Origin of the sequence: Borreliella garinii (assembly GCF_001922545.1) — a bacterium.
GTDB classification, from domain to species: Bacteria; Spirochaetota; Spirochaetia; order Borreliales; family Borreliaceae; genus Borreliella; species Borreliella garinii.
In genome coordinates this window covers 576,716-692,058 of sequence record NZ_CP018744.1, presented here as the reverse complement: position 1 = coordinate 692,058, position 115,343 = coordinate 576,716, and the positions used below count along the sequence as shown (strand labels likewise).

General features: G+C 28.5%; 113 protein-coding genes and 2 tRNA genes (2 of these 115 running past the window's edge). 32 read left to right on the top strand and 83 right to left on the bottom strand.

Annotated elements, in window-relative coordinates; translation table 11 throughout:
• The 4 genes from BLA33_RS03245 to BLA33_RS03230 all read left to right on the top strand — a co-directional run.
• Positions 1 to 1,100 carry the final stretch of a tetratricopeptide repeat protein gene (locus BLA33_RS03245; RefSeq protein WP_075226472.1) on the top strand. The gene continues 1,792 nt to the left of window position 1, outside the view, so the window shows 1,100 of its 2,892 coding nt (coding positions 1,793-2,892); the start codon falls outside the window, past its left edge; it ends in the stop codon at positions 1,098 to 1,100.
• Positions 1,101 to 1,106: 6 nt separating this feature from the next.
• A complete protein-coding gene (gene mutL / locus BLA33_RS03240; protein ID WP_075226470.1) occupies positions 1,107 to 2,942 on the top strand; it encodes a DNA mismatch repair endonuclease MutL in 1,836 nt (611 codons plus the stop codon).
• Between the two features lie 18 nt (positions 2,943 to 2,960).
• A complete protein-coding gene (locus tag BLA33_RS03235; protein WP_075226468.1) occupies positions 2,961 to 3,992 on the top strand; it encodes a hypothetical protein in 1,032 nt (343 codons plus the stop codon).
• A gap of 27 nt (positions 3,993 to 4,019) precedes the next feature.
• Positions 4,020 to 4,093, top strand: a tRNA-Ile gene (locus tag BLA33_RS03230).
• A gap of 2 nt (positions 4,094 to 4,095) precedes the next feature.
• On the opposite strand, the gene BLA33_RS03225 is transcribed toward BLA33_RS03230, so the two are convergent.
• Together BLA33_RS03225 and efp are read right to left on the bottom strand one after the other, a co-directional pair.
• Positions 4,096 to 4,758, bottom strand: coding sequence for a hypothetical protein (locus tag BLA33_RS03225; protein ID WP_075226466.1), 663 nt, complete (start codon positions 4,756 to 4,758; stop codon positions 4,096 to 4,098).
• The gene (gene efp, locus BLA33_RS03220) at positions 4,736 to 5,314 is read right to left on the bottom strand and encodes an elongation factor P (protein ID WP_029346671.1); all 579 of its coding nucleotides are present in this window, start codon (positions 5,312 to 5,314) and stop codon (positions 4,736 to 4,738) included. The genes BLA33_RS03225 and efp overlap by 23 nt, the downstream gene beginning before the upstream one ends.
• Positions 5,315 to 5,479: 165 nt before the next feature.
• Between efp and BLA33_RS03215 the strand changes: the two genes are divergently transcribed.
• From BLA33_RS03215 to pstB, 4 genes are all read left to right on the top strand, one after another.
• Complete coding sequence (locus BLA33_RS03215; RefSeq protein ID WP_029346670.1) at positions 5,480 to 6,319, top strand: extracellular solute-binding protein; 840 nt, start codon at positions 5,480 to 5,482, stop codon at positions 6,317 to 6,319.
• Between the two features lie 89 nt (positions 6,320 to 6,408).
• Entirely contained in the window at positions 6,409 to 7,317 is a 909-nt protein-coding gene (gene pstC / locus BLA33_RS03210) for a phosphate ABC transporter permease subunit PstC (protein WP_004791891.1), read from the top strand.
• A gap of 56 nt (positions 7,318 to 7,373) precedes the next feature.
• Positions 7,374 to 8,858, top strand: coding sequence for a phosphate ABC transporter permease PstA (gene pstA, locus BLA33_RS03205; protein WP_088123901.1), 1,485 nt, complete (start codon positions 7,374 to 7,376; stop codon positions 8,856 to 8,858).
• On the top strand, positions 8,859 to 9,641 hold the full coding sequence (pstB, locus tag BLA33_RS03200) for a phosphate ABC transporter ATP-binding protein PstB (protein WP_004791640.1): 783 nt from the start codon (positions 8,859 to 8,861) through the stop codon (positions 9,639 to 9,641).
• A 2-nt stretch (positions 9,642 to 9,643) separates the two neighbouring features.
• Here the strand turns inward: pstB and BLA33_RS03195 are convergent, their stop codons facing one another.
• The 6 genes from BLA33_RS03195 to BLA33_RS03175 form a co-directional block, all read right to left on the bottom strand.
• Positions 9,644 to 10,465, bottom strand: coding sequence for a ZIP family metal transporter (locus tag BLA33_RS03195; RefSeq protein WP_075226462.1), 822 nt, complete (start codon positions 10,463 to 10,465; stop codon positions 9,644 to 9,646).
• Positions 10,466 to 10,508: 43 nt separating this feature from the next.
• The gene (locus BLA33_RS03190) at positions 10,509 to 12,293 is read right to left on the bottom strand and encodes an alanine--tRNA ligase (RefSeq protein WP_075226460.1); all 1,785 of its coding nucleotides are present in this window, start codon (positions 12,291 to 12,293) and stop codon (positions 10,509 to 10,511) included.
• On the bottom strand, positions 12,293 to 13,510 hold the full coding sequence (locus tag BLA33_RS03185) for a flagellar motor switch protein FliG (RefSeq protein WP_029346669.1): 1,218 nt from the start codon (positions 13,508 to 13,510) through the stop codon (positions 12,293 to 12,295). The genes BLA33_RS03190 and BLA33_RS03185 overlap by 1 nt, the downstream gene beginning before the upstream one ends.
• The gene (locus BLA33_RS03180; protein ID WP_032985565.1) at positions 13,497 to 14,204 is read right to left on the bottom strand and encodes a 6-phosphogluconolactonase; all 708 of its coding nucleotides are present in this window, start codon (positions 14,202 to 14,204) and stop codon (positions 13,497 to 13,499) included. The genes BLA33_RS03185 and BLA33_RS03180 overlap by 14 nt, the downstream gene beginning before the upstream one ends.
• Before the next feature lie 138 nt (positions 14,205 to 14,342).
• Positions 14,343 to 14,489, bottom strand: a complete 147-nt coding sequence (locus tag BLA33_RS05885) for a hypothetical protein (RefSeq protein ID WP_167542942.1) — start codon at positions 14,487 to 14,489, stop codon at positions 14,343 to 14,345.
• 78 nt (positions 14,490 to 14,567) lie between these two features.
• Positions 14,568 to 14,819, bottom strand: a complete 252-nt coding sequence (locus BLA33_RS03175) for a hypothetical protein (RefSeq protein WP_029346668.1) — start codon at positions 14,817 to 14,819, stop codon at positions 14,568 to 14,570.
• Positions 14,820 to 14,889: 70 nt separating this feature from the next.
• Here BLA33_RS03175 and dusA point away from each other — a divergent pair, with 70 nt between their 5' ends.
• Positions 14,890 to 15,897, top strand: coding sequence for a tRNA dihydrouridine(20/20a) synthase DusA (gene dusA, locus BLA33_RS03170; RefSeq protein ID WP_029346667.1), 1,008 nt, complete (start codon positions 14,890 to 14,892; stop codon positions 15,895 to 15,897).
• Here the strand turns inward: dusA and serS are convergent.
• The gene (gene serS / locus BLA33_RS03165; RefSeq protein ID WP_029346666.1) at positions 15,887 to 17,164 is read right to left on the bottom strand and encodes a serine--tRNA ligase; all 1,278 of its coding nucleotides are present in this window, start codon (positions 17,162 to 17,164) and stop codon (positions 15,887 to 15,889) included. The genes dusA and serS overlap by 11 nt on opposite strands.
• A 129-nt stretch (positions 17,165 to 17,293) precedes the next feature.
• Here serS and BLA33_RS03160 point away from each other — a divergent pair, with 129 nt between their 5' ends.
• Positions 17,294 to 17,995 carry a hypothetical protein gene (locus BLA33_RS03160; RefSeq protein WP_075226458.1) on the top strand — a complete coding sequence of 234 codons (702 nt, stop codon included), beginning with the start codon at positions 17,294 to 17,296 and terminating at the stop codon, positions 17,993 to 17,995.
• A 15-nt stretch (positions 17,996 to 18,010) separates the two neighbouring features.
• A complete protein-coding gene (locus tag BLA33_RS03155) occupies positions 18,011 to 20,929 on the top strand; it encodes an insulinase family protein (protein WP_075226456.1) in 2,919 nt (972 codons plus the stop codon).
• Positions 20,930 to 20,964: 35 nt separating this feature from the next.
• On the opposite strand, the gene BLA33_RS03150 is transcribed toward BLA33_RS03155, so the two are convergent.
• The 8 genes from BLA33_RS03150 to BLA33_RS03115 all read right to left on the bottom strand — a co-directional run bounded on the left by BLA33_RS03150 (position 20,965) and on the right by BLA33_RS03115 (position 27,957).
• Complete coding sequence (locus BLA33_RS03150; protein ID WP_004791864.1) at positions 20,965 to 21,210, bottom strand: type B 50S ribosomal protein L31; 246 nt, start codon at positions 21,208 to 21,210, stop codon at positions 20,965 to 20,967.
• A gap of 60 nt (positions 21,211 to 21,270) precedes the next feature.
• Positions 21,271 to 22,818 carry a transcription termination factor Rho gene (gene rho / locus BLA33_RS03145; protein ID WP_004793771.1) on the bottom strand — a complete coding sequence of 516 codons (1,548 nt, stop codon included), beginning with the start codon at positions 22,816 to 22,818 and terminating at the stop codon, positions 21,271 to 21,273.
• A 79-nt stretch (positions 22,819 to 22,897) separates the two neighbouring features.
• Positions 22,898 to 23,305, bottom strand: a complete 408-nt coding sequence (locus tag BLA33_RS03140) for a bactofilin family protein (protein WP_029346665.1) — start codon at positions 23,303 to 23,305, stop codon at positions 22,898 to 22,900.
• Complete coding sequence (locus BLA33_RS03135) at positions 23,306 to 23,632, bottom strand: HU family DNA-binding protein (protein ID WP_004793776.1); 327 nt, start codon at positions 23,630 to 23,632, stop codon at positions 23,306 to 23,308.
• A 12-nt stretch (positions 23,633 to 23,644) separates the two neighbouring features.
• Entirely contained in the window at positions 23,645 to 23,902 is a 258-nt protein-coding gene (gene rpsT / locus BLA33_RS03130) for a 30S ribosomal protein S20 (protein ID WP_004791947.1), read from the bottom strand.
• Positions 23,903 to 23,972: 70 nt separating this feature from the next.
• Entirely contained in the window at positions 23,973 to 24,800 is an 828-nt protein-coding gene (locus tag BLA33_RS03125) for a hypothetical protein (protein WP_075226454.1), read from the bottom strand.
• A 14-nt stretch (positions 24,801 to 24,814) separates the two neighbouring features.
• A complete protein-coding gene (gene ychF / locus BLA33_RS03120; protein ID WP_029346663.1) occupies positions 24,815 to 25,921 on the bottom strand; it encodes a redox-regulated ATPase YchF in 1,107 nt (368 codons plus the stop codon).
• A gap of 29 nt (positions 25,922 to 25,950) precedes the next feature.
• Positions 25,951 to 27,957: a hypothetical protein gene (locus BLA33_RS03115; RefSeq protein ID WP_075226584.1), complete on the bottom strand. Its 2,007-nt coding sequence runs from the start codon at positions 27,955 to 27,957 to the stop codon at positions 25,951 to 25,953.
• 146 nt (positions 27,958 to 28,103) lie between these two features.
• Here BLA33_RS03115 and lnt point away from each other — a divergent pair, with 146 nt between their 5' ends.
• On the top strand, positions 28,104 to 29,669 hold the full coding sequence (gene lnt / locus BLA33_RS03110) for an apolipoprotein N-acyltransferase (RefSeq protein WP_029346662.1): 1,566 nt from the start codon (positions 28,104 to 28,106) through the stop codon (positions 29,667 to 29,669).
• Here the strand turns inward: lnt and BLA33_RS03105 are convergent.
• Both BLA33_RS03105 and BLA33_RS03100 read right to left on the bottom strand, forming a co-directional pair.
• A complete protein-coding gene (locus BLA33_RS03105; protein WP_029346661.1) occupies positions 29,609 to 30,379 on the bottom strand; it encodes a hypothetical protein in 771 nt (256 codons plus the stop codon). The two genes, lnt and BLA33_RS03105, sit on opposite strands and share 61 nt — an antisense overlap.
• 59 nt (positions 30,380 to 30,438) lie before the next feature.
• Positions 30,439 to 31,041 (bottom strand): deoxynucleoside kinase, encoded by a 603-nt coding sequence (locus BLA33_RS03100; RefSeq protein ID WP_011193580.1) that lies wholly within the window; start codon positions 31,039 to 31,041, stop codon positions 30,439 to 30,441.
• A 407-nt stretch (positions 31,042 to 31,448) separates the two neighbouring features.
• Between BLA33_RS03100 and BLA33_RS03095 the strand changes: the two genes are divergently transcribed.
• The 4 genes from BLA33_RS03095 (at position 31,449) to BLA33_RS03085 (ending at position 35,540) form a co-directional block, all read left to right on the top strand.
• Positions 31,449 to 32,213, top strand: a complete 765-nt coding sequence (locus tag BLA33_RS03095; protein WP_075226452.1) for an MIP/aquaporin family protein — start codon at positions 31,449 to 31,451, stop codon at positions 32,211 to 32,213.
• Between the two features lie 37 nt (positions 32,214 to 32,250).
• Positions 32,251 to 33,756 (top strand): glycerol kinase GlpK, encoded by a 1,506-nt coding sequence (gene glpK, locus BLA33_RS03090; protein ID WP_075226450.1) that lies wholly within the window; start codon positions 32,251 to 32,253, stop codon positions 33,754 to 33,756.
• 54 nt (positions 33,757 to 33,810) lie between these two features.
• Positions 33,811 to 33,939 carry a hypothetical protein gene (locus BLA33_RS06080; RefSeq protein ID WP_256381184.1) on the top strand — a complete coding sequence of 43 codons (129 nt, stop codon included), beginning with the start codon at positions 33,811 to 33,813 and terminating at the stop codon, positions 33,937 to 33,939.
• A 71-nt stretch (positions 33,940 to 34,010) separates the two neighbouring features.
• Positions 34,011 to 35,540 (top strand): glycerol-3-phosphate dehydrogenase/oxidase, encoded by a 1,530-nt coding sequence (locus BLA33_RS03085; protein ID WP_088123887.1) that lies wholly within the window; start codon positions 34,011 to 34,013, stop codon positions 35,538 to 35,540.
• Between the two features lie 146 nt (positions 35,541 to 35,686).
• Here BLA33_RS03085 and BLA33_RS03080 read toward each other — a convergent pair whose 3' ends face one another.
• The 3 genes from BLA33_RS03080 to BLA33_RS03070 are packed head-to-tail and all read right to left on the bottom strand — an operon-like array spanning position 35,687 to position 37,751.
• Positions 35,687 to 36,181, bottom strand: coding sequence for a DUF327 family protein (locus BLA33_RS03080; protein ID WP_004791604.1), 495 nt, complete (start codon positions 36,179 to 36,181; stop codon positions 35,687 to 35,689).
• Positions 36,168 to 36,725 (bottom strand): bactofilin family protein, encoded by a 558-nt coding sequence (locus tag BLA33_RS03075; protein ID WP_029346659.1) that lies wholly within the window; start codon positions 36,723 to 36,725, stop codon positions 36,168 to 36,170. The genes BLA33_RS03080 and BLA33_RS03075 overlap by 14 nt, the downstream gene beginning before the upstream one ends.
• Positions 36,726 to 37,751 carry a M23 family metallopeptidase gene (locus BLA33_RS03070; protein ID WP_004793997.1) on the bottom strand — a complete coding sequence of 342 codons (1,026 nt, stop codon included), beginning with the start codon at positions 37,749 to 37,751 and terminating at the stop codon, positions 36,726 to 36,728.
• Positions 37,752 to 37,947: 196 nt separating this feature from the next.
• Between BLA33_RS03070 and rdgB the strand changes: the two genes are divergently transcribed.
• From rdgB to BLA33_RS03035, 7 genes are all read left to right on the top strand, one after another.
• Positions 37,948 to 38,553, top strand: coding sequence for an RdgB/HAM1 family non-canonical purine NTP pyrophosphatase (gene rdgB / locus BLA33_RS03065; RefSeq protein WP_029346658.1), 606 nt, complete (start codon positions 37,948 to 37,950; stop codon positions 38,551 to 38,553).
• Between the two features lie 119 nt (positions 38,554 to 38,672).
• Positions 38,673 to 40,445, top strand: a complete 1,773-nt coding sequence (pepF, locus tag BLA33_RS03060) for an oligoendopeptidase F (RefSeq protein WP_075226447.1) — start codon at positions 38,673 to 38,675, stop codon at positions 40,443 to 40,445.
• 13 nt (positions 40,446 to 40,458) lie between these two features.
• The gene (pcsA, locus tag BLA33_RS03055) at positions 40,459 to 41,163 is read left to right on the top strand and encodes a phosphatidylcholine synthase (RefSeq protein ID WP_029346657.1); all 705 of its coding nucleotides are present in this window, start codon (positions 40,459 to 40,461) and stop codon (positions 41,161 to 41,163) included.
• Positions 41,160 to 41,774 carry a DedA family protein gene (locus BLA33_RS03050; RefSeq protein WP_029362070.1) on the top strand — a complete coding sequence of 205 codons (615 nt, stop codon included), beginning with the start codon at positions 41,160 to 41,162 and terminating at the stop codon, positions 41,772 to 41,774. The genes pcsA and BLA33_RS03050 overlap by 4 nt, the downstream gene beginning before the upstream one ends.
• A 20-nt stretch (positions 41,775 to 41,794) precedes the next feature.
• Positions 41,795 to 41,878 (top strand) — tRNA-Leu (locus BLA33_RS03045).
• Positions 41,879 to 41,970: 92 nt separating this feature from the next.
• The gene (gene leuS / locus BLA33_RS03040) at positions 41,971 to 44,493 is read left to right on the top strand and encodes a leucine--tRNA ligase (RefSeq protein WP_075226445.1); all 2,523 of its coding nucleotides are present in this window, start codon (positions 41,971 to 41,973) and stop codon (positions 44,491 to 44,493) included.
• Between the two features lie 14 nt (positions 44,494 to 44,507).
• Entirely contained in the window at positions 44,508 to 46,808 is a 2,301-nt protein-coding gene (locus BLA33_RS03035) for an efflux RND transporter permease subunit (protein WP_075226443.1), read from the top strand.
• Here the strand turns inward: BLA33_RS03035 and lon are convergent.
• Positions 46,805 to 49,225 (bottom strand): endopeptidase La, encoded by a 2,421-nt coding sequence (gene lon / locus BLA33_RS03030; protein ID WP_004791665.1) that lies wholly within the window; start codon positions 49,223 to 49,225, stop codon positions 46,805 to 46,807. The genes BLA33_RS03035 and lon overlap by 4 nt on opposite strands.
• A gap of 228 nt (positions 49,226 to 49,453) precedes the next feature.
• Here lon and recJ point away from each other — a divergent pair, with 228 nt between their 5' ends.
• From recJ to rpsU, 3 genes are read left to right on the top strand one after another with little or no spacing between them, the layout of a single operon-like run.
• Entirely contained in the window at positions 49,454 to 51,580 is a 2,127-nt protein-coding gene (recJ, locus tag BLA33_RS03025) for a single-stranded-DNA-specific exonuclease RecJ (protein WP_075226441.1), read from the top strand.
• Complete coding sequence (locus BLA33_RS03020) at positions 51,573 to 52,517, top strand: M23 family metallopeptidase (RefSeq protein ID WP_029346654.1); 945 nt, start codon at positions 51,573 to 51,575, stop codon at positions 52,515 to 52,517. Before recJ ends, BLA33_RS03020 begins: the two co-directional genes overlap by 8 nt.
• 14 nt (positions 52,518 to 52,531) lie before the next feature.
• Positions 52,532 to 52,741 (top strand): 30S ribosomal protein S21, encoded by a 210-nt coding sequence (rpsU, locus tag BLA33_RS03015; RefSeq protein ID WP_002656880.1) that lies wholly within the window; start codon positions 52,532 to 52,534, stop codon positions 52,739 to 52,741.
• 35 nt (positions 52,742 to 52,776) lie between these two features.
• Here the strand turns inward: rpsU and BLA33_RS03010 are convergent, their stop codons facing one another.
• From BLA33_RS03010 to BLA33_RS02995, 4 genes are read right to left on the bottom strand one after another with little or no spacing between them, the layout of a single operon-like run.
• Positions 52,777 to 55,128, bottom strand: a complete 2,352-nt coding sequence (locus BLA33_RS03010; RefSeq protein WP_075226439.1) for a DNA translocase FtsK — start codon at positions 55,126 to 55,128, stop codon at positions 52,777 to 52,779.
• Positions 55,125 to 55,925 (bottom strand): undecaprenyl-diphosphate phosphatase, encoded by an 801-nt coding sequence (locus BLA33_RS03005; protein ID WP_029346653.1) that lies wholly within the window; start codon positions 55,923 to 55,925, stop codon positions 55,125 to 55,127. Before BLA33_RS03005 ends, BLA33_RS03010 begins: the two co-directional genes overlap by 4 nt.
• 14 nt (positions 55,926 to 55,939) lie before the next feature.
• Positions 55,940 to 58,087, bottom strand: coding sequence for a flagellar assembly lytic transglycosylase (locus BLA33_RS03000; protein WP_075226582.1), 2,148 nt, complete (start codon positions 58,085 to 58,087; stop codon positions 55,940 to 55,942).
• Positions 58,080 to 59,096 carry a hypothetical protein gene (locus BLA33_RS02995; protein WP_029346590.1) on the bottom strand — a complete coding sequence of 339 codons (1,017 nt, stop codon included), beginning with the start codon at positions 59,094 to 59,096 and terminating at the stop codon, positions 58,080 to 58,082. The genes BLA33_RS03000 and BLA33_RS02995 overlap by 8 nt, the downstream gene beginning before the upstream one ends.
• Positions 59,097 to 59,299: 203 nt before the next feature.
• Between BLA33_RS02995 and BLA33_RS02990 the strand changes: the two genes are divergently transcribed.
• On the top strand, positions 59,300 to 60,682 hold the full coding sequence (locus BLA33_RS02990) for a tetratricopeptide repeat protein (RefSeq protein ID WP_075226580.1): 1,383 nt from the start codon (positions 59,300 to 59,302) through the stop codon (positions 60,680 to 60,682).
• Between the two features lie 6 nt (positions 60,683 to 60,688).
• Here BLA33_RS02990 and BLA33_RS02985 read toward each other — a convergent pair whose 3' ends face one another.
• A complete protein-coding gene (locus BLA33_RS02985; RefSeq protein WP_075226437.1) occupies positions 60,689 to 61,945 on the bottom strand; it encodes a M23 family metallopeptidase in 1,257 nt (418 codons plus the stop codon).
• A gap of 61 nt (positions 61,946 to 62,006) precedes the next feature.
• Between BLA33_RS02985 and lepB the strand changes: the two genes are divergently transcribed.
• Positions 62,007 to 62,513, top strand: coding sequence for a signal peptidase I (gene lepB / locus BLA33_RS02980; RefSeq protein WP_004791718.1), 507 nt, complete (start codon positions 62,007 to 62,009; stop codon positions 62,511 to 62,513).
• A gap of 22 nt (positions 62,514 to 62,535) precedes the next feature.
• Here the strand turns inward: lepB and BLA33_RS02975 are convergent, their stop codons facing one another.
• From BLA33_RS02975 to BLA33_RS02735, 49 genes are all read right to left on the bottom strand, one after another.
• Complete coding sequence (locus tag BLA33_RS02975) at positions 62,536 to 64,005, bottom strand: Hsp70 family protein (RefSeq protein WP_029346589.1); 1,470 nt, start codon at positions 64,003 to 64,005, stop codon at positions 62,536 to 62,538.
• Positions 63,983 to 64,504, bottom strand: coding sequence for a hypothetical protein (locus BLA33_RS02970; RefSeq protein ID WP_004792022.1), 522 nt, complete (start codon positions 64,502 to 64,504; stop codon positions 63,983 to 63,985). Before BLA33_RS02970 ends, BLA33_RS02975 begins: the two co-directional genes overlap by 23 nt.
• Positions 64,505 to 64,523: 19 nt before the next feature.
• On the bottom strand, positions 64,524 to 64,826 hold the full coding sequence (locus BLA33_RS02965) for a hypothetical protein (RefSeq protein WP_004791761.1): 303 nt from the start codon (positions 64,824 to 64,826) through the stop codon (positions 64,524 to 64,526).
• Positions 64,827 to 64,852: 26 nt separating this feature from the next.
• A complete protein-coding gene (locus tag BLA33_RS02960; RefSeq protein WP_029346588.1) occupies positions 64,853 to 66,757 on the bottom strand; it encodes a FapA family protein in 1,905 nt (634 codons plus the stop codon).
• A gap of 2 nt (positions 66,758 to 66,759) precedes the next feature.
• The gene (locus tag BLA33_RS02955) at positions 66,760 to 67,239 is read right to left on the bottom strand and encodes a hypothetical protein (RefSeq protein WP_029346587.1); all 480 of its coding nucleotides are present in this window, start codon (positions 67,237 to 67,239) and stop codon (positions 66,760 to 66,762) included.
• Between the two features lie 6 nt (positions 67,240 to 67,245).
• A complete protein-coding gene (locus BLA33_RS02950) occupies positions 67,246 to 68,133 on the bottom strand; it encodes a MinD/ParA family protein (protein WP_004791828.1) in 888 nt (295 codons plus the stop codon).
• Between the two features lie 11 nt (positions 68,134 to 68,144).
• A complete protein-coding gene (gene flhF, locus BLA33_RS02945) occupies positions 68,145 to 69,311 on the bottom strand; it encodes a flagellar biosynthesis protein FlhF (RefSeq protein ID WP_004791903.1) in 1,167 nt (388 codons plus the stop codon).
• Between the two features lie 4 nt (positions 69,312 to 69,315).
• Positions 69,316 to 71,409, bottom strand: coding sequence for a flagellar biosynthesis protein FlhA (flhA, locus tag BLA33_RS02940; protein ID WP_088123886.1), 2,094 nt, complete (start codon positions 71,407 to 71,409; stop codon positions 69,316 to 69,318).
• A gap of 8 nt (positions 71,410 to 71,417) precedes the next feature.
• Positions 71,418 to 72,536, bottom strand: coding sequence for a flagellar biosynthesis protein FlhB (gene flhB / locus BLA33_RS02935; protein WP_029346585.1), 1,119 nt, complete (start codon positions 72,534 to 72,536; stop codon positions 71,418 to 71,420).
• On the bottom strand, positions 72,536 to 73,324 hold the full coding sequence (gene fliR / locus BLA33_RS02930) for a flagellar biosynthetic protein FliR (protein WP_075226436.1): 789 nt from the start codon (positions 73,322 to 73,324) through the stop codon (positions 72,536 to 72,538). Before fliR ends, flhB begins: the two co-directional genes overlap by 1 nt.
• Positions 73,325 to 73,359: 35 nt before the next feature.
• A complete protein-coding gene (gene fliQ / locus BLA33_RS02925) occupies positions 73,360 to 73,623 on the bottom strand; it encodes a flagellar biosynthesis protein FliQ (protein WP_029346584.1) in 264 nt (87 codons plus the stop codon).
• Between the two features lie 8 nt (positions 73,624 to 73,631).
• Positions 73,632 to 74,396 carry a flagellar type III secretion system pore protein FliP gene (fliP, locus tag BLA33_RS02920; RefSeq protein ID WP_004791897.1) on the bottom strand — a complete coding sequence of 255 codons (765 nt, stop codon included), beginning with the start codon at positions 74,394 to 74,396 and terminating at the stop codon, positions 73,632 to 73,634.
• Positions 74,397 to 74,406: 10 nt separating this feature from the next.
• Positions 74,407 to 75,033, bottom strand: coding sequence for a flagella biosynthesis regulatory protein FliZ (locus BLA33_RS02915; RefSeq protein ID WP_029346583.1), 627 nt, complete (start codon positions 75,031 to 75,033; stop codon positions 74,407 to 74,409).
• On the bottom strand, positions 75,026 to 75,367 hold the full coding sequence (gene fliN / locus BLA33_RS02910) for a flagellar motor switch protein FliN (protein WP_004791803.1): 342 nt from the start codon (positions 75,365 to 75,367) through the stop codon (positions 75,026 to 75,028). Before fliN ends, BLA33_RS02915 begins: the two co-directional genes overlap by 8 nt.
• Before the next feature lie 45 nt (positions 75,368 to 75,412).
• A complete protein-coding gene (gene fliM / locus BLA33_RS02905; protein ID WP_004791557.1) occupies positions 75,413 to 76,471 on the bottom strand; it encodes a flagellar motor switch protein FliM in 1,059 nt (352 codons plus the stop codon).
• Between the two features lie 24 nt (positions 76,472 to 76,495).
• A complete protein-coding gene (gene fliL / locus BLA33_RS02900; protein WP_004791886.1) occupies positions 76,496 to 77,032 on the bottom strand; it encodes a flagellar basal body-associated protein FliL in 537 nt (178 codons plus the stop codon).
• 47 nt (positions 77,033 to 77,079) lie between these two features.
• The gene (gene motB, locus BLA33_RS02895) at positions 77,080 to 77,862 is read right to left on the bottom strand and encodes a flagellar motor protein MotB (RefSeq protein ID WP_004791852.1); all 783 of its coding nucleotides are present in this window, start codon (positions 77,860 to 77,862) and stop codon (positions 77,080 to 77,082) included.
• On the bottom strand, positions 77,862 to 78,644 hold the full coding sequence (locus BLA33_RS02890; protein WP_004791773.1) for a motility protein A: 783 nt from the start codon (positions 78,642 to 78,644) through the stop codon (positions 77,862 to 77,864). The genes motB and BLA33_RS02890 overlap by 1 nt, the downstream gene beginning before the upstream one ends.
• A complete protein-coding gene (locus tag BLA33_RS02885) occupies positions 78,641 to 78,865 on the bottom strand; it encodes a flagellar FlbD family protein (RefSeq protein ID WP_029346582.1) in 225 nt (74 codons plus the stop codon). The genes BLA33_RS02890 and BLA33_RS02885 overlap by 4 nt, the downstream gene beginning before the upstream one ends.
• A 21-nt stretch (positions 78,866 to 78,886) precedes the next feature.
• Complete coding sequence (gene flgE, locus BLA33_RS02880; protein ID WP_029346581.1) at positions 78,887 to 80,215, bottom strand: flagellar hook protein FlgE; 1,329 nt, start codon at positions 80,213 to 80,215, stop codon at positions 78,887 to 78,889.
• Between the two features lie 4 nt (positions 80,216 to 80,219).
• Entirely contained in the window at positions 80,220 to 80,663 is a 444-nt protein-coding gene (flgD, locus tag BLA33_RS02875) for a flagellar hook assembly protein FlgD (protein WP_029346580.1), read from the bottom strand.
• A gap of 13 nt (positions 80,664 to 80,676) precedes the next feature.
• Entirely contained in the window at positions 80,677 to 81,864 is a 1,188-nt protein-coding gene (locus BLA33_RS02870) for a flagellar hook-length control protein FliK (RefSeq protein WP_075226434.1), read from the bottom strand.
• Between the two features lie 7 nt (positions 81,865 to 81,871).
• Positions 81,872 to 82,489 (bottom strand): periplasmic-type flagellar collar protein FlbB, encoded by a 618-nt coding sequence (locus tag BLA33_RS02865; protein WP_029346579.1) that lies wholly within the window; start codon positions 82,487 to 82,489, stop codon positions 81,872 to 81,874.
• Positions 82,482 to 82,913, bottom strand: a complete 432-nt coding sequence (locus tag BLA33_RS02860; protein ID WP_075226432.1) for a flagellar FliJ family protein — start codon at positions 82,911 to 82,913, stop codon at positions 82,482 to 82,484. Before BLA33_RS02860 ends, BLA33_RS02865 begins: the two co-directional genes overlap by 8 nt.
• Complete coding sequence (locus BLA33_RS02855; RefSeq protein WP_032985607.1) at positions 82,910 to 84,220, bottom strand: FliI/YscN family ATPase; 1,311 nt, start codon at positions 84,218 to 84,220, stop codon at positions 82,910 to 82,912. Before BLA33_RS02855 ends, BLA33_RS02860 begins: the two co-directional genes overlap by 4 nt.
• 18 nt (positions 84,221 to 84,238) lie before the next feature.
• The gene (fliH, locus tag BLA33_RS02850; RefSeq protein WP_029346578.1) at positions 84,239 to 85,159 is read right to left on the bottom strand and encodes a flagellar assembly protein FliH; all 921 of its coding nucleotides are present in this window, start codon (positions 85,157 to 85,159) and stop codon (positions 84,239 to 84,241) included.
• Between the two features lie 14 nt (positions 85,160 to 85,173).
• Complete coding sequence (fliG, locus tag BLA33_RS02845; protein ID WP_002556889.1) at positions 85,174 to 86,208, bottom strand: flagellar motor switch protein FliG; 1,035 nt, start codon at positions 86,206 to 86,208, stop codon at positions 85,174 to 85,176.
• A gap of 15 nt (positions 86,209 to 86,223) precedes the next feature.
• Positions 86,224 to 87,933: a flagellar basal-body MS-ring/collar protein FliF gene (gene fliF / locus BLA33_RS02840; RefSeq protein ID WP_004791684.1), complete on the bottom strand. Its 1,710-nt coding sequence runs from the start codon at positions 87,931 to 87,933 to the stop codon at positions 86,224 to 86,226.
• A gap of 14 nt (positions 87,934 to 87,947) precedes the next feature.
• Positions 87,948 to 88,283, bottom strand: coding sequence for a flagellar hook-basal body complex protein FliE (gene fliE / locus BLA33_RS02835; RefSeq protein ID WP_029346576.1), 336 nt, complete (start codon positions 88,281 to 88,283; stop codon positions 87,948 to 87,950).
• Positions 88,284 to 88,294: 11 nt separating this feature from the next.
• Positions 88,295 to 88,753, bottom strand: a complete 459-nt coding sequence (gene flgC / locus BLA33_RS02830; protein WP_029346575.1) for a flagellar basal body rod protein FlgC — start codon at positions 88,751 to 88,753, stop codon at positions 88,295 to 88,297.
• Between the two features lie 23 nt (positions 88,754 to 88,776).
• The gene (gene flgB / locus BLA33_RS02825; RefSeq protein ID WP_029346574.1) at positions 88,777 to 89,184 is read right to left on the bottom strand and encodes a flagellar basal body rod protein FlgB; all 408 of its coding nucleotides are present in this window, start codon (positions 89,182 to 89,184) and stop codon (positions 88,777 to 88,779) included.
• 34 nt (positions 89,185 to 89,218) lie between these two features.
• Entirely contained in the window at positions 89,219 to 90,565 is a 1,347-nt protein-coding gene (gene hslU / locus BLA33_RS02820) for an HslU--HslV peptidase ATPase subunit (protein ID WP_029346573.1), read from the bottom strand.
• Entirely contained in the window at positions 90,558 to 91,106 is a 549-nt protein-coding gene (gene hslV / locus BLA33_RS02815) for an ATP-dependent protease subunit HslV (protein WP_004791527.1), read from the bottom strand. Before hslV ends, hslU begins: the two co-directional genes overlap by 8 nt.
• A gap of 9 nt (positions 91,107 to 91,115) precedes the next feature.
• Positions 91,116 to 92,060: a DNA-processing protein DprA gene (gene dprA, locus BLA33_RS02810; RefSeq protein ID WP_029346572.1), complete on the bottom strand. Its 945-nt coding sequence runs from the start codon at positions 92,058 to 92,060 to the stop codon at positions 91,116 to 91,118.
• 9 nt (positions 92,061 to 92,069) lie between these two features.
• A complete protein-coding gene (locus BLA33_RS02805) occupies positions 92,070 to 92,762 on the bottom strand; it encodes a tetratricopeptide repeat protein (protein ID WP_004791807.1) in 693 nt (230 codons plus the stop codon).
• Positions 92,763 to 93,962, bottom strand: a complete 1,200-nt coding sequence (ftsZ, locus tag BLA33_RS02800) for a cell division protein FtsZ (protein WP_029346571.1) — start codon at positions 93,960 to 93,962, stop codon at positions 92,763 to 92,765.
• Between the two features lie 21 nt (positions 93,963 to 93,983).
• Positions 93,984 to 95,225, bottom strand: a complete 1,242-nt coding sequence (ftsA, locus tag BLA33_RS02795) for a cell division protein FtsA (RefSeq protein WP_029346570.1) — start codon at positions 95,223 to 95,225, stop codon at positions 93,984 to 93,986.
• A complete protein-coding gene (locus BLA33_RS02790) occupies positions 95,225 to 95,968 on the bottom strand; it encodes a cell division protein FtsQ/DivIB (RefSeq protein ID WP_004791574.1) in 744 nt (247 codons plus the stop codon). Before BLA33_RS02790 ends, ftsA begins: the two co-directional genes overlap by 1 nt.
• A 35-nt stretch (positions 95,969 to 96,003) precedes the next feature.
• The gene (ftsW, locus tag BLA33_RS02785) at positions 96,004 to 97,062 is read right to left on the bottom strand and encodes a putative lipid II flippase FtsW (RefSeq protein WP_004793427.1); all 1,059 of its coding nucleotides are present in this window, start codon (positions 97,060 to 97,062) and stop codon (positions 96,004 to 96,006) included.
• Between the two features lie 42 nt (positions 97,063 to 97,104).
• The gene (mraY, locus tag BLA33_RS02780) at positions 97,105 to 98,160 is read right to left on the bottom strand and encodes a phospho-N-acetylmuramoyl-pentapeptide-transferase (RefSeq protein ID WP_029346569.1); all 1,056 of its coding nucleotides are present in this window, start codon (positions 98,158 to 98,160) and stop codon (positions 97,105 to 97,107) included.
• A 17-nt stretch (positions 98,161 to 98,177) separates the two neighbouring features.
• Complete coding sequence (locus BLA33_RS02775) at positions 98,178 to 99,569, bottom strand: UDP-N-acetylmuramoyl-tripeptide--D-alanyl-D-alanine ligase (RefSeq protein ID WP_075226430.1); 1,392 nt, start codon at positions 99,567 to 99,569, stop codon at positions 98,178 to 98,180.
• A 22-nt stretch (positions 99,570 to 99,591) separates the two neighbouring features.
• Positions 99,592 to 99,873 (bottom strand): hypothetical protein, encoded by a 282-nt coding sequence (locus tag BLA33_RS02770; protein ID WP_004791642.1) that lies wholly within the window; start codon positions 99,871 to 99,873, stop codon positions 99,592 to 99,594.
• Positions 99,870 to 100,760 (bottom strand): 16S rRNA (cytosine(1402)-N(4))-methyltransferase RsmH, encoded by an 891-nt coding sequence (gene rsmH, locus BLA33_RS02765; RefSeq protein WP_075226429.1) that lies wholly within the window; start codon positions 100,758 to 100,760, stop codon positions 99,870 to 99,872. The genes BLA33_RS02770 and rsmH overlap by 4 nt, the downstream gene beginning before the upstream one ends.
• The gene (locus tag BLA33_RS02760) at positions 100,753 to 101,595 is read right to left on the bottom strand and encodes a hypothetical protein (RefSeq protein ID WP_029346567.1); all 843 of its coding nucleotides are present in this window, start codon (positions 101,593 to 101,595) and stop codon (positions 100,753 to 100,755) included. Before BLA33_RS02760 ends, rsmH begins: the two co-directional genes overlap by 8 nt.
• Positions 101,592 to 102,674, bottom strand: coding sequence for a hypothetical protein (locus tag BLA33_RS02755; protein WP_075226427.1), 1,083 nt, complete (start codon positions 102,672 to 102,674; stop codon positions 101,592 to 101,594). The genes BLA33_RS02760 and BLA33_RS02755 overlap by 4 nt, the downstream gene beginning before the upstream one ends.
• A gap of 28 nt (positions 102,675 to 102,702) precedes the next feature.
• Complete coding sequence (locus tag BLA33_RS02750; protein ID WP_029346565.1) at positions 102,703 to 103,461, bottom strand: hypothetical protein; 759 nt, start codon at positions 103,459 to 103,461, stop codon at positions 102,703 to 102,705.
• Positions 103,462 to 103,776: 315 nt separating this feature from the next.
• On the bottom strand, positions 103,777 to 104,616 hold the full coding sequence (locus BLA33_RS02745) for an NAD(+)/NADH kinase (RefSeq protein ID WP_075226425.1): 840 nt from the start codon (positions 104,614 to 104,616) through the stop codon (positions 103,777 to 103,779).
• Positions 104,606 to 105,136 carry a chemotaxis protein CheW gene (locus BLA33_RS02740; RefSeq protein WP_004791918.1) on the bottom strand — a complete coding sequence of 177 codons (531 nt, stop codon included), beginning with the start codon at positions 105,134 to 105,136 and terminating at the stop codon, positions 104,606 to 104,608. Before BLA33_RS02740 ends, BLA33_RS02745 begins: the two co-directional genes overlap by 11 nt.
• 51 nt (positions 105,137 to 105,187) lie before the next feature.
• Positions 105,188 to 105,766: an SAM-dependent methyltransferase gene (locus BLA33_RS02735; RefSeq protein ID WP_075226423.1), complete on the bottom strand. Its 579-nt coding sequence runs from the start codon at positions 105,764 to 105,766 to the stop codon at positions 105,188 to 105,190.
• A gap of 50 nt (positions 105,767 to 105,816) precedes the next feature.
• On the opposite strand from BLA33_RS02735, the gene BLA33_RS02730 reads away from it, so the two are divergent.
• Both BLA33_RS02730 and BLA33_RS02725 read left to right on the top strand, forming a co-directional pair.
• Positions 105,817 to 106,860, top strand: a complete 1,044-nt coding sequence (locus BLA33_RS02730) for a polyprenyl synthetase family protein (protein WP_075226421.1) — start codon at positions 105,817 to 105,819, stop codon at positions 106,858 to 106,860.
• Positions 106,860 to 107,543 carry a tetratricopeptide repeat protein gene (locus tag BLA33_RS02725; protein ID WP_075226420.1) on the top strand — a complete coding sequence of 228 codons (684 nt, stop codon included), beginning with the start codon at positions 106,860 to 106,862 and terminating at the stop codon, positions 107,541 to 107,543. The genes BLA33_RS02730 and BLA33_RS02725 overlap by 1 nt, the downstream gene beginning before the upstream one ends.
• 2 nt (positions 107,544 to 107,545) lie before the next feature.
• On the opposite strand, the gene BLA33_RS02720 is transcribed toward BLA33_RS02725, so the two are convergent.
• From BLA33_RS02720 to BLA33_RS02700, 5 genes are all read right to left on the bottom strand, one after another.
• Entirely contained in the window at positions 107,546 to 108,352 is an 807-nt protein-coding gene (locus BLA33_RS02720) for an ABC transporter permease (RefSeq protein WP_029346564.1), read from the bottom strand.
• Positions 108,353 to 109,285, bottom strand: coding sequence for an ABC transporter permease (locus BLA33_RS02715; protein ID WP_075226419.1), 933 nt, complete (start codon positions 109,283 to 109,285; stop codon positions 108,353 to 108,355).
• Positions 109,282 to 110,742 (bottom strand): ATP-binding cassette domain-containing protein, encoded by a 1,461-nt coding sequence (locus BLA33_RS02710; RefSeq protein WP_029346563.1) that lies wholly within the window; start codon positions 110,740 to 110,742, stop codon positions 109,282 to 109,284. Before BLA33_RS02710 ends, BLA33_RS02715 begins: the two co-directional genes overlap by 4 nt.
• On the bottom strand, positions 110,742 to 111,794 hold the full coding sequence (locus tag BLA33_RS02705; RefSeq protein ID WP_075226417.1) for a BMP family ABC transporter substrate-binding protein: 1,053 nt from the start codon (positions 111,792 to 111,794) through the stop codon (positions 110,742 to 110,744). Before BLA33_RS02705 ends, BLA33_RS02710 begins: the two co-directional genes overlap by 1 nt.
• A gap of 418 nt (positions 111,795 to 112,212) precedes the next feature.
• The gene (locus BLA33_RS02700) at positions 112,213 to 113,271 is read right to left on the bottom strand and encodes a hypothetical protein (RefSeq protein WP_075226578.1); all 1,059 of its coding nucleotides are present in this window, start codon (positions 113,269 to 113,271) and stop codon (positions 112,213 to 112,215) included.
• A 280-nt stretch (positions 113,272 to 113,551) separates the two neighbouring features.
• Here BLA33_RS02700 and BLA33_RS02695 point away from each other — a divergent pair, with 280 nt between their 5' ends.
• Both BLA33_RS02695 and BLA33_RS02690 read left to right on the top strand, forming a co-directional pair.
• Positions 113,552 to 114,682 (top strand): LysM peptidoglycan-binding domain-containing protein, encoded by a 1,131-nt coding sequence (locus tag BLA33_RS02695; protein ID WP_004791508.1) that lies wholly within the window; start codon positions 113,552 to 113,554, stop codon positions 114,680 to 114,682.
• 95 nt (positions 114,683 to 114,777) lie between these two features.
• Positions 114,778 to 115,143 carry a tetratricopeptide repeat protein gene (locus BLA33_RS02690; protein WP_075226415.1) on the top strand — a complete coding sequence of 122 codons (366 nt, stop codon included), beginning with the start codon at positions 114,778 to 114,780 and terminating at the stop codon, positions 115,141 to 115,143.
• Between the two features lie 6 nt (positions 115,144 to 115,149).
• Here the strand turns inward: BLA33_RS02690 and BLA33_RS02685 are convergent, their stop codons facing one another.
• On the bottom strand, positions 115,150 to 115,343 hold the 3' end of the coding sequence (locus BLA33_RS02685; RefSeq protein WP_029346562.1) for a VWA domain-containing protein. 916 nt of this gene lie beyond the right edge of the window; only the last 194 of its 1,110 coding nucleotides appear in the window; its start codon lies off the right edge, out of view; the stop codon is at positions 115,150 to 115,152.

Below are 115,343 nucleotides of genomic sequence, written 5' to 3'. Positions count from 1 at the left end.
ACAATGGGGATTTACTAAAAGTAGAAAATGTATATGAAAAAATTGCTAAGCTCACAAATGCCCAAGAAGATTACTATAAACTTGGAATCATTAGATTCAAGCTCAAAAAATATGAACACTCAATAGGGTCATTTGATCAAACAATAAGGCTCAATCCAAAGCATAAAAAAGCACACAATAACAAAGGAATAGCTTTAATGATGCTAAATAAAAACAAAAAAGCAGTAGAATCTTTTGAGAAAGCAATACAAATTGATAAAAATTATGACACTGCCTACTACCAAAAAGGAATAGCAGAAGAAAAAAATGGCAACATGCAACAAGCATTTACAAGTTTTAAAAATGCCTACAATATCGACAAAAAACTCAATTATGCATTAAAAGCTGGAATAGTATCAAACAACTTAGGCAACTTCAAAGAAAGTGAGGAGTATTTAGGTTTTTTTAATGACAATACAAAAAAACCTAACGAAATTGCTATTTATAACCTATCAATAGCAAAATTTGAAAACAATAAACTTGAAGAATCTCTTGAAATAATAAACAAGGCCATCAATTTAAATCCAGAAAAAAGCGAATATTTATATTTAAAAGCATCTATAAATCTTAAAAAAGAAAATTACCCAAATGCTATATCACTTTACAGCTCAGTAATTGAAAAAAACCCTGAAAATACTTCAGCCTACATAAACCTAGCAAAAGCATATGAAAAATCAGGAAATAAGGCTCAAGCAATCTCAACTCTTGAAAAGATAATAAACAAAAACAATAAATTGGCCTTAAACAATCTTGGAATACTTTACAAACAACAAAAAAATTATCAAAAAGCAATTGAAATTTTTGAAAAAGCAATAAAAAATTCAGATATTGAAGCAAAATATAATCTTGCAACCACTCTAATTGAAATTAATGATAACACAAGAGCTAAAGACCTTCTAAAGGAATATACAAAATTAAAACCAAACAATCCAGAAGCCCTACATGCACTCGGAATAATAGAATATAATGAAAATAATAATGATCAAATATTAAGAGAACTTGTCAAAAAATTTCCAAATTACAAGAAAAATGAAAATATTAGAAAAATAATAGGAATATAAATTTCAATGAACAAAATAAGATTCTTAGATAAATACTTGGTTCAAAAAATAGCAGCAGGAGAATCAATAGATAGGCCATGTTCAATATTAAGGGAATTGCTAGACAATTCAATAGATTCTGGAGCTACTAAAATTGAAGTCTTTCTTGAAGAAGGGGGAATTCATAAAATCTTAATAATAGACAATGGAAGCGGAATAAGTAAAGAAGATTTAAAAATCTGCTATTTACCACACACTACTTCAAAGATCTCCTCAGAAGAAGATTTAAGAAAAATAGAAACTCTAGGATTTAGAGGAGAAGCTCTCTCTAGTATTGCAATTTGCTCCAACATTTCAATAACAAGCTCAACAACCGGTAATGAAAGCTATCAAATAGAAATAGAAAATGGAATTAAAAAATGCTTTAAAAAACAACCTGCCATAAACGGAACAATAGTTAATGTTACAAAAATATTTCACAACTTTCCGGCAAGAAAAAGATTTTTAAAGCAAGAACCAATTGAAACAAAAATGTGTCTAAAAGTTTTAGAAGAAAAAATAATAACCCATCCCGAAATCAATTTCGAAATTAATTTGAATCAAAAACTAAGAAAAATTTACTTTAAAGAATCGTTAATTGATAGAGTACAAAATGTATATGGAAATGTAATAGAAAATAATAAATTTAAGGTCTTAAAAAAAGAACATGAAAATATAAAAATAGAATTATTTTTAGCACCATCTAATTTTTCTAAAAAAAGTAAAAGACATATTAAAACATTTGTTAACAGAAGACCTATCGATCAAAAAGATCTCTTAGAAGCAATAACTAATGGACACAGTAGAATAATTTCTCCTGGCAACTTCCCAATATGTTATTTATTTTTAGAAATAAACCCTGAATATATTGACTTTAATGTCCATCCTCAAAAAAAAGAAGTAAGATTTTTTAATCTTCCATTTTTATTTAAGCTAATCTCTGACAATATTAATAATTTTTTCGATAAAGACATCAATAACTACAACAAAATAGTAATAAAAAGACAATTAACAGATGATGATAATTTAATAGAAATGATAAACCAACCAAAAAACCTTAATCAAACTAACACATATGATATAACACAAAACAAAAATTTAGAAACAGAACATACTGTAAATGAGCTAAGCAAAAACATAATACAAAACGATATTGGCCTTAAAAGATATAATTCAATTATACAAAACAGACCATCATTTAAGGAAAATATTACAAACATTTTCTCTGACGACTTTTTAGCATTTGAAGAACCTCAAAACAAAAATGAAAAAGAAGAAATAAAATTTAACTATATCGGACAAGTATTCTCTGAATTTTTGATCGTTGAAAAATTAAATGAAATTTACTTCATAGACCAACACGCAGTTCATGAAAAAATAATATATGAAAAACTTAGAAATTCAAAAAAAACTGTTCAAAAGCTTCTAATACCAATTGAATTCACAATAGTTGATAAAAACATAGAAGAAATTATAGATAGTGAAATCGAAGAATACAAAAAAATGGACATTATAATCTCTAAAATAGGCCCTAAAAAATATCAACTTGAATCTATTCCTAATATTTGCAATCAATATGAAAATACTCTTATTAATTTTTTTCAATCAAGAAAAAGTAGAACAATAAATTCTCTTGAATCTGATTTATATGCAACTATTGCCTGTAGAAAGGCTGTTAAAACAAATGACATATTAAGCCTTGAATTTAGCAAATTTTTAATAGATGAGTTTTTCAAACTAGAAATAAAACATTGTCCTCATGGACGAAAAATTTATTACAAAATATCTAAATTTGAGCTTGAAAAAAAAGTTGCCAGAGCATAAAATGAAATCAGAGTTCCCATGATAAAAAAAATCAAATCCGAAATCAGCTTGTTAAAGGTAGAAAAAGAAAAAAGTTTAATTGAACTTGGGAAAATATTAAAAAATAATAATATACTAGAATTAAAAAACTTAAACCACTACCCTAATCTAAAATTAGCAGAAAAAGAATTGTGCCAAATGAAAAGCAATTTAAGCAAATCGGAAGAAAATGAAAACATATTAAAAAATTTAAACAAAAAGATTTATATTCTTAAAACAGAATATAAATCTATTAACAAATCATATGAAAAAAAACTTAAAGAAATTGCTAAAACAATAATCGAAATTTATCCTCAAAATCTAGAATTAATATCAAAATACAATATGGATTTTTCTAAATTGAAACTTGAAAAATATAAAAAAATAGAATTAGTAAGTGATAAAACAAAAAATCCTTTAAAAAGGATAATACTTAAAGTCAACTCAGTAATAAACAATACTATAAACATGATAAATGTATGTAAAATATCAAAAGAATTTGAAAAACAAGTATTCATAAAATATTACCTTTCTGAAAACTTTGAAAGCATAATAAATGAATTTTCATTAAATAAAAAATTAAACAATGTAATTATTAAAGAATTTAAAATAATAAATGAAATCAAAACAAATATAAAAAACATAAAAGAAGAAATACAACAAATAATATATAGAAGTAAAAAAGAAAAAATATACAAAAAGAATCAAATAAAAAACGAAATCAATGCTATTGTAAAAAACAAAGAAAATATTTTAAAAAAAATCGCTGAAGAATTTATTGAAACCACAAAAAAAGAAAAAACCCAAGCCAAAACCAATACAATTAGCGCAGCAATCCAAAAAATAGAAAAAACAAGCCAAAAAATATTAAACTTAAGCAATGATTTAATTAAAATAACAAAACAGGAAGAAATAAAAAACATTCAAAAAAAAATGCAAGTCCTAACAAAAGAAAAAGATAAAATTAACAACAAATTAGATGCATTAACTTCTAAAATAGAGGTTATTCAAAATGAACTTGACAATGAATAAAAAATAAATATAATAAATTAAAGCTTAGGGCCCATAGCTCAGTTGGTTAGAGCACCCGACTCATAATCGGTAGGTCCCAGGTTCAAGTCCTGGTGGGCCCAATTTAATCTTTCAAATTGACCTTAAAAAAAAGATTTGAATTTTTTTCGACATAATAAAAACTTATGTAATTATCCAATGTTTTATCAATCTCTAAAGCATCTATTGAATCAATTCTAACAACTGAAGAAACAGAATATACCTTATCTTTAAAGGTTTTAACAAAAAATACTTTAGAATTACTTAACTTATTTAACATTGCCATATCTTTAGACTTATATACATAATTGTGAACATCATCTAAATCATATTTTGACATACCTAAAGAAATAACAAGCTCTCTACTGTACACCCTCATGCCCTTATCGAAAAGACGAACACATGAGGTAAAATCTTCAAAAGTTTCATCAAAAAAATTAAACCTCAAATCCCTACAATATAGAATATCCTTGCCAAGAATAGAATCAATAAAAAAAGAGCTATGATTGCTATTAATTACCTGAATAAACTCACTGGTGTCTTTATTCTCTATTGATAATTTAAAAACATCTTTTGGATTTAGAACTTTAATTGCAAAATCAAAACTCATAGAATAATCTAAACGATTCTCGGTAAAATAATAATTTACCTTATAATCAACTTCTTTTATCTCTGGATAATTTATTTCGCAAGAACAAACAACATAACAAAAAAACAATATTAATTTAACTTTTAATCCGCTCTGCATACTCTTTAGTTTCAGAATTAACTAAAACTTTATCTCCAACATTAATAAAAAGCGGCGCTTTTATTACAAGCCCTGTATTAAGAGTAATATTTTTCATTGCATTTGTTACAGTGTCACCTTTAACAGCTGCCTCAACCTCTACAACTTCAAAAGCAATCTTTGGAGCTAACTTAATATCAATAACCACATTGTCAAACATTATGAGAGAATAGGTTTCAGACTCCTGTAAAAAAAGCACCTTATCTTGGAAATTGGCACTTTCCTTTAAGTCCAAACTAACTTGATCATAAGTTTCTAAATCCATAAAAACCAAAACATCTTTATCTTTGTATAAATACTGGGCACTAACCTCGTAAATTTCAATCGCTTCTGCGGTATCTGCCCCTTTTAAAGTTTCTCTAATGACAAATTTGTTTTTTAAGTTCTTAAGCTTTAACCTTACTATTGCCCCTCCCCTACCTGTTTTTGAAAATTCTCTTTCAAGAACAATATGAGGAGTTCCTTTAATAAGTAAAAAAGAACCTTTTTCAATTTCACTAGATTTTACTACCGCCATTTAAATACCTCTCAAAACTTAACATATAAATCTAGTAGTAATTTATACCAAAAAATTAAAATATTTGCTATTATTCCCCAATTATAACTTAATCAATAAAGTTAATTTATAATTGACTTATTTTAAATTAATGCTATTATATACTTAAACAAAGGAGTTTACTTGATGAAAAAATTTGTTATCTTAATTTTTATGTTATCAGTAAGTTTATTATGCAACTGTAAAAATCAGGACAATGAAAAAATTGTATCAATTGGGGGATCTACAACTGTAAGCCCGATACTAGACGAAATGATTTTAAAATATAATAAAATAAACAATAATACTAAAGTAACATACGATGCACAAGGAAGTAGTGTTGGCATAAACGGACTATTTAACAAAATATATAAAATAGCAATATCATCAAGAGATTTAACAAAAGAGGAAATTGAACAAGGAGCAAAAGAAACTGTATTTGCTTATGATGCTTTAATTTTCATCACAAGCCCTGAAATAAAGATTACAAATATTACAGAAGAAAATCTAGCTAAAATACTAAATGGAAAAATTCAAAATTGGAAACAAGTGGGAGGCCCTGATGCTAAAATCAACTTTATTAATCGAGACTCTTCCTCTGGTTCTTATTCGTCTATAAAAGATCTACTTCTTAATAAAATATTTAAAACTCACGAAGAATCTCAATTTAGACAAGACGGAATAGTAGTAAAATCTAATGGAGAGGTAATTGAAAAAACAAGCCTTACTCCATACTCAATAGGCTATATAGGTCTTGGATATGCAAAAAATTCAATAGAAAAGGGCTTAAATATACTTTCTATCAATAGCACATACCCTACAAAAGAAACAATAAATAGTAATAAATACACCATTAAAAGAAATTTAACAATAGTTACAAATAACAAATACGAGGATAAAAGCATAACTCAATTTATTGATTTTATGACAAGCTCAATCGGACAAGATATCGTTGAAGAACAAGGCTTTTTAGGGATAAAAACATAATTAAATTAAAGGGGAAATTACTTGACTTAATATTAAGTCAAGTAATACAATTTAACACTAACATGAGCTTTAAGGGATTCTTTTAAAAAATGTATCTAAGCTTAAAGGCAAAAAGAAAGATAGTTGGAATTATTTTCAAATCTTTTATTCTTATATCCGCAATAATAAGCTCTCTATCAATATTTTTTTTAGGTGTATTTATATTAAAAACCGGAATAACGCCGTTTATTAATAGCAAAATTAAAATTTTCAACTTTTTATTTAGCACGAATTGGGATCCTACCAACAATCTACAAAAATCTTATGGTATCTTAGCATTCATTATTAATTCCTTTTTAACTACACTTTTTTCTATTTTAATAGCTTTACCAATTGGATTGGGATTTGCAATATATTTACTTGAAAAAGCAAAAGGATTTTATAGACAATTTTTACAAACAGTAATAGAGCTTCTAGCAGGAATTCCTAGTGTAGTTTACGGATTTTTTGGAAGCACATTTATTGCTACTTTAATAAAAAACATTTTTCAAAGAGAAGACAATCTAGGATACAATTTAATAAGCTCATCACTCATATTAAGCATAATGATAGTTCCCACAATAATTAGCGTTTGCTATTCATCACTTAAAGCTGTTCCCAAATCTTATAAATTTGCATCTCTTGCATTAGCAGCAACAGACTGGCAAACAATATATAAGGTAATAATACCATCAGCTAGTCGAGGCATTTTAGCAGGAACAATATTAGCAATAGGAAGAGCTATTGGAGAAACAGTAGCAGTATTAATGGTTGGAGGAGGCTCTCCTCTTTTTATAAAAAATGTATTTTCGCCCATTAGAACACTAACTGTAAATATTGCTATGGACATGGGATACGCTTCAGGTACCCACAGAGAAGCTCTCTTCTCTACAGCTCTAGTATTATTGCTATTTTCAATAATTACAAATTTACTCAAAAATTTTATACTATCTTCAAATAAAGGGTTAAAGAAAAAGTGACCAAAACTCAAATAAATAAATTGATTAACAAGTTTTATTTCTTTATAATCAATTTTATTGCATATTTTTTAACAGCACTATTAATTTTTCTAATAGCGTATATATTATACAACTCTTTGTTTTATTTCAAAAAAAAACAAACTTTATTTTTAAACAAAACTCAAATATTTGTGCCATTTAAAACAGAAGACGACAAAGAAATACAAATTGCTTTTATTATTAACAAAAATATCAATGTAGATAAAATCTCAACAGAAGACATTTACAACATATATAATAATAAAATTTCACACTGGGGAAGCATTTCAGATCAAGGAATCGATATTATACCTATTGCCAATTCACTTAACAGTCCATCTAACAAAGCTATTCTAAGAACATTAATCAAAAACAATGAATTTAATAAAAGATACATAAAAATAGAACCATCTATCAAAAAAGTACTTAAAGCTATAAATAGCACAATAGGCTCTATAAGTTATTTAACAAAAGAAGAATTCGAATCTCTAGATTTTAAGTTATATCCCAATATTAAAGCTTTAAAAATAAAAACTATGTCTGTCCTAATAAGTAAAAAAACTTTAACAAAAAATGAAAATGAAATAATCAATACACTAGGTGTTGATGAGGTTGAAAAACTTATTAAAGGTAAAGAAACATGGGTTAATTTAATATCAAAGGATATTAAATTAAAAATAATAAAATATCTTGATCAAAAAGAAAAAATAATACAAACTATAGAAAAAACAGAAGGCTCACTAGCAATTGTCCCTTGGCATTATTTTCAAAATATTAAAGCGCCCTTTATTAAAATGCACTACTTTGACAAAAGTAGTCCTTTAAATTTAAATTTCATATTATCTATTCCAAGAGATTCTGGTACATATGGTGGAATTTCTTACTTAATCTTAAATACTTTTTATGTAATATTACTAACAACTGCTATTTCAATATGCATTGGAATAGGAACTGGCATAATGCTTGCCGAATACACTTCTAACAAAATATTTTACAAAATACTATCTATGAGTGTTGACATTCTGTCTTCAATTCCTGCAATAATTTTTGGACTTTTTGGACTGATATTTTTTGTGCCAATTTTTGGAATGGGAATACTTTCAGGAGCAATAACAAGCTCCCTAATGATATTGCCAATGATTGTTAAAACAACCGAAGAAACATTTAAAACAATCCCAAAATCATACAAATATGCTTCATTTGCCTTAGGGGCAAACAAAACAGAAACTATAATTAAAATTATGGTTCCAGCAGCTATTCCTGGCATACTAACAGGAATAGTTCTTGCAATAGGAAGAGCTTTAGGAGAAACAGCTGTATTGCTTTTTACAATGGGAACAAACTTGGGGCTTGCAACAAATTTAAATGAACCATCAAGAACATTGACTGTGCACTTACTGATGTTATTTCAAGAAGGACATCTGGACAAAGGATTTGGAACAGCTTCAATACTTGTAATAATGGTGCTCATAATAAATTTAACATCAAAATTTTTAATAAATAAATTATATAGGATTAAATAAGTGGTAAAAGAAAAAGAAAAACCAAAAAATGAAATTATAATAGAAACAGAAAATTTAAATCTATTTTATACAGACTTTAAGGCTTTGAACGAAATAAATATTAAAATACTAAAAAATAGTATTACCGCTTTAATAGGCCCATCTGGCTGTGGCAAATCAACATTCTTAAGAACTCTCAACAGAATGAATGACCTTGTTGAAGGCATTAAAATAGAAGGTAATGTAATATATGAGGGGAAGAACATTTATTCAAATAATTTCGATATCCTGGAGCTTAGAAGAAAAATAGGAATGGTATTCCAAACTCCTAACCCATTTTTAATGTCTATCTACGACAATATAAGCTATGGTCCTAAGATTCACGGAACAAAAGATAAAAAAAAACTAGATGAAATAGTAGAACAATCACTAAAAAAATCTGCACTCTGGGACGAGGTCAAAGACAAACTTAATACAAATGCCTTAAGTTTGTCAGGGGGTCAACAACAAAGACTCTGTATTGCAAGAACTCTTGCAATAGAACCAAATGTAATACTAATGGATGAACCTACCTCCGCACTCGATCCAATATCAACAGGCAAAATTGAAGAACTAATAATAAACTTAAAAGAAAGTTACACAATAATCATTGTAACTCACAACATGCAACAAGCAGGAAGAATATCTGATAGAACCGCATTTTTCCTTAATGGATGCATTGAAGAAGAAAGTCCAACTGATGAACTATTCTTTAATCCTAAAAATACCAAAACTGAAGAATATATCAGTGGTAAATTTGGATAAATTCAACCCAATGAAACATCAAGAAACATCATTAATGTAAAACCAATAACACCAAATATACTTGGCACTTTATTGTCAATATCTTTTCTCTTGGCTTCAGGTATTAATTGCTCAATAGACACATAAATCATAGCTCCTGCTGAAAAAGCCAAAGCAAAGGGTAAAATTCGAGTAAAAGAATAAACTGCATAAGCACCCATAAGACCCCCTACAATTTCCACCAATCCTGACATTTGACCATAATTAAAGCATTTTATCAAATCAACATTACCTCTTCTTAAGGGAAGAGAAATAGCTGCTCCTTCGGGAATATTTTGAATACCAATACCAAGCGTAAGAAGCATAGCTCCAACTAAAGTTTGAATATCTGGATTAGACGCCAAGGCTCCAAAAGCAACACCAACAGCTAATCCTTCTGGAAAATTGTGCAAAGTAACAGCAGTAAATAGTAAAAAATCTTTTTTTCCGTGTTTAGTTAAATCTTCATCAATAAAAGTAAGCTTGTCAAGATCTGGAACAAATACATCTACAATATATATAAAAAATGCTCCAACAAGAAATCCAAAAACTGCTGGTATCCAAGTAATGTATCCAAGCTCTTCAGCTCTTTCTATAGCTGGCTGAATAAGCGAAAAAAAACTGGCCGCTATCATAATACCCGCTGAGAAACCAAGCATAGCGTCCATTACTTTATTATCTACCTTTCTAAAGAAAAAAACTGCTCCTGCTCCAAAAGCTGTAGTAAACCAGGTGAAAGTAGAACCTAAAAGTCCTAATAATACAGGATGCAAAGTCAACAAATAATCCAAAATTGATTTTATCATAAAGCCTCCTATTAAAATAAATCAACTAAATCAACAAATAATTTTATTCATCAATCAAAATAGCTTTTATTCTTCTTATACCCGAAGATGAGGATTGTTCTTTTTGTATTTTAAAAGTACCAAGTTCATTGGTATTCTCTACATGAGGACCTCCACAAACTTCAAGTGAAAATCCATCTATCTCATAAACGCTCACCAAATTATCATATTTTTCTCCAAAAAGAGCCATAGCACCTTTTTTTTGAGCTTCACTTAATTCCATTATAGATTTTTTTACAGATAAAGAATTTTTTATCTGTAAATTAACAATCTCTTCAACTTTTTTTATCTCATCATCTGTCATCCTTTCAGAATGAACAAAATCAAACCTTAATCGCTCAGCAGTAATATTGCTTCCTTTTTGCCTGACATGATCACCTAGTACTAATTGAAGCGCTTTGTGAAGCAAATGAGTAGCTGTATGTAACTTAGTAGTCTCATAAGTATAATCAGCAAGCCCTCCTTTAAAGACTTTGTCACTCCCTTTCTTTGAAGCCTTTTGATGCTTTTTAAAATATTCATCAAAACCTAACTTATCAATATTAAAGCCATATTCAAAAGCAAGCTCTTCTGTTACTTCATATGGAAAACCATAAGTATCGTAGAGTTTAAAAGCAATATCGCCAGGAATAGTCTTAGAAGATAAATTTCTCGTTATTTTAATAAATTCTTGTTCGCCTTGAAATAAAGTTTTAAAAAACTTTTCTTCTTCTGTGCTCAATTCCTTTTTGATAAAATCTTTTTTTTCTGTTAACTCATTATAAAAAGATCCATAAATAGCCTCTACAGAATCAACAAGATCAGCTAAAAAATGAGATTTTATTCCAAGCTTTTTTGCATATCTAATCGATCGTCTTATTAGTCTTCTTAAAACATATCCTTGGCCCAAATTGGAGGGGGAAACAGCAGAGCTGTCAGCAAGAATAAAACAAGCCGCTTTAACATGATCAGAAATTATTCTAATATATCTATCATCGTCTTCTTTTTGTCCATAAATTTTACCAGAAATAACCTCTATTATCTTTATTATAGGCATAAATGCATCTGTATCATAAACTGAAGATTTACCTTGCAAGAAAGCAATTGTCCTCTCAAGCCCCATTCCCGTATCGACACATTTTCGATCCAATTCTATGTAATTACCATTTTCATCTTTATTGTATTGCATAAAAACATTATTCCAAATTTCAAAATACTTGCCACAAGAACACGTAATATTGCAATCAAGAGAACACTTAATCTTTCCAGTATCCACATATATTTCAGTATCTGGGCCACAAGGTCCTTTGGATCCAACAGGCCCCCAGAAATTATGAGCCTTAGAAAGATAATATATTCTATCTTTAGGAATGCCTAAGCTTTCCCAAACTTTAGCAGTCTCTGTATCACGAGGAATCTCTTGATCGCCTTCAAAGACGCTCACATAAAGACTGTCTTTTGGAATATTTAAATAGTCAGAAGATGTTAAAAATTCAAAACTACACTTTACAGAATACTCTTTAAAATAAGCTCCAAGAGACCAATTCCCAAGCATTTCAAAAAAAGTTAAATGACTTAAATCTCCAACCTCATCAATGTCGCCCGTTCTCAAACATTTTTGAACATTAACAAGCATATCTCCTGATGGATGTACTTCTCCAAGAAGATAAGGAATAAGAGGCTGCATGCCGGCTGTATTAAAAAGAACTGTAGGATCATTTTCGGGAACCAATGATTTACCCATTATTTCAAAATGTTTTTTTGATTTAAAAAAATCAATATATTTTTTACGCAACTTATCAAGTGTCATTAAATAAATTCCTCATTTTTTCTATATATTACTAAATCACCTTTTAAAGTCAAATTTTTAATATAATTAACAAAAGATGATGTCATGGTTTTTAAATCCTTTTTACTTATTTTCCCTAAAAAAGCTTCTTCGTCTAAAATAATTTCTTTACGTCTTTTTGAAACATTTGAAAGCATTTTATCTCTAACCTCATCGGTTTTATCTTTAACAATAATTGCAATCTCTTTATCTGTAAACTCTCTTAAAATATTGTGCAAATCATTATCCATGATTCTCAATATTACATTAATATCAAATATTTTTTCTCGAATTTCACTATCCACAACAGGATTTAAATCCCGCATATTAATCTTATTAAGCAGATTTTTCTCTTCATTAGAATCCATATAGCTTAAAATATCAACAAGTATCTTAGATCCATCAAGTTTATCTGTCTTAAGCCTCCCTTGCATCTTAAATCTGTCTTTAAGTTTATTCGAAATTGCCTCTATTGTCTCCATGCTCAATTGCCTTGGCTTAGCAAGATCTTTTATAAACTCTCTTCTATCTTTTTCTTCCAGCATTGAAAAAACATACTTTTTTTGATCTTTATTTAAATAATTATACAATATGACAAGCGTTTTAATATTCTCATCTTTAACTAATGCCCAAAGTTGTTCATGCTCAATTTGAGATAAATAATCAAAAGGAATAAAAATATCATTGCCAGTAACTTTTTTATAAATTGATTTTGCTTTAGATTTTCCTAAAGTTTTATTTAATAATTCATAAGCAAAGTTATCATCAACCTTAACATATCTTTTTTCATTTCTTATCAACTCTTCAAATTCTTTAATAATGTGATCTTTTTCTTCTGGAGCAATATAGCTAATCTTTGAAATCTCTCTGGTAATTAAGATTATGTCCGAATCATCAAGCTCAGACATAATCTTTGCAGATTTTTCAAGCCCAATAGCCAAAAAATATTTTGCAATCTTTGTAACCTTACTCTCTTTGCGAATAAACCCTGGCTTTAAATTATTAATATTATCGGATTTAGACTCAACAGATGCTTTATTTTTATTACCCTTAATAAGACTTATCCAAGATCTAAGCATAGAACCTTGAATCTCTGAATCGGAAAAGTTTTTATTTAAACTCAAAGTATCAATTTCTTCAACAGTTTTTTTGCTTAAATTTTTAGTATTTTTATACTTGGAAAGCCTAGGATCCTGCATAACTTTCATCTCTTTTAATATTTGTAAGAACTAATAAATTGGGATGCTCTTTTAGAAGTCTAGCTGGACATTCATTAACAGAACTATTAAAACCTAAAAAATTTTCTAAAGCACGCTTTTTGTCAACGCCCATAAATAACAAAACAATAGCTTTTGCATTAAACAAAGATTTTGGCGTCAAGCTTATTCTTTTACTAGGAAATTTGGGAGAATTGTATTCATACTGATAACCTTCTAAATCTGAAAACAACAGTTTTCTTGAAGGAAAAAGCGATGCAATGTGACCATCCTCGCCAACTGAAACTAAAATAAAATCAAAAATATTAAACCTAGAATTAAATTCAATATTATAGTCATGAATAGCTGTGGTTTCGTCTATTTCGTTATAAACAAAAGTATGAAATTTGGAAATGCTTATTAAATTTTTATCAACCATTTTGGAAAAAAAAATTTTATTTAAAAGATTATAATTGCTATTTTCGTTATTCAACGGAACACATCGTTCATCAACTAAAAAAAAATGTGATCTTCTAAAAGAAAAATTTTGTTCAAGAAAAACACTTAAAAAGGTGCCTATACTTCTACCACCACAAATTCCAATACTTGTATATTTATCTTTATCTATATTCATATTAAAAAAATCAAAAAATCTATTTTTTAAATACTTCTCTTCATCAGAATATAAAAACTCCATTTAATTTCCTCTAATACATATTAATCTAAATAATAAGAAATGGTTGCAACAATACTTAATATTTTTTGGGGATAAAGCTTTTGGTTGCCAAAGCTTCCGTCAACTAAAAAAAAATTCAAAGTATTCTTGATTTGCATTTTAAATTTTACCTAATTTAAAACCAGAATATTTTGTAAATTCCAAAACTAATAATTTTGCATTTTTGATTAAATCTGCTAGCATTTTGGAATTTATACAATTGATTTCATCAAAATCGATTGTATTGGCAATTAAAGAAACATACATATTGTACCTATAATTAAAGTTTTTATAACTCTACGCATTAAAATTCATAAATCCTGTTTTTATATGATCTTCATCAAATCAACATTTAATAAAAAAGTTTTTTATCTTAGATAATTTTAAATTATTCACTTTGATGCTGCCATTACCCATATAACCATTCAAATCATATTGTAAATTCAAACTCGAAGATATTAAGAGGATTTCTTTTTTGCTTATGCCCTTTGTAATATAATTACCATTCTTAGTGTTAACATTTTTTATTCCATAAGAAATTATAATTGACAATCCCAGGAAAAGTAGTAAAAAAAATAAATCTTTTCTTCCAACCATATAACAATTCCTCCTAAAAATAAGAACAAATAATTGTTAAATTAGCTCGTTTATTCTAACATATTATGTAATGTTAATGAATCGGAAAATATCAATAGCTCCAATGGTAAACATTACAGACGAGCATTTCAGATATTTAATAAGACTTTTATCAAAAAAAGTTACATTATATACCCCAATGATTTCTGCAAAATCAATAATTATGGGTGATGTAAAAAAAGTTGTAAAGCAAACACCATTAGAATCTCCAATTGCAATTCAAATAGCAACAAACTGTAAATTTGATGCTCTTAAAGCCATTCAAATCCTTGAAAAACATTTCAATTTTGATGAATACAACCTTAATGTTGGATGTCCATCTCTAAAAATCCAAAATGCAAATTGTGGAGCTTGTCTAATGAGCAATGCAAATCAAGTAGGTGAAATTTTAAAAACAATGAAAGAAAACACAAATAAGCCTATTTCAATCAAACATAGATTAGGCATAAGGCTTTTAAATAGTGATTACAAAAATGAAAGTTACTCTGAGGTAAAAAACTTTGTTAAAATAATCTCAGATTTTGGTATCAAAAATTTTATTGTACATGCAAGAGTTGCAATATTAAAAGGATTTTCTCCTAAAAATAATAGGAATATCCCAAAATTAAGACATGAATTTGTATATAATCTAAAAAAAGAGAATAAAAATTTGTTTATTGAAACAAACGGAGGAATCAATAACTCAGAGCAAATCAAAAAACACTTATCTTTTGTTGATTCTGTAATGATAGGAAGAAGTGCTTTTGAAAATCCATACTTTATTGCAAACGCCTCAAGAGAATTCCTAAGCGAAACTGATAAAATTCCCACAAGAAAAGACATATTGATGCAAATGGTAGAATATGTTAAAGAATACGAAAATTATTTGTCAATAAATATATTATTTAAACATCTTATGGGAATAATATTTTCCAAAGAAGGAGCTAGAAAATTTAGACAAAATTTAACAGCACCATTTCCAAAAAACTTAAAAAAACATGAAATATTGCTAAAAGCTATGGAAAAATTGCCAGAAAAAATACTAAATTCTAATTCTTAAAAGGAATGTAATCAAAACCTGTATACTTAACCAAACTTTTAGGAATTCTAACTCCACCCTTTTGATCTTGAAAGTTTTCAAGTATAGAAATAATAACTCTAGTTGTAGCTATTGCTGTTCCATTTACCATGTGCGCAAATTTATTTTGCCCATCTTGATCTTTATATCTAATTTTAAGTCTTCTTGACTGATAATCTGTACAATTTGACGTTGAGGTAACCTCTCCATAGCTGCCCTTACCATCTCTTCCTGGCATCCATGCTTCAATATCATATTTTTTATAAGCTGGCGAACCAAGATCAAAAGAACAAATATTTAAAACTCTGTAAGGAATCTCAAGTTCAGTAAAAATTTGTTCTTGAATACTTAAAAATTCGTCATGAATAATCTGAGATTCTTCTGCCTTACAAAAACAAAACATCTCCACCTTGCTAAACTGATGAACTCTATAAAGGCCTTTTGAAAGCTGCCCATATGCTCCAGCTTCTTTTCGGAAACAATGTGAAAATCCTGCCATTTTTATTGGCAAAGTGAGATCTATTATTTTATTATAATAATAACCACCAAGCGTAATTTCAGAAGTGCCTACAAGGTATTTATCTGTACTTTCAATCTTGTAAATATTGCTTTCGTCCCCACGAGGATTGAAACCAATACCATCAACTATAAACTCTCTTGCAATATCAGGGGTAATAAAAACATCAAAACCTTTTTCTCTTAATTTATTTAAAGAAAAATTAATTAGAGCAATTTCTAAAAAAACTGCTTCATTTTTAAGATAATAAAATTTACTCCCACTAACCTCACGTGCTCTGTCAAAATCTAGAAGATCCAAATCTCTGCCAAGCTCTAAATGATCTTTTGGCTTAAAGTCAAATTTTGGAACAACACCCACTTTTTTTATCTCAAAATTGTCTTCCTCACTATTGCCAATAGGCACATCAGGTGACAAAATATTAGGCACTCGCTTATTTTCAAGATCAAAATCAAAAGATATTTTTTTAAGCTCTTCTTCTAAATCAATAAGCTGTTTTTTTAAAATTTTCCCGGTTTCCATTAAAGAGCTTTTTAAAACATTGTCAAGATTTTTTCGCATTTTAGAGGAATTTTCATTTCTTTTTGCATTAAGCTCACCAATTTTGGTAATTATTTTTTTTCTCTTATCATCAAGATAAACTAATTTATCAATATCTAAAACAAGACCTCTTGCTTTAATACTTTTCTTAACAAGATCAAGATTATCTCTAATAAATTTAAAATCAAGCATCTTATCTCCTAAGGTATGTCTTAAGTAAAATTTTTAAACAAAATTATAAATAATATTAATTCATATCAAGGTTATTATATAATATCTTATAGTAGGATTAGAATAAATATTGCAGGGAGAAACCATCATATGCTAAACCCAAGAACAATAAAATCAACTTTTGCGTTAATATCTACATTAATGATTTTTAACGGATGTACAAAAAAATTAACCAAGATCAATTTTAAAGATATTAGCTCAAATAGCCACAAAATGAATTCTTTAATAATAACTCCAATGAGTTCAAAAGAAGAATCAAAATTTTATGAATATAACATTAGAATACCTAAATTAATAATTGAAGGAAAAGAAAAAGGAAATCTTGAGGAATTAAATACTGAGCTTACTGAATATGTAAGCCAAAACGTAGCAAGACTTGATATTGTTAGTAAAGAGCTTGAACCTAAGGATAAAAAATTTAGCTTAAAAATAGACTATGAAATTTACCATGGATACAATACTTATACAATAATACTTATTGCAACTCAAGAAATCCATGACAGTCCTATTACAAATTACAGAAGCTATTACATTCAAGATAAAGGAAATTATATTTATAATATTGACGACATAATTAAAACAGATGAAGCATTCCCATTTTTTATAAAAAAAATTAAAGAAAAAATTTTACCTAACGAATTATTATTTGATTTACAGCAAGCAGTAATTTATTTTGAAAACAAAAAAATTATTATTAAATTTCCTGAATACACATTTAAACTAGACGACACCGAGGAGTTCCAAAACATATTTGAATTTAATGAAAACGAAATAGCAAAATTTGTAAAATAAGGATTAAAAGCATAAATGAAAAAGAAAAAAATTTTCAAATTAATTTCGAAAACTTATTTAGAAGAATATGATGCAGAAGGATTTTATTTTAAACATGACAGCGGCCTTGAAGTATTTCACTTAAAAAGTGATTCTTTTAAAGAACATGCATTTTGCATAGCTTTCAAGACAATACCTTCAAACAATACCGGAGTTGCACATGTTTTAGAACATACAATTTTTTGTGGTTCTAACAAATATAAAATAAAAGATCCATTTCTTTACCTATTAAAGGGAAGTCTAAACACATTTTTAAATGCAATGACATTTCCAGACAAAACTATTTACCCAGCAGCATCCACAATTGAAAAAGACTATTTTAATTTATTCAATATCTATGCCGATTCTATATTTCACCCACTGCTTAAAAAAGAGTCATTTATGCAAGAAGGATATAATATAAATCCAAAAGATTTTAAAGTATCTGGAATTGTCTTTAATGAAATGAAGGGAAGCTACTCAAATAAAAATTCTCTAATCAACGAAATAGCAAGTAGCTCTCTTTTTGAGGAGGGAGCATATAAATACGATTCAGGTGGAATCCCAACAAATATTATTGACCTTACTTATGAAAGTTTTTTAGATTTTTATAAAAAATATTATACACTTGAAAACTGTAAAATATTTTTATGCGGCAACACTCAGACTGAAAAAAATCTAAATTTCATTGAAAAATATATAATAAGGCCTTATAAAAAAGAAAAAAGCAATGTTTCTATTGACATAGAAAAAGTTAAAAGATGGGAAAAAGGAAAAAAATTAACATACAAAATCCCCAAAGAAAACGATAATACTCTTGGGGTATACATAATAAATTGGCTTTGCGCAGAAATTAACAATATTGAAGACAGCATTGGTCTTGAAATTCTCTCAGAAATACTCTTAGATGATTCTTGTCCATTCATAATCAATATCTTAAAAAGCGGGCTTGGCGAAGATATAGCCCATATTAGCGGAATCAATACAGATTTAAAAGAATCCATTTTTTCATTTGGACTTCAAAATGTTGTTGAAAAAAAAGAAAAAGAATTTAAAAATTTAATTTTCAGTGAACTTAAAAATTTAGTAAAAAATAAAATTCCAAAAGAACTAATAAAAGGAATTCTTTTTGGCTACGAATTCGCTCTAAAAGAAGAAAAAGGACAAAATCACCCTATCGCCTTAATGATAAAAAGTTTCAAAGGATGGCTAAATGGGATGCATCCAATAAAAACATTAGAAACAAGCTACTATATAAATGAAATTACAAATAAATTGGAAAAAGGAATTTATTACTTCGAAAATTTAATCGAAAAATATCTAATATGTAACAATCATTATACATTAATAAGCTTTATTCCATCATATGATACAGAAAAAGAAATGGAAGAAGAAATTGAAAAAAAATTAATGACAAAGGAAATTGCAATTAAACAGAATCCAGAAGAATTTTTACAATTTAAAAAAGACTATAATCAGTTTAAAAAATATCAAAATAAAAAAGACTCTAAGGCAGATATAGCAAAACTTCCTTTACTAAAAATAGAAGATTTGCCAAAACAAATAGAAAAAAGCTTAGATCTCAATGAAATAAAAGAACTAAATTTACATTCTTTTAAATTTAAGAATAACAATATTTTTAATGTAAACTTATTTTTTAAACTAAATTTTTTAGAAAAAGAAGATTATATATACCTATCTTTATTTAAAAGAGCTCTCCAAGATTTATCTACAAAAAACTATTCTTACATAGACATTAACAATAAAATCCAAAATACTTTGGGACAAATAAATATATCTGAAAGTTACGATGAAGATATTAATGGAAACATTTTAAATTCATTTAATATTAGCTTTAAATCCTTTAACCATAAAGTTAAAGATTCATTTGAACTGATAAAAGAAATTTTAATTAATATTAACTTCCATGATTATGAGAGATTGAAAGAAATAACACTAAGCTTGAAAAACGATTTTAAATCCTTATTAATACCCAAAGGACATCTTTTAGCAATATTAAGATCTAAATCAAAGCTAAAATTAAATGAATATTTAAAAGAATTACAAAATGGAATAACAGGTAGAGAATTTTGGCAAAAAATAAAAACCGATACAGAGTCTTTAAAAGAAATCGCAAATAAATTAGACAATTTAAAAAATAAAATAATCTTAAAAAACAATCTATATGCACTTATAATGGGCAACACTGACGATATTCTTAAAAGCTTGGAAAATGAAGTGTCTCATCTAAAAGAAAGCCTAAAAGAGAATAATAATTATTGCGATGAATTACTTAATATTGAGACAAACAATAAAACATTAAAAGAAATAATAATTATTCAATCAAAAGTAGCTTTCAACGCTATATGTTTCCCCAGTTACAAAATCAACGATGAGAATTATCCAAAAGCAAATTTTTTAGAGCATATATTAAGAAGTGGAATTTTTTGGGAAAAAATAAGGGTAATAGGCGGTGCATATGGAGCAAGCGCATCGATAGCTAACGGGATTTTCTCTTTTGCGTCCTACAGAGACCCAAATTTCATCAAAACGTACCAAGCTTTTGAAAACTCTTTAGAAGAATTAGCCAATAATAAAATGACAAATGAAGAGATTTATACCTATTTAGTAGGTTTAATAGGAACCAATATCTACGTAAAAACTAAAGCTACAGAAGCTTTACAAAGCTATAAAAGAAAAATGTTAAATATTAGTGACAGCTTAAGACAAGACATTAGAAATGCCTATTTTACAATTACACCTCAAGATATTAAAGAAATATCAGAAAAGATTCTGATACAAATAAGACAACACAATAGCGTTGCATCTTTAGTAAATAATCAAAAATATGAAGAAGAAAAAAACAATCTGGAAAAATTAATAGGAAAAGAATATAAAGTAAAAAAAATTTACTAATATTTCCTCAAAATTTCATACAAAAAAACTAATTTTTAGGACTTTTTATACCTTTTATTAAATTTATCAATTCTTCCTGCTGCATCAACAAACTTTTGTTGACCAGTATAAAAAGGATGTGATCTACTTGTAATCTCCACAGTAATCAATGGATATTCCTTTCCATCAGTATATTTAATAGTTTCCTTTGAATTCAAAGTAGACCTGGTTAAAAACATTGCTCCATTTGATCCGTCTTTAAATACGACTAAATTATTTTTAGGATGTACACCTTTTCTCATAAAACCTTCCTCTTAACCTTCACTAAAGTTTAATTTACATTAGAAATAATGTCAATTTATTTAATTACCATTGCTCATAGTCTTTAAAAAAATCTCATTATTTTTGCTTTTTTTCATCTTTTCTATTAAAACTTCAACTCCCTCATAATCATCAACGCCTCCTAGTATTCTTCTAATAAGTAAAATCTTAGAACGCTCCTCTTCACTTAACAGTAACTCTTCTTTTCTGGTACCTGACTTTTTAATATTAATGGCGGGGAAAAGTCTTCTATCTGCCAAACTTCTATCAAGAATTAATTCCATATTACCGGTACTTTTAAATTCTTCAAAAATAACTTCATCCATTTTGCTTCCAGTATCAACCAAAGCAGTAGCTATAATAGTTAAACTTCCGCCTTCCTCAATATTTCTAGCAGATCCAAAAAACCTCTTTGGTTTATGAAGAGCATTAGAATCTACCCCACCCGATAAAATTTTACCAGAAGTTGGCATAGTTTGATTATATGCCCTTGCAAGCCTTGTAATAGAATCAAGTAAAATAACAACATCTTTTTTGTTTTCAACAAGCCTTTTTGCCTTTTCAATAACCATTTCTGCTACCTGAACATGCCTACTAGCCTGTTCATCAAAATTAGATGCAATCACCTCGCCTTTAACACTGCGAATCATATCTGTAACTTCTTCTGGCCTCTCATCAATAAGCAATATCATCAAAATAACATCCGAATAATTAGTAGTTATTGCGTTAGCTATTTTTTGAAGCAAGGTAGTCTTTCCCGCTTTTGGAGGAGAAACTATTAAAGCTCTTTGTCCCTTACCTATAGGTGAAAAAAGATTAATAAGTCTTGTAGAAATATTGCAATTTTCATATTCAAGATTCAATTTAATATTAGGATAAAGAGGTGTTAAATTATCAAAAGGTATTCTGTTTTGGGCAAATGTAGGATCTTGATTATTGATAGATTTAATTTTAACCATGGCAAAAAATCTCTCACCATCTCTAGGCGATCTAATTTGCCCATATAAAATATCACCGGTCCTTAAATTAAAAAGTCTAATCTGAGAAGGGGAAACGTAAACATCATTACCTCCTGAAAGATAAGAATTTGATGCAGTTCTTAAAAAACCGTAACCATCACTAAGCACATCAAGCACGCCTGTAAATAAAACATTAATATTGTTCTCACTTAATATTTTTACCAATAAAAATATTAATTCGGTTTTTTTCATTGTTACAGCAATGGTATGATTGGTCCCAAGACCTTCAACAATTTTTCTAACCTCTGTAATTGGCTTATCATAAAGTTTTTCAATCTCTACATAATCTTTACCATTAAAAAACTTTATGATATTGCTTTGCTCTAAAGTTTTAATGTTATTTTCTAAACCTGAAGCAGGAATATCATAGTCAAATTCAGAAAATAATACACCGTTTGAATCCTTTGCGCTACTTAAATCTGCAGATTTTGTCACATTAGATGCAGAATCCTTTTTAGCAACAACTTTAACTACTTTTTTTTTCAAATTATCTTCAATTTTAAACTCTTTAGAAACATCCAACCGCCTTATTTCACTTTCCAAATCAAATCCAACATTTTTTTTATCCATATTTTCCTCTACGAATTAAATTTTTGAGAAAGGATTTTATAAAAATCTACTTATTATTAATTAATAAAAAACACCGACCTTATTGCAAAGTATCTTTTATTTGTGAAACGGTGAAAGAAAATAAATCTACAATTTCACTAGACTTTATCATTTCACACTTACCATCAAAAATTATGTTATCATTAATAAATATTTTTTTTGTCTTTACATCCCCATATATTTTACAACCGCTATTTAAATAAACTTTACTAGCGGCATTTACATTGCCCTTCAAAATTCCTTCTACTATTAATGTATCACAAATTACCACATTGGTGATAACCTTGCTGTTTTTACCAATAAAAAGCACACCCCCTTTCGAAGATATTTCACCCTCAAAAGAAGAATCGAGATACAAAGTTCCTTCAAATTTTAATTTTCCTCTAAAAGTTAAACTAGCATCCAGCTTGCAATCCCATTTATAAGAATCTACCATGTTAACCGGCATTTAACCTTTAATACCCCACACTCTCTCTTTCAAATCTTTGCCTGGACGAAAATACGCAACATGATGATCTAAAACCTTAACATATTCTCCTGTTTGAGGATTACGCGCATTTAAACGCCCCTTTCTTTTTCTAACTTCAAATGTACCAAAAGATCTAAACTCAATAACATTATTTAAACAAAGATTACCTTTAAGCTCTTCAAAAAAAGCATCTATTACGAGTCTTATGTATTTTTTTTCTAATTTTAGATTATTATTTCTAATATTCAAAGATATTTGATCAACAATATCTGATTTAGTAATCTTCGGTCTTCTTGAAAAAGACATAAACTAATTTCCTTACTTTAATAGCAAAACATTTAAACGAGATTTTTTTCTAGCAGCCTTATTTTTATGAATTATTCGCTTTCTAGCAGCAGTGTCTAGTTTTTTTGCAACAAACTTAAAAAATTCAATAGCTTCGTCTTTTCTGCCCGCTTTAATCATATTGATACAGCGCTTTTCTATTGTTTTTAATTCACTTTTTACGCTTACATTTCTAATCTTTCTTTTTAAATTTTGACGAGAGCGCTTCAATGCAGATGCATTTTTTCTCAAGTGATACTCCTTAATATTATTAAACAATAATTTTAATATATCAACTAATTTAAATATAGTCAATCAAAGCTTAAGTTAATTCAGCATGATAGTTTTGATTAACATATTCAAAAACCTTTTGCATGGAATAAGCAATTTTTTTATTCAAAATATATACCTTTTTTGTTGGATGATTCCCTTTATAGGAAAAGCATAAATAATTGTTATTGTTAAATTCAAATTCCCTAGAAATAAAAATTTTTTCAAAAAATTCATAAAAATAAATTTCACTTTTAAAGATTTTCCTTTCATAAATTGAATCTTTCCTAAATTCATAAAACAATACTATATTGCTAATAACTGAAAAATCACCTAACAAAACTTTAATGTCAATAAAACAAATAAATAAAAAAATAAATATATTGCTTAATGAAATATAATAAACAAATAAACTAATCATAATGCGAGCTAAAAACATGAAAAGATAAGAATAAGATAAATAATATCGTATTGGAAAATTTTCCAATTTTGGGATAAATAAATCTTTTCTTTTAAATTTAAGCTCTTTGAATAATTCACTAGAACCATTGCCTATTAAAAAACAAATCTTAATTTTTTTTTTATTTTTTAATTTCAAAATCAAAACATTGTCTGACAATCTTTTTTCAAAAGAAATAATGTCATCAAAATAAAAATCATAGCCTAAGAAAATGCCCTTATAATAAATCCTGGGGCCCTTAAAAGAGATAGAACAAAAATATTTTAAATAAAAAAGAATTAAAAAAAAATTTACTAAAAGAAGCGCCAGAACAAAGTAAAAAAAACTTTTATCATAAAAAAACAAATAAAAAAAACAAATCGCAATATTAAAAACAAACAAACTGATTAATCTTATATTATTGAAAAATAAATTACCCATAATATAAAATAAATCTAAACATTAAATTTAAAAAAGATTACATCTCCATCTCTTACCAGATATTCTTTGCCTTCAATCCTAATAAGTCCCTTCTCTTTTAGCTTTTGAGCACTTTGAAATTTAAACAAATCTTCACAAGAATAAACTTCTGCTTTAATAAAACCCCTTTCAAAATCACTATGAATTATTCCAGCAGCTTTAGGGGCTTTTATGCCCTGTTTGAATGTCCAAGCTCTAACTTCTTGTAAACCTGCTGTAAAATAGGTTCTAAGTCCTAAAGTATAATAGGCTTTTTTAATTAAATTACTAAGGCCGCTATCATTTATTCCAAATGATTCTAACATTTCATTTTTATAAGATATATCCTTTATTTCAACAAGCTCGGCTTCAATTTTGGCACACAAGATTAAAAAATCATTCCCTTCTTTTAAGGCAATATTTTTTACAATATCTGTATATTTATTACCACTAAGTGAATTTTCATCAACATTACAAACATACAAAACTTTTTTAAAAGTCAAAAGATTTAATGATCTAATAAAGCTGTATTCAAAATCATCAAATTTAAACTCAATAGCAGGATTCATATTGCTTAAATGATCTTCAAGTCTTTTTAACATTGAAACAATTGCCTTAGAGGATTCGCTAATTTTTTTATCGGTGCTTTTAACATTTTTTTCTTGTTTTTGAAGGCTTTTTTGAACAGTCTCAAGATCTGATAGACAAAGCTCAACATTGATTGTAGTTATATCTTTTTCAGGATTAATATCATCATTAATATGAATAACCTTTTTTTCTTCAAAACATCTTACAACATGAACAATAAGAGAAACTTCTCGAATATTAGCCAAAAATTTATTACCAAGCCCTTCCCCTGTTGATGCTCCCTTAACAAGACCCGCAATATCCACAAATTCCATAACAGCAGGAATAATTTTCTGTGGAACAATGCACTCTGAGATTTTCAAAAGCCTTTCATCAGGAATTTCTACTATTCCTACATTTGGCTCAATAGTACAAAAAGGATAATTCGCAATCTCAACCTTGGATGATGTCAACGATGAAAATAAAGTAGATTTACCCACATTGGGAAGTCCAACAATCCCCGCATTAAGTTTCATAGTTCAAGCCCCTAAAATCAAAAAACAATCTAATTAATAAAATATGCAAACTCTCCTCTTCCTGTTTGTTGATTTATATTTGCTTCAACAGATAAATTGAAATATTTATTAGGCTCTTGGGGGCCTGGATAATAATATTCTAGCAAATAAGTACCTGTTTTTTGTTCTAAAATTAAATCATAAACTTTGGATACTCCTTCATAAGATGAAAAAGGAATTATAGCTCCACCTGTTTCATTAACTAAATACTCAAGCTTACTATTAACAGGATCGTTGCCAAATAATATCAAGTAAAACCTTATATCATTATTTTTATAGTAGCTTACTATTGTATCTAAAGAGTACTTTTCAAAAGCTTTATGATTTAAAACACCGCCACTAAAATAAACTACTGCCCTTCTTGAGCTTTTTGACATAAGCCCGGAACCTGCTAGCTTCAAACTAACATCTGTTTTTACAGGATCTGTACTATAAGGACCAAGAGAACTTGTGTTTTTAATGCTACTTGTCAAACTTTCAATATTATCTATAATAGGCACACTTGTTGCATTTATAAAACTAAAGTTTTTATTTTTTGACGATTCTATTAAAGCATTTAGACCTACTATTTGATCTAGATCATAATTTTTCATATAAGAAGATTTATCAAAAACAACCGCTATATTAATGTCTTTTGAAGCATTTACATTGTAAGCCACTTTGGGATTTACAATGTAATAATTTTCATTTGCAATTGAAAAATTTTCACTTTTAAGTCCAACAACTGGTAATCCGCTTTTACTGCTAACATTAAGCTCAACGTAAATTTTAGGTCCACCAAGTCTAACTATTCTCCTAACGTCAACATTTAAACTGTCATAAAGGCTTGAATCACTCTTGTAAACTGAAACATTGGCATTATTAAAATCCGATACAATCATCTGATTATTGGCATCCAAAATAGATGAAGAAATTTTAGAATTTACTTTATCTGCTTTTAAAATTTTTGTAATTGTTTTTTTAGCAATATTGTATTTATAAACACCATCTTTTGAAGATATTATAATATTGTTGCCAGCAGAATCACTGCTAAGACCCTCTATTCCTTCAATAGAAGTAAAAACTGAATACAAATGATTGCCACTAGTATCAAAAACTTCAATAGTGTTTCTCAAAGAATCTGCAACATAAATGTTTTCATTCAAGTAAGTAATACCTGTAGGACCTAAAAGCCCCTTGTAACCCGAAGTTCTATAACCAAAATGAAGAATAAAATCACCCTCAAGTCCAAATTTACTCACTCTTTTATTACCCCACTCGCTTACATAAATATAGTTTCTCTTATCAATGGCCATATACTGAGGAGCAAGCAATTCGCCATCTTTTGTGCCTTTTTTTCCAATAGATCTCTTTTTAACGCCAAGAACTTTGTCGTAAACGCCAATTTCATCACTTGAATAAAGAGTCACATAAAGTAAATTATTAGCTTCAACAACATCATAAGGTGATTTTAAATAACTAAATCCATCCTTAACTAAAGCATTAACATTATTATTAACATCAAAATACAATATTTCATTACCTACAAAGTTAGCAGCATAATATCCACCATACTTATCAGCCCTCAAAGATGTAATCTGATACCCGTGTGGTCTTTTATAAATAGAATTATCAAGGGAAGCAACTTTTACAAGTTTTTTAAAATTAAGTTCGTAATTTGAAAAAATACCTCTCCTTTGCTCAATAGTAGAAATCAAATGCCTAAGGTAAGAGACCTTATAACCTTGATCTTTTAAATTTCTCCATTCCATTAAAGCCTCTTCAACATAACCAAGTCTATAATAAACATTACCAGTCCAAAAATGATAATCAAGGTTATTAGGATCAAAGCTTAAAATTTTTTTAAAAGACAAAAGAGCATCATCATAAATTCCATTATTATAGGAATTAAGAGCCCATTTAAACTCTTCTTGAGCATCTTTATTGGTAACTATTCCTTGAGCATGCAAACTAAAAAGATTTAAAAAAAACAAACCAATAAAACCAAAAATTAACATAATCCCCTTACTCTTTAAAGACCTATTATAAGCATAATTTTTCCAAAAATAATACAAAAAAATTAATGCTATCATATAAAATTATTAATGATAATGTTTAATATACTACATCATTATGTTACTAATAATAGTAAAAAAGAGGAAAAATGAAAACTAGATGTTTTTGCCTAGCCGCATTTTCAGGAATTCTTACAACACTTGCAATTCCAAATGAAATTAAAGAAACCGGATATTCAATCCTAGGATTTGTTGCTTATGTACCGCTTTTTATAGCCTTAAACAAACTAGAAGATAAAAAAACATTAATAAGATTAACAGTATTTTACTTTATAATAGCCAATAGCTTGCAAAATTTTTGGCTTGGATTTTTTCATGCATTTGGATGGATTACATTCATAGGAGTAATAATAGGATATATTCCATATTCATTAATTTTGGGTTATTGTCTTTATTACTCTTTAAAAAGCTTTAAAAATAAGACAATAGTAATAACAATGCTTTTTACATTTTATGATTATTCAAGATCAATTGGATTTTTAGCATATCCCTGGGGACTTGCGGCTTTCACCGTAAATAACTTCAACGATTTAATTCAAGTAGCAGACATTTTTGGTGTATTTTTTGTATCATTTGCAGTCTACTTTTTAAACTCAGGAATTGCGGACTTTTTAATCCATAAAAACAAAACAAATTTGCTAAACACAATATTTCCAATATTGCTAATAACAACATCTTTTACTTACGGAATGCTTAAAAAAATAGAACTAAAAAACTTATTAGCAAAAGAAATAGATAGCCTAAACATTGCAGCTATTCAGCTCAACACTGACCCATGGTTGCCTGGAAATGATAAAAAAGGAATAAGAGATTCTATTACAATTACAGAACAAGCCTTAAAAGAAAATCCAGAAATAGAATTTGTGGTCTGGAGCGAAGGGGTATTAACCTACCCTTTTAGCGAAGAAGACCAATACTTTAAAAACTATGACCTACATAATGAACTGAAAAATTTTATAAAAGAAAGAAAAATCCCATTTGCTATTGGAGCTCCCTCAAATGTCGATAAAACTATAGGAATTCAACAAAACTCTATTTATATGATAGAGCCAGACCTCAACATTGCAAACATATACTCCAAAATATTCTTAGTCCCTTTTGCAGAAAAAATTCCATTTTACGAATATGAATTTGTAAGAAAATTTTTTAAAAAAAATTTTAGAATCTTGGGACAGCTTGAAGGAAATAAAATTGAAATATTAAAACTGAAAAAATTTAAATTTGCTCCATTAATATGTTATGACGATGCATTTCCAGAACTTTCAAGGTTTTATAAAATCCAAGGCGCTAATACATTGCTAAATTTTTCAAACGATTCTTGGTCAAAAACAAATTCGGCAGAATGGCAACACTTTGTTGTGGCTAAATTTAGAAGTATTGAAAATGGAATCAAAACCATTAGAGCTACAAATTCAGGAATTACTGCAATAATCAATGAATACGGAGAAAGCATTAAAAGATTAGAAACTTTTAAAAAAGGCTACTTATTATCAACTGTAAAACTGTCCCCAACATTTACAACTATCTATGAAAAAATTGGAGACTCGTTTATACATATATTAATGATAATGTTTTTAATTATAACGCTAAGATTTCACTTTATTGAAGATAAAAACCAATTATTATCATCCTCTTTGGTAAAAATCAAAGTCTGATGCTCTTTCCAAAATGGAAAATTTTTAGTAACATCATTTTTCTTGGTATTCACATTAACAGCAAAAGCAGTATCATTGGATTTTGAAATTTTCAAAGACTTTAAATCGTAATAATCATCAACTGATAAATACTCTAACTCATCTGCATCAACCTTAGATGAAGCTCTTGATAAAGCTGATATAAAATCATCTTTTGATTCAAATTGACCCATAACATCAACTTTATCTGCAATAACAGAGTTAAACAAATCAAATTTCTGAGAAATTAAAGCTCTTGCAAACTTTCCAAATTGAAACTTAATAATTTTATCTTGATTTTTGCTTCTTTCTCTTTCAGCAAGATATTCTATTTTAGGAGCATTTGTAAAATCATTGATTTCTATTTTTTCGTGCACTATTCCTGGTATCTCCTCAAGCTTAACATCCTCAAGCATAACCACCTTGGAATTATCATCTTTAATCCTAGCATCAAGCTCTTTAACTGCAAGCTTGATATCAACTCCCTTTTTCAAATCTGGATAAAACTTTAAAGCTTTTGCTTGAAATAGCTTTCCCTTTTTAATTTTGCCAACATTTATATACCTTTGACCAACCTCATAATAAAAAATAGCAAGCTCTTTTTGCTTATCAGCATAAGAAGAACTACCTTGAGCAAATAAATTTAAAAAAACAAAAGAGCATAAAAAATACAGAAGAAATAATCTCCCCATAAGAACCTCCATTAACACTCAACCTTTAAAATAAAAGAATGTCAATCTACTACAAGTAATTATAATACAAGTTTATCTCTAATTAAAGAAATCACTTTATTCTTATCTTCTTCATTAAAAATATTTATATCATCGTAAGAAAATTTTATCTTTGAAGACAAGCTGTATTCATTATACCACTTCAAATATTTCCTATTAAGACCCTCAAGATAATCTCTAGGAATATTCATTTCAAAGCTTCTATTTCTATTTTTAATCCTACGCTCAACCTCATCAATACTACAATCAAGATAAATAAGTAAACTTGGACGCTGAGAATGTTCAAGCATATTATCAAGAAGATCAATATATATTTTATACTCCTCATCAGAAATATGCCCATCGCAATTTAAAAGAGACGCAAACACACAATCACCATAAATAGATCTGTCAAGTATACCCCCTTTTGTTCTAAACACACCTTTTATTAGCTTAAACCTCTCATTAAGAAAATTAATTTGAACTGGGAATGCCCATCTGGATTTATCCCTATAAAATTTATCTAATACAGCCAAAGTAAAATCATTATTAAGTTCACTGTAAAAAGGAACTTTCAATTCATTTGATAAAATATTTCCAAGAGTAGTTTTTCCTACCCCAATTAAACCTTCTATTACAATCACCAAGTCTACCTCCAAAATAACTTAAACAATTAATATATAAGCTAATAAAAAAGAATTGCTAAAACAAAAACTCAATTAATCAAAAAAATCCAATGTAAAAATTTTAATATAAAATAAAAAATCCTTAAACAAATTTGGAGAAAGAAATCAATAATTTAAAAATTAAAATTTTTAAATTATTGACATTAATCTTAATTAAAAATAATATATTAAATATAAATATTATAAAGCTATAATTAAAAATATTAATTATATTTGGAAAGAATAAGCTAAAATATAAAAAATCTAGCTATTGTATAAAAAACAGCAAAATTTGATTAAAAAATTTAATATATTAAGATTCAAAAATTGAAAATTAAAACTTTTTAATAAAAAATAAAATTATTGTAAAAATAAGGAGATAAAATATGAATTATACGAAACTTCAAGAATTCATATCGGAATTTTTGGGAACATTTATCCTATTAGCTCTAGGAACTGGGTCTGTTGCAATGACAGTATTATTTCCCTCAAGTCCTGAAATAACAGGAGAAATAATAAAAGGGGGATATACAAATATAGTATTTGGATGGGGACTAGGTGTAACTTTTGGTATTTATACATCAGCAAGAATTAGTGGAGCACACTTAAACCCAGCTGTTAGCATAGGATTAGCAAGTACTGGAAAATTTCCCGTTTCAAAACTTTTACATTACATTATAGCTCAAATATTAGGAGCATTTACAGGTGCATTAATGACACTTGTTGTATTTTATCCTAAATGGATAGAAATAGATCCTGGTCTAGAAAATACTCAAGGTATAATGGCGACTTTCCCTGCTGTTTCTGGATTTTTGCCTGGATTTATTGATCAAGTTTTTGGAACCTTTTTGCTAATGTTTTTAATTTCTGTTGTTGGAGATTTTGTAAAAAAACACGATGATAATCCATTTATTCCATTTATTATAGGAGCGGTGGTTTTGGCAATAGGAATAAGTTTTGGAGGAATGAACGGCTATGCTATTAATCCTGCAAGAGATCTGGGACCAAGAATTTTACTCTTATTTGCTGGATTTAAAAATCACGGCTTTAATAACCTAAGCATATTTATTGTGCCAATAATCGGGCCAATAATTGGAGCAATTTTAGGCGCTACAATTTACGAATTTACACTAAAAAACAATAAAGGCTAAAAGATATTCATCTTTATTAAAATAAAAAGGAAAAATTATGAAATATATTTTATCTATTGATCAAGGTACTACTAGCTCAAGAGCAATAGTATTTGATAAACATGCAAACATAAAAGGGCTTGCTCAAAAAGAATTTGCTCAAATTTATCCACAACCAAGCTGGGTGGAGCATGATCCTACTGAAATATGGGGATCGCAACTTGGAGTTATAACAGAAGCTCTTGCAAATTCAAGAATTTTACCTAATGAAGTTGATGCTATTGGAATAACTAATCAAAGAGAAACTACGGTCATATGGGAAAAAAGCACAGGAAAACCCATTTATAATGCAATAGTATGGCAAGATAGAAGAACTGCAAAAATTTGTGACCAATTAACAAAAGAGGGAAAAGATAAAATTATTCTGGAAAAAACAGGCTTAGTACTAGATTCTTATTTTAGTGGTACAAAAATACTGTGGATCTTGGATAATGTAGAGGGCGCTAGACAAAAAGCTGAAAATGGTGAATTGTGTTTTGGAACAATAGATACATGGCTATTGTGGAATCTGACTCAAAAAAAAGTACATGCAACCGATTACTCTAATGCCTCAAGAACATTATTGTTAAACATCAAAACATTAGAATGGGATGATGAACTTTTAAAGATATTAAATATTCCAAAAGCAATTTTGCCCGAACTTAAAGAAAGCTCTACAATATATGGCAAAACAGACAAATCGATATTTGGAGCAGAAATTCCTATTGCAGGAATTGCCGGAGATCAATTTGCAGCAACATTTGGACAAGCCTGCCTTAAAAAAGGTATGGCTAAAAACACATATGGAACTGGTTGCTTTTTAACGGTTAATATAGGTAAAGAACCAATTATTAACCATGAAAGACTTTTAACTTCAATCGCGTGGGGAAGAAAAAAAACCGTAACCTATGTTCTTGAAGGAAGTGTTTTTATTGGTGGAGCCGTAATCCAGTGGCTAAGAGACGGTCTTGAATTTTTCAGAAAAAGCTCAGATGCAGAATCATTGGCAAGCTCTGTTTCAGATAATGGGGGAGTTTATTTTGTACCAGCATTTGTTGGACTTGGTGCACCTCATTGGGATTCTTATGCAAGAGGAACAATCCTCGGAATAACAAGGGGATCGACAAAAGCGCACATTACAAGAGCTGCTCTTGAAAGCATTGCATTTCAAAGTTTTGATATACTAAATACCATGAAAAAATCCATTCCCAACTTTGAAATTAAAGAATTAAGAGTAGACGGAGGAGCAAGTCGAAACAATCTATTAATGCAATTTCAAGCTGATCTTTTAGAATGTAAAGTTGTAAGACCAAAAATAACAGAAACAACAGCACTTGGAGCTGCTTATCTTGCAGGGCTTGCATCAGGTTATTGGCAAAGCGCCGAAGAAATCATAAGTCTTTGGCAAGTAGATAAAATATTTGAACCTTCAATGCCAAAAAATCAAAAAGAAAAGCTTCTTGAGAATTGGAACAGAGCAATTGAAAGATCAAAATCCTGGATACAGAGTTCCAATAGTCTATAAAAGTTTAAAACAAGACTTTAAGGATTATAACAAAAATATACCGGAGACAAAATTATGAACAATTTATTTGATTTTTTAAAACTAGAACAACATATAATAAAAATGTCTGTATTAAATCGAAAGAAAAATCACGAAAAATTGAAAAATTTACCAATGCAATTAGTTTATAATGTTATTCAATAAAATTAAAACAAATGATCTTTGCGAATTTCTCAAATCTGGCATTTAATTAAAAAGAAAAGACATTAACTAAAATGGAGGAATATTTAAATTTCATGAATAATAACAAAGAAACAAAATTAAAAGATCTTGAAAATCAAAAATTTGATCTCATAATAATTGGAGGAGGCGCAACAGGTCTTGGTATCGCAGTAGACGCAATCACAAGGGGATATAAAACAATACTTATAGAAAAATTTGACTACGCAAAAGGAACTTCTTCTAGATCAAGCAAATTAATTCACGGTGGAGTAAGATATTTAGCTCAATGGAATATTTCTTTGGTTAAAGAAGCTTTACATGAAAAAGCAATTCTTGAAATAAATGCACCTCATTTAATTAACGAATGTGCATTTATTACTCCTATTTATAATATCTTAGAAATACCTTATTATTATTTGGGATTAACTTATTACCACAATCTTATGGGCAAAGAAAAAGCTACCAAATATAAAACTAAATTACTATCCAAAAAATCTACCATTGAAAAAGCTCCTAATATTAAAAGAGAAGGCCTTAAATGCTCTGTTTTATATTACGATGATTCATTCGATGATGCTAGAATGGCAATAACATTATTAAGAACTTTTACCGAAAAAGGAGGAATTGCCCTTAACTACACAGAGCTTGTACAATTCAACAAGGAAAACGGAAAACTTTCAGGGGTTTTAATACAAAATAAATTGTCAAAAGAACAAATTTCATTAAAAAGTAAATGTATAATAAACGCAACAGGAATATTTTCAGATGAAATAAGAAGATTGGATGATGAAAAAGCTTTAAACATTATCAAACCTTCCCAAGGTAGCCATTTAATAATCAAAAAAGACAAATTCCCCCAAAATCATGCAATATTAATACCTAAAACTAGTGATAATAGAATTTTATTCGCTATTCCTTGGTATGATGGCGTTGTTTGTGGAAGCACCGACATTCCAATAAAAGAGGTAGAAGTAGAGCCCAAAAGACTTGATGAAGAGATTGACTTTATAATAAATAATTTAAACAATTATTTAAATATTAAAATAGAAAAATCAGATGTAAAAAGCGTATATACTGGAATAAGACCCTTAATAATGGATCCAAAAGCCGAAGGCAACACTTCAAAAATTTCAAGAAACGAAAAAATATTTATATCAGATTCAAATCTTATTACAATAGCGGGGGGCAAATATACTACATATAGAAAAATGGCAGAAAAAACCTTGCTCAAGGCCATAGAAAAAAATTTATTACCAAATTATCCACCAAATACAGAAGATTTAAAGTTACACGGCTATCTTAAAAAAGAAGAGACAATAAAAATTCCTGAACCTTTTAGAACTTATGGTAGTGACTTTGAAATTCTAAAAAATATGGAAGGGTTTGACAAAAAGATACACGAGAGCTTGGATTTAAATGAAGCTCAAATAGCCTTTTCGATTGAATTTGAGCAAGCCAAAACTATTGACGATGTTTTAGCAAGAAGAACAAGATCGTTGCCTTTAAATCCCCAAGCTGCAATTGAAGCTGCCCCAAGAGTTGCTGAAATAATGATGAAAAAATTAAATGAATCTGAAAAGTAGAAAAATGAACAAATAAAAACCTTTTTAGAAATAAGTAAAAAATATTTAATTAAAAATTAAATTAATTTTTAATATTAAACAAAGGGATTGTTAAACAATCCCTTTTAATTTAAAATTTAAAACATTTCAAAAGCCTTAAACCTAATTCACATTAACAAATTCACAAGCAAGCCTTGAATCTCTTCAATGCTGTCTAAAAGCTTAATCTGGGTCATTTGATTTTGTAAAACAGAATAGGCAAGTCTATCCAACTTGTCGTTAATAATCTTAATAATTCTATACTTGGGTCGCTTAGGATCTCCAAAGCTGCCCCCTTTTTGTTCTTTCAAGCAAACAGAAGATGATATAATAATGGATATAAACTCTGAAATAACTTTTTTGTAAAAAATCACATTTTGTCTTGAAGGCTCGCTCAAAAGTCTCTCGCCAACCTCGTTAATTCCATCTAACATGCTTTTAATCAAATCAAGATTAAATTCGCCATTTTCAAGTAAAATAAAATGTTTATCCTCTTTAGCACTTTCAATCTGAAACACCGAAGAAAAAGCATTGCTCTTATCAAAGAAGACTTTTTTGCCATCTTTTTTATAATCTTTTGAATTAAGATTTAATGCTCCGGCAATCAAATTATTTACTTTCATCTATTTTGCTCATAGCGCTTGTAAAATATTTATCATCTTCACTTTCTAAAGGTGGTTGAAAAGATTTTTTTTCTTCTTGATATTCCTTATTGATTTCAATTAAAAGATCTTCATTAACCTTATAAGAACCAGTATAAAAAAATGTATTTCTTTCAGGAGCTCTAAGATACTCAGCACCAATATCCATATACCCATCAATAATAGCGCCCTCTTCAACTTCAATAGACTTGCAAGAAATATTTCCAATAACACACCCCGATGCAAATATTTTAATCTTGCTTTTAGCATAAATATTGCCCACAACCATTCCAGAAATAACAAGTTCATTAGCATCAATACTAGACTTAACCCTACCACTCTCTCCAATAATTACTCTTTTAGTAGAACTAATAGTGCCCATAAAATCGCCATCAAGTCGAATAAAATTATTTGAAACTAAATCTCCTTTAAAAAAATCACCAACACCCACTATTGTTTTTATTTCATCAAAAATAAACAAAGATGATGATTTTCTTTCTTTTTTCACAGTCAAAAAATTTAACATCTATTTTGAAGCTCCTGTTGCTAAATTTAAATACATATCGGGATTAATAACTTGAGAACCTACGCGAACCTCATAATGAACATGGGGACCCGTTGCATAGCCTGTCTGCCCCATAAATCCAATTACCTGTCCTTTTTTAACATAAGACCCCTTAGAAGTATTAAGGCGCGACATATGTGCATAAAGAGTTGCAAGTCCATACTTATGCTTAATTTGAACAAAATTACCATAGCCTGCTGATTGATAACTTGCCCTAACGACCTCCCCATCAGCAGTTGCAACAATAGGAGTTCCAATTCTAACCCCTCCAAGATCTATGCCTTTATGAATATACCATTGCCTAGTAAAAGGTTCAATAGCAGGACCAAAATGCAAAGTAATAATTCCAGATCCACCCGCAAGAGGCCAAAGAGAAGGAATGTCATTTAAAAGCTTATCCTGAGCGTGTAATACCTTAACTATGCTTTTAAGAGGAGGAATTGAACTTTCTATTTTGCTTTTAATATTTTTAAGATCGCTAAGTTCTTTTATTGAATTGGCTTCTAAAATTTGCAAATCAATAAAATCAGAAAGATCTCCATCTAGTTTATTTTTATTTAAATCAACACCATTAGAATTAATTTTTAAAGAGGTTTTAAGCTCATCTAAAATTTTGGAAAAATTTTTTGCAACAGAATTAATTTCCACAACTGTATTTCTAAAATCTTCAATCTCAGATTCTGCTAAAGAGTAATTTTTCTCTGTAGATTTCACAATTGATGAGAGAGTAACATAATTTACAGCAAGTAAAACAAAACCTATAAAACCGCCTAAAAAAAAAGTAGAAAAGAAAAATAAAGTCAAAAAAGAAATTTTAATATTTTTTACATTACCTTTAACATGGGGAATAATCATAAAGCTAATATTTTGCTTAAAAAAAGAATGTATAACTTTAAGGGTTATAAACAAAGAATTATAAATAACCAAAAAAAACTTGAGAATTCCTTTAAAACCTAAAATAATTTTAAATTTAATTCTTTTCTTCATAACAAACCCTACCAAAAATTACCATGCTCAAACAAAAAAATTAAAAATCTATTTTAATACTTTAGATAAAAATCCAAATTTTTCGATGAAAACCTGGTACAAAAACATTAAATAAAATACATACAATTAAAGAGAATAATACTTAAAACTAATATAGTTATACAATTAAATTCACAAATACTTTATTATTATATAAATGAAAACACTATTTTTTGCAACAACAAATGAAAATAAAATAAATGAGGTAAAAAATATATTAGATATACCCAATTTAAACTTAGTGGTACCTAAAAGCTTCAACATAAAAGAAACAGGAAAAACATTTAAAGAAAACTCTTTACTTAAAGCAAAAGCTCTGTTTGAAATTTTAAATAAAAATCAAAATGTTTTTGGAGAAGATTCTGGATTGTGCATTGAGGCACTAAACTTGGAGCCTGGAATTTACTCTAAAAGATATGACACTTATAAGCTATGTAAAAAATTAAGCACTAATGAAAAAAATCAACTTATTTTAGACTTAATGAAAAATGAAAAAAACAGAAAAGCATATTTTATATGCAACATAAGTTATATATCAAAAGATAAGCAAATATCAAATTTTGAAGGAATTATTAAGGGGGAAATTGCCTTAAGTTTAAATGATAATAAAAACTATGGATTTGGTTATGATTCAATATTTTTAACTAAAAATAATAAAAAGCTTAGCGATCTAACGCTTGAAGAAAAAAATAAAATATCTCATCGGGGAATAGCATTTTCAAAATTTAAAAAATTTTTATTAGAATCTTTATTCAACAGTTAAGCTTAAAGGGTTTTTATATATAAAGTTTAGACTTTATTGTAAAATAATAAGCACAATGTTTATAAAATTTCAATGTACTATTTCTTTCCAAACAATGAAAAAAGGAAGAGGAGAATTTAGTGATAAATAGAAATGAAATCAATGAGAATGATAAATGGGATTTATCTTTTCTATTTGCAAATGAAGAAGAATATACAAAAGCAATCAATGCTATTGAAATTAAAACCAAAGAATTTAAAAAATATGAAAAATTGGAATTAAATTTTGATTTATTTAAAGAAACTTTAAATAAATACTATGAAATTATGGAAGATTTAGAGAAAGTCTCTTACTATGCAATGCTTCAATTAGAAACAGATGTAACCAACAAGGATTCCAATAAAATATATTCTATATGTGTCAATATAGCTACAAAAGTATCTAATGCCACCGCATTCTTTATGCCCAAAATACTAAAAACAGATGCAAAAAAAATTCAAGCTTGGATAAATAAGCCTGAGCTTAAGGAAAAAAAAATTGCAATTGAAAAAATACTAAGAGAAAAAAACCATATTTTAAGCGAACAAGAAGAGGAAATACTTGCCAACTACACCCCTCTTTACTCATCTTATCAAAACATATTCTCAGCATTAACAAATGCTGATATGGAATTCGGAGAAATTAATGGACATCCTTTAACCAATTCCACCTACACACTATTTTTACAAAACGAAGATCAAAAAATACGAAAAGAAGCTTTTTTCAAATTTTATCAAAAATACAAAAACAACGAAAATACACTTGCTAATCTTATTATCTCAGACTTTAAAAAAAATCACTTCATTGCAAAGACAAGAAAGTTTCAAAATACTTTTTCAATGCAACTCTTTTCAAACAATATTGACAAAAAAGTTTATACAAATTTAATCGAAACTGTCAATGAAAATTTATCTGCGCTTAATGACTATTATGAGTTTAGAAAAAAAATTTTAAACCAAGAATATCTATATCACTACGATGTTTACGTACCATTAACAAAAGGAATAACATTTAAAAATTCGTTTGAAGAAGCTTGTGAAAAAATATTAAAATCTTTAGAGATATTGGGAAATGAATACACAGAAATCTTAAAAAATGGCCTTTTGAAAGAAAGATGGGTTGATAAATACGAGAATGCTGGAAAAAGATCAGGGGCTTTTAGCGCTGGGTCATACAATGGGAAACCTTATATACTGCTTAATTACAAAGAAAAATCAATAAGAGATATGTTTACACTTGCACACGAAGCAGGACATTCAATGCACTCTTACTTTAGCATAAAAAATAACCCATTTCCGCATTATAATTATTCTATTTTTGAAGCAGAAATAGCATCGATAATTAACGAACAAATATTAGCAGAATATTTGCTTAAAAACGAAACCGATATTAAAAAAATAAAATATATAAAACTCACACAAATTGACGACATGATTTCAACATTCTTCCGACAAACAATGTTTGCTGAATTTGAATACATTATTCATGAAATGATTAGCAAAGAAGAACCTATAGTAAAAGAAACACTAACAGAAACTTATATGAATTTGCTAAAAAAATACTTTGGGCCTAGCCTAAAATTTGATAAATTAAGCTCCCTTGAATGCCTTAGGATCCCTCACTTTTATTCTCCATTTTATGTGTATCAGTATGCCACAGGCATTGCAGCTGCTCTATCGATATACAAAGACATTAAAGAAAATAAAAAAGATGCTGTAGAGAATTATATAAAATTTTTAAAAACAGGTGGTTCTAAATATCCATTAGATTCTTTAAATATTACTGGGGTAGATTTAACAAAAAAATCAACAATAGAAAATACTATTAACATTTTCAAATGTAGACTTGAAGAGATAAAGAAAATATTCCAATAAAAGGAGATTTACTGTGAAAAATATCAATTTGATTTTAGCTTGGCTTGTACATATTTTTACAGCATCTGGCTTGATTGTAGGACTTTACTCAATAATTTCAATTGTAAATGGTGATTATTCTCTTCTTTTAAAGTTAACAGTAATAGGACTTATAATAGATGGAATTGATGGAACTATGGCAAGAAGGCTTAAGGTAAAAGAATTAATACCTGAAATTGATGGCGCTCTACTTGATAACATTACAGACTACATAAACTATACATTCATACCCGTTATATTTTTTTATTTGGGAGAATTTATTGAAGAAAAATATAAAGTTGCCATTTGCATTGGAATTTTACTCTCATCAGCATACCAATTCTCAAGAATAGATGCAAAAACAAATGACAACTACTTCAGAGGATTTCCTTCTCTATGGAATATCTTTGTAATATTAAACATAATTTTTAAAATAGAACAAATAATAAATCTTGTTATGATATTAATATGTATTGTAATAAGCTTTGTCCCAATAAAATTTATTTACCCATCAAAAACTAAAGAATTAAAGAAAATTACCATACCAATAACAATAATAAGTTGCCTAATATTTGTTGTATCAATATTTCTAGACTTATCCACAACAGCTTTAAAAATATCAAAAACAATTCTCATCCTTTACTTTGCATATTTAACTTTAGCAAGCATATATTTAACCTATAAAACAAAAAATAGATGATAACAATGCATATAAACACAATAATAGAATCTATTGATTCAAACATAGCTTATTCCCCAATAGTATTTTTTTCTTTACTAATCTTAGCAGGGCTTAATGTTCCTATTTCAGAAGATGCAATAGTACTAATGGGTGGAATTTTATCTAGTCGAAAAAATGAATATACTGTATTAATATTTTTAGGAATTTTTTGGGGAGCATATCTTGGAGACATAATATCTTTTTACATTGGAAAATTAATGGGAAATAAATTGTTCAAAAATAAAAAAGACAATAACCTACTTGACAAAATAAATTACTATTATGGTCAATACGGAGTATTAACTTTATTTATAGGAAGGTTTATACCCTTTGGAGTTAGAAATGCAATATTTATATCAGCAGGAATGGGAAATATGAAATCCAATCTATTTATTGTTTCTGACTTTTTTGCAACTCTACTTTCAATAATGGTTTATTTTACTCTAAGCTTTAAACTAGGACAATCATTTGAAATAATATTTTCAAAAATAAAAATAATTATATTTGCAATATTTATTACCGTAATATCAACAACAATAATAATCTGGGTAATTAAAAAAAATAAAAAAGTTGACAAAAATTTAAAATAAAAAATATAATGGTTAATAGTGCTGTGATGGTGGAAGTGGTAGACACGCTAGCTTGAGGGGCTAGTGGGCGTAAGCCCATGCTGGTTCAAGTCCAGTTCACAGCATCAAAATTGTTAAGTAGCTTATTAAAATAAACACAAATGTGATCTAAAAGGATGCTAGAGAATAAATTATAGATTAATTTTCAAGAGGACAAATGTCTAAATACGAATTCATAAAAATTGAAAAAAAATGGCAAGAATTTTGGGATAATAATAAAACATACAAAGTAAAAGAAGATCCAAACATTCCTAAAGAAAAAAGATTATACATACTTGACATGTTCCCTTATCCTTCTGCCAACGGACTTCATGTTGGCCATCCAGAAGGATACACAGCTACCGACATATTTGGAAGATACAAGCTTTTAAATGGATTTCACGTACTTCATCCAATAGGATTTGATAGTTTTGGACTGCCTGCTGAAAATTATGCAATACAAACAGGAACTCATCCCCAAAAAAGTACAGAAGAAAATATTAATAAGTTTAAAAAACAAATAAAAGCTTTGGGATTTGCCTACGATTGGGATCGAGAAATCAGAACACATGACGAGAATTACTATAAATGGACACAATGGATTTTTTTGGAATTATATAAAAAAGGTCTGGCCTATGCAAAAGAAATGCCTGTATGGTACTGTCCTGAACTTGGAACAGTATTGGCAAATGAAGAGATTATTCAAACTCCAGACGGACCAAAATCCGAGAGAGGATTTCACAATGTCGAAAAAAAATATTTAAGACAGTGGGTTTTAAAAATCACAAAGTATGCTGAAAGATTGTTAAACGACCTTGAAGAATTAGAATGGCCTGAATCTGTAAAAGAAATGCAGCGAAATTGGATTGGAAAATCAATAGGGGTTGAAATCGACTTTGAAATTGAAGGCCACAATGATAAAATCACAGTCTTTACAACAAGGCCAGACACAATCTTTGGTATCACATATTTAGTAATCGCACCAGAAAACAAACTAATAGAGAAAATAACAAAAAACAACTTTAAAAGAAATGTCTTAAAATATGTAAAACGCGAAGAACTAAAAAGTGATCTTAAGAGAACCTCTCTTGAAAAAGATAAATCAGGCGTTTTTACAGGATCTTATGCATTTCATCCAATAACAAATGAAAAAATTCCAATTTGGGTTGGAAGCTACGTATTAGGAACTTATGGTAGTGGAGCTGTAATGGGTGTTCCAGCCCACGATGAGAGAGACTTTCAATTTGCTAAAAAGTATAAATTAAAAATTTTGCCTGTAATATCAAAATCGGGAAAAAATGAAATATTAGAAAAAGCATTTATTGATGATGGAATTTCAATAAATTCTCCTAATGAATTTAATAATCTTAAAAATTCTGAAGTAAAAGATAAAGTAATAAAATGGCTTATTAAAAATAAAAAAGGAAAAGAAAAAGTTACCTACAAGCTTAGAGATTGGATTTTTTCAAGACAAAGATACTGGGGAGAGCCTATACCCATTTTGTTTGATAAGCTTGGAAATGCAATACCTTTAGAAAAAAATGATCTTCCCTTAAAGCTTCCAGAAACTGCAAACTATAAGCCTTCTAGAACAGGAGAATCTCCTTTATCAAGGATTAAAGATTGGGTAAACCTAAAAGATACAGGATTTACAAGAGAAACAAACACAATGCCTCAATGGGCAGGCTCTTGTTGGTATTATTTAAGATACCTCGACCCTAAAAACCCAAAAGAATTTGCAAGTAAAAAAAAAATTGAATATTGGATGCCAGTTGATCTATACATAGGTGGAGCTGAACATACGGTATTACACCTACTTTACTCAAGGTTTTGGCACAAGGTTCTTTATGATCTAGGATATGTAAATACCAAAGAACCTTTTAAAAAGCTAATAAATCAAGGCATAATAACCGCATTTTCTTATCAAAAAGAAAATGGGATTTTAATACCTAATGACCAGGTTATAGAAAAAGACAATAAATTTTTTGACAAAAGGGATAATAAAGAAGTAACCCAAGTAATTGCTAAGATGTCAAAATCCTTAAAAAATGTAATAAATCCAGACGACATTATTAAAGAATTTGGAGCAGACTCAATAAGAATTTATGAAATGTTTATGGGTCCACTAACAGATTCTAAACCTTGGAACACTAAAGGTATTATTGGCGTTTTTCGATTTTTAAACAAAATTTGGAACTTGAGAGAAAAAGAACTATCACAAGATAATCCTCCAAAAGAAATAATATCTCAACTGCATAAAGCGATAAAAAAGGTCACAGAAGATACAGAAAAACTAAATTTCAATACAGCAATCTCAGCGATGATGATATTTGTAAATGAGCTTCTAAAGTATGAAAAAAATTATTTAAATATATTTAAACCATTCATCATTATTTTATCCCCTTATGCACCCCATTTAGCAGAAGAGTTATGGGAATATATTGGAGAAACTCCCAGTTTATTTAAAAATTCAAAATGGCCAGAATTCGATGAAAACCTTATTATTAAAGACGCAAAAGAAATTGTCTTACAAATAAATGGAAAAATAAAAGACAAAATTTTACTAAGCAAAGAGACAGATGAAGAAGAGCTAAAAGAAATAGCAATGAGAAATAGCAAAATAAAAGCAAACTTATTAAATAAAAAAATTGTAAAAATAATTGCAATTAAAAACAAGCTTGTCAACATAGTGATAAAGTAAAAAAGAGGCATTATATGGACTTTGAAAGTCTAAGCATTAGATATAAGGAAATTATATTCACAATATTTATATTAATTACTATTTTTTTAGGATTTTTTTTAAAAAATCTTAAATTCGATGCAAACATCTTAAAACTTATCCCCAAGACTAAAGAAACTGAAAGCTTAATAGACATTGATAAAAGTAATTCACTTTTATCTACAATAGTAATATTTCAAGATAAAAAAAATATTTTCAATAAAAAAAATTTTGAAACAATAAACAGTGTAATCAATGAAATAACTAAAATTTTAAAAGTATCTCCAAATGCCGTAACAAGCATATTTTCTTATTTTCCGCAATTTAAAAAAGAAATTTACACAGATAAAGACATAGAAGAAATAAAAAATAAAATAAAGTCAACTCCATTCGTAAAAAACACATTTTTAGGCAACTCAGAAAATTTAATATATTTCATAATAATCCCATCAGAAAGTGACAAAATTAACTTCAGTAGAAATTTAAAAACTGAACTTGATGAGATGGAGGAAACAATAAAAAAATATGAAACAGACGATCTAAAGTTGTATCTTACAGGAGATTTAATAGTAAGAGAAAAAATCTTAAACTACATGGTTGAAGACTTCAAGATTTTAGGACCTCTTGCTACTTTTGTAGTAATAATTTCACTTTATTTTATTATAAAAAATCTAATGGGGGCATTAATTCCCATTTTTATTGCATTATTATCATTGATTTGGACTTTTGGAATTAAAGGACTTGTAAACTCCCCCATTACAGTGCCAGAAACTTCAATGATTGTTTTACTCATTTCAATCGGATGTGCTAATGCCGTACATATAATAAATGGAATATTTAAATTAATAAAAAAAGAACAACTCTCAAAAGAATCAATAAAAATAACAATTAAAAAACTTAAAACACCAATACTTCTAACATCCCTTACAACTGCATTTGGATTTTTATCTCTTACAACCTCTTCAATTAATGCTTACAAAACAATGGGTATATTCATGTCAATTGGAGTAATTATCTCAATGGCGATCTCATTAACCGTTTTACCTGGAATAATAACATTAATCCCATTTACAAAAAAAAAGTCTCTTGAAAAACAAAAAGAAAATAAACCACATAGAATATTTTTCCTTGAAAAACTTGCCAAACTAAATACACAAATAACAAAGTCTATATTAAAAAGAAAATATATATCCTCTATAGTAGTCATCATCATACTGGGAATTTCTATTGCGGGTCTTTTAAAAATAGAAATCAATTTTGATGAAAAAGATTACTTTAAAGAAAGCACAAGTGTAAAAAAAACATTAAACCTAATGCAAAAAGAAATGGGGGGAATATCGATTTTCAAAATAGAACTTGAAGGCAAACCCGGTGAATTTAAAAATGCTAAAGCAATGCAAACCTTAGATTTAATTACAGACAAACTTGATGCATTTTCTGCAAAAACTCAATCAAGCTCTATTAATGGAATTTTAAAATTTACAAATTTTAAAATTAAAAAAGAATCCCCGCTAGAGTATAAACTACCCGAAAGCAAAATTATACTAAACAAACTAATAAATTTGATAGATAAAAGCGATTGGACTAAAGACAATAAAAAAATGTATATTAATGATGATTGGTCATTAATATCTATCATGGTAAGAATTGAAGACAACTCAACCGAAGGAATAAAAAAATTTGAAAAATATGCTATTGAAACAATTAATGAACATATGAGAAATAATAAATATCATTTCTCAGGAGTATATGATAAGGTGTTAATAGCTAAAACAATGGTAAGAGAGCAGGTTATGAACATTATAACAACTCTTGGATCAATAACACTGCTGCTTATGTTTTTCTTTAAATCTATAAAAACTGGAATAATTATTGCAATCCCAGTGGCATGGTCAGTGTTTCTAAACTTTGCTGTAATGAGATTATTTGGGATAACTTTAAACCCTGCAACAGCAACAATTGCATCTGTAAGCATGGGAGTCGGAGTAGATTATTCAATTCATTTTTTTAACACGTTTATTTTAAAATACCAAAAAAGTCAAATCTACAAAAATGCACTACTTGAATCAATACCCAGCGTATTTAATGGAATATTCGCAAATTCCATTTCTGTTGGAATAGGTTTTTTAACCTTAACATTTTCAGCATATAAAATAATATCAACTCTTGGGGCAATAATTGCTTTTACAATGCTAACGACATCCCTTGCATCGCTAACACTTCTTCCATTATTAATTTATTTATTTAAACCTAGAGTTAGAGTTAATCTAGCCTTAAATAACAATTTAAAAAATTAAAACAATAATTTAATGACCTCGAGCATATTATCTACAAGATAAAAATTAATACCGCTCTTAATGTTAATAGGAATCTCTTCTAAATCAACTCTATTTGCCTTAGGAACAATAATGTGCTCCACGCCACTACGCTTTGCTGCAATTATTTTTTCTCTAAGACCTCCTATCATCATTACATTCCCAGTAAGAGAAAGCTCTCCTGTCATAGCCAAATGGGGTCTAACAACCTTATTAAGAGCAAGAGAAATAAAAGCACTAGCTATTGTAATTCCTGCAGAAGGCCCATCTTTTGGGGTAGCTCCTTCTGGAATATGTAAATGAATAATATTTTTTTCAAAAAAGGATTTGCTAATACTTAGATCTCCTTTAATACTATTAACATAAGTATAGGCAATATTAGCAGATTCCTTCATTACGTCTCCAAGCCTACCTGTCAATTTAATTCCACCTACCTTGGACTCTGTCTTTACAGTCTCAATTATTAAGGTCGAACCTCCATAATTTGTCCAAGCAAGACCCATTACCATCCCAGAATACATAGCATTGGGCATGCTTTCCTTTCTAAAAACAGGTACACCAACATATTCTTCTAGATTATCATTAGAAATTTGATAGGATTTGACCTCAGTATTCTCAATAAGCTTTCTTGCAACTTTTCGTACAATTTTGTTTAAATATTTTTCAAAATTTCTTACCCCATTATCTCTTGCATACTCTTGAGCAATTTGAACAAGAGCTGAACTTTGAAATTTTAAAGAATCTTTATCAACTCCGTTTTCACTTAAAACTTTAGGAATTAAATACTTTCTTGCAATCTCTATTTTTTCGTTATCAACATATCCAGAAACTTCAATAACCTCCATTCTATTTAACAAAGGTCTTGGTATTGTTTCAACAGAATTGGCAGTTAAAATAAAAAATACATTCGAAATATCAAAAGGAAGATCAAGATAATGATCTCTAAATTTAACATTCTGCTCGGGATCTAAAACTTCAAGAAGAACTGAAAAAGGATCCCCATAATTTGAAGCAGAAATTTTATCCACCTCATCAATTAAAAAAACAGGAGAATTTGTCTTAGTAATTCTTAAGCCTTGAATAATTTTGCCCGGCAGAGCCCCAACATAAGTTCTTCTGTGCCCTTTAATCTCTGATTCATCCCGCATTCCACCAACAGAAAATCTAAAAAACTTAGTGCGCAAAACTTTTGCAACAGCTGCCCCAATAGAAGTTTTCCCCACGCCAGGAGGCCCTACTAAAAGAATAATAGCCCCTTTTTGAGTCTTTCTTAATTTAAGAACAGAAATATATTCAATAATTCTATCCTTAACCTCCGTCATTCCATAATGAGTTTTATCTAAAATTTTTTTAGATTTTTGCAAATCTAATTTATCAAAATTAATTTTCAAATCTCGCCAAGGAAGCTCAGTAATAAGCTCAAGATAATTTCTAATAACAATATATTCAGCCGAACTTGTCTCAAGAAGTGAAAATTTTTCTAACTCTTTTTCAACTACCTCTAAAGGCTCTCCTTTCAACTCCAAAGCCTTTAGCTTAGTTTTAAGCTTTTCGAAATCGCTGTTTTTTTTATCGCCTATACCAAGTTCAGCTTTAATAGCTTTAAGCTGTTCTTTTAAAAAAAACTCTTTTTGTTGTTTCTCTAATCTCTCTTGAATCCCCTTAGCAATTTTATTTTGGATTTCAATTAAATTAAGCTCTTCATAAATTAGCTCTAAAACTTTTTTTAGCCTATCTTTTACACTCAAAGTTTCAAGAACTATTTGATGATCATTTTTTGAGGAGGAAATGGTACTGGCCACAATATCACATAATTTGCCCTTATCCTCAATATTAACCATATTTAATTGAACTTCCGGCATTTTTCTATGTGAAAATATCTCTTTAGTTCTAAGCAAAATACTACTGTAAACTGCCTTTGATTGAATATCATCTTTTCTAACTGGAATTTGCTTTAAGTAGTCAATCTCAATTATAGGAAATTTCTCATTAAGAACAAGTTTAACAAATTTAATCCTATCAAAAGTTGAAACGAATATGTTGTAGCCACCATCTGGAAGATTAATTTTTTTTATTACCTTTGCAGTAACTCCAACAGAATAAATATCTTTACTATAATCAATAATTAATTTCTGTTGAGCATTATTATTATTTTTCCCTAAAAATTTATCATTCAAAACAAATAAAGCAATGATTCCATTACCTTTCATAGCATAATCGATTGCTTTCATATCAGAATCAGAAATTATAACAATCGGAATAAACATCCCTGGAAAAACTGGATGAGAAGGAACCGCTATTAAAGGTACTCTTGCGGGCTTATTAGAATGCGGTAGAATTCCAGTTGCGGTTTTTTCTTTTTTTTTATCTACTAACCTAGCTTTTTTAAATTCATCCATAAAATTTGAAATCTCCTAAGCTAATTATAACAAAACAAATATTTTATGAAAATTCATTTAATAATATTTTTTTTTATTATAAAATAATAAAATGAGAATTTGCACAGTTAAAATTATGAACATAAATTTAAATTATGATAAAAATCATAGCCCACTAAAAATGTACCATTTAATAAACATAATGCCCACTACTTAAAATTAATTAAAAAAGAAATTCTAGAGAAGTAAATGAAAATTTGGAAACAAAAAGAAACTAATATACAAATCCAAGAATTAACTTGCATTGCTAAGCAATATAATATAAATCCCTTTGAAGCAACTTTGCTCATAAAGCGAGAAATCAAAGAAGAAGATTTCATATTTTTCCTTGAAGACAGCACAAATTTACTACACAATCCATTTTTATTAAAAGATATAGATAAATTTATAAACAGAATTAATAAAGCAATTAAAGAGAATGAAAACATATTAATCTTTGGAGATAAAGATGCTGATGGAATCACAGCAACAATAATAATGTATGAGACTCTTAAAGATTTTGGACTTAATGTAAGTTATAAAATACCTTCAAATGGAGAATTTTATGGACTTTCAAAAGAATTAATCAACATGGCTTTAGAAAAAAAAATCTCTTTAATAATAACCGTTGATAATGGTATCTCTAGTATTGAAGAAATAAATTATGCAAATTCAAAAGGAATAGAAATAATAATCACAGATCACCATCTTCCAAGCGAAGATTTTAAAACTGAAAACATAGTTATAAATCCCCACCTAAAAGATGATAAATATCCATTCAAAGAAATAGCAGGATGTTGCGTAAGTTTTAAAACTTGCCTTGCTCTTAGCATGTCCTTTACAGATCTTTATTCTAAAAACCTTGTATTTTTATTTTTAGAAAAAACAAATAATGAAATTATTCTTAATGCAATAGAAATAAAAAACTATATTTTAAAACAATATCTAAGATTAAATAACAAAAATGACCCTTCAATTAACCTAAACAAACTAGAAAAATTTATACAAAACAAATGCATAGTAATCTTTAACAAAGAAGATCAAGGTCAATTATTAAATAAACACTTCGGGATAAGCATAAATATTAACACAATTGATATTAGTGAAAATTTTATAAAAAAATACCCAAATTTTAGAAAAAAAACATTAAAAGACTTAATCCAAGCAACTAAATATTTTAGATATAAAGAAGTTGAGATTAAAGACAAGCTTTACTACATATTTTACAACATAATTTTTGAAACTAACAAAAATTTGCTCCAAAAATGTCTAAAAAGACTTAGCTTTGTTGCAATAGGAACAATAGCAGACAATATGCCCATTATTAATGAAAACAGAATAATCCTAAAAGCAGGGCTTAAAGAAATTGCACTAAGAGAAAGAATGTCTATTAATTATCTATTAAAAGATGCAAACATATTAACAAAACCAAATATAACTTCAATGGATATCGCATATAAAATTGCACCAATACTAAACTCAACAGGAAGACTTGAAAAAGCAGATATTGCAATAAATTTTTTACTAGCTGACGACATTAATCAAATAGAAAATAAATTTAAAGAAATAAAAAAAATCAACGAACTAAGAAAATATAAAGAAGAAAAAGCTTGGAATTCTCATAATAAAAATACTATTTTTAAAAATGATAAATTCATAGTTTGTTATGATAAAAACACCCCAAAAGGAATAAGTTCAAGACTTGCAACTAGACTTTCTGCTTACTACCAAAAAGTTGCTATTTTTTTAACAAAGCAAGATAATATTATTAAAGGATCAATTAGATCAAACAATAAAATCAATTCAAAAGCATTAATATCGACAATACCTTCTCATTTAATAATAAATTCAGGGGGACATAAAGCTGCCGCTGGATTTACGCTGAATGAAAATTTACTCGAAGACTTTATTAAAGAATTAGAATATGCGACTACAAAAGTTAAATATGAAACTACTGATGAAAACAAGTCAATATTAATAGATGCTATTGTTCCAAAGAATTTAACAAAAAATTCTCTTTTTAAAACAATAGAAATATTTGAACCTTATGGCTATGAATTTAGAGAACCAATATTAATGATGGAAAATGTTTACCTTCAAGAACTCAAAACAATTGACAAAAATCATAGCTCAAAACATATAAATATGCGCATTAAATCACAAAACGACTACTATAAAGCTATTTTTTTTAACGGAACAAAAAAAATAGAAGAATTAAATATAAAAGAAAATCAATATTTAGACATCATTTTTACAATCAATGAAGATTTTTACTGCCCGAGGGAAAAAATTTTGAAAATTATAGACATAAAAAAGAGCGCTCAAATCAATGTATAAAATACAAAAAACCTTACTTATATTTTGTATTCTAGGAATAGAAAATATAAATTCAGAAATAATAAATACTATTCCTAAAGTCCAATATAAAAAAGAAGCATTTCAAGGAGATTACATATACTTTGCAAGTAATGAAAATTTTAAGAAGTTGTCACTTTTAAGCATAAATAAAAATCCAATCATAAGTTCTTCTCCATTCAAATTTACAGTAGGAAGTAAAACTTACTACATAGCATTTATAGGCATTACACCAATGATAAAAGAGGGGAAAAGAAAAATTCAAATAGAATTCAAAAATAAAAGCTATATCAAAGAAATAGAAATAAAAAAATTTAACTTCAAAAAAACAAAAATTAGTTTTAATAAAGAAAAAGCCAAACTTATTACCCAAAAAAAATCCATAAAACAAAAAGAACAAGCTTTGCTTTTATGGAATATTATTGGCAATATTGGAGATACAACAATATATCACTACGATGCTTTAGTTAAACCCATAAAAGATCAATACATTATAACAAGCCAATATGGAGATTTAAGGCTTTACATGCAAGGCAACAAAAAAATTTCAAATTATACGATGCATAATGGAATTGATTATGCCCCATTTAAAAGAGAAAATACTCCAATTTTTGCTGCGGGCAAAGGAAAAGTTGTATTTGCACAAAATAGAGAACTAACAGGAAACACCCTTATAATACAGCATTTGCCGGGTGTATTTACAATTTACCTTCACCTCTCAAAATTAGGAACAAGTGAAAATAAAGTAGTTAGTGCCGGCGAATATGTTGGGCATACCGGAAATACAGGCCTCTCAACAGGTCCTCATTTACACTTCGAAGTAAGAATTAATGGCATAGCAATAAACCCAGATTTCCTTTTAAATGGCATGCTTATTGACAAAAATAAAATAATAAATAATATTAGAAGAATAGAGTAAAAGGAGGTGATTTTTTGGTAACAGTCACTGTGGACAAAAATGAGAATCTTGAAAAAGCATTGAAACGTTTTAAAAGAATGATTGAAAAAGAAGCAATTATTCGTGAATGGAAAAGAAGAGAATACTATGAGAAACCATCCACAATCCGTGTAAAAAAGGAAAAAGCGTTTAAAAGAAAACAGGCAAAAAAAGTAAGAAAATTAAAACAAAAAACTAATAGGTAAATAGTAAGAGATGTTCAAATGGATATCTCTTTATTTTAAATTAATACCTCTCTTGGCTTTGATCCGTTAACGGGCCCCACATAACCCATATCTTCCATGATTTCAATAATTCGAGCTGCCCTATTGTAACCTATCTTCAACCTTCTTTGCAAATAAGATGCTGATGCTTTTCTTGTGGTTTTAACAATCTCAAGAGCTTCATCAAACATTGGTTCATCAGAAGGTCCAAGAGCAACTAAATCTTGCTCTTTTACACTATCAATAAATATTTCATCATCAATATAATTTGGAGAACCAAATTTTTTAACCTCTTCAACAAGTCTATAAACTTCTCTTTCTTTTAAAAATCCACCCTGAATTCTTTGAGGGAAAGGATTTAAAGAACTAATATAAAGCATATCCCCTTTTCCTAAAAGCTTTTCAGCACCAGAAGATCCAAGAATTATTCTTGAATCCATAGAACTAGCTACCATAAAAGAAATCCTTGAGGGGAAATTAGCTTTTATTACTCCCGTAATAACATCAACTGAAGGCCTTTGGGTCGCAAGAACTAAATGAATCCCCACAGCTCTAGCCATTGCAGCAAGTCTAGAAATTAAATTTTCCAAATCTTTTCTTGCAGAAAGAATAAGATCTGCAAATTCATCAATAATTATTACAAGATATGGCAAGATCATTAAATTTAAATTCTCATCTTTTATTTTTTTATTATAAGAAGAAATATCTCTTACCAATAAATTATCAAGAAGCACATACCTTCTCTCCATTTCATCAAGACACCATCTAAGAGCTTCTAAAGCTCTCTTTACATCTGTAATAACTGGGGTTAATAAATGCGGAATATCATTGAAAAGTTTAAGCTCAACTATTTTGGGATCTATCATAATTAATTTTACTTCATCTGGAGATTTTGAAAAAATAATTGAAGCAATCAAAGAATTTACACAAACCGATTTACCTGCTCCAGTTGCACCAGCTATTAATAGATGTGGAGAATTAACAAGATCAAAAACAATATTTTCGCCACTAATCTCCTTTCCAAGAGCAAAAGGAATTCTAAAATCACCTCTAAATTCCTCGCTGTCTATTATCTCTGAAATTACAATAAATTCACGTCTTTTATTAGGAATTTCAATTCCAACAGCTTCTCTGCCAGGAATTGGAGCAATAATTCTAACCCTAATAGCCGCAAGCCTTAAAGCAATATTATCAGAAATAGAAGTAATCTTAGAAAGCTTAATTCCCTTGTCCGGACGAATAGCATACATTGTTACAACAGGCCCTTTAATAATATCAATTAATTTAGCATTAATATTAAACTCTTTTAATGTCTCCTGGAGAATAATTGATTGCTTTTGAATTTCTTTATCATATTCAATATCCTCTACATCATTTTTAACCTCTTTCTGGTCAAAAACTGAAATATCAATAATGTAAGAATCACTTTTTTTATTCAAATCTAAATTTTCGTTATAAACATTGGGAATAGTAACCTGACTAATTATACCTTTAGTCCTTATCTCACTGGCCTTAACCTTTCCACTAATAATTAACTTATTATCTTCAAGATTGTCCAAAGATTTATACTCACAAGACTCATCAATTTCATCTGCATTTAAAGCGCTATTATTTGAAATCTCCTTATTTAGAGAGCTTGCATCTTTGGAATCTGAGCCCTCAAAAACAGTTTTGGCTAAATTAACATTAGAGGGTTTTTTATTGTTTCTTAAAAAAGCACTAAATGACCATAGGGCTTGATATTCCTCATCATTAATAATATTCTTATTATCATCAAAAGCTTGAGAATCTTTTATATCCTCTGCAAAATTTCCATAAATTTTAATATCTTTTTTAACATCCAATGAATTTGAAAATGGTAAATAACTTAATATATTTTCAAACAAAATTTTAATCTTAAACTCTAAAAATTTAAAAGCATCCAAAATAAAATTAACATCTTTGAAAAAGACATAATTCAAGTAAATCCAAACAACAAATTCTAAAATTAAAAGAATAAAAACAAAAAAATTTCCCAATATTGTACCAAAATTAATAAGAAATATCTTAATAAGATAAGATTTTTCAACATTAGAATTAATTTTTATTAAAAATATTAAAGTAAAAAACAGTATTACGGTATAATTCCAATTAAATATAAATCGTTTAGTAAAAATATGTTTTTTATAAGCGTACCAATTAACAAGTGGATAAAGTATTAAATAAAATGACAAGAATGAAAAAACATTAAACAGTATTTGTCCTATTAGATTGAAAACAAAAAATACAAATATATTGCTTAGAGGGGTCAATGCTACAAAAAGAGAAAAAGAAATAACCGTAAGCATAAAAAAAAACAAAAATTGAAAATACTGATAAAAATCTTTCATATTCTAAAAAAATAACAAACTGTAATTGAAAGTACAAATAAATATATTGAAAAATAATATAGCTTTTTGTTATTAAGCATTTTAAAAAAGAAATTTATTGAGAGAATACCAACAACAAAAGCAACCAATGCTCCTAAGTTTATTTCAAAAAAATTTAAAACCATAAAAATATCATAAAATTCTTTATATTTTAATAAAATTGCTCCAAAAACTATTGGAATTAAAGACAAAAATGAAATTTCAAATGCACTTTTTCTATTAAATCCAAGCGACACCGCAGAAAAAATTGTAATTCCCGAACGAGAGATTCCTGGAAGCGCACCTAAACCCTGCATCAGCCCTATAAAAATTCCTACTAACAAAATATTACCTTTAAAATCAATTTTAAAAAAATTAAATTCTAGCATCAAGATTAAAATACCTGTTATAATAAAATTAATTAAAATAAAAGGCAATGTAAACATTCTCTCGTATTTTGAAATAAAAGTTCCAACAACTCCAGTAACAATAGTTATTATTAATATTAGCAATATTAATTTTAAATTTGTTAAATCAGATTTATTAGTTTTTCTTAACGAAAATCTAATAAAAGTTAAAAAAAGCTCTAAAATCCTTTGGCGATAGTAAATAATAATTACTAAAACTGTTGCAAGGTGTAAATAAATATCAAATATTATTGGGAGCTTTAAATGCATAAAATGCCTAAAAAGCAATAAATGCCCCGAACTAGATATTGGTAAAAACTCTGTAATACCTTGAACAATACCCAAAATAATTGCATTTAAAATATTTATCATTAAATACTCCAATACTAATTTTTGGGAAATTCGCCCATAATTTTAACTATTACCGAATCTATTCCCTTCTTTTCATACAAAGCATCATAAAACACCGAATAAACTAATATTTTTTTAATATAATTTCTAGTCTGACTAAAAGGAATTGCCTCAATAAAAAGCTCTTTAGACAAATGTCCATAACTTTTTTCCCACTTTCTAACATTACCAATGCCCCCATTGTAAGATGCAAGGGCCTTATAAAGGCTGCCGGTTGTAGATATTCTTTTTTTTAAATAATATGTCCCAATTATTATATTATCTTTGGGGATCTTTAAATTATAATCAAAATACTTAAGTTCTTTAGAAATATCATTCGCTGTTGACGGCATAACCTGCATAAGGCCAACAGCACCGGGTTTTGAGACAGCATTTTTCTCAAAGCTACTTTCAGCTTTTATTAAAGAAAATACAACACTGGCTTCAAGCCCACGCCTTTTAGCCCAATATTCTACTAAAGATCCATAAAGATATGGATAAAGCCTTTTATAGTCATTTTCCATTAAAGCAGATTCATCTTGATTTACAAGATAATTAATCACAAGGGTTGCATCGTAATAATTTTCACTCTTTAAAAGCTCATCGTATACTCTTCGATAAAAATCGAGTGAAAATTTATATCCATTTCTAAAATCCTCAGAAATAAACCCTCTAACATAATGATAAAGATTAAATTTTAAAAATCCCTCCAAAAAAATCTCATAATCAGATTGCTCATATTTAATATCATGTCCACTTGTAAAAAATTCATCAATATTTTGATCTAATAAGTACCTGCTCATAAATGAAGAATAAGACCATTTATCATAATTAATAGCAGAATGCAAAAGACTATTGTATTCTCCGCTTACATTAGATTTAAGTAATTTATGATATATAAGCCTTGCATTAATAAAAGCAAGCTTAGATAAAATAGAATCAGAAATAACTTTTTGAGCATTAGAATAAAGCTTATAAAGGTTCTCATAGTCTTCAAGCTGAATTGATTCTAAAATATAATCTTCTAAAATCTTAATAAAAGCAGAATTTTTTTTATCACTCTCAGTATAAAACTTGGCTACGTTTTCGGCAAAATAATTTCTTGCACTTTGAGTAAAAATTAAATTACTAAAAGCCATATTAAGCAAATCAAGCCTGTTAATCTCATTTTTAAGATTTAAACCCTCAAGATATTCTTTCAAAAGAAAAAGGCCTGAATTATTTTTTCCCCTAAGATTTAGAATACCCAAATAATAATTCTTATATTTGCTCCTTATTTTACTAAAAAATGCTAAAGCATTTGAAATTTTGCCAGAACTAATAAAAGCCTTATAAACATCACTTAATACAATGTTATTATCATAATAGCCACTTAAACCATTTTTATTCAATATATTTATTGCACTATTAAAATTACCATTTGCCACTTCATACTTAAACCTAACAAGATTTAAAAAATTTGTGCCAAAGTACTTAGACTTATTTTCAATAATAAAGTAATCATAAGCCCTTACATGTAAATAATTTGCAGGTAACTTTTCAAAAAGTTCATTAAAATAAATTTTTGACTCACTTACATTAGAAAGATTAAGATAAAGAGCCGCTTTTAACAAAATATTTTCATTTTCCTGATAATCAGGAAATTCCATCTTATCAAGCTTATTTAAAAGGCTAAGTGCCTTATCGTTTTTCTTTTGCCAATAAAGACTTTTGAAGTACCCTAGTATAATAAATTTATTATTTTCGTATTTTTTATAAAGACTCTCCCCAATCAATTCAGACTCAGAATAATCTTTTATTGAGTTAAAATATTCAATAAGTTTAATTCCAGCAAATTGGGATGCAATATTATCCCCATTGAATATAGCCTTTTTCATATACTCTACAAATTTCTCTTCAAACCCTATTTTTTTAAACAAATAGGCAACATATATATAAGAATTTGGATCTATGTTAAAATGCTTGTCAAAATTTTTTTTTGAATAATCAAAATTCCATAACCAATTTAAATTATTTAAATCAAACTCTTTTGAATGCATCTTTATAAAATCACTACTCGAAACTTCTTTTTTAACAACGCAAGAAAATAAACTCAAAAATAATAAAAGAAAATTTTGCAATACACAAGAATTTTTATTAAACATATTGATCTTTTTCATATCTCTCAATTCTTTTTTTACCACATTCAAAGTAATATGAGACAAAATCTCTAGGCTTCAAAATTTTTGAAAAAACTAAAAATAAAGAAAAAAATATCAAAAGAAAAAGAGAAATAAGGCTCAAATACAACATAGGAGAATGTACAACTCCTTCACTTGAATTTAACTTAAAATTGCTTTTTACAGCATCATTCTCAAAATCTTCTCTAAGATCTAGTTCAACATCTTCATCTGAAGTATCTATTAAATCTTTGTCAATATCGGCAATAATGTCTTCAACGCTTAAATCATGCAAATCTTCTTCCTCGTCCTCTTCTGAAGATTCTTCTAGTTTTTGAAACTCAAAATTATTAAGGTTTAAAGACTCTTCATTAATATACTCAACTTTTTTATTTTCTAAATTAAGCTCTTTAGAATAAACATAACTTTCGTCATTATCATCAAAACCTTCAAAATCTGAATCATCTGAATCATCTTTTTGATATTCTTCAGTTTTTAGATCTAAAGAATTAATAGTAGGAATACTTAAATCAGAAACATCTTTTTTAACAAAATCATCTTTTTCTTCAAAAGTTAAATCAAATTCAGAACCCAAATCTTCAACAGGCAAATCATTGCCAATGCCGCTTTTTAAATCATTTGAAAGCCTGTCCCCATTAGACCCTTTAAAAGTTTGATTAAAATCTAAAAGACTTAAATCAAACTTAGATTTATCTTGAATCCCATCAGATTCACTATAAACATAAAGTATTTCGTCCATAACTTTAAAATAAACATTTACACTTAAGCTTTCCCTTTTTAAATTATCCAAGAAAAAAGAACCAACTAAAAAAGGATCTGAAAAATCTTCATATTCACTAACATAAAAACTCAACTTAATACTAGTATCACCTGCAACCTTACCTAATATTACTCTCTTAACAGAACTATCATCTAAATTTAAAACCGAATAATACTCATTATTAGATAATTTAATCGCTAAAAACCCTTTCAAAAATTATAACCTCTTTGCTTTATTTTATTGAAACCAAACTTATATACTAATTATAGTTATCATTATTATTATAACTATAATATAATATAAATAATATGATGTTCAACTTACAAATTACTTTTATTTTAAGCAAATAAACTTTTCTTAAAAGTAGATATGATGATGCAAATTAATGGGATATTTTGAATTTAGGAGCAATAAAAGTGTTACCGCTATTTATAGTAATCTCTTCATTTATAGTATTTATTTTAGTATTTTTATTTTTTAAAATAGCATTAAAGCTTACAATAGGCAAAACGAAGGGGAAAATTAAAAAGTATGACGAGAGAACGCAAAAATTAATCGAAAGAGCAATTTCTCTATTAAAAACAAATCCAAACGAAATAGGTGCCCTTGAAATTTTAAATAATTACTACTATAAAAATCAAGACCATGAGAATGGTATAAAATATGCAAAAAAATTATGCCAATTAATAGAAGACAATCCAATAAGTCAAGAAATAAACACATTTAAAGCTTTTTTAAGCTATGGATTTTATAACCTTAAAAGAAACTTCAACAGAGAAGCCTTAGAATTTTTAAAAAAAGCATACCTCTTAAAAAAAACAGATGAAGATGCAAATTATTATCTTGGTATAGCATTCTTAAAAAATGAAATGTATAAAGAAGCTCTATACTATCTTACAAAAGTTTACAAGTTTAATAAAAATAATAAGGATATCCTAAAACACATAGGGATAACTTTATTTAATCTGGAAAGCTATAGAAAAGCTGCTGGAATATTTAATAACATAAAAAAACACATACAAGGCGACATTGACGCCCTTTTAGCATATGCTAAATCTTTGTCAAAAATGAATCAAGACCATCTGGCACTAGAAATCGCTAACAAAATAAAACAAAAAGACGGAATGATTTATGAAGCTTTATTAATTACATCTGAGATTCATTCAAAAAATAAAGAATTGGATAAATTAGAACAAAATATTAAAGAAATAATAAAAGTAAAGCCTGACTTGCCTAAAAAAATTTTCCTTGAATTATTTTATAATCTTGGAGAACTTCAAATATCTGTTGAAAATTATCAAAAAGCTACAGAAGCTTTTACCAAAGTTGAAGATATTGATCCAAATTACAAAAAAATTAAAGAAAAATTAGAATTTAGTAAAAGATTAAACGAAAACATAGCACTAAGAATATACTTGCGCAGTTCAAAAGAAAATTTTGGAAAAATAGCAAATGAAATTATTTTAAAACTATATTTAAATAAATTTCAAGTAAGAGATTCTAAAATAAACGAAATAACATCACAATTTATTGATATGAACTTTCACTTAGCTAACAATCAGTGGGAAGAAAATTTAATAGTACGCTTTGTAAGAACTGAACAAGATACTTTTGGTGAATTATTCTTAAAAGATTTCATTTCAAAAATAAAAGAAAATAAAATAAAAGGACTCTGCATTGCTCCATCAAAATTCTCTTTAAAAGCTAAACAAATGATTGAAGGAAGGCTTATCGATCTAGTAGAAGGCAAAAAACTAACTCAAATACTTAAAAAAATTAACATATCCAAATACACATAAAAAATACTACCTTAAATATTTCATAGGATTTTCGGTTTTGCCATTCTTAAAAATTGTAAAATGTAAGTGATTGCCTGTGCTATAGCCAGTACTTCCCATATAGCCTATTACTGCTCCCCTTGAAACTTTTTTCCCAACTTTAACAGCAAAAGAATTCAAATGTGCATATAAAGTTTGAAATCCATTACTATGGGAAATAATAATATATTTCCCATATCCTCCCGCATTAAATCCTACAGTTACAACAATACCCTCTCTTGCGGCTTTAATGGGAGTATTGGCTAAATTTGCAATATCTATTCCATTGTGAAAGCTAATAACTCTTGTAAATGGATCTGGTCGATACCCATATCCTGAAGTAATAACACCTTGTACAGGATAAATAAAAGTCTCTCCTAATACCTCTTTTAAAAAATCTTTAGGCAATCTTCCTCCAGGAATAAACAATTTTTGCCCTAAAAATAAAACTTCATTATCAAGATTATTAGAATCTAAAATATCCACTTTGGGAATATTATAGGCACTAGCTATAGATGAAATAGAGTCATTTTTTTTAACAACATAAATAATTCCTTTCATATTAGGAACTTTAATAACTGAATTTGGCTTAATATTTCTTACATCTTTAATTTCATTAAAAGAAATTAAAGTCTCACTAGTTGTTTGATATCTAGCTGCAACATGAGAAAGAGTTTCTCCAGGCTTAATTTTATGGTCAAACACCTTTAATACAAAATTTTTTTTAAATTCAGGAACATTTGCAGAAACATTAGAATCAGGCAAATAGCTATTAATTTGCGCTATATCTTGATCGCTATAATATAAAAATGTATCAATAAAATAATCTTTGGGTAAGGTGAGTCTATTTAAAAAAATATAAGAACCGTAATAAGAAAAAATATTAATATAAAATATTAATACAAAAATAAAAATTATTGCATTTAGCTTAAAAATAAACTTATAATCGAATTTCAAGCTAAAAATATCAAAAACTTTTTCTTTAAAGTTATTATAATAATATTTATATTCATAATGATTAATATTTTGTATTTTAAGCTTATAGGAAAATAAAGAAACTTTTTTAAAAAAAAAAAAATCAATTTTTTTAAAAAAGTTTTTTAACTTGAAAACTTTTTTTCTTCTTTTACCAATATTTCTAATATCGGCAAAATCTTTTAATTCAAAATTAATATTCTTCTTACTACTGAATAAAAAATTTTTTTTACGTTTTTCTACCCTTTGCTTTTTTTTTGGTATAATCATAACATGCTATTTCATTATACAATAGAAAATTGCATTTTAATGAAAGCATTGTTTAAAAGTTATGAGAATATTTAAAGCTCACAAATATGAACTAGCGTCAATTTTAGCCGCTTGCTTACTTTTAATAACCTTAATAAAACTATTCTTATCCTTTTACATAGTAAAAGGCGAATCAATGACCCCAACAATATTTGACAAAAATTGGATTGTAAATCACAAATTTGCATATGGACTTAGACTTAAAAGTCGTCAAAAATATCTTTTATTGTGGAAAACTCCCAAAAAAAATGAAATGATACTTATTAAAGATCCCATAACAAACAAAATTGCTATCAAAAGAATTTTTGCAATTCCGGGAGAAAAATTTAAACAAATAGAAAAAAATAAAATATGCATACATGACTTAAACTTTAAAATAGATGAAAATATTTTAAAAAAAAATAATAAAAAAATTCCTGATAATCACTATTTAGTCATAGGAGAAAATAAACAAACCTCATTAGACTCAAGAGATTACGGATTCATAAAAATTGATAACATATTGGGAAAAATAATTTATTACTTTTAAAAAAGTATTGTTACTTAAGTTTTTATTCAATAATACTTGTAAAAGTGTTTGAAAGACTTTCTTTTGCTACATTGTCAGATGAACTTGTAATTTTTATTCTAATAAAATTAGAAGAATTTGTCTCTAAATCTTTAGCATTAACACTTAAAATACCACTTTCATTTAAAGTAAAAAGTACCTCTATTTTAGGAATTCCTTTTAAAGCTTTTTGAATATTGCCAAAGGAAAATCTACCTATAGAATAATTCAAAGAAGCTTTTTTATATTCACCTTGAAGTACATGGATCTCAATTTCATCTTGATAGTCATTAGTAGTTGTAAATAACTTGCTTCTAGAAATTGGTAAAGCAGTATTTCTCTCTATTAAAATAAAAAATTCATTATCCCTTATCTCAAGTCCAAGAGAATAAGGGGTAACATCTTTAAACTTAATAACAGAGTCATTTCTAGAAAGACTAAAGGCATGAATACCTGCGCCAATAGCTACAACTTCATCTTGATTTAAAGCATCTAAAATCGAAACAGAAGGAAAGGATTCCTTTAAAACCTTTTGAATCAAAGGAATCCTTGTTGAACCACCAGAAAGTATTATTTTAGAAATACTACTAATATCAACACCAGCATCAGCAATACATTCCATTGATAAGTGAATAGTTTTGTCAATATATTCACTTATCATCGCATTAAATTCATTCCTTTTGAGTTTATAATTTAAATGCTTGCCATCAAGGAAAAGCAAAGTAATGTCGACCTCTTCCATAACAGATAAATTTTTTTTACCCTCTTCAATTCGCTCTCTTAGTTGTTCAAGAAGAAAAACATCTTCTAAATTAAAATCAGGATATTCATTTTTAAAACTATCTAAAACATGCTTTTCAATGATTTTATTAAAATCATTACCTCCAAGTCGACTTTGCCCTTTAACTGAAAGAACAGTATAAGTGTCGTTTTGTTTTTCCATAAGAGTTACATCAAAAGTTCCACCGCCAAGATCATAAATAAGAAAAATTCCATCAATCTGTCTTTCAAAGGCATAAGCAATAGCAGCTGCGGTTGGTTCATTAAGTATGGCCTTGCAATTCAAACCAGCAAAATTTGCAGCTTCAACAACACCTCTCCTTTGAATCTCGGAAAAATATGCAGGAACTGTTATTACAACATTTTCAATCTCTTCATCTAAAAATTTTTCAGCGTTCTTTTTGACACTAGAAAGCAAATGTGCTGAAATATATTCTGCTCTATAAAATTCATCATCTACTTTATAAAAAGTATTAGAGCCTATATTGGTTTTAAAATTATAGAATGTTTTTTTAGGATTAACTAATATTTGATTTTTAGCGGCACTTCCAACAAAAACGTCCTTATCTGAGAAAGAAACAATAGAAGGGGTAATTCGCTCACCCCTTTCATTTAATATTATCTTAGAACTAACATCAAAATACGATGCTACAGTATTTGTGGTTCCAAGATCAATACCTATCCATTTTTTCATGAATACCTCCCCTATGTATTGAAACAATCAACTCAACCTCACCTAGATCTAACTTAAACTTTTTAGCAATAGCTTCAAAAGACATACCTTGTTCATGGAGTAAAATAATCTGATTTCGAACATTATAACTTTCTTTTATTATATTTTTTTCAATAGTAGGGATAGAATAATCCAAATTGCTTTTATAAATTCCATCACTCTTAGATCCAAAATTAGAAGAACTATTCCCAGGAATAGAACTGTTGTTAAAACCTAACAATCTCTGATCAAGAATTTCAATCCTCTCATCAACCTCTTTAATGATTCTATTTAAACTTTCAATTTTTATTTCAATAATATTTATATTTCTATCCGTAGCTTGATTAATTTCAATAATTGTTTTATCTACCTCACTTTTAAACTTTTTAAGTATGCTATTAGATTTTATTTTCAAATTAATATACACATGAAAATATATAAAAATAAATATAATTAAAATAAGATAAAAAACAATAAACATATAAAAGCCCTAAAAAATTTTATCTCTTAATATTAACATTTTTGCCAATTTTAGGATCTTCAAATTTACCAGAATATAAACTAAGCATTATCCGCTCTTCATTCTTATTTTTTTTAACTGGCAATGAAAGCAAGAAATTGTCCTCAACTTTACTAACTGCACATACATTGCTAACCTCAGAATCAGTATGAGAATCTCTTAAAAATTTCAATCTAGTATTTTGATTAATTTTTAATCTTTTGCGCTTTTCATCTTCACTTAAAATTTGCCTAGCCTTAAAAGAACTAACAAAAGACATTTTAAAAACTTCAAATGTATCCATATCTAAATCCTCATATTAAAGATCATTCACCTAGACTTAAAAGGAATATAGGTCATAACCTTAATATAATTATCATCCTCTACAAAAGTAACATTGCTGTAATCTTTTGAAAGCTCATAAAAAGCATTCTTAATATAAAGTTTAACGCCTGAGTAAGCTACATTTTCAACAGAAACTTTACCCTCTATCTTAGTATTTTCAAGCTCATTTTGCAAATCAATTCGCTTAGCCTCTATCATTTTTATTTCCATTCTAAGAATTTTACTCTCATTAACAAATTCATTGTAACTGTCAATCTTTAAGGATTTTTCTGATTTATCTGCAATGAGCACAATATTCTTTTTTAAAGCAACAATATCTTTAGTTAAAACTTCTAATCGCTTTTCAATCTTTTCAAGATGGCTAGTAAATCTAGTTAGTAAATCTTTAATTTCAGGATCATAACCAACATCAATGCAAGTTTCACAACTTCTATCAGAGCCTATAGAATAAGCTCTAACCTCTTCTTTAGCATAAACACTCGAACCAACTATTTTTGATTTTTTACCGATGCAAAGAACTCTCTTTTTAGAAGAAACTGAAGAATTTACAATGCCTCTTAAAACCTCAACTTCCCCACCGCAACTTAAAGTAACATTTTCTAAAAACTTGGCCCTAATATTACCCCTTGCATAAATCTTAGAATCACCCTTGCCATTCACGCCACTATGAAAAATAATAGACCCATCCGTTTTTAAATTGCACCGACCCACTAATCCTTTCACTTCTATTCCACTTTTGGCCATAATATTGTATCCATCTAAAACATTGCCTTGAACAAGAACCATTCCATTATTTACTATATCTCCAGTAGCAGGCCCAACATCACCCTTGACCAAATAAATATTGTGAACAGATATTATACCATCCGAAACAGACATATACCCATTACATTTTGCACGAATTTTATAACCATCTCTAAAAGTATTTTCACCTAAAATAAAATTAATATCCTGACCACTCTCTGATTTTAATACTTTTCCAAAAACGGTATAGCCATCTACGCCTTTACCAAAAGGAATAATTCTGGCCAATTCCTCGCCTTCAACAACATTCCTAAAGCCTATACTTGAAACCTCATACTCACCAAGCCTATTGTTTTCATCAACAATAAAATCGATATAAGAATCTTTACCTTTTACTGGCTCCAGCCCTCTTGCAAGCTCAATAGGCTCACCATAAACCGGATAATCCACAAATTTTGCTACTTTATCCTTAAGTATTGCAATATCTATCACTCCATATTTTCTAAGGATATTGAAAATATCTTGTGCAAAAATTTCAGCTCCATTAATTCCGGGCGTGGTAAATTCAATAGTGACTGACATTGAATTTTCTGATATGTGAACCATCATTGTAACATTTTCAGAAGGATCAGATTCAAAATCAGCAATTTTTTCATAGTATCCACTAGCATTCTCAACTATACCCTTTACAATATCTTTATTAAAATTTTCAATATTGCTATGTAATTCTAATTTAGAAAGAACATCTTGATAATTAATAGGAACTCCTTGTCCCTTTGAGGAGATAACCTTTAGAAATACACCCTTAGAAGATTTTTTAATAAAAAATTCACCGTCTGATGAAATCGTTTTTTCTTCTCCTGAATCATTTTTTGAATCAAGAGACACTTTTGGCTTGCTAGAAGAATTTCTATAGGCAACTATTTTCCATTTTTTTCTCCCATATCCCAATATGCCATTGCTACCTTTTAACAAAATCTCATAGTCTAATTCTTTATAAGGCACTGAAAGTTCTAAAGAAGCGTCATTTAAGGCTTCTTCAAGAGTATCTGCTTCTATTTCCATCAAATCAACATGATTTTCTCTTTCCAAGTAAGCTCGCATTTTATCACAAAGTTCAGAAAAATTTATAGCCGCATCATCCATACTTATTCCTTCTTACTCATTAAAGTTTTAATAGCATCTGCAACAACTTTTGGATCATTATCTTTAATAAATGACATTTTTTTAATTTTGCCACTTCCCTCACTCATGTCTTCAGTATCAAATTTATACTTTTTGACCTCTTCTATAAAATCAACACTACTAATGTTATTTTGGAAGTTCTCATAAAGAGAATTTTTATTTTGAGAGTCAAGATTATCGTTTAAATCCTTATGAACCTTCTTATCATCTTGAAGCTTATTTTCCATATCACTAGACAATTCTGCCGAAAAAAGATTAGATAAATATTTCTTATAGATTAACTCAATTAAAAGCCCAATAGCAAAAAAAAATGCAAACTGCAAAAAAGATCTCACTAAGATTGTAAAAAATGGCAAGCCACAAAACAAACCTAAAACTGCTGAGATAAACAATGCTGACACACTAGCTAATAAAATATACTTTAATTCCCTACTTATAAACATAATGCCCTATTCTACACCAAAAAATCTTAATATAAAGCCTATAACACCCCTTCTTTTTCTGCTATCTAGAGAAACCTCTTCAAGAGTGGCAACAATAGAATCAAGACAATAGCTAGCCTTGCTATTTGGATTTACCAAAACAAAAGGCTTTTGCTTAAAAACAGAACTTCTAACATTTTGATCCTCATAAATATACCCCAAATAATCAATATTTAAATTTAAAAATTGCCCTGAAATATCTATAACCTTTTTGGCAACCCCCTTAGCCTCACTAACATTAGCTACTCTATTAACAATAAGTCTTAAATTTTTTAAATTCTCCATCTTATAAGACAAAACCTTTATTATTCCATAAGCATCGGTAATCGAAGTAGGCTCTGGAGTAGTAACAATAACAACATCGTCACTAGAAAGCAAAAAAGAAATAACTTGCCTTGAAATCCCAGCACTGGTATCTATTACAACTATATCATATTCATATATTTTTAATAATTCTTTTATAAATTTATTAACATCAACATCAGAGAGATCTAAAAGCTCCATTGTACCAGAAGCGCCAGCTAAAAGATCAATGTTATATTCTGTCTTTGTTATTACTTCTCTAATATCACGATTTTGAGTAATCATATGATATATACTATACTTAGGAATAACTCCAAGCAAAATATTAACATTAGCCATTCCAATGTCAGCGTCAAGTATTAATACCTTTTTGCCAAGCTCAGAATATTTAAGAGCAAGTCCAATTGCAATATTGCTTTTGCCAACACCACCTTTGCCGCTACTAACAGCAATGAATCTTGTTTTACTGTTTTGAACTTTCTCATCAACTGAAAAATTAAATTTACCGTTTAATTTCATCATATCTCTTAAACTTTGAGCTTGATCTTCCATTATAACTTTCCTTAATAATAAGATTTACTTTTTATCTTCTTAATAAACTCTGCATCATCGCTTATTCTGTAGCCATTTATTCTTCTAATAAAAGTAAGTGGTTCTGCAACACTGATATTATGAGGAACAATTTGCCCATCCGTAACATAAGAAACTACTTTTTTCATTTCGTAAATCAAACTTATTAAATTTCCAACGCAAGTGGTTTCATCCACTTTGGTAAAAATCACAGTTTTGTAATTAAAAGGAGAAAATTGATGAAATATTTCTTTAACATCTGATGTTTTTGTAGTAGAGCTTACGGCCAAGTGAAATTCAGCATCTCTTCCACAAGCATTAAGAAGCTCCTTCATCTCAGCAAGCTTCATAAAATCTTTAGGACTTTTACCAATTGTATCAACAAGTATAAGATCGAAATCCTTTGAATCAGTAATTTCATCTTTTAAATCTTTAAAAGACTCAATTGCTCTAACAGGAATACCCATAATATCACCATAAGTTTGAATTTGTTTTTTAGCCCCAATACGATAATTATCAATAGTAATAATCTTAATATTCAAACTTTTAGATTCTCCATTAATACCATAAATTGCTGCAAGTTTTGCAATTGTAGTAGTCTTTCCAACACCTGTTGGGCCAACTAAAATAAAAACTCTTTTCTTAAGATCATCTATAATAGAACCTGAACATTTAATTGTCTTTGCAATATATAAAACAACGTCCTCTCTAACTCTCTCATAATCATCAAGATCTGACAAACTAAATTCTCTCTTAATAAACTCATTAATGTCTTTAATATAGTTTTCAGAAAAATCATTTTCTCTTAGAATGTCTTCGATTTTTGTAATTGTTGGATGATTAATATTTTCTTTTTTGTGAGCAAGTTCTGTTTTAAGAGATTTAACTTCTTTTAGCACATCTTCAATTGAAGAATTTTCCTCTCTTTTAATGCTTTGAAGGATTTTTCGTTTTTCATCTTCAACATTAATCTGTTGATTACCAATGTCATATCTAACATAACCTGAAACTTCAACCCAATCTTTGCTAAACAAACCTAAAATCCCTCCATGAGGAACGGTTTTATAGGTCATAACCCTAGCATTCTTGCCATATTTTTTCTTAATTATTTCTATAACTTCATTATAAGTTGGACCTTTTTCTGTAAAATATTGAACCATAATACTATTCTTCAACCTCTACTGTTTTAAGAACATTAACTTTAATATTTTGGGGAACCTCTAAAACAGACATAACAACAAGTTCTGGAATCTCTCTACTTGTTATCGCTTTTATTATAGGTCTTGACGATTCGCTTGAGAGAATAACTGGATAAAACCCTTCTGCTTGAACCTCGTTTACAATTTCAAAAAGTTTATAAATAAATTTAGTTTTCAAATTAGGATCAATTGAACTTATAAGATCATGATTGGATTCTATACGAGAATCTATTATTATTTGCTCAAAACTAGGGTTTAAAGTTATTACATTAAGCTCAGAATTTAAGTCTAAATACCCACTAGTTATTTGCCTTCCAACTGATTGTCTACATTTTTCAATTAAGAAAAATATATCCTTAGTAATACTTGTGAAATCTGCAATTGTTTCAAAAATTGTAACCAAATTTCGAATTGAAACTTGCTCTTTTAAAAGACCTTGCAAAACTCTTTGAATCTCGCCAACTGAAAAATTCTTAAGAACCTCCTCAACAATAGCCCCATAATCTTTCTTAAAAAGATCAAGTGTATTTTGAACATCCTGACGAGTCAAAATTTCGTAAGAATGTCTTTTAATAAGCTCTGTCATGTGTGTAGCAATAATCGAGGGGGGATCTACAACAGTATATCCCAATTTTTCAGCAGTTTCTCGCCCATCATCATTTACCCAAAGAGAAGGAAGCCCAAATGAAGGATCTTTAACAAGATCTCCATCTATTCCAGAATCAATTCCAACATTTATCACTAAAAATTTACCAAGTTTAATCTCACCTCGTCCAACTTCAACTCCTCTTAGTTTAAAAGAATAAGCATTGGGCTGAAGCCGCATATTATCAACTATTCTAATCTTAGGCACAACTATTCCAAATTCAAAAGCAATCTCACGCCTTATCTTAACAATACGATCAAGTAATTCAGAAGTTTTTGTATCATCAACTATTGGAACAAGATTATATCCAATCTCAAGAGCCAGTGGATCAAGAGGAACAACAGGCGCAACATCTTTATCTGAATAAATTGCCGCTTGCTCTTCTTCCAATTTTATTTTTTCATTAATTTCTTCTTTGCGCTTTATTCCTGAAAGAGAATAAGCTAAAAATGCAATAAGCAAACTTAAAAAAAGAAGAATTAGAGTTGGAAATCCAGGAAGAAAAGCTAAAAAACATAAAAACCCAGAAACAATCCAATAAATTCCTAAATGATTTGTGAATTGCTCAAAAATCTCGCCACCAAAGCTATTTTTTGAAATCGACCTAGTAACAATCAATCCTGTAGCCGTTGAAATTAAAAGAGCCGGCAATTGAGACACAAGCCCATCGCCAACTGTTAATGAAACATAATTATTAAGAGCTTCGCTAAAATTAAGACCTTGTAAAGTTGTTCCTACCAGCAAACCGCCAAGAATATTTATAAGGGTTATCAAAAATCCAACCTTAACGTTTCCCGATACAAATTTAGAAGCTCCATCCATTGCACCATAAAAATTAACTTCTGATTGCAAATCGTTTTTTTGCCTTGTAGCCTCTTCTTCTGTCAAATTTCCAGAGCTGTAGGCAGAATCAATGGCCATTTGCTTACCGGGAAGCGCATCAAGAGCAAAACGAGCTGCAACTTCAGCTACCCTTGTTGCTCCTTTGGTAATTACAATAAATTGAACGGCAATGATTATTATAAATATAATAAACCCAATAACAAGTCCTTGAATTCCAGAACTACCTACAACAAATGTACCAAATGTTCTTATCATTTGCCCATCAAAATTTATACCCTTCGTTAAAATCAATCTAGTAGAAGAAATATTAAGAACAAGTCCAAAAATAGTCATCACAAGCAATAAGGTGGGAAAAACAGAAAAATCTAGAGATCTCTTAGAATAAAGAACAATTAAAATAATTAAAAGACTTATTACTAAATTAATCGTAATCAAAAAATCTAAAATAACTGCAGGAAGGGGTAAGATAAACCCAGCAACAATAAATATTAAACCAATCGAAATTATTAAATCAGACTTATTATTAAGCCCTAAATATCCTAATATAGAATTTTTTCTAGCATCCAACAATAGAACCTCTAATTAAACTTTTTAGTAATAGAATATACTCTCACAAGAATTTTTGAAACAACCTCCCAATATTCTCTTGGAATCTCTTCGTTAACCTTAACATTAGCATAAAGCGCTCTTGCAAGCAGCTTATTTTCCATTAAAGGGATATTATTTTCTCTTGCAATTTTTTTAATTGTGAGAGCTATTTCATCCTGACCTTTTGCAAGCACTCTTGGAGCTAACATTGTTTCGCTATCCCACTTAATAGCAACTGCAAAATGTTCTGGATTTGTAATTACCACATCTGCCTGGGGAATAGCTACTCTTAAATTAGTACTTAAAACAACCCTCATTCTCTCTTTTATTCTAGATCGAAGTAAAGGATCACCTTCCATTTCCTTTCTTTCCTGCTTTACCTCTTCTTTTGTCATTTTCAAACTCTCAATGTACTGAGATCTTTGAAACAAATAATCAAACACCCCAACAATTGCCAAAAACATTACTGAGAAAAAACATATCTTATAGGCAAGCACCAACACAATAGAAATCCCAGAATTAAGTGTATACTCCGAAAGCTTAGAAATTTTGCCTATATTGTTTTCTATAATAAAATAATATATCAAGCATATTATAACAACTTTTAACAAACTTTTAAACAAATTGAAAAAAGCCCCTGCTGAAAAAAAAGAATTTTTTGCCCATCTGGAAAAATTAAAACTAACCTTATCCCACCTTGGCTCCAAAGATTTAAAAGTAATGAAAAAACCTACTTGAATAATATTAACAAAAAAATTAACAACTAAAGCTGCAATAAAAAACAAAACGACATATCCTATGATGGCTCTAATATATGCAAAACCCATAGAATAAACACTCATTCTCATAACTTCGGGAAGCTTGCTAGCTTGCTCTTTAAAAACAGCTACTAAATCTAAAGCAAAATAAGAAAGCATGAAAAAAAACAATGAAAATAATAACAAAAGACTAACAGCGGTATTAATTTCAGTAGACTTTAATACCCGTCCTTCTTCTCTTGTTTTTTGCTTTTTCTGATCAGTAGGTAATTCCGTTCTTCCCTCATCGTCTGCAGAAAAAAAATCAAGAGGAATATACCAACTTTTAATCAAAAGTTCATCTTTTACCATTATTTTAAAACTCTAGAAAACAATTTTACAAAACTAGCAAGAGAATCTAAGGAAAGTTCAATCACTTTTTTTGAAGATACTGCTAAACTTGGAAATCCAATATACAAAATCAATAGCCCTAAAAATAGCGAAGTCGAAAAACTAATTATTAATAAATTAATCTGAGGCGACGATTTTGAAAGTATTCCTAATACTAGATAAAAAAGTAAAAGTAAAGCCAATATTGGAAACGAAATTAATAAAGCTTTTTCAAAAAGAAATCCAAAAGACATAAGCAAAAGCTTTATAAATTCTAAATTTCTCATATTAACCAAATGTTCAACCCTAATGTTCAAAACAGAATCATGTATGCCAATCACAAAAAAACGAAGTAAAAAATCGCTTGATAAAAACAAAAGTAAAAACAAATACGCAAAAATTTGTGAAATAATCATGCTATCTTCTTCTGAAAAAACATCAAAAATATTTGCATAAGCAAGTCCAATTTGATTAGAGAAGAAAAATCCAACTAAATGAAAAACATTAAAAATTATACTAACAAAAAATGCCTGAATAAGACCTAAAATAGCTTCTCCTGATAAAATTAACATAAAAGAAAGCATGCTGTCTAAAGGATAAATAATCCTAATCTTTTCAACAATAATTACAGATAGAATCAAAGAAAAGAAAAAATTAAAATATCCGATTTTTATTGTTGAAAAAAATGGAGAAAATTTAAAAAACATAAAAATTCTAACCAATATAGGTAAAATTGTAAAAGATTTTAAAACTAAAAAACTCAAATTCAAAATTTCATCCAAATAATACAATTTTAAGTCATAAATTAAATATTTTGCAATTGATTAAAAATCATATAGGTAAACTGCATAAGCTTATTCAAAATCCAAGGACCAAAAATAACAATGGTTAAAAGTATAACAATAATCTTTGGAATAAAACTTAAAGTTTGATCTTGAATTGAAGTAATAGCTTGAAAAATTGAAATCAAAAGGCCAACTATAAGAGCTATAATCAACATCGGAGCTGATAAAATAATAATATTTTCAATAGAAATCCTAATTAAATAAAGAATGTGTCCTGCAGTCATATATAACCTTACATAAAACTTTTAATAAGACCACTAGTAATTAAAGTCCAACCATCTACCATTACAAAAAGAATCAGCTTAAAAGGCAAAGATATCATTACAGGGGGTAACATTATCATACCCATAGCCATTAAAACAGAAGCAACAATAATGTCTAAAACTATAAACGGCAAAAATATTAAAATTCCCATTTTGAAAGCCACTTTAAGCTCATGCAAAATAAAAGCTGCAATTAAAACATGCGTCGGCACTTCGCTAAAATTTTTTGGTCTATCATAATTACTAATACTCATAAATAATCTAATTTCTTCATGACGCCCATCAGACATCTGCTTATACATAAAAATTCTCAGAGGAGCAATTCCTTTGTTGTAAAATTCATCAAAATTTATTTTTGACTCTTTAAGGGGCAAATAAGCTTGTTTATATATAACATTAAAGGTTGGCCACATGGTAAAAATAGTTAAAAATAAAGCCAATCCCATTACTATCTGAGTAGGAGGAGATTGCTGAAGAGATAAAGCACGCCTAATAAAATCCAAAACTATAGATATTCGCAAAAACGAAGTCATTAAAACTAAAAATGCTGGAGAAAGAGTAATAATGGTCAATAGAATTAAAAGCTGCAAAGAAAAAGCTATCTCTGAACCACCAATATTTTCAAAATTTGAAAACGGGAAATTAAGACCTTTAGTGGCTTGCAAAGATTTTGTTTGAGCAAAAGACAAGCTTGTTATACTAAAAAATAAAAAAAAATTAAAACACTTTCTCAAAATAAACCCTCTAAAATTTTTTTAATCTATCTTGTTTATCCTTAAGTGAAGTCTCAATTTTCTTCTCAAGTTTAACATAATCATTACCAGAAAAAGCAATATCTTCTTTTTTGAGCAACATTTTCTTAAAGATTGATTTAAAAGAATCTTTCTTAGCAGAATTATTAATTTTACTAAGCTTAAGTTTTAAATCTTCTAGCTCTTCTTCAGATTTAATCTCTTTTAGTAAGGTAGAAGAATTACTAGAAACTAAAAATATGTAAACATTGTCTAGTATGTTTATAATTCTTATTGAATTTTTAACATCTATCTCGTAAAAAACAAGCTCTTTAATCAAATTAGAACTTTGTTCATATTTGTTTTTTTTTGAATTAAAAATTAACTTCTTAAATAAGAAAAAGATAAAAAAAGCAATAAGTAAAAATAAAACTATCTTAACCAAATCTAAAATATTAAAAAGAGAAACTGGCTGAACACTAACATTGTTAGCAAGATTTGCCTTATCCTCTTCAAAGATTGGCAAGCTAGATTCATTTTCTAAATCCACAGATACTAAATTTACTTGCTTTTGTGAATTAGCATATGTAAAAAAATTAGAAAACGCTAAAAAAACTAAAAATAAAAATTTATTATTCATTTTTAGTTTTAATTATCTCAGTAATTCTAACTCCAAAATTTTCATCAATTACAACTACTTCTCCCCTGGCAACTATTTTACCGTTTACCAAAATATCTACAGGCTCACCTGCAAGTTTATCAAGAGTAATAATCGTACCCTCAGACATGCCAAGTATATCCTTTATTTTGCGCTCTGTTCTTCCAAGTTCTACGGTAAGCTGCATAGACACATCCATTAAAAGCCCAAAATTACTAGGATCAACTCCTTCTGGTAAAGTATCAATTAAATCAGGAAGCTTAACACCTTTTATTTCTGGCTTTTCTCCACCATCACTTTTTTCATCTACACTCATAATTCAACCTCTTAATAATTTAAGTTACAATAAATAAAATAACTATCACTCAACCTCTTCTGTAAGCTCTTTTAACAAATCAAAACCTTTTATATCTCCAATTTTTTCTGTAATTTGTACTGAAACTTTATTCCCCATTAAACCCATTCTACATTTAAACTTTTCTTTAGTACCAACTTTTAAAGTTAAATCTTTATTTATTAGAGAAGATTCAAGATTTAAAACATCACCTTTGTCAAGCGATAAAATTTCTCTTACTTTAAGTTTAACTTCACCTATTTCTGCTATCAAAGGCATCGCTGTATTTTCTAACTTTTCACGCAAAGCATCAAGATTCTCACTAGTGGTCCCAACACCAATCAAAGAATGCCAATATCTTGTTGATAATTTTGAAACAATAGGCTCTATAGTAATATAAGGTAAACAAAAATTCATAAGTCCTTCCACTTTTCCTATTTTAACCTCAAGAGTGACTAAAATAATCATTTCTGTAGGGGGGACTATTTGCGCAAACTGTGGATTAACCTCAATATGCCCAAATCTTGGCCTTAGATCAACTACTTGAGACCAAGCCTCTCTCATATTAGCAAGTATACGAATAATAACACTTTCCATGACAGACTGCTCAATTTCTGTTAAATCTCTACTTTTATCTTTAATCGTATCTCCGTCTCCCCCAAAAAGCCTATCTACTATAGCAAATGCTATGGTTGGATCAACTTCAAAAATAGCAGATCCTTTAAGAGGATCCATATTTATTATTGCTAAAGTTGTGGGATTGGGTATTGACCTAATAAACTCTTCATAGGTTAATTGATCAACTGAGGCCACATGAACATGAACCATTTTTCTTAAAAGAGCAGAAAGTGAGGTTGTAGTATACCTAGCAAATGCCTCATGAAAACTTGAAACTGTTCTGACCTGCTCTTTTGAAAATTTATCTGGCCTTTTAAAGTCATAAACCTTAACTTTTTGTTTTTTACCCGTAGGACTAGATATAACATTAGAAAGGGATTCGTCTAACGATAAACTTTCAGACGAATTAATAGACTCTAAAAGACTGTCTATATCGTCTTGAGATAAAGCTCCTGGATTGTTTGCCATTTAAAATTCCTTTTAATTTATTTATTACATATCAAAAATATCAATTTGAGTTAATGCTATTTCTTTTATTTCTCCATTTCTAAGGATACTATTAATCCTTGCCTTAATCTCTGCCTTTATTTGACTTTCATTCTTTATTTCTTGACCAGTCCTTTGGCTAAAATATTCCCTAATAATATCTTTTAAACGAACTTTCTGTCTCCCAAGCTCATTGAGAATATTAACATTATTCTCTGCATACCCTAAAGCAAGCTTTACAACAAAAGTTTTTGGAGGAACATCTAAAGTATTCCCTCTAATCTCATCTATGCTTTCATACCATATAAGCATAGGGGGCTTTCCTAAGTATTCATTAGAAAAAACTGGAAAATCGCTAGGAGCCCCACTTTGACTTACTACCATTTTAGATACAAAATAAGAAACAATTATCATTATTGCAACAGTGAATATTCCTATTGCAAGTATCTGCAAAATTTTTATTATAATATCAGGCAATAAACCACCTTTTCTACCAATATTGGAATCCCCTATATCTAAATTTTCATCATCCTTATTCGGCATAATAAAATTCCTCCTATTAATTTCTTCTTTGCAGTTTAAAAGACTTATTACTGCGCAATTTCCTTAGGAAAACTTAAGGATGCATCCGTAGTAATTAATATATCAATCCTTCTATTATAAGCTCTGCCCTCAGGAGTATCGTCTGTTGCAATAGGTCTACTTCCACCAAAACCAGATACTTCAAACTTATTTTCAATGCTCTTAACATTAGACTGATCTAAATAGTTTAAAATATGTTCTAGCATATTAACAGATCTTGCAGCCGAAAGCTCCCAATTACTTTTCCAAGGCCCATTTACATCAGTATCAATATTATCTGTATGTCCTTCTATTTTAAAATTATAGCCCCTAGAGCTTAAAACCCCAATAAAAGATGCTATTTTTTGAATAGAATCTCTATTGTCTTCAAGCTTAACATCGGCACTAGCAGAATCAAAAAATGCATCTGCTGCAAGAGATATCACGATGCCTCTCTCTTCCTGTCTAACCATAATATTTTTAGACTGGATTTTTTCAATAAATTCAATCATAGATTTATTTTTAGCAGTCTGAGACGCTTGTTTATTGCGCACAGTAGAAGGCAAAGACATAAAACTATTACTCAAATAAGATAATTTATTAAAATCTAAAGTTTTACCGCCTTTAAAAAATCCTGCACCCGTAAAAGACGCAGACATTATCCTTATTACATTTTCTTGAAAAATAATATCATTTAATGAAAACATTGTAACAAAAAATACAAGCAGCAAAGTAACCATGTCCCCATAAGTCAACATATAATCTGGGGATCCTTCATCACATTTTGAAGGCTTTTTAACTCGCAAGGCCATTATTCACCCCCAATGCTACTACTAAGATGGCTTCGATCTTTGGGGGTTAAAAACGTCATCAATTTTTGCTCTAAAATTCTAGGATTATCTCCAGACTGAATTGATAAAACACCCTCAATTATCATTGTCTTTACTGCAGCTTCTTCAGAATCAATTTTCTCCAACTTAAGTTGGACAGGAGTAAACATTAAATTTGCCATTATGGTTCCATAAAGAGTTGTAATAAGAGCAACAGCCATAGAAGAACCAAGCGCAGACTTGTCCTCTAGATTACCAAGAAGAGCCACAAGTCCAATAAGAGTACCTATCATACCAAAAGCTGGGGCAAGTTTTGCCCAAGTCTTAAAAAGTTCTGAACCAACTCTGTGCCTTTCTTGCATTTGATCAAGCTCTAAATAAAGCATAGTTCTAATTACCTCAGGATCTGCACCATCAACAACAAGTCTCATTCCTGACTTAAAAAATGGATCATTAATTTGTTCAAGCTCATCATCAAGAGATAAAAGACCTTCTTTTCTAGCCTTTTCTGAAAGCTCTACTAATATTTTTATAATAGAAACCTTGGCATAAGAATTTCTTCTAAAGAAGAATCCCAAATACGTTGGAATTTTTTTTACAGCAATAACTTCTGAAGAAGCCATAAGAGCAGAAAAAGATCCAACAATAGTAATAAAAACAGAGCTTAAATCCCAAAAAACACCAAGTCCTGTAGGAGTAAATGCCATGGAAATTAAAATAGCTCCAAATCCAACTCCCCATCCAATTATACTAGCTAAATTCATAATTCAACGCCCCCATTTCCTTCTCCTACAATTTTTTCAAAAGAAGCAATTTCTTTCCTGTACAACTTAATCCTATTGACCACCTCTTCAACTTTTTCTTTTACAATTAGCTTCTTACCATTCATAAGAAGAATTGTAGTATCAGGATTAGCTTCAATACTTTCAATATGATAAGGATTTAAATAATATCCATAACCATTAAGCTTAGTTACAAAAATCATATGCTAAAAAACAATCTTAGCTTAATTTTTCAATCTTACAAGTTCTTGCAATAATTGGTCAGAAGTGGTAATAGTTTTAGCATTTGCCTGAAATCCTCTTTGGGTCACTATCATATCTGTAAACTGCTCTGCAAGATCAACATTGGCCATTTCTAAAACACCAGATCTAATATCACCAAGTCCAGCAAGCCCAGTCTCACCTATTCTCACTTGACCTGAATTACTTGTTTCTACAAAATTAGTATCGCCTGATTTTGCAAGTCCTCCAGGATTCATAAAAGAAGCAAGAGCAATCTTACCAATATCTCGCCTTATGCCATTTGAGTAAACACCAACTATGACACCATTTTGATCAATTTCATAATTCTCCATATATCCCATGCCATATCCATCTTGAATAATAGCCTTTGTACTACTAGAATCAGCAAATTGAGTAATTGAATCAGTATAGCTCCCAACTGTTCCCAGTTTCAAATTTACAGTTTGCTGCTCACCAACTTCACCTATATTTGCACCTACAACATTAAATGTTATAGGAATTTGAAGAACATCTCCTTTTTGGCCTGGTTGCCCATTTAAAGACGCCAATGCTCCTTCATTGTCAAACCCAATTGTAAAATTTGAATTTTGCTCACCATTTATTAATACTGTTGCATTCCATAAATTAGGAGTATTTAGATCTTTTACAACTCTAAGCTCAAGAACACTAACATTTCCAAAACTGTCATATAATGACTTATTGACAACCCAAGTTCCACGTGCAATATCCGCCGGACTTGCACCTTCTTCAATTACGGGCAATCTCTTATCAAGATTACAGGCAAAAGTAATATTTTTAGTAGATTTTGCTCCCTCTTTATCTCCAATCGGAATAATCAGATCCTCAATATCAGAAGCTGTATTGATAACCTTTTCACCTTCTAAATCTCTTGCCATCCAACCTTGAATTCGCATTCCATTTGCAGGATTTACAAGATGTCGATCAGAGTCCACATCAAAAGCACCGGCTCTTGTATAAAACAAATTTTTACCTTCTTTTAAAATAAAAAATCCATTACCACTAACCCCAAGATCAGATGCTTTTTGAGTGCTTTGAAAAGCCCCTTGGGTGTGAATAGTGTCAATTGTAGCAACATTCATGCCTAATCCAACTTGCTTAGGATTAGTCCCGCCACGAGAATCAGTAGGACGAGAAGCTCCAGAAATAGACTGCGATATCATATCCTGAAAATTTACTCTTCCCTTTTTAAAACCAATTGTATTTACATTCGCGATGTTATTACCAACAACATCCATTCTTGTTTGATGATTCTGAAGCCCAGAAACACCAGAATATAAAGACCTCATCATATAATTACTCCTCCAAACCTACCGATAATATATTTTTATATACATAATAATTACCATTAACCATAACTTGGGGTATTGCGCCCGTCTTAATGTTTGTGACACGACCCCTAACAACCTCCCCATCACCATGCTGAAATTTAATTACTTTGCCTAATAAATCCAAATCTCTTCTTATTTCTAAAGAAGATGAAAGCTTCTCAAATGACTTACTCATATTGGTCATTTGCTCAAGAGCCGAAAATTGTGCCATTTGAGAAATAAATTCTTTATCTTTCATTGGATTTGTAGGATCTTGATACCTAAGTTGAGTAATGAGCAACTTTAAAAAATCATCCTTGCCAAGATTAACCTTATTGGATACATTGTCAACCTTAAAATCTGATTCTTTTTTAATTTTACTACTATTAGTCAAATTAGAAACATTTTCAATGCCATTCATTTTACTCATTTCACTCTGTCCTCTAAACAATTAAATTAACATTTTTATCTAAATCGTAAGAAAATTCAACTTCTTCTTCAATTTTAAAAAATTTATTATAGCCAAAATGAAAATTTTGATCCCTAGAGTCATCTCTAAAATTTTTAGAAAAAGAATTTAAATTCTCACCTGCAAGAAAAAGATTTAAACTGGCATTAAAACCGCTTTCGCCAAGCATTTTATTTAATGAATGCATATTTTGGTCAAAAAGCATTTTAACATTTTGATTGTCCACCACGATCTTTCCCAATAAATTATTATTAGAATCAAGGTTTAAATTAATTCGTATGCTGCCAAGCTCTTTAGGCTTTAAAACCAACTTAATCTCTCCTGTATTATTCGATTTTAACACAACTTTAGCTTTATCCACAATATTTTTATTAATCTTAAGATTCCACTCTGGCTTTAAACTGCTGACAAAATCAAAACTATCAACCTCTTTAGAGCTTTTTATGTTATAATTGGCAAATTCTTCAACAAAACCTTTTAAAGAGTCGTCTGATATTTCTTTAACTTTATACCTACCAGCAAAATTTTGACCATCAATTGTATTTAAGCTAAACTTTGAAAAAACAAAATCATTGTGATCACTATTATTCTTCTTAAAGTTTTTCACATCAATATTAATAACATTTTTTTCTTCCTTTTTATTATTCAAGCTTATCTGATTATAATGATCATCAATCAAGGCAGTTAAAAAATCAAAACCCAAAAAAGAGCTTAAATCATCAAAAGCCAAACAAAGTCTTTCAATTTTTTCAAAAAATTTTCCTTTATTTAGAAAATCAAAATTATCAAAATTAAATGATAAATTTTCTTTAATGCTATTTAAACCTTCAAAATCTAAAAAAACATTCATTTTGGCAATCAAGGATTTCAAATCAGAAACAAAAGCCTCATTCTCAAGTTTTTTTAAAAAAAAGGATTTATCTAAAGGCGATTTTTTTGAATTTTTAGCAATAAGTCCATTATCTTTAAAAAAATTTAAAAAATCAAATATCATTAATTTTGCTTTAGCTAATCTTTTAGATTCAGAAGATATAATATTTAAAAAAGAACCAGAATTCTCTCTAGATTCCATTTTAGAAACATTTAAATTTAATCCTTTAATTGTATTTAAGAGATTAAATTTATTACCATAAGCTTTACTTAAATTTACTAAATTACTCATATACTCATTACTCCAATGAACTAACAGACATTTTTCTAATCAATACAGCAGCTTTTTTAGAATCCATAAGGGATAACCAATAAGGAACAATTGATAGCCGGCCTTCTTTTTTAGAAAGTTCTTCAATTTTCCGCATATAAGATATTGCAAGCTCAGGATTTAAATCCTCAAGTCGCTTAACAGCATCTTCTGGCGGCATGTTCATTAAATATACAGCTGTTTGTAAAATATTTGCTTCCTCGTCATTATATTTATTTATAATGTCATCTATTACCTTTTGTTTTAAATCTAAATCTTTCTGCTTTTGCTTAAGCTCAAATTCAAGCTTATTTAAACTGTCTTCTTTTAACTTTAGATCTTCTTTAAGCTTTTCAATCTGCTGATTCTTAATATCAATAGCTTCCCTTTCCTTAACAAGCCTAGCTTCATCAAGAATTATATTGGAATTATGATCAAAGACTAGAGAAGTTTCTCCTAAAAACTTAGTTCTTACAAACTCAGGGAAATATCTCTTAGTATTATAAATTCCAAGAAAATCAATAAAGAATAATATAAAGAAAAATAAAATAAAAATTAAAAACAACAAAAAAAATGCTCTAAAAAAGAACGATAAAAAATTATTCACTTTCAATCCTCAGATTTTGACAAACTTTATAATTTACATACTCATCTAGCAATAAGCTTTCCTTTTTTTCTCTATTTTTAATTATAAAATTATTTAAAGTTTTTATTAATATCTTAATCTTTTTTTCTTCCCTATATTTATCCACATAAATATCATAACACTCATTATAATGCTTTTTAAGCTCTTCAAGAATTTTAAAATTTTGTTTTTTTTTATAATTTAAATAGTCTATATAACCTCTTATAGAAAGAGCATCCAAACTGCTCAATCTTTTTAAAAGATTAGGAATTCCATCTGAAAACTGATTTATTTTTGAAATTTTTTTATTTATATTCATCAAGTCTCTCTCACTTAACTTTCGATGATAGGTTCTAATGGTTAATATTCTATTAAGCTTTTGTTTTTTAAAGTTTAAATCATTCAAGATAATATTTCCCTTATTTCATCTTCTAAATTTTCAAAATCAAATATCTCATTTATTCCTTGAGAAATAAAATCAATAATCTTGGGATACTTAGAAATTGCAAAATCAACATCCTTATTGGATCCTTTGATATAAATCCCCGTTCTAATAAGATCTTCATAATTTTTATAAATAGACAATAAATTTCTAGCTTTCATTATTAATTTTTGTTTTTCTAAACTCATTATCCTATTAATAGATCTTGAAGTTGAACTAAGAATATTTATTGAAGGATAAATTCCTCTGTCAAATAAATCTCTGTCTAAAATAATATGACCATCTAAAACAGCCTTAATATTATCGGCTACAGGCTCTGTAAAATCATCTCCCTCGACAAGAACAGTATAAAATCCAGTAACACTTCCTCCATTGCCATTAAACCCTGATCTCTCAAGTAAAATTGGAATTTCAACAAAAACAGAAGGCGGATAACCTTTAGATACCGGAGGCTCTCCTAAAGAAAGAGACATCTCCCTTTTCGCATTAGCAAACCTAGTAATAGAATCAAAAAGCAAAGCTACATCTTTACCTTGATCTCTAAAGTATTCTGCTATCATGGTAGCAACATAAGCCCCTTTATACCTTGATATAGGTGATTCATCAGAAGTTGAAACAACTAAAACACTTTTTTTTAAACGCTCCTCACCAAGCTCGTGTTCAATAAACTCATTAAGCTCTCGACCTCTTTCCCCAATAAAAGCAATAACATTTACATCTGCATTTGAATTCTTTGCAATCATGCCAAGCAAAGTAGATTTACCAACACCAGCACCAGAAAAAATACCAACTCTTTGTCCTTTTGCGACTGGCAAAAACCCATCAAGAACTTTAACTCCTGTTAATATTTGTTCTTCGAAAATACTTCTATTAATTGGATTGATTTTCTCAAAAGTTAACTCTTTATATCTATTTTTTAAAAATGACCCTTTATTATCAATAGGCCTACCAAGAGAATCAATAACCCTTCCTAAAAGCTCATCACTAAGATTTATTTCTAGCCCTTTATTTAAAGAATAGACTTTATTCCCAACTTCAATTCCGCTAAATCCTTCATAAGCCATAAGACTAACATAAGGCCCATTAAAGCCCAAAACCTCAGCACATACCTTTTTATTATTCCTTTGATCAATTAAACATAAATCTCCAACAGCACACTGAGGCCCCAAACTTTCAACTAAAAGACCTTTTATTTTTTGCACTCTGCCAACAAAAGAGATAGTTTCAATATCATCTACTTGTCTTAAATAATTTTCAAAAAAATTGCTCACTAAAATTCCTTTAAATACTTAACTCAATAACGAAAAATTTTTAAATTTTTCCTCTATTTTATCAAGTTGAGAAGAAATACGCGCATCAATCTCTCCAAAATTAGTTTCAATTATACAACCACCTTTGCCTATGTTGGGATCTTCTATTATTTCTAAAGTTTCTATAATATCAAATCTAGAAATAAAATCACTCTTTTTATGTCTAACAATATCTAAATCATCAAGATTTACACGAATGGTAATCTGCGTCTTATCTTTTATCCTTTTCAATACCTCATTAACATTTTCCAAGATAATATCTTTTTGAGAATCTGTAATTCTCTTAATAACCTTAATTGCAATTTGCATAACAAGACTTACTATTTGACCACTCGAAGATTCAAGAATGCTTTTCCTTTCGGCAATCAAAGATGCTATTATGCTATGAAGCTTTCTCATAACTTTGTCAAAATCTTCAAAACCACTTTCATAACCTTTGCTATACCCTTCTTCCCTGCCTTTAGCGGTTGCTACCTCAAGATCTCTTTTTAATTTTTCCTCATACTCTCTTGCCAATCTTTCAATTTCAGCATTAGACTCGGTCTCAATGGATTCCTTCTTATAAATAGCTTCTCTTTGCAAAAGATCTGCTTCTTGCTTTGCTGTCTCTAATACTTCATTGGCTTTTATCCTGGCCTCTTCAATAAGCCTATCAGATTCAATTTGGATTTCTTCTTTGGCAAGTTCTTGTCTTTTAACAAGCTCTTCCTCAAGTTGCAATTTTTCATCTCTTAAAAATTGTAACTCTTCTTTAAGTTTGGCAATTTGACTTTCTATGTCGTAAACTTTGCCTTCCTTCTCCTTAATTTCCAAGGATTCAAAAACAGGCTTTGCTATCTCAACAAATTCAAACTTTACTGAATTATCAACTTCTGATGATTTATATAAAACCTTAGGCAAACAAAACTCCTTTATCAGACAAGCACATCTTCCTCACCACCTCTTGAAATAACTATTTCTCCCTGTTCTTCTAACTTTCTAATAAGAGAAACAATTTTTTGCTGGGATTCCTCAACGTCTTTTCGCCTAGTAGGTCCCAAAAATTCCATATCCTCCTTAAGCATTGAAGCTGCTCTTTTTGACATGTTTTTGAAAATTTTTTCTTGGACAGGAATATCTACAGATTTTAAAGCTTTTGCCAGCTCTTGACCATCTATTTCTCTTAAAACCCTTTGTATAGATCTGTCATCAAGCAAAACTATATCCTCAAATACAAACATTTTCTTTTTAATTTCTTCTGCAAGCTCTGGATCTTCTTCTTCAAGAGATTCAATAATAAACTTTTCGGTCTTTCTATCAGCCATATTAATTATCTCAACAACATTGTCAACTCCTCCTGCTGATGTGTAATCTTCTGAAGAAAGAGAAGCCAGTTTTTTTTCAAGAACTCTCTCAACCTCTCTTACAACTTCAGGAGAAGTTCTATCCATTAATGCAATTCTCCTTGCAACATTTGTTTGCACCTCTGTAGGCAAACTGGAAAGAATAAAAGATGCCTTTTGGGGATCAAGATATGAAAGTATTAAGGCAATTGTTTGAGGATGTTCTTGTTGAATAAAGTTTAAAATATTTGCAGGATCTGCTCTTCTCACAAATTCAAAAGGTCTAGACTGTAAAGCAGACCCCAAATTATTAATAATGTCAACTGCTTTTTGGGTCCCAAGAGATTTTTCAAGAAGCTCTCTTGCATAATCAATTCCACCTTTTTGAATAAACTCTTGAGCCATCATTAATTCTTTAAACTCTAAAAGAACATTATCTTTAAGCTCAGAAGTAATTGTCTCAAGCTTTGCTATCTCAAATGTCAAAGACTCTATCTCTTCTTGAGAAAGATACTTAAACACTTTAGAAGAGATTTCAGAACCTATTGAAACCAATAAAATAGCAGCCTTTTGCTTACCTGTTAAAGCAGAAACATCAAGAATCTCCTTTTCTTTTTTTTCTTCCATATCAATTACTACCTTCTACGCATTTTTCAAAAGCCATGTTCTTATAAGCTTTGCAACATCTTCTGGCTTTTCTCTGGCTAAAAGCTCAGCATTGTTTTGAAGCTCATCACCTTCTCTAATCCCACCAACAACATCATCAACACCAATATCGTCACCACCATCCATTAAGGCTTGTTGGCGTCTTAAATGTGCTTGTTTTGCCAATTCCTCTTCTCTAAGACGTCTTCGTCTCTCAAGTTCTCTAGAAATAGCAAAAAATATTGTAAATGCTAAAATTAATAGTGAAAACATCACGCTTGCAATAAATAAAAAATATTTAAACCTTTCACTTGCAAAATAATTTTCATCTATTTTTCTAAATTCATTCATACGATCAAAAGATATATTTCTAACCGTTATTGAATCGCCCCTTTCTGGCTTATATTCAAAAGAACTTTGCAAAACATCTTCAATATTTTTTATTTCTTCTAAGGCCATAGGCTTATATTCTCTTTTTCTCATTCCATTTTCTATTACGAAATCTCCCTTCTCGTCATACACAAAATTCCAAATACCATCCACGAAAATACCAAGAGAAACACCCACAATCCTAGCAGGCTCTTTTTCGCTTGTAGATTTTTTTTCATTTAAAGCAACATTTTTGATCTCTTGAGACTCATTATATTTACCGGTAATATCGCTTAAATCTTGATATTCAGGAGGAGTATTGCCTTCCTGCCCAGGAGGCCCCCAAGGACTATATCCTTGCCCCTGATATTCTTTTTTTTGCGTCTGAGAAGATATGATAGTCGAATCGCTTACTTTTCTAGTATTATAAGAAGCTTTTGGGTCTTGGGATTGAAGCTCAATAGGAGCATACTCTTTAGACTCTGTAGTTTCTTTTGAAGTGTCAAGTTTTACATTTACCCTTGCTATCATAAACCTATCAATAGATAAAACCTTACTTAATGCAGAGTCGATTTCTCCTCTAAGCATAGCTTCATATTTAAGCTTTAATTTACGTTCTTTTTCTGCTAAGTCTATTCTATCTATTCCATCTAAATTAGAAAAATCATTTAAAATAGTCCCACTATTATCAACAATAGCAATATTGTCAGATTCAAGACCTTCAATGGCATACTGAATAAGCTTAACAAGTCCTTCAACTTTTTTTCTATTGGTAATAATATCAGAACCGGGTCTTGGGGTAATCCTAACAGATGCCTTAACGGGCTCTTGAGCTTCTTTAAAAAGAGCTTTCTCAGGCATAACAAGATTTACGCTAACAGCATCAACATCATCTAAAGCTACAATATGCTGCTCAACTGCTCTTGTAATAGATCTTCTAAGGTTAATACTTCTTTCAAAATCAGTAATGGTCCACCTATCAATATCAAACAAGGCCCATGGATCCATATGAACAGGCACAAGCTCTTCTCTGACAAGAATTGCTCTCATTTTTTTTGCAAGCTTTTCGTCATCCAAATAAATTCTTCCATCAGAACTCAAAAAATACTTAACATTTTCTCTGTCAAGTCTTTGCGATATCCTATCTAAGAGATATTGATCTTTAATCTCAACTCCAAAAAGAGCAATGCTTTGACTTTTAGTAGAAAAGCCTATTAAAAAAACAAACGCAAGAATTACAAAAAAAATAATCAATCCTAAGGCTATTTTCTGAACCGTACTAGCTTTTTTGAAGATTCCTTTTGCTGAAACAAAAAAATTAGTAAAAAAATTGCTCAAAATCTTATGGCTCCTTAACGAATATTAATTATATCTTGATAAGCCTTTATGCCTCTCTCAACAACAGCCTTTAAAATACTTAAATTCATATTAGCCTTAGATAGCGCTATTGCAAAATCATGAACATCAACACTACTAGGCCTAAGAACAGCTTGTTCCATAACTTTAGAAACATTTAATTGGCTTTTGTTGATATCAGTAATCGTATTTATTAAAACATCCTTAAATGTTTTAGCATCATTGTTTTTGGTACTGCTTTTAGAATTAAAAAGATTCACGTCAAAATGCAAAGAACTTTTCTTAATCAAATTAATATTATTCTCTGTAAAAAAAGCATCTATTCTCACCAATGATCTCTCCTTTAGTTTTGAAGTATAGCTAACGCACTTCTAAACATAGACTTGCTACTATTAATAACAGTAGAATTTGCCTCATAAGCACGAGAAGCTGAAATCATATCTACCATTTCTTCAACTAAATTAACATTAGGAAGCTCCACATAGCCTTTTTTATCCCCAAAACTTATTGAATCGGGATGAGTTGGATCATATTTTAACTTTAATGGAGACTTATCTTTTTCAATGCTGGCAACCCGAACTCCTTGCCCAATACCATTATCAAGATAATCTGGAATAAAAGGACCTTTCCAATAAGGATTACTAACCCTTGGAGCAAAAATAATCCTTTGCCTTCTATAAGGTCCACCATCAGGAGTTCTAGAAGTAGAAACATTTGCAATGTTATTAGAAATAACATCAATCCTCAACCTTTGTGCTGTTAATCCCGTTGAAGCTACATTAATGCTTGAAAACAATCCCATTTTACATTCCTTAAGATATTAATTTATTTTAATACAATATTTATACTTTTAAAATAATGCGCCTGAACATTAGTCATAAGATGATACATCATTTGATTTTGTACAAGTGCCTTAATCTCAGAATCAATATCAACATTGTTGCCATTATTATTCATAGTTGAAAAATGATCAAGAACTCTGTGGGGCTTGACATCTGAATACTCTGGATTTTTAAGACCAGACAAATGCTTATCACTAGACTTAATTAGGCTTAGATCATTTTTACCTTTATTTGAAAAAGCCTTTTCAAGCTCTGACTCAAAAGAAATTCTACTTCTTTTAAAATTTGGAGTATCTACATTTGCTATATTGTCAGAAATAACACTTTGTCTTAAACTTAGAACATCTAAATACCTATGTGAAAAATCTATAGATCTTTCAAAATCATTCAAATTGAAACCCCCCTCTGTTTAAAATTGCTTTTAACTAAATTATATAATAATTTAAATCTTTTTGTTCGTTAATTTGTATTTTTTTATTAACATAGTCCAAGTTTATTTCAAATTTTTTTAACTTACTACCAGGTACCTCAAAAAAAAGATCTGCAAGCACTCTTTCCATAACGCCGTGAAGTCTTCTGGCACCAAGATCTTCATTCTCAAGATTCATATTAAAAGTAAGCTCAGCAATTCTATCTATGGCCTCTTCACTAAACTTTAAATCTAAATTATAAACCTTAAACATCGCAACATATTGCTTTATTAGAGAATTTTTTGTTTGTTTTAAAATTTTTTTCAAATCATCTATGCTTAGGCTCTTAAGCTCAACCTTAATAGGAAATCTCCCTTGAAGCTCGGGTATTAAATCAGAAGGTTTAGCCAAATTAAATGCTCCTGCTGCAATAAATAAAATATGAGAAGTATCAACTATGCCATATTTTGTATTAACTTTAGAGCCTTCAATAATTGGTAAAATATCTCTTTGAACACCTTCTCTAGATACATCATTGCCACTCCTATTCTTAGCAGCTATTTTATCAATCTCGTCAATAAAAATAATTCCCATATTTTCAACTTTAGATTTTGCAATATCTGAAATATTTTCGTGATCGACCAATTTTTCAAGCTCTTCTGCTAAAATTATTTCCTTTGCCTTTTTAATTTTCAATTCTCTTTTCTTTTTTCTATCAAATATATTGCCTAACAAACCACCAATTCCCATATCAATCTCTTCAAAATTACCACCTGTAAATATTTCTATTGTAGAAAATGGCATTTTACTAGAAATTTGTATTTCAATAATAGTATTATCAAGCTCACCTGCTCTAAGCTTTTTTCTAAGCTTCTCTTTTACCTTTTCCTCCGCCTTTATTTCATTTGGATCTACATTCTCAGAATTGCCAGATCCTTTAAAAAGACTTTCAACTATTCTCTCTTCTGTTTTTAGTAAAGCATCATCTCTTACAGTGTTATACATCTCTTCTTTTACCATATTAACTGCAATGCCCATCAAATCTCTAACCATAGATTCAACATCGCGACCAACATATCCAACCTCAGTATATTTTGTAGCTTCAACTTTAATAAAAGGAGCTTTAATCAACTTAGAAAGTCTTCTTGCAATCTCAGTCTTTCCAATGCCAGTTGATCCAATCATAATAATATTTTTAGGCATTACCTCATCTTTTATTTCTTTTGGAAGTCTAGACCTTATATATCTATTAACAAGAGCAATTGATACTAATTTTTTAGCTTCATCTTGACCTATTATGTACTTATCAAGTTCTGCAACTACATCTTTGGGAACTATATAATGCTCTTCTAATTTATTCATTTTCAATCTCCTCAAGTACAATGTTAGAATTAGTATATATACATACCCTTGCTGCTATTTTTAAAGATCTAAGTGCAACCTCAAAAGCACTTAATTTTTTATTCTCCATATAAGCAAGAGCTGCTGAGTATGCATAATTACCACCACTACCAATTGAAATAACATCCTCTTCCGGTTCAACAACATCACCGGTGCCAGAAATCAAAAGAATATTCTTAGAATCAGCAACAAGCATCATAGCCTCAAGCTTATGAAGTATTTTGTCAGAACGCCAATCTTTTGCAAGGTCAACAGCCGCCCTTTTAATATCAATCAAACCATCACCTTTTGCCTTGATTTTTTCTTCAAATTTTTCAAAAAGAGTAATTGCATCGGATGTCGAACCTGCAAATCCTGCCAAAATTTTCCCATTAAGCAATTTTCTTATTTTAATAGCATTACTCTTTAAAACAGTATGTCCAAAAGTTACTTGTCCATCTGCTGCCACCACAGTCTTACCATTTTTCTTTATTGCAATAACTGTGGTTCCTTTAAAGCCCATATTACCCCCCTATTTATATATCTCTTTTAAAAGTTCTCCAATAAGAACATCAGACACATCTTTACAATTACAACACTCTTTAGGATCATCTTCAATATTATTAGAGTCTACATATTGAATATTCAATAATGCATAAAGATCCTTAACAGTTTTTATCTCTTGAGCACCAAAATCATATAATTTTAAAGCCCCATCACCACAAAAATCTAAATCATAAACATAAATGTCAAGCCCCAGATCAAGACCAAGTTCAGCCGTAATTAAAGCTCCCGATTTTAAGGGCGCATAAGTTATAAAAATAGCATCTGACAAGCCTGAGATCAATCTATTTCTTTTAGCAAAGAAATAATTTTGAATTTTATCAAATGGCAAAGTCTCAGTAATTATTCCTCCGCCTTGTTCTAAAAGTTTAAAAACATATTTTCGATTTTGCTTAGGATAAATATTATCAATATCTGTTGGAATAACAGCAAATGTTCTGCTATTCTCATTGATTGCTGCTATATGAGCTTCAATATCAGCTCCAATTGCAAATCCAGAAACAATCTCTACACCATTTTTTGCAAGATGTGAAGAAAATTCTCTAGTTCTCTCAGCAAGAGCTTTGCTAATTCTTCTAGAACCAACAACAGCCCAAGACAATGAAGAGGAATTTGGCAAATTTCCTTTATAGTAAATAGCAAAAGGAGGGTCATAAATTCGTTTAAGCTTATTAGGATAAGATTTAGACCCTAGAATAGCAATTTTGGCATTTGTCCTTCGAATAACTTTTTCTTGCAATTCTACTAATTTTAAATCGGGCAACCTAAATGATTTTCTAAATGATCTTAAAAGATAAGACTCAATGTCTTTTTGGGTCAATTTAATAATATCATTAAAATCAAAATTATTAAAAAGTTTTAATTTTTCTTTGCTTTTTAAAAATTTCAAATTATCAATATAAAGCAATTTCATCATAAATAATTACTTCAAATTACTCATGATCCTAGAAACACCTTCTTTTTGCTCTTCAGTTGAAGCATTTTTACTAGCTTTCTCATAAAACAATATAGCATTACCAAGATCACCTAGCGAATAATAATTTGCACCTCTTAACATGAAAAACTCAAAATAATCCTCACCCATATCATCAAGTTTATTTAAATAATTTTTAGCTTCAAGTTGCTTGTCAAGATCATATACATACATATTAGAAATAGCAAAAAGAGAATCTTTAAAATCATCTCTAATTGAAAGTGATTTTAAAAAAGAATTTTCAGCAAGAATTATGTATTTTTCAACCTCATCTTTTACTCTTAAATTTTTAGCTAAATTATAAGAAGCAACACCTATATAAAAATGAGATAAATAATTATTGGAGTTGATTTCTAAATTTTTAACAAAATACTCAATAGCAGGTCCATACTGACCAAGCTTAAAAAATTCAAGACCAATCAAATTGAAAAATCTGGCTTTCTTATCAATAGAATTAACTATCTTTAAAATATTTTTATCTTCTTTTTCAATAAATTCCTTATAAACTTCAATCTTGGATTCAGATCCACCGCCTGAAATTTCCAATTCTCTCAATCTAAGCCCAAGATTCAATTTTTCTTTAGATTCACTACCACAAGATAAAAATAAATTAATAAGTATGATTAACGACAAAATTTTCATCTAATCATCGCTACTTTTTTTATTTAAATTTCTAAGAAATGTTGGAACATCAATATCTTCATCAAAATAATTAACATTTTTGGACTTTGCTGCAAAAGAAGAATCTTGATGCTCATAAGATCCAGAAGGCACATTTTGATTGCCTGACATTAAAGTATCAAATTCTTTAGAACTTAAAGTATTATTCTCTGGTGAACTTGATATTTCTTTTTGTTTTTTAGACGCAAAGCCCGTAGCAACAACTGTAACGTAAATTTCATCTTCAAGATTTGAATTAATAGCATGACCATATATCACAGTAGCTTCATCATCAACACTAACAGTAATGATACCCATAATCTCTTCAAGTTCAAGTAATGAAAAATCATCTCCACCAGTAACATTAACAAGAAGCCCCTTAGACCCTTCAATACGAACTTCTTCAAGTAGTGGATTGCTAATCGCAGAAGTTGCAGCATCAACAGCTCTGTTTTCACCCTTGCCATATCCGATTCCCATTAAAGCATCGCCTTGCCCTTGCATAATGCTTTTAACATCAGCAAAATCAATATTAACCTCTCCATGCTCAATAATAAGTCCCGCAATACCTTGAACACCCATTCTCAAAACATCATCTGCACGCTTAAAAGCATCTTTAATAGTAGTCCTTTTGTCAACAACAGTTAAAAGCTTTTGATTTGGGATAATAATCAATGTATCTACAGACTTCCTTAAGTTATTTATTCCTTGCTCTGCAAGTCTCAACTTCTTAGGACCTTCAAACTTGAAAGGCTTTGTTACAACTCCAACCGTTAAAATACCAAGCTCTTTTGCAACTTGTGCAATAACCGGAGCCGCCCCGGTTCCTGTCCCACCTCCCATGCCAGCAGTAATAAACACCATATCAGCGCCGGAAAGATGGTTACGTATAACATCTATGTCTTCCTCTGCTGCAGCTTGCCCAATCTCAGGCTTTCCTCCAGCACCAAGCCCTGCTGTAACTTTTGCTCCAAGAGCAATTTTTATGGGAGCAATAGAGGTTTGGAGAGCCTGAAGATCAGTATTGGCCACAATAAATTCAACATCTCTTACTCCATATTCAATCATACGATTAACAGCATTGCTACCCCCTCCTCCTGCACCAATCACCTTAAGAATTGTAGGATTTGTAGTAGAATCGAATCTTCTTGTATGGCTATCAATCATATTATAATCTTTCATTAACGCTTCCTCCACGATTGGTCAAAACCATTCTTTCAAAAACCAACCTTTCAACTTTGAAGATATTTTATTTTTTCTTTTAGCTTTACTGCTTACCTTCTTTAATTTATTGAATTTTTGTTGCTCGTGCTTATAAAGAACAAGGCCAAGAGCTGAAGAAAACTTGGGATCTATATGCTCTTCCCCAACCCCATTAATACTCATTGGCAAACCTATTCTTGCGGGGTAATTAAATACTTCTTCTATTAAATTAGAAATACCTGGAAATAAAGCTCCTCCACCTGTTAAAACTATCCCACCATTAATTTTATTATAAAGTCCCCTTTTAAGTATTTCTGCTCTCATTATTTCAAAAATTTCTCTCAGTCTTGAATTAATTATTACAGACAACTCTTTTCTACTTTTCTCTTGAGGAGGTCGAGTCCCAAGATTTGGAATAATTACAGTTTCCATTTGACTCTCTAGAATAGACGGATGAGCAATTCCAGCCGTTATTTTAATATTTTCAGCAACATCCTCAGGAACCTTCCAAACTTGCGCAATATCAAGAGTCACTCTATTAACGCCAATAGGAATCACGCCTGTATAGTAAGGAGAACCATCAATATAAAGAATAATATCCGTTGTACCTTTACCCATATCAATAAATAAAACACCCATCTCGCGCTCTTCTTTAGAAAGAGTTGCATAAGATGAAGCTAAGCTTCCAAGAACAACCTCATCAACAGCAAAGCCAGCTCTATTTACGCATCTAACTAAATTCTGGCTAGAAGAGCTAGACCCCGTAATAATGTGCACCTCCCCTTCAAGACGAATACCCATCATGTCTATTGGGTTTTTTATATGAGGTATTCCATCTACAATAAATTCTTGAGGAATAACATGAAGAATTTCTCTATCCATTGGAATGACAATTGCCTTTGCTGCTTCAATTACCCTCTCAACATCTTCTTCATTAATCTCTCTTGTTCTTGAATTTATTGCAACAACACCGCGCGAATTAGTTCCCTCAACACTACTTCCAGACATAGAAACTGAAAGCGATGTAATGTCACATCCTGAGATGAGCTCTGCAGCTTCAATAGAATTAGATATTGAATCAAGAGCCGCTTCAATATTTATTAAAACTCCCTTCCTAACCCCTCTTGATATACTAGTGCCTATTCCAACTATTTCTAATTGATCATTTAAATTTACCTCAGCAACAACAGTACAAATTTTTGAAGTTCCAACATCCAACCCCACTATCAAATTCCTAGACACTAACCTTCTCCTAACAAAATGATATCACCACTTCTTAAATCTATAACGCCAGGCTTTCCTTTAAGTAAATTAACTCCAAGAAACACTTTATGCATCACATCCATTAAATCCATATCAACTGTTATCAATATTTTATTATATATACTTTTAATATACAAAATTACATTATAATCATAGAAATTCAATTTTAAAAAATTGACCTCTGATATTAAATTATACAAATATTTTTGATTTATTTTAAGATAATCAAGGCCCCTTACAACATTAAGCATTCTATCCTCTAGGAAATCTCCTACATTATTGTCACTTAACACTAATCCGCTGATTATAGGCAAATCATAAATTAAATGTTTGCCTTTTTCTAAAATTACACCATCTGATGCAATGCAATAATAAGTAATATTACCATTTATGTTTTCTAAAGCAACAGCAACGGGTATTCTTTTTTCTATTTTAATATTGATTTTATTGGGAAACTGAAGATCAACCTTAACATTCTTTACCCTTAAATCTTTTTTAAGATTCTCTTCATATATTCTAGCATCAGCATTATGATAATATGTATTAGGTTTGATTCCCGAAATCCTGATTATGTCTTCTTTAGAAAGAGAAGTATCATTATTGATGCTAATATACCTAATCAAAAAATAAGGAGACGCAAAAACAATAACCATTATTTCAAAAAAAATTAAAGAAGTCGAAAAATATATATATTTAATTAAAAACTTTCTCTCAAAAATCATAAACTAACCCGATTTACAGTACTAGAAAAATCCAATCAATTATTACTTAAGTTTTTTGCAACATTTGAAATAAGACCAGAAAGTGCCATGGTAACAATAATAGAAGATCCTCCAGATGAAAAAAACGGCAAATTTATCCCAGTAGGGGGCAAAAGACCAATTGCAATTAAAATATTCATTATACTTTGAAGAAAAATTGCAAGGCTTGAAATAAATGCAATAAAAAATTTAAACCTACTATTAGAATTAATGGCTATAAAATAGCCAAAGTAAAAAAATAAAAAAAATAAACTTATGGCAAACAAAACACCTAAAAATCCCAATTCTTCTCCAAGAACTGAAAAAATAAAATCAGAATTAGCCTCCGGCAGTTTTCCAAGTTTAACCTCTCCCATTCCCAAACCTTTACCTAAAATTCCCCCACTTTTTAAAGCATTAAGAGATGCTATTATTTGATAACCTTTCCCAGAAGGATCGTCGTAAGGATTGAGAAAAGCAAAAATTCTAGAAACCCTATAAGGTTCAAGCATTAAAAATATAGCAGAAACTGGCAAAAAAGTAATCACAATAGCAAGAACATAACTAAATGCCATATTAGAAACAAACAAAACAATAAAAAAAAGAATAGCAAAATAAATAGCTGTTGAATAATCGTTTTGTAGAATTATTAACACCCAAAAAATTGCAAAAATCAACATTGGCTTTAACCAGTATGAAACACCATTGTTTTTTCTTAGATCAAATTTACTCAAATAAGCTGAAAGATAAATAGTAAAAGATATTTTAAAAATCTCAGAGGGCTGAATACTAATACCTTGAAAGAATATCCATCTTTTTGCTCCGGAAATACTAGGAGATAAAAAAGTTGCCATAATTAAAAAAAGAGTTATGGTCAATACAGGAAATATTGATTTTTTTAAAAAATTTAAAGAAATTCTCTCAAAAACAAGAAAAACTATAAAACTTAAAAAAAGATAATTAAGTCTTGTGAAAAATAAAAAATTTGGATTACCTGTCAACTCTAAGCTTAGGAAAAAGGAAGAAGTATAAAAAACTACAAGACCATAGGCTACTAATAGCAGCAAAACAAGCAAATAACACATCCTAAGTGAATTTATCTCTACAAACATAATAAATTATCTGATTTTTATCGTACTTAAAGCAAGTATAGCAAATATTAACCCTATTATCCAAAATCTAATAACAACCTGCATCTCAGACCACCCAAGTTCTTCAAAATGATGATGAAGTGGAGCCATTTTAAATACTCTTTTTTTGGTCTTTTTGTAAACCATGACTTGAATAATTACAGACATAGTTTCAATAATGAAAACTCCTGCAAGAATTGAAAAAAGTATTTCACTTTTTAAAATCAAAGCTGCCATTCCAAGAATAGCACCCAAGGCCATACTACCTGTATCTCCCATCATAATTTTAGCGGGATAGGCATTAAACCATAAAAATCCAAAACTACCCCCAAGCAAAGCTCCAAGAAATATTACAAGCTCTTCAGAACCCTTAATATTTGGAATATGCAAATAAGCTGCAAAATCAGCCCTGCTTGTAAGATAGGCAATTATTATTAAAGCCCCTGTTATAACTATACTTAATCCAATTGCAAGTCCATCAAGTCCATCTGTTAAATTAAAAGAATTAGAAGCAGAAATTAAAATAAACATACCAAAAGGAATGTAAAACACTCCTAAATCTATTTGAAAAGACTTAATAAAAGGGAAATAGATCATACTAACATGCTCACCCCCAAAATAATAAAGAGTGCCAACAGAAATAAAAGAAAATATTATTTGTCCATAAATCTTAAATCGAGCCTTAAGTCCATCTGAAGTTTTCTTTTTGATTTTCAAAAAATCATCTATAAATCCCAAAAAAGCAAATCCAAACATAACAAAAAGCATAATCAAAAAATAAACATTTAAAATGTTACTCCAAAACACCAAAGAAATAAAAACACAAAAAAAAATAAGAATGCCTCCCATAGTAGGAATTCCTGCTTTTTCACTCAAATGTCTTTTAGGACCATCTTCTCTTAAAACTTGGTCAACTCTTAATTTTTTTAACCTTAAAATAATATGGGGCCCTACAATCAAAGAAAGCAAAAATGCAAAAATTGTAGCATAAGCCATTCTAAAAGTAATATATTTGAGCAAGCGCAAACCTAAAAGGTAAAACATAATAACCTCATTATCATCTAAATATAATTTAAAATTCTATCAAGCCTGTTGAACCTTGAACCCTTAATGACAATAAAAACTGAAGGTTCTAAGCTTTTTAAAAAAAAATCAATAAATTTATCAAATTCGCTAAAATAACATAAACGCTTTTCAACTAAATTCTCAGAATATCTAACATCTAAAAATTCTTCGCCAATTAAAAAAATTTTATCAAAATTCATTAAAACAGCCTCTTTAATTAAATCTTTATGGGTTTTGTATGCAAATTCTCCAAGCTCTTTAAAAGACCCAAGAACCATAAATTTTTTGCCCTGAATATCAAGATCCAAAATCATATTTTTTAAGGCCATAAAAGAATCCATATTGCCATTATAAGAATCATTTAAAATTAAATATCCATTTTTTGTTAAAATTTCTGCCCTACCCTTTTGAAAAGCAGTCTCAATAAGACCTTCTCTTATTTCTTTTTCTCTCATTCCTAAAAATAGAGCCAAATTAATGCAACCTATTGCATTAAAAATATTATGCCGCCCTAGCAATAAAATAGAGTACTCAAACCCTTTGTAAACAAAATCATAAGAAAATTTCCCATCCAGAAAAGAAAATGATTTAATATTAAGACTTTCAAAATCAAAATAAACGATTTTAACATTTGGATTTGCGATTTTTGCTCTTTTTTCAAGATAAACACAATAATCATTCATTTCATTTGCAACAAAGATTTCAATGTTTTTGCCAATTATTTTACTCTTTTCAAAAGCAATGGATTGTAACTCCTTGAAAGCTTGCATATGTGCATAGCCTATATTAGTAATAATAACAATTTCTGGTTTTAAAATTTGGGATAAAAGATCCATTTCTCCAATATAGCTAACTCCAACTTCAAAAACAGCATATTCTTCATTACCTTCTACTCTTAAAATACTAAGAGGAAGTCCAATGTCAGAATTTAAATTACCCCAAGTTTTGTAAGTTTTATACTTCTTTGAAAGTATGCTATAAAGCATTTCTTTAGTTGTAGTTTTACCATTACTACCTGTAATAGCAATTCTTTTAAACTTTGTCCTTTCAATTAAACACGATGCTAAAGCTTGAAGGAGTTTTATTACATTACTTGTAAGCAAAAAAACCAACCCTTCATTATCATTTAAATATTTAATACACTCAGATTCATGCTCTCTTGCACATATAAAACATTTAACACCCAAATCAATTAAATATTTAACAAAAGAAAATCCATCTACTTTATTTCCCTTATATGCAAAATAAAGACTAACATTGATATTATCATCATTTATTTCGCGACTATCTAACGAGTAAAAAGAGACTACCTTTTCAATATTTTTTATATTCCCTACAAACTTTACATCTTTAGAAGAGATTAAAACATCCTTAATCTTTATACGCACTCAAACCTCATTCTAAAATATTTTACTCAACAAAAATATTTATATCTTCATTAGCTTTTTTTTCCAAATTTAATTCTCCAAAAGAAAAACTCTCTATTCTATTAATATTTTCAAGTTCATATATTACTGTCAACAATCTTAAATTATCATCAATAATATTTTCCTGCTCATTGTCCAAGTGATTAAATTCTCTAAGCTTTACAACATATCTAAAATTTAAGTAAATATTAAAACACACTATGACTGTTAGTATTAAAATTAAAATACAATAAACTTCAAACTCAATCTTACTTATACTATTCATATTTTTTTTAAAGCTCTAAGCTTAGCACTCCTTGAAGGTTTGTTTTTTTTAATCTCATCAAAACTTGGAATAATGGGCTTTTTTGAAATCTTAGCATACAAATCACAGCTTAAACTTCTAAAAAAATCTTTTACAATACGATCCTCTATTGAATGAAATGTGATAATAGCTAAAATTCCATCTTTGGCTAAATTTTCTATCCACAAAGGCAAGCTTCTTTTAAGCCTAGCAAGCTCATCATTTACATAAATTCTTAAAGCTTGAAAAGTTTTTGTAGCTGGATTTATTTTAGCTTTTGAGAAAGGATAAACTTTATTTATTACAGCTTGCAACTCTTTTGTAGTTTCTATTTTTTTAATTTTTCGATATTCTACAATAGCTTTAGAGATTCTTCTAGAATAATGCTCATTACTTAAATTATAAATTAAACTTTCAAGATCATATTTACTAAAAGTATTTACAATCTCAGCCGCACTAATACTACAAGAAGAAGAACAAAGTCTCATATCCAAAGGTTCATCTTCAAGAAAAGAAAATCCTTTTTTACTGCCTTTGTAATGAAACATAGAAATACCAAGATCAACTAAAATAAAATTAGCTTTGACATTTAAAGGATAATTGACGAAAAAATTATCAAACCAGTCATTAAAATATGTAATTCTCTCTTTAAAAACAAGAAGAAACTGCTTTGCTCTTTCTAAAATTTGAGGATCTCTTTCAATTCCAATCAAACTTAAAAAGTCATATTTTTCAAGAATCGCTTTTGCATGAGCACCTTCTCCAAGAGTAGAATCAATATATATTAAATCGCTTTTTACAGGCAAATCTTCTATAAGCTTACAAATTGCATCAAGAAGTACTGGAAAATGAAAAACATTATTATTCATTTAATTTAAACCTATAAATTATTTTTTTTTCATTTCCATAAACATCTCCATATTTTATTTTAAGTTCATTCTTACCCTTAATAAAATTAAGATCATTTATCTTAAGACATCCGCCATCTTTTTTAATATTCAAAATATCTAATCCATAATTTTTCTCTTGAGCCAAAGTATATGTATTATTAATCAAAAAAATATTTTGAAAATCTGAACGGAAAATACTTTTATTATTCAAAATAGCCTCAAAATAATAAATTCCTTTAAGAGAATTTTTAAAAGATTCTACTTTTTGAGTATGAAAATATAACAAAAGGCTATATTGACCAGAATCGACATTTAAATTTATATTTTTAAATACTTCCAATCTTTCATCATCACCCTTTCCTTTTAAAAAAACCTTGCCTAAGGTATAGACTGTCTCAGCAACTAAATTGTTCCTATTCTTTATAACAAACAAAGGATTGATAATCTTTTTAGCAGTGGGATCATTAACTACTAAATCAATAACACTCTTTTCATCTTTTAAAAAGATTTTTCCAAGTTTATAAAAAAACCCTCCTAAAATCTCTAGATTCAAATTTAAATCATTGTCAAAAATGATTAAAATACTACTATCCCTATCTAATCTATTTTTTGAATATAAGATTTTATAATTATTAGAAAAAACAGATACTGTCTTTTCCAAAGGCTTTAACCTTACTCCAATATTTAATTTATCATTATCTAATGCACCAAAATCTTTAACTAAAGCAAACTTTTCATCATTTCTAAATTCCAAAAATGGATATAAATCTAAAACTAAAATATTAAAGAAAAATACAAAAACAATTAAAATCACTGCCCCAATCCCAAATATTTTAAATCATTATTACTATTAAAATACAAAAGTCCTTTTCCAAATTCAACAAAAGAGCTTATTTCATCTCTAATAAAAACATTGTCAAACAATCCAAAAGAATTTGCAGAATAAGTTTTTATATTAATGATTTTTTCACTCTCAGAATAAAAATATACTCTGTAAATATTTTGAAAATAATCATATGATGCTCTTAAAATAGAATTTTTATTTTCAACTTTAAATATTCTACCACTTTTAATATTTATAACCACAAGTGAATTTTCAACTTCAATAAACAAATTATTATAATCATCTATTTTTATAAAAGTCTCAAAACTATTAATAGTTAAATTGTTTAATTCTAAAATTTTTTTATAATCACTCTCTAAATCAATTATTTCTAAAAAATACTTATAATTACCCTTTAATGAAACTAAATACTTATTATCAGAACTTAATTTAACAAAACACGTTGGAAATTTTCTCTCTAAAAAATTTTCCATATAAATTATCTTACCTTGTTTATATATATAAATCTCCCCATTAGAAAGCCCTAAAACTAAAACTAAAACTTCATTATTATAGTCTATACTTAAAATTGAAGACAAAAAATTAAGCACTAGTATATTATTCCCGTCAGAATCATAAATCTCTAAAGTTTTATACAAGTCGTTTAAAGTAAAAATTAAATTATTTATTACAAAAACAAAATCTTTGGATTTAAGTGTAAATAAAAATTTATTGTTTTTAGCGGAAAAAACAGAATAATCCTTACTAGAATTAAAAAGCACATAATAATAGTCTGAAGAACTTATTAAGTTATCACTTAAAAGAGAATAATAAGATTCTCTAAAATTGAGATTTAAAACCTTATTTGATACAAAAACATTCTTGCTTAAATTTATATTTTTATAATCAGATTTATTTTCAAAATTCTTAAAATCATAAAAATTAGATACATTCATGGTAGATCTTATAAAGAAATCAATCAAAATTATAAATAATAAAAACAAGCTCAAGATCAAAAAAATTTTTAATTTTCTGAATTTACTTGTATCCTCTTCTACATTAAAACTCAATATAACTACTTTCTCCCACTTTAATCTATTATTTTGCTTTAATTAAATCTGAACTAAACTTTGAAGACCAAACTCCATGAAACCTTGAAAATTTTTCAGCAGCTTCTTTTTGAGAAGCTATGGTGGCTAAAACTCTTCCTGCTTCAAGATAACCAAGAGAATGTAGTCCAAATTCATGAGATCCACTAAGCTCATATTTGCCCCTTAAAATAAATGCTCCTTCTTCTAAAAGCTCCAGCACTTTAATAAGGTGCTCAAATTGAAATTTATAATAAGGACTCTCAAGTTGTAAATTTTTAGAAAAATCTCTAAAATCAATAATATTTTTAGAAAAAACAATAAATTTAAGATACATATCCTCAAGAAAAACAAGTGTTTTAGAATCTTTTTTGCTAAAATTTTTAGCCAAATCAATTAAATATCCCAATTTTCTAACAATTAAAAACCTCTCTTCGGGGTTTAAATCAAGAGTCTGAGGTATTTCAATCAACTCTCTTGGAGTTATGCTAAGAACAGGGCTAATAACTAAGCTAAAATCAGAAATCAATCCAGACAAAATTTTCTTTATAGAATAATTTACTTTCAATCTAGGCCTAGTATAATAATAATTTAAAGACGAAATATAGCTTAAAACATTTAAATTAAAATCAATAAGATTAAATGAAAGTTTAGCATTTGATGTAAATTCGTTAATCTCTTTTATAGCGGCTATATCATTTAAAGTCCTCAAAACAAGATTATTAATATACAATATTTTTTTATAATTTTCATTATCAACTAAATCCATAAACACCTGCCTAAAACTCATAAAAAGGTGATTTATCAATTATCCAATATATTGATTTTAGAAACAAACATATTAAATATTTTAACAAGTTATAAATTTATAAAAAACACCCTTAGAACATTAAGTCTGCGAATAAACAAAACATTAACGTCCTTATAATAAATTATGTAAAATTTTAACTAATTTTTAAAAGTGCCAAGTCTTAAAACACACAAAATCCTCTAATCTAATTAAAGATCAGATTAAATCAAACATTCAAATAACAACCAATAACAATATTTATTAAAAAGAAAACTGTTTAAAAGAGCATTAAGCTTATAATAATTTGTTTTTCAATCTCTTAACAAAAGTATCAGTACAAAATGAGACAAAATTTAAGCTTTGAGAAGAAATTTCAAATTCAAAAACAACATCAACTCCGAAAGAACCAAAATTAATTCCATCTAAAAAAATTGATGCTGGAGCTATAAAATATTCCTTTGGAAAAGAAAGAGAAAGTTTACTTAATTTAGAGAACACAAAAGAGCGATTATAAACAGAATGGGGTGAAATAGGTGTAAGTAAAAATCCCTCAAGATCTGCTTCCAAAATAGGACCTCCTGCTGAGAAAGAATATCCCGTTGAACCTGTTGGAGTAGACACAATTATCCCATCACTTTTATATGATAAAAAACTCTCGGAATTAACCTTAAGATCTACATGAATCATTTTATTAAGAAGACTTGAGCGAATAATAATATCGTTTAAAGCATATTTAGAAATTAAATCTTTACCGTGATTATAAACTGTTACATGAAGCAAAAATTTTTTATTAATTACTAAAGAATTTTTAAAAAATCTATCTATGACTTTTTTAAAATCCTCAATCTTAATATCCGCCAAAAACCCCACCTTCCCCATATTAATTGAAATAATCGGAATATCAACATTTTTATTTTCAAGAAGCAAGTTAACAGCCAAAAGAACTGTCCCATCTCCTCCTAAAGTTATCAAAAAAAGAAAATTTTCTCTTGGAAAAGATAATAAAGGCCTACTAACATCTATTAACACCACCTCAACAAAATACTTGGTTTCTAAATAAGCTTTAATATCATTGCCTAAAATGCTAGCTCCCGACTTTAAAGTATTAATACAAAGAAGAGCCTTATTCTTCATGTTGATCTTTATAGGGAATATCGTCAAATTCGCATTTATCAAAAATTTTTGCAATATCAATTAATACTAAATATTCACTCTCAAGATTATCAGCATCATCAAGCTTTACAACTCCAGATATATATTTTCTATCTAAAGTTTGTAAAGTAGCAGGAGGTTCTTGAATCCTAGAATCATCAAAGCTAATAACTTTAAGAACCCTGTCAACAAAAATGCCCAAAAGTTTATTTTTAATCTTAACTATTAAGTATCCTGTCAAAAGCATATCTTCTTCTGTTACTGAAATAGAAGGAACCCCAAATTTAATATTTAAATTAACTAAAGGAATAATACTGCCTCTAAGATTATAAATACCTATAATATATTCAGGAACATTTGGTATAGCATAAACTCCTTCTGATGGAACTTTGATAATTTCTCTAATATGCTCTATTGAGACACCATAACTTTCTTTGCCTATTTTAAAACCTGCAACTTGCAGCTGTGACTTTCTATCTTCAGATATTTCTTTTCTAAACATATTTCATACCTTTAAATTGATACTTATAGCAATAGCAATTTGATTAATTTGCTATTTGCCAAAACTTTTGCCCAAAAAATAAATTTCAAAAGAATTTTTCCTTACAGCCTTGGGTCTAATTTTTTTTACAAATTTAAAATATTTTTCAAACTTTTTAAAAATTTGCATCTCATCTCCTCCCTGAAAAACTTTAACAAGCAAATTTCCTTTTTTAAGTAAAACTTCAAACGATAAATCTATTATTCTCATGCTTAAATTAAAAGAATTGCTGGTGTCTACAAGTCTATTGCCAGTAGTTTTAGGGGCAACATCACTAATTACAAGACTATAAGGCCCAAATTTATTAATTTTATAAGCTGTATCGTCTGAAAATATATCTCCCTTTATAAAATAAAAATTATCAACATATCTAAGGCTAATATCATTGATATCAACAGACACTAAAACACCTCTTTTAAGATTTTTATAAGCATATTGAGAAAAGCTACCAGGTGATGCACCAATATCTAAAACATTGCCAGAAGAAAATAAAGAAAATTTTTCATTAATTTCTATTAACTTGTAAACAGATCTTGCCAAATACCCTTCTCTTTTAGCTTTTTGAAAATACTCATCACCCAAACGATACACATCAATCCCTTTAATACACTTTATTATACTTTTTCATTATAATTCTTATTATGCAAAATAAACTGTTTTTAAAAAACATTGAAAAAAATATTAACAGCATCTTTTCAACAACCAATTTTCTAAATTTATTCAAAGATAAAGATTTAAATTTTACTTTTAAAATAAAAAAGGAAACCCTCGATTATATTAAATTACCAGCAATTGAAATAATTAATAGAGGTGGAAAACGAATAAGACCAATGATAATGATTCTTTTAGCATACGCATTAGGTTTAAAAGAAAAAAACAACAGACTAATATATAAATTAAGCTTACTGCTTGAACTTCCTCATTCTGGAAGTTTGATTATTGATGACATTGAAGACAATTCGTTAAAAAGGCGAGGCGGATCAGCAATACATTTAATATATGGAATAGATAACAGCATAAATGCCGGTAATTTGATTTATTTTTTACCTGCAAAATTAATAGAAAGATCAAATTTAAAAGAAAATCAAAAATTATTGATTTATGAAAATTTTTTTACAACTCTTTCAAATCTCCATCTAGGACAAGGAATTGATATTAAATTTCATAACGAATCACACATTCCAAGCATTAAGGAATACATTTCCTTAGTAGAATTAAAAACAGCTTCGCTTTTCGGGATGGCTAGCTTTCTAGCCGCAATAATCACAAATAATGAAGACAAGGCTAAAAAAATTTACAGTACATTCCTAAAACTTGGTGTTTATTTCCAAATAATAGACGATATTAAAAACATAAAAAATAAAATTAATGGCAAAGAATTCGGAGATGATTTAATTGAAGGAAAAAAAAGTTTGCCAATAATTTATTTTTTACAAGAAAAAAAATTTGAACCAAAAATTATTGCAAAATTTAATCAAATAAAAAATGCCCAAACCATTACAGAAAGAAAAGAAATATTTAAACTAACAGAGATGATAAATTCATCAAAATCAATAAGAAATTCAACTACTATTGCTTTAAAATATTTAAACGAGTTTAAAACCGAACTCAATTTATACCCATTAAAAAATAGATATAAAAATCTACTAATAGATATTGTCGAACAAATAAAAGAAGGAATATAATGAGAAAAACAATAATAATAGCGCTTTTCTATGGTTTGATTACAAATATTTACCCTGAAATAAAATCAACATCAAAGCTCAATGAACAAGCAAACAAATATAAAATAGAAAAACTTTATCAAAAATCAATGATGCTAAAAAACTCAAAAAAATACAACAAAGCTATAGCAAATCTAAAAAAAATAGTTAACATGGATCAAAATCAAGTTGATGCCCATCTTTTGCTTTCAGAATTGGAATATTTAAATAAAAACTGGAAGAAAGCAATTGTTAAATCTCAAGATTACTTAAAAATAATAGACTTTAAAGATAAAAAAAACTTTTTAGATATCTCTTGGGCATACTTTTTAATAGGAGAGGTTGAAAATTCAATGGACTACATAATTGAATTTTTCCAAAGCGGTAAGGAATTGTTCAAAGAAAATATATTTATAGCACTTGATGCTCTTTTAAAAAAAAGTATTTATCATTTTGTAAAAAATGAAAATGAAGCATTTAATACAATATTGACCTCAACATTCCAATTAGCGCTTAATGACGATACCTTATTTATAATTTTTTTAAATAGTTTAGAAATAATAAAACAAATACCCTTCTATTATTTTAACAGGAAAAAATTAAAAGAATTATACCTGCAAATTAGTACTCTAAAAACAATTCAAAACACAATGTGCAAAACTTGAACTTAAGATTTATCTTTTTTCTTAATCAGCGAAACCAATATATTTATTATTATTGCCACATAAAATGTAAAAGAAAGGGAAAAATAAGAATTTATATACTCTTGGGTGTGAAAAAATTGATATTCAAAAAAAACTATCAAAAAAGAAATTGGGAAAATTAATAAAGGATTTGAAAATGCAATATAAAGAATGCAAATAGCAAGCCAACCATTGTTTAGTCCCAAATTATAAGAGTAAGCATTAAGATTTACTGCAACAAATGAACCGGCAAGACTTGCTGTGAAAATTGATACAAAAATTGCAAAAGATTTGAAACGATTGCTTATTTTTTCACCCAAAATGTCTTCATAATTTCTTGAAGATATAAATTCAAAAACTGCTCTAATTCTTGAATAACTTATAACATAAACAGTAATAAATAAAAAAATGAAAAAAATCGCAATAAAAGTAATAATCTCAAAATTACCAGATAAATTCAAAGTAAAACCAGGAATAAAATTAAAATTACTCTTCATTAAATAATCAACAAAAAAATAACAAAAAATATTAATACCTATTCCTGCTATAAAAATATCATAATTTTTCTTTACTATAAAAGATAAAAAAAATCCAAACAAAAAGCTGATAAAAAGAGTGAAAATGGTCGACATAAAAATTCCATATCCCAAATAAATAAAAAAAGATGTTAAAAATATTGAAAGATACGAAATGCCCTCAATAGATACATTTAAAAGTTTTATCCTTTCTGTATAAAGGGCCCCAAGTGCTAAATACGAAAATACAATAGCTTGCTCAAAAATACCAAACATCTACTTTTTCCTAGCTTTAATCAAAAATAAAGAGAGAAAAATAGCAATTGATTGACAAAGACCAATAAATTCATACTTAAAATCATAATTTATATTAAGAAAATTATTAAATTCGATTAATATTGAAAATAATAGACTAAAAAATAATACATAAATATAATTAAATCCTGAAATTACAGCAACAATTAAACTGTTCCAACCAAGCCCCGAAGTCAGCCCTAAAACCAAATATGGTTTAAAAAACACTACAAACATAGAACCTACAAGACCATTTAAAAAAGCACTACCAAATACAGCAAAAAACTTATATTTAAATTCATTTATATTGGAAAAAATATCTATCTTTTTCTTATTACTTAATATTTCAAGCTGAAGTCCATAAATAGTTTTTTTATGCATAAAAAAATAAAAAAACCAAATTGACATACCAAATAAAAATAAGTAAATAAGTGATGAATCTAAAGCAAATAAACCATTGATTCTTTTTGTCTGATTAGAAAAACTACCTGTTTTCAACATATTTAAAATAAATCCATCTACCAACCTTTGATTTCCATAAGATATTAAAAGCCCTGTTAAAGCTCTATTTAATCCAAAGAAAAAAGTAATAAAAAAGGGAAGAAGTCCTAAAAGTCCCACAAAAAAAGAACTTAAAAATATCAAATATATAAAATTAAAATAAGTCAATCCAAAAAAACTTGAAAATATATAAACGAAAAATGCTCCAAAATAAACCTGACCCTCATTTCCAAGATTTAATGCATTGCTCTTGGCGCAAGTAGCAATGCCAGTAGCCATTATTAAAAATAAAATAAAACGCCAAGATATCATCTTGATATAAGAAAATTGAAAAAAATCACCAAAAAAATAGCTAATACTTAATATCAAAAAAGAAAAAATTAATGCCATTAAACCATTTTTAAACAAGGTCATAAAAATAGTAATTCCTTTAATTTTTCTTTACTAATCTTTTCTCTAGATACGTTTAACAAAACTTCTCCCATTTTCATTGCTAAAATGTTATCGGAGAGCAAAAGTAATTCATCTAAATTAGAGGTAATCAAAAGAACTGGCTTTTCTTTTGAATAATTACGAATAGCAACAGACATTTCATTATAAGCCTTATGATCTAAATTGCTTAAAGGAGAAAAACAAACTAAAAAACTTTTTGCAATATACATTTCTCTGTAAAGAGCAAACTTCTTCAAAGTTCCTCCAGAAAATGCCAAAGATTTGGAATAAAGAATTCTATATATTTTCTCTTCGCTACAAAATTCCATTTTTTTTTTAAAAAAATTTTTAATATTATTAATATAAGATTGCCTAATAAAAATTTTATTTTCAAAATTCATAAATTTAGCTAAAAAATTATCCAATATACTGCTATTATCAGGAAATAAATTGCCAATACCTAGAGGTAAAAATCCCGCTTTACACTCAAAAATATTTATTCGCTCATATCTGATGCCATCAATTTTTATGCACCCAACAAAAATAAGTTCTCCTAAGAATAATTTTTCCCAAGTTTTAATTGTAGCTTCTTCACCAATTATTCCTAAAACACCCCTTTTATTTAAAGAAAAACTAACATCGTACTTCCAAAAATCTTCAAAAAACAGATTAAATTTAATAGAATCCTTTTCAAATTTATTAAAATTAATATTTGCAAAAAATGTTTTATCGCTAGAGGATTCAAGTTTACTCAAAATTGATTCTTTATTTATTGTTCTAAAACACTTACCATCTTTTAAAACAATAAACTCATCGCTAAATTTTACAGCATCTGTTATCTCACTGTGGGTAATAAAAAAAGAGGCAATTCCTGATTTCTTAAGCAATACAAGCAATTTTATAAAAGCTTGAGCTTCTTTTTGAGAAAAATAAGCAGCACTCTCATCAAAAATAATTATTTTTGCATTCTCTTTAAGAGAAGCAATAATAAGTAAAAAATAAATCTCTTTAATATTCAAATCTTTAATTTTCTTATCTAGATCAAAAGAAATTTTATAAAATTGCATAAGCCATTTATAATATTTATAGGTCTTAGATTTATTCATCGGCATGAAAAATGCATAACCAAACCAATAAATACTCAAATATTCCCATACTCTTAAATTCATTTTCAAATTAGGAACTTGAGAGACAAGATAAATGCCGTTATTTTTAGCTTTATCTACATTCCAATTTTTCTGTTTAATACCATTGACCAATATTTCACCACTATCAAATTCAACAAGTCCGGCAATAATCTTGGCTAGAGTGCTCTTCCCTTCTCCATTTTTACCAACTACTGTGAAAATTTTAACTTCTCCAATTTTTAAATTAATACTATCTAAAATAGGCTTATCAATATCTGGGAAATATTTAACTATATTTTTAAACTCTACCATTAATTTTGTTCCAAATCAATTTTTATACCATTTGCACTAACCTCTTCTATTTTTTTTAAAAGATCTTCTTTCAACTTTTGACTGGTTTGCCCTAAGTAAAAAACATTTGAAAGATTAAATAAAACCCCTTTATGTTTTATACCAAAAATATCAGAATTCCCATAGTTAATCTCTGACTTAAGAGCCTTATCCAAAATATATGAAACATAATATTTTTGATTTGTAATTCCCGAACCAATAATATTTTCTTTATTATCTAAATAATCTTCACTATCAAAAAGAACCGCAGAAATATTATTCTCTCTAACAGAAGAAAGTACTCCTTCAACAGCAGGTCCTACAATAGGAAGTATTACCAAGGCCCCCGAATCTTTAATTAAAGAGTCTGATAACAATTTAGCCAAATTACTATCATGCCAATTGCCTAAAACTCTATAATAAACTTCAGACCTAACACCCACATCAAGAATGCCTTTTTTAAAATAATAATAAATATAATCTCTCATAGCAGGATAGTTTTGACCTGCAATCAGAGCAGCATTCCCAAAGCCAGATTTAACAAATTCCATTAAAAAAAGGCCTACATAATATCCTAAAATATATGCCTCTTCTGCAACGTTATAAGAGACTGAATAAACTTGATTGTTAGTGTTTTTGACTAAAGAATCAAAAATGAGAAACTTAGTATGGGGATAATTGCTCGAAACACTATCAACAATATCTTGCATAGCATTATTCGTAGTTATTAAAAAATCATATTTTTTTGAATTTAATAATTTTTCAAGCATTTCTATCCACTCACTTTGATTAAATCCAGCTTCTAAAACTTTAATTTCAAGATCTTCGTGCTTTTTTTTGAATTCAAACAAAGAATCATACATTTCTTTATAAGATGGAGACCCTGAAATAACCCCTGGAATAAATAAAGCAATATTAGTTTTATTAGAAACATCAGTTTTTCGCTTCTTTAAAAAAATTAAATAAACAAATAAATATAAATGAAATACTGTGAATAAAATCCAAAACACTTTAAAAAACAAGTTCTTACTCATAAAGATAAAACATCCTTTTATTCATTATTATTAAATTCAAATTAATACCACGAAAGTCAAATACAAAAAAGATCCATAATAAGCTATAAAAATAAAGCCTCCAAAACTAATTAAAAAATTATCTAAACATCTGAAGAGCACATTTTTTCCCCTTATTATAAGATTTTGTAAAAAAAATCAAAATCCAAATTAAATAAAATATTAAGCAAATTCTGAATGCAAATTTTAAATTCCGTTGAATAATATATAATAAAATTTAAAAATTTTTCATTTTTTAAAAAATACTCAATATCAATGGTTTAAAATAGCTAGCAAAACCAATCAGTTAATTTCTCCTTCTATTTGAATTTTCAAGTTCAAGGAATATATCATTTTATCCAACAAATAACTTTAACATAAAAAGCTAAATATATAAAAATCAAAACTCTCTAGGACGTAATAAATGCAATTCATTAACATTTAAATTACTGGTAATGTCATCATTAGAACGTCTTAAATACATCTTTAGAGAATGAATTGTTTTAAAAAACTTATTTTTTAAAAAATTTTTATTAGCTTTGTAATCTTTTAAAAATTTTGAAATAGGGCTGTTAGCAGCTATTGACTTGTCGAAAAAAGTAGAAAAAGATTTAAAAACGTCATCCACAAAATAAAACCTATTGGCCAAGTCAACAAAATTATTAAAAAGCACACCAATTCTTCCCTTTAAATAATTAACATTTTTATTCATGTCAACCCTGTTACCAAGTTTATAATTTTTATCTTCCAAGCTCCATTTTGAATATATAGAATTAAATTTAAAATCTTTCATTAAATGATCATACATAAAGTTAAATCTAAAACTATCTTCAATGTATTTTAAAATAAAAAAATATAAAAACCCTTTATTTAAAGACATAAAATTATCTTTAGCCATCCTTATAAAATTTTGATTAACACCCTTTAAAGTGCCTTCATTGACTTTATGTAAAAAAGAATTTCCATTAAAAAGCAAAAGACTAGTATTGGGAAAAATTAAATATTCGGTTTTATTAATATGCCCCACACTACCCTTGTAAACATTAATAAAAAAATTATTAAAATAATCACTGTTGGCATAAAATTTTGACGCATTTTCAGCTTTAAATAAATTATTGTCTATTATAACAGAAAATGAAGATCCTTTAACAATATTGTAAATTGCCGCATCAAGACTTCCTCTAAATAAATATATTTTTGCATCTTGCAAATCTTTAAGAGAAGAATAAAACACTAAACTATTTGTATTGGAATAAAAAATTAAATCTGCAGAAATACCGTTTATTCCATATAAATTTATTTTAAGCTTCGAATTTTCTCCAACTTCGATAAAATCATACTCAAAAATTTCGTCATCTAAATCCAACTTAATAGGAACTGTATTTCTAATAACACTAACTTTACCTTCTATTTCTTTTATAACTGCTACTTGAGAAAACAACGCCCTGCTTGAAAACAATACAAAAAGGACAAAATAATACATTTTAAAAATATAGCTCTCCCAATCTTTAAAAAACTTATCAACTTAATTATACCTTGTTTTACATAAATTTATTACACTTTGAACAATGGTAAAAAAGAACTATAATTTAATTTAAGAATTAAAAATATTAGGTTTTTATTGACATGCTATAATTGCTATAATAATAGGATAGCAAAAAAGAACTTTAATATTTAGGGGTTCTTACTTTAAAGATAATTAAAGATAATAGAAGCCAAGTTATTAGAAGGGTGTATTTATGAATATAAAGAATAAATTAATATTGATGCTGTGCATTGTAGTAGCAATCTCTTTTATCGCATGCACAACGCCTCCAGAAGCAAGAGAGAATAAAAATGCTAAAATTGCAAAGCTAGATACTAAAAGTTTTGAATTAAGAGATATAAAAGACATTAAAAATGAACTAATAAAAGAAAGAGGACATCTTTTTTATTCTAAAGAGTTCAATGAAGCTGAAAAATTAGAAGAAGCAATGAAACAAAATTTTTCTAAAAAAAAAGCAAAAGAAATAAATGAAATTGCGCTAAAAGTAATTGAAAGATACAAAACAATAATAAAAGAAACAAGAGAAAAAAAAGAAAAAGTAAATTACCTTAAAGAAAATATCGAAAAGTATCTAAACGATGCAGAAGCAAATGAAGCATATATATGGATTCCTTTGGAAATCGACGAAGTAAACAACTTGTATTTCGAAGCAACAAGAAAATATAAAAATTACGATCTTGACGATGCCCTTGGCATGTATAGCAAAGCATTCAACAGAGCACAACAAGCAGCAAAAAATGCTAAAGAAGCTAAAGCTTTAAAAGAAACTGATGAAAGAATGTATAAACAATTAAAAGCTCTTGAAGCGGCTTCCAACTTGCCAATTTATAGCAACAATAAGCTTATTAAACCATCACCATGGAATGGTAGAGCATTTATTAAAGAAAGAAACAGTCGCTTAAACCTTTTAAACATTAATGAAGACACCTATCTTCTTGGAGAAACAGAAACTCCAATAGTACTAGCATATACAGAAAAGTTAGAAATAGCAAAAAACTCTAAACCTCAAGAACAATTCAAAACACTAGAACTTATTGAGCGATCTAGAAAATTATGGGAAAAAGGAGTTGAGGCTAAACATGTCAAAAACTTTAGACTTGCCAATGAATTATTTTTAGAATCTGCAAGATACCTAGAAGCTTATCAAAGCAATGCAAGTAGTGAGCTTTATGTAATAAAAATAGGCAATACCTTATGGGGCATTTCTAAAAAATTATATAATGACCCTTACTTATGGCCAAAAATTTGGTTTGCTAACAGACAAAAAATACAAAATCCAGATCTGATTCATTCCAACTGGAAGATAATAATTCCTGCTAAATAATTAAAAACAATCAGAAAGCAAGGCTACAAGAGTCTTGCTTTCTTGCTTTATATCTAATAAAATTAAAAATAAAAACATTCTAAAAGAGACAGAAAATGAAAAAACTAGTATTATTAAACTTAATACTCATTTCATGCTATACAATTAACTTGAAAAAATTAACAAAAGAAACTCCTTATGGGATTTATCTCAGAGAAGCTCAAAAGGCTATCAATGTTAATGATTACAACTCTGCGTTAAAAGCATACGAAAAAATGATTCAAAATTTCGATCACAATCCGAATATAGTTGCTACTGGCAAATATGAAATTGCATTCATATACTACACAATAAACAAAACAGAAAAAGCAAAAAAAATATTTGAAGAGCTAATAGAAAATAAGGCAAAAATGCCTAAATGGATTAAGCCTTTAGCTAAAAAAATATTAAATAAAATGGAAAATAAAAATTTAAAAAAATAAAAATTTTTACTGGAATATTATTCCATAAATTGTAATATCTTTTTCTTTTGCAGAATTGATAACATCTTTATAAACAACAGACCCTCTTGGATATTCATGAGGAGGGGCATCTCCTATGACAATAATAAATCTTCTCTCTGCCCTCCAATCAAACTGAGTTACGGCAGCATCAATCCCCTCAAACACAGCCTCTGGATAAT

What these genes read in the sequence shown, in the direction of transcription:
- flgC (WP_029346575.1), bottom strand. Translation starts at nt 88,753, where the DNA reads ATGGGATTGTTTTCAAGCATTAATGTAGCTTCAACGGGATTAACAGCA.
- BLA33_RS03125 (WP_075226454.1), bottom strand. Translation starts at nt 24,800, where the DNA reads ATGGGTAATTTATTTTTCAATAATATAAGATTAATCAGTTTGTTTGTT.
- leuS (WP_075226445.1), top strand. Translation starts at nt 41,971, where the DNA reads ATGTCTAAATACGAATTCATAAAAATTGAAAAAAAATGGCAAGAATTT.
- BLA33_RS02950 (WP_004791828.1), bottom strand. Translation starts at nt 68,133, where the DNA reads ATGGAAGATCAAGCTCAAAGTTTAAGAGATATGATGAAATTAAACGGT.
- BLA33_RS02730 (WP_075226421.1), top strand. Translation starts at nt 105,817, where the DNA reads ATGCAAAATAAACTGTTTTTAAAAAACATTGAAAAAAATATTAACAGC.
- BLA33_RS06080 (WP_256381184.1), top strand. Translation starts at nt 33,811, where the DNA reads ATGAACAATTTATTTGATTTTTTAAAACTAGAACAACATATAATAAAA.
- BLA33_RS03080 (WP_004791604.1), bottom strand. Translation starts at nt 36,181, where the DNA reads ATGAAAGTAAATAATTTGATTGCCGGAGCATTAAATCTTAATTCAAAA.
- fliG (WP_002556889.1), bottom strand. Translation starts at nt 86,208, where the DNA reads ATGGAAGAAAAAAAAGAAAAGGAGATTCTTGATGTTTCTGCTTTAACA.
- BLA33_RS02750 (WP_029346565.1), bottom strand. Translation starts at nt 103,461, where the DNA reads ATGGATTTAGTTGATAATGAAAATTATAAAAAAATATTGTATATTAAT.
- mraY (WP_029346569.1), bottom strand. Translation starts at nt 98,160, where the DNA reads ATGTTTTACCTTTTAGGTTTGCGCTTGCTCAAATATATTACTTTTAGA.
- BLA33_RS03225 (WP_075226466.1), bottom strand. Translation starts at nt 4,758, where the DNA reads ATGCAGAGCGGATTAAAAGTTAAATTAATATTGTTTTTTTGTTATGTT.
- BLA33_RS02710 (WP_029346563.1), bottom strand. Translation starts at nt 110,742, where the DNA reads ATGGTAGAGTTTAAAAATATAGTTAAATATTTCCCAGATATTGATAAG.
- fliM (WP_004791557.1), bottom strand. Translation starts at nt 76,471, where the DNA reads ATGGCAAACAATCCAGGAGCTTTATCTCAAGACGATATAGACAGTCTT.
- BLA33_RS03160 (WP_075226458.1), top strand. Translation starts at nt 17,294, where the DNA reads ATGCTAAACCCAAGAACAATAAAATCAACTTTTGCGTTAATATCTACA.
- BLA33_RS02705 (WP_075226417.1), bottom strand. Translation starts at nt 111,794, where the DNA reads ATGAGTAAGAACTTGTTTTTTAAAGTGTTTTGGATTTTATTCACAGTA.
- BLA33_RS03010 (WP_075226439.1), bottom strand. Translation starts at nt 55,128, where the DNA reads ATGAAAGATTTTTATCAGTATTTTCAATTTTTGTTTTTTTTTATGCTT.
- dusA (WP_029346667.1), top strand. Translation starts at nt 14,890, where the DNA reads ATGTTAATGAATCGGAAAATATCAATAGCTCCAATGGTAAACATTACA.
- BLA33_RS02885 (WP_029346582.1), bottom strand. Translation starts at nt 78,865, where the DNA reads ATGATTTTTGTAACTAAGCTTAATGGTTATGGATATTATTTAAATCCT.
- BLA33_RS05885 (WP_167542942.1), bottom strand. Translation starts at nt 14,489, where the DNA reads ATGTATGTTTCTTTAATTGCCAATACAATCGATTTTGATGAAATCAAT.
- ftsZ (WP_029346571.1), bottom strand. Translation starts at nt 93,962, where the DNA reads ATGAAAGATTATAATATGATTGATAGCCATACAAGAAGATTCGATTCT.
- BLA33_RS02805 (WP_004791807.1), bottom strand. Translation starts at nt 92,762, where the DNA reads ATGAAAATTTTGTCGTTAATCATACTTATTAATTTATTTTTATCTTGT.
- BLA33_RS03135 (WP_004793776.1), bottom strand. Translation starts at nt 23,632, where the DNA reads ATGTCTTTTTCAAGAAGACCGAAGATTACTAAATCAGATATTGTTGAT.
- BLA33_RS02725 (WP_075226420.1), top strand. Translation starts at nt 106,860, where the DNA reads ATGAGAAAAACAATAATAATAGCGCTTTTCTATGGTTTGATTACAAAT.
- fliN (WP_004791803.1), bottom strand. Translation starts at nt 75,367, where the DNA reads ATGAGTGTAGATGAAAAAAGTGATGGTGGAGAAAAGCCAGAAATAAAA.
- flhB (WP_029346585.1), bottom strand. Translation starts at nt 72,536, where the DNA reads ATGGTAAAAGATGAACTTTTGATTAAAAGTTGGTATATTCCTCTTGAT.
- BLA33_RS03050 (WP_029362070.1), top strand. Translation starts at nt 41,160, where the DNA reads ATGATAACAATGCATATAAACACAATAATAGAATCTATTGATTCAAAC.
- BLA33_RS03175 (WP_029346668.1), bottom strand. Translation starts at nt 14,819, where the DNA reads ATGGTTGGAAGAAAAGATTTATTTTTTTTACTACTTTTCCTGGGATTG.
- BLA33_RS03070 (WP_004793997.1), bottom strand. Translation starts at nt 37,751, where the DNA reads ATGAAGAAAAGAATTAAATTTAAAATTATTTTAGGTTTTAAAGGAATT.
- BLA33_RS02985 (WP_075226437.1), bottom strand. Translation starts at nt 61,945, where the DNA reads ATGATTATACCAAAAAAAAAGCAAAGGGTAGAAAAACGTAAAAAAAAT.
- mutL (WP_075226470.1), top strand. Translation starts at nt 1,107, where the DNA reads ATGAACAAAATAAGATTCTTAGATAAATACTTGGTTCAAAAAATAGCA.
- lon (WP_004791665.1), bottom strand. Translation starts at nt 49,225, where the DNA reads ATGGATGAATTTAAAAAAGCTAGGTTAGTAGATAAAAAAAAAGAAAAA.
- dprA (WP_029346572.1), bottom strand. Translation starts at nt 92,060, where the DNA reads ATGAAATTGCTTTATATTGATAATTTGAAATTTTTAAAAAGCAAAGAA.
- rho (WP_004793771.1), bottom strand. Translation starts at nt 22,818, where the DNA reads ATGGATAAAAAAAATGTTGGATTTGATTTGGAAAGTGAAATAAGGCGG.
- BLA33_RS03115 (WP_075226584.1), bottom strand. Translation starts at nt 27,957, where the DNA reads ATGTTAATTTTTGGTTTTATTGGTTTGTTTTTTTTAAATCTTTTTAGT.
- BLA33_RS03105 (WP_029346661.1), bottom strand. Translation starts at nt 30,379, where the DNA reads ATGGGGAGATTATTTCTTCTGTATTTTTTATGCTCTTTTGTTTTTTTA.
- BLA33_RS03195 (WP_075226462.1), bottom strand. Translation starts at nt 10,465, where the DNA reads ATGATAAAATCAATTTTGGATTATTTGTTGACTTTGCATCCTGTATTA.
- BLA33_RS03235 (WP_075226468.1), top strand. Translation starts at nt 2,961, where the DNA reads ATGATAAAAAAAATCAAATCCGAAATCAGCTTGTTAAAGGTAGAAAAA.
- recJ (WP_075226441.1), top strand. Translation starts at nt 49,454, where the DNA reads ATGAAAATTTGGAAACAAAAAGAAACTAATATACAAATCCAAGAATTA.
- BLA33_RS03215 (WP_029346670.1), top strand. Translation starts at nt 5,480, where the DNA reads ATGAAAAAATTTGTTATCTTAATTTTTATGTTATCAGTAAGTTTATTA.
- BLA33_RS03095 (WP_075226452.1), top strand. Translation starts at nt 31,449, where the DNA reads ATGAATTATACGAAACTTCAAGAATTCATATCGGAATTTTTGGGAACA.
- lnt (WP_029346662.1), top strand. Translation starts at nt 28,104, where the DNA reads ATGAAAACTAGATGTTTTTGCCTAGCCGCATTTTCAGGAATTCTTACA.
- BLA33_RS03180 (WP_032985565.1), bottom strand. Translation starts at nt 14,204, where the DNA reads ATGGAGTTTTTATATTCTGATGAAGAGAAGTATTTAAAAAATAGATTT.
- efp (WP_029346671.1), bottom strand. Translation starts at nt 5,314, where the DNA reads ATGGCGGTAGTAAAATCTAGTGAAATTGAAAAAGGTTCTTTTTTACTT.
- flgE (WP_029346581.1), bottom strand. Translation starts at nt 80,215, where the DNA reads ATGATGAGGTCTTTATATTCTGGTGTTTCTGGGCTTCAGAATCATCAA.
- BLA33_RS03150 (WP_004791864.1), bottom strand. Translation starts at nt 21,210, where the DNA reads ATGAGAAAAGGTGTACATCCTAAAAATAATTTAGTCGTATTTAAAGAC.
- rdgB (WP_029346658.1), top strand. Translation starts at nt 37,948, where the DNA reads ATGAAAACACTATTTTTTGCAACAACAAATGAAAATAAAATAAATGAG.
- fliL (WP_004791886.1), bottom strand. Translation starts at nt 77,032, where the DNA reads ATGCCGAATAAGGATGATGAAAATTTAGATATAGGGGATTCCAATATT.
- BLA33_RS03190 (WP_075226460.1), bottom strand. Translation starts at nt 12,293, where the DNA reads ATGACACTTGATAAGTTGCGTAAAAAATATATTGATTTTTTTAAATCA.
- BLA33_RS02740 (WP_004791918.1), bottom strand. Translation starts at nt 105,136, where the DNA reads ATGTTTAGAAAAGAAATATCTGAAGATAGAAAGTCACAGCTGCAAGTT.
- BLA33_RS02955 (WP_029346587.1), bottom strand. Translation starts at nt 67,239, where the DNA reads ATGTTTATAAGTAGGGAATTAAAGTATATTTTATTAGCTAGTGTGTCA.
- BLA33_RS03155 (WP_075226456.1), top strand. Translation starts at nt 18,011, where the DNA reads ATGAAAAAGAAAAAAATTTTCAAATTAATTTCGAAAACTTATTTAGAA.
- fliQ (WP_029346584.1), bottom strand. Translation starts at nt 73,623, where the DNA reads ATGACTGCAGGACACATTCTTTATTTAATTAGGATTTCTATTGAAAAT.
- BLA33_RS02690 (WP_075226415.1), top strand. Translation starts at nt 114,778, where the DNA reads ATGAAAAAACTAGTATTATTAAACTTAATACTCATTTCATGCTATACA.
- BLA33_RS03185 (WP_029346669.1), bottom strand. Translation starts at nt 13,510, where the DNA reads ATGCAGGATCCTAGGCTTTCCAAGTATAAAAATACTAAAAATTTAAGC.
- BLA33_RS02970 (WP_004792022.1), bottom strand. Translation starts at nt 64,504, where the DNA reads ATGTTTATTGTTTTTTATCTTATTTTAATTATATTTATTTTTATATAT.
- pstC (WP_004791891.1), top strand. Translation starts at nt 6,409, where the DNA reads ATGTATCTAAGCTTAAAGGCAAAAAGAAAGATAGTTGGAATTATTTTC.
- BLA33_RS02870 (WP_075226434.1), bottom strand. Translation starts at nt 81,864, where the DNA reads ATGAGTAATTTAGTAAATTTAAGTAAAGCTTATGGTAATAAATTTAAT.
- hslV (WP_004791527.1), bottom strand. Translation starts at nt 91,106, where the DNA reads ATGGGCTTTAAAGGAACCACAGTTATTGCAATAAAGAAAAATGGTAAG.
- BLA33_RS03000 (WP_075226582.1), bottom strand. Translation starts at nt 58,087, where the DNA reads ATGTTTAATAAAAATTCTTGTGTATTGCAAAATTTTCTTTTATTATTT.
- BLA33_RS02695 (WP_004791508.1), top strand. Translation starts at nt 113,552, where the DNA reads ATGAATATAAAGAATAAATTAATATTGATGCTGTGCATTGTAGTAGCA.
- BLA33_RS03020 (WP_029346654.1), top strand. Translation starts at nt 51,573, where the DNA reads ATGTATAAAATACAAAAAACCTTACTTATATTTTGTATTCTAGGAATA.
- BLA33_RS02770 (WP_004791642.1), bottom strand. Translation starts at nt 99,873, where the DNA reads ATGAATAGTATAAGTAAGATTGAGTTTGAAGTTTATTGTATTTTAATT.
- BLA33_RS02965 (WP_004791761.1), bottom strand. Translation starts at nt 64,826, where the DNA reads ATGGATACATTTGAAGTTTTTAAAATGTCTTTTGTTAGTTCTTTTAAG.
- flhF (WP_004791903.1), bottom strand. Translation starts at nt 69,311, where the DNA reads ATGGTTCAATATTTTACAGAAAAAGGTCCAACTTATAATGAAGTTATA.
- BLA33_RS03075 (WP_029346659.1), bottom strand. Translation starts at nt 36,725, where the DNA reads ATGTTAAATTTTTTGACTGTGAAAAAAGAAAGAAAATCATCATCTTTG.
- lepB (WP_004791718.1), top strand. Translation starts at nt 62,007, where the DNA reads ATGAGAATATTTAAAGCTCACAAATATGAACTAGCGTCAATTTTAGCC.
- glpK (WP_075226450.1), top strand. Translation starts at nt 32,251, where the DNA reads ATGAAATATATTTTATCTATTGATCAAGGTACTACTAGCTCAAGAGCA.
- BLA33_RS02745 (WP_075226425.1), bottom strand. Translation starts at nt 104,616, where the DNA reads ATGAAGAATAAGGCTCTTCTTTGTATTAATACTTTAAAGTCGGGAGCT.
- BLA33_RS03140 (WP_029346665.1), bottom strand. Translation starts at nt 23,305, where the DNA reads ATGCCGGTTAACATGGTAGATTCTTATAAATGGGATTGCAAGCTGGAT.
- motB (WP_004791852.1), bottom strand. Translation starts at nt 77,862, where the DNA reads ATGGCCTTGCGAGTTAAAAAGCCTTCAAAATGTGATGAAGGATCCCCA.
- BLA33_RS02715 (WP_075226419.1), bottom strand. Translation starts at nt 109,285, where the DNA reads ATGACCTTGTTTAAAAATGGTTTAATGGCATTAATTTTTTCTTTTTTG.
- hslU (WP_029346573.1), bottom strand. Translation starts at nt 90,565, where the DNA reads ATGAATAAATTAGAAGAGCATTATATAGTTCCCAAAGATGTAGTTGCA.
- flgD (WP_029346580.1), bottom strand. Translation starts at nt 80,663, where the DNA reads ATGAGTAAAATGAATGGCATTGAAAATGTTTCTAATTTGACTAATAGT.
- BLA33_RS03035 (WP_075226443.1), top strand. Translation starts at nt 44,508, where the DNA reads ATGGACTTTGAAAGTCTAAGCATTAGATATAAGGAAATTATATTCACA.
- BLA33_RS02975 (WP_029346589.1), bottom strand. Translation starts at nt 64,005, where the DNA reads ATGAAAAAATGGATAGGTATTGATCTTGGAACCACAAATACTGTAGCA.
- BLA33_RS02890 (WP_004791773.1), bottom strand. Translation starts at nt 78,644, where the DNA reads ATGAATTTAGCTAGTATAATTGGATGGGGAGTTGGATTTGGAGCTATT.
- BLA33_RS03085 (WP_088123887.1), top strand. Translation starts at nt 34,011, where the DNA reads ATGGAGGAATATTTAAATTTCATGAATAATAACAAAGAAACAAAATTA.
- BLA33_RS02960 (WP_029346588.1), bottom strand. Translation starts at nt 66,757, where the DNA reads ATGGATGATGCGGCTATAAATTTTTCTGAACTTTGTGATAAAATGCGA.
- serS (WP_029346666.1), bottom strand. Translation starts at nt 17,164, where the DNA reads ATGCTTGATTTTAAATTTATTAGAGATAATCTTGATCTTGTTAAGAAA.
- BLA33_RS02790 (WP_004791574.1), bottom strand. Translation starts at nt 95,968, where the DNA reads ATGATTTTTGAGAGAAAGTTTTTAATTAAATATATATATTTTTCGACT.
- BLA33_RS02720 (WP_029346564.1), bottom strand. Translation starts at nt 108,352, where the DNA reads ATGTTTGGTATTTTTGAGCAAGCTATTGTATTTTCGTATTTAGCACTT.
- BLA33_RS03005 (WP_029346653.1), bottom strand. Translation starts at nt 55,925, where the DNA reads ATGATAAATATTTTAAATGCAATTATTTTGGGTATTGTTCAAGGTATT.
- rsmH (WP_075226429.1), bottom strand. Translation starts at nt 100,760, where the DNA reads ATGAATAATAATGTTTTTCATTTTCCAGTACTTCTTGATGCAATTTGT.
- ychF (WP_029346663.1), bottom strand. Translation starts at nt 25,921, where the DNA reads ATGAAACTTAATGCGGGGATTGTTGGACTTCCCAATGTGGGTAAATCT.
- BLA33_RS02915 (WP_029346583.1), bottom strand. Translation starts at nt 75,033, where the DNA reads ATGAATAATAAATTTTTATTTTTAGTTTTTTTAGCGTTTTCTAATTTT.